We start from the raw sequence: 113,283 nt of genomic DNA, 5'->3' as shown, positions 1-113,283 counted from the left end.
CGGTTCCACCTCCAAGGCCGCCGGCGGAGTGCGGGCGCAGTTCTCCGACGAACTCAACATCCGGCTCGGCGCGCGCAGCCTGGAGGCCTTCGACCGGTTCGAGGCGGACACCGGACAGGACATCGGCCTGCACAAGGTCGGCTATCTGTTCCTGCTGTCCACCGCGGAGGAGGTCGCCTCCTTCGAGGCGGGCGTACGGCTGCAGAACTCCCTCGGCGTGCCCAGCCGGATGCTCGAGCCGGCCGAGGCCCAGCGGCTCTCCCCGCTCATCGCCACCCACGGACTGCTGGCCGCCGCCTACTCCCCGGACGACGGGCACTGCACCCCCGAGTCCGTCGTCCACGGCTACGCGGCCACCGCCCGCAGACACGGCGCCACCGTCCTGCGGCACACCGAGGTCACCGGCATCGACCTGCGCGGCGACACCATCACCGCGGTGCGCACCAGCAGGGGCCCGATCGCCACCGGCACGGTGATCTGCGCGGCCGGCGCCTGGTCGCGGGCCGTCGGCGCGATGGCCGGGGTCGACCTGCCCGTGACCCCGCTGCGCCGCCAGATCGCGGTCACCGAGCCGGTCCCCGGACTGCCGCCCGACCTCCCCATGACCATCGACTTCACCACCAGCCTCTACTTCCACGCCGAAGGCCCCGGCCTCCTCGTCGGTATGTCCGACCCCGACGAACGCCCCGGCTTCGACACCGGCACCCACGACCGCTGGATCCCCCGGTTGTACGAGGCCATGGAGCAGCGCGCCCCTTCCCTCCTCGACCTGCGCCGCACCGGCGGCTGGGCGGGCCTGTACGAACTCACCCCGGACCACAATGCCCTGATCGGCGAGGCGACTTCGGTCTCCCGTTTTCTCTACGCGACCGGCTTCTCCGGCCACGGCTTCCTCCAGGGACCCGCCGTCGGCGAGGTCGTCCGCGACCTGTACCTCGAGCGCGTACCCTTCGTGGACGTCAGCCCGCTGAGCGCCGACCGGTTCGCGGCCGACGCCCTTCGCCCGGAGGCCAACCGCGTATGAACGAGCTCCATCTGTGGCTGCGTCACGAGGTCCGCTCCACCGAGCGGCGCACCCCGGTCGTGCCGTCCGACGCGCGGCGGCTCGTCGACAGCGGCGTGACGGTGACCGTCGAGGAGTCCCCGCAGCGGATCTTCCCGGTCGAGGAGTACGAGAAGGCCGGCTGCCGGATCGCGAAGGCGGGCTCGTGGGTGTCGGCGCCGGGCGACGCCGTCGTCGTAGGACTGAAGGAGTTGCCGGACGAGCCCGCCGCGCTGTCCCACCGGCACGTCTTCTTCGGGCACGCCTACAAGCGGCAGCCCGGCGCCGGCGGGCTGCTGCGGCGGTTCGCGGCCGGGGGAGGGGCGCTGTACGACGTCGAGTACCTGGTGGACGAGGGCGGGCGGCGGCTGGCCGCCTTCGGGTTCTGGGCCGGATACCTCGGGGCCGCGCTCACCGTACTGCGGCACCGGGGTCGGCTCGACGCGCCGCTCGTCCCGACAGCCAAGGAAGAGCTGGATCAACGCCTGCGCGGCGAGGCGGAGTTCACCGCCCTCGTGATCGGCGCCCTCGGCCGCAGCGGCAAGGGCGCCTGCGAGGCCTTCCGGGCGGCCGGGATCGAGCCGACCCGCTGGGACCTCGCCGAGACCCGTGAGCTGGACCGCCCCGCCCTGCTCGCCCACGACGTCATGGTCAACGCGGTCCTCGCCACGACACCCGTGCCGCCCTTCCTCCGGGACGCCGACCTCGACGACCCCGCCCGCCGGCTGCGCACCCTGTGCGACGTGACCTGCGACGTCGGCTCGCCCCTGAACGTCCTGCCGATCTACGACCGCACCACCGACTGGACGGCACCGGCCCGGCGACTGCGCGAGCGACCGCCCCTGGACCTCATCGCCATCGACAACCTGCCGTCCCTGCTGCCGAGGGAGTCGTCCACCGACTTCTCGGCGGCGTTGCTGCCGCTCCTGCTGGAGTTCGAGTCCGGTCCCCCGTGGGTGCGCTGTCTGGGCCGGTTCCGGCAGGCCTGCGCCGAAGTCGGTATCGAGGAAGGGGAGTTCCGCCATGACTGACCTTGTTCTGGCGAGCGGCACCGTCCACTGGGTCGGCGCCGGTCTGTCCACCGGCAGCGGGCTTGCCCGGCTGTGCGACACGGCCGAACGGGTACGGCTGTGGCACCGCACCGAGGAGCGCGCCGCCGAGGCCCTGGAGCGGCTCGGTCTGACCGGACGGGCCGGGCCACGCGCGTTCACGCTCGACGCGCTGACCGCCGAACTGGCCCCCGGCGATGTCGTCGTGTCGATGCTGCCCGCCTCCGAGCACGCCGATCTGCTGGCCGTCTGCGTGTCCCGGCGGGCCCACTTCGCGTGCTCCAGCTATGTGTCCGACGCCGTGCTGGAGCAGGTGCCGGCGGCGGTCGAGGCCGGTCTGGTCGTGCTCACCGAGGCAGGCCTCGACCCGGGCATCGACCACCTCTTCGCCCACTCCCTCGTCGCCCGCGCCCGGGCGGCGATCGGCGCCGGTACGGCGGCCTCGTACAGCCTGACCTCGTACTGCGGCGGTGTCCCCGCGGAGCCGAACGACTTCCGCTACCGCTTCAGCTGGGCGCCCGCCGGTGTCCTCAACGCCCTGCGTTCGCCCGCGCGTTACATCGAGGACGGTGCCGAGACCACCGCCGCGCGTCCTTGGGAGGTGACCCGGCGGCATGTCGTCGAGGTGGAGGCCTTCGAGGTCTACCCCAACCGGGACAGCCTGCCCTTCGTCGAGCAGTACGAGCTCCCCGAAGAGTGGAAGCCGCGCGCCTTCGTCCGCGGCACCCTGCGTCTGGACGGCTGGTTGCGCGCCTGGGAGTCCGTCTTCGACGAGCTGAGGCGCGGCGACGACGGCCGGATCGCCGCGCTGGCACGTGAGCTGGCGGCCACCTATCCCACGACGGACACCGACCGGGACCGGGTCGTGCTCGTCGTCTCGCTCGACGTGGCGGGAGCCAACGACCAGACCTGGAAGGGCAGTTACCTGCTCGACCTGGTCGGGGACGAGGAGGAGAGCGCGATGGCCCGCTGTGTCTCGCGGCCCCTCGCGCTGGGAGTGCGCCACATCCTGGACGGCTCGCTGCCGCCGGGCCTGAGCCGTGCCGCCGAGACAGCGGCACGGTCGGCCGAGTGGCTGCGGGAACTCGCCCTGGAGGGAGTGGAGTTCACCTTGCGCGTCAGTCAGTGACGGAGTCAGTCGGTGACCGCCTCGTACACCAGCCGCTTGAGGTCCGGGAACATCGTGTGCGAGGACTTCGGCCGGACCTGGGTCATGAACTGGACCGTCAGATCGCGGGACGGGTCGACGAAGAAGGTCGTGGTCGCCACGCCGCTCCAGCCGAACGTGCCCAGACCCGCGGGGGCTCTCGTGCGGGACGGGTCGATGACCACCGAGACGCCGAGGCCGAAGCCGACGCCGTCGTTGCCGGGTTCGTCGTGGGCCGGGCGACTGCCGAAGGAGCGCAGGTCGGCGCCGCCCGGCAGGTGGTTGGTCGTCATCAGGTCGACCGTCTCGGGAGCGAGCAGCCGGGTGCCGTCGAGTTCGCCGCGGCGGCGCAGCAGTTCCATGAAGCGGTGGACGTCATGGGCCGAGGCCGCCATGCCGCCGCTGCCGGACAGGAACCGGGGGCGGCCGCGCAGCGGCAGCCCGGGGATCGGGGTTATCCGGCCCTCGTCGGTCTCGCCGTACAACTCCGCCAGTCGGTGCGCCTGTTCGTCCCCGACCTGGAATCCGGCATCGGTCATGCCGAGCGGGCGGAAGACGCGTGCGGCGAGGAACTCGTCCAGCGGCTGCCCGGAGACGACCTCGATGACCCGGCCGAGGACATTGGTGGCGACCGAGTAGTTCCACTGCGTGCCAGGGTCGAACTGGAGCGGCAGGCGTGCGTACACGTCGACGGTCTCGGCCAGGTCCGAGCCGGGCAGCACCGCGGACTCCAGGTTCGCCGCGCGATAGAGGGCGTCCACCGGGTGGGAGTGGTAGAAGGCGAAGGTCAGGCCCGCGGTGTGGGTCATTAGGTGGCGGATCAGCAGCGGTCCGGCGGCCGGGCGGGTGCGGACGTCGGCGCCGGTGCCCTCGACGTAGACCCGGGGCTCGGCGAAGGCCGGGAGGTGGCGGCCGACCGGGTCGTCCAGGTCCAGCTGCCCCTCCTCCACCAGCAGCAACGCCCCGACGGAGGTGACCGGCTTGGTCATGGAGTAGATCCGCCAGAGGGTGTCGGCCGTCACGGGCAGGCCGGCGGCCACGTCCCGCAGACCGTGCGTGGTCAGATGGGCGACGCGCCCTCCCCGGGAGACGGCGACCAGGAAACCGGGCAGCCGACCCTCGTCCACGTAATGGGCGAAGTGCTGGTCCAGGCGGTCCAGCGCCTTCGGGTCCAGACCGACCTCGACCGGTTCGACCTCTTGTCGCAGCTGTGCCATCGCTCTCCTCACGAATGCGGACGCCGAGGTGCTCCGGCATACCCAGCCGCAGCGGCCCGCGATCTCATCGTCGCGCAGGAACAGGTGTACGGTCCCGCGCATCGCCGGTCGAGCTGAAACGTCACGGCAGGGGCAGGGGCGCCCGGACGGCGGGGCGAGCGCGCGAGGACGAGGTGGGGGTTCACTTCTCGTCCGGGCCGAGGTAGACGACCAGGGCCGACTCCACCATGCGGTCGAAGTCATGGGTGCCGACGGCCGGCTGCAGGCTGCCCCAGCCCCACAGCTGGCCGACGCCGTGCAGGTTCGCCCAGAGCGAGCCCCCGACGAGCCGTGCGTCGACGTCGGGCCGGACCCGGGCGACCAGTTCCACCATGCGGCCGAACAGCGGAAGGCTGTGGTCGCGCAGCCGCAAGTGGCCGCTTTGCAACAGGTCGTGACGGAACATCAGTTCGTACATGCCCCGGTTGTCGACCGCGAACCGGAGGTAGGCGTGGGCCAGCGCCGTGAGTTGGGCGCGAGGGCCGCCGCTCTCGCCCTCGACGGCCCGTGCCGCCCGGTCCGCCAGCTCGACGAAGCCGCGGCGCGCGATGGCCGACAACAGCTCCAGATGCGTGGGGAAGTAGCGGCGCGGAGCCCCGTGCGAGACACCCGCCCGGCGGGCGATCGCCCGGAGAGTGAGCGCCTGGACGCCCTCCTCGGCCACCAGCTCCACGCCCACGTCCACCAGTCGGTCGCGCAGTCCTGCCTCGGATTGCCGCATGGGTCGTGTGTAGCAGCTCCGGGTAGACACCGTCTACAGCTCGGTCGCGGGAATGTCCGGCCCGGCCGGGCCCGTTTACCGGGACATGACTCAGGACCGGACTGAAGAGGCCTTGCTCCAGTTGCTCTCCGAGGGGCACGGGGGCGTACTGGTGACCCTCAAGCGCGACGGCCGCCCCCAGCTGTCGAACGTCAGCCACGCCTACTACCCCGACGAGCGGATCATCCGGGTCTCGATCACGGACGACCGCGCCAAGACCCGCAATCTGCGCCGGGATCCGAGGGCCTCGTACCACGTGACCAGCGCGGACCGCTGGGCGTACACCGTGGCCGAGGGCACCGCCGACCTCACGCCCGTCGCCGAGGACCCGCACGACGACACGGTCGAGGAACTCGTCCGCCTGTACCGCGATGTCCAGGGCGAACACCCCGACTGGGACGACTACCGGGCCGCGATGGTCCGGGACCGGCGACTGGTGCTGAGGCTGAAGGTGGACCGGGCGTACGGGATCCCGAAGCGCGGCTGAACCGGCACTAGGTCGGTCGGCGCAGGGCCGATGGCCGATGGTGCCGTGCGGGCGCGCTGCCTAGGCTGGCGAACCGAGCGCGCAGCCACGAGAAGAGGACCCGAGGCCCGTCAACGGCCGCAGTCACATCCGTATCGCCCGCCCCTCCCGTGACCTCGCCGCCGCCGAGCGCTTCTGGGGAGAAGGGCTGGGTCCGAGTGTCGTATGGCGGGCGCGGGGCGGGCCGGAACCCGGGGAGCACGATCTGCTGATGCTCGGCTGGCCCGACGCGGACTGGCATCTCGAACTCGTTCACGAGCCCGCCCGTCCCGTCGAGCCCCGGCCCACCGAGGAGGACCTCCTGGTGATCTACGTCGACGGCCTGGTGCCGGAGGACCTGCTCACGCGGCTCGAAGGGCACGGCGGCCAGCGCGTCGCGTCCCCCAACCCGTACTGGAACGAGTGGGGCGCCACGGTCGAGGATCCGGACGGATACCGGCTCGTGCTCTGTGAGCGTGGCTGGTCCCACACGTAGGCGTCCGGGCCCCGGCGCCGCAACGGCGCCGGGGCCCGGACGGCCGGGAGTCAGGCCGTCACCGTCTCCCGCTGGGCCGACTGCAGAGGCGCGCGTTCGCCGAGCAGCTCCGTCGGGACCTTGTGGGTCTCGCGGGCCGAGAGCGCGGCGATGACCGGCGGGACGCACAGGGCCGCGGTGAAGAAGGCCACCGCCGACCAGTCGTCGCCGTCCGGGCCCGCGATCTGCGCCGCGAAGGTCACCGCGAACCCGGCGACCGCGAAACCGATCTGGGTGCCGATGGCCATGCCGGACAGCCGGACCCGGGTGGAGAACATCTCGCCGTAGAAGGACGGCCACACGCCGTTCGCGGCGCTGTAGACGACACCGAAGGTCACGATGCCGAGGAGCAGGGTCAGCGGGTAGTTCCCGGTCGAGATCGACCACAGGTAGGCGAACATCATCGCCGCGCTGCCGGCCGCGCCGACCAGGAACACCGGGCGACGCCCGATGCGGTCCGAGAGCGTGGCCCACAGGGGGATCGCGGCGAGCGCGACGAGGTTCGCCAGCGCGCCCACCCACAGCATCGAGGAGCGGCTCATACCGACGGAGTCGCTCGTCGCGTACGCCAGCGCCCACACCGTGAAGATCGTGCTCACCGAGGCGACCAGCGCGCCCGCGATCACCCGCAGCACATCCGCCCAGTGCTCGCGCATCAGCACCGCCAGCGGCAGCTTCACCACGCCCTGCGTCGCCGCCTGCTGCTCGAAGGCCGGCGTCTCGTCCAGCTTGCGGCGGATGACATAGCCGGCCACGGCGACCGCGATGCTCATCCAGAACGGCACCCGCCAGCCCCACGACAGCAGTTGCTCCTCCGGCAGCGCGGCGATCGGGATGAAGACCAGGGTGGCGAGCAGTTGGCCGCCCTGGGTGCCGCTGAGGGTGAAGCTGGTGAAGAAGCCGCGCCGGTTCGGTGGCGCGTGCTCCAGTGTCATCGAGTTCGCGCTGGCCTGCTCACCGGCCGCGGAGATGCCCTGCAGGACCCGGCAGAGCACCAGCAGCACGGGAGCGAGCGTGCCGACCTGGTCCCGGGTGGGCAGGCAGCCGATCAGGAAGGTCGACAGACCCATGAGGATCAGCGTGAAGACCATGATCTTCTTACGGCCGAGGCGGTCGCCGTAGTGACCGAGGAAGAGCGCGCCGATCGGCCGGGCGGCGTACGCCACACCGAAGGTGGCCAGCGACAGCAGGGTCGCGGTGGCCGGGTCGGACTCGTCGAAGAAGACCTCGGGGAAGATCAGCGCGGCCGCGGAGCCGTAGATGAAGAAGTCGTAGTACTCCAGGGCGCTGCCGATCCACGCGGCGGTCGCGGCTTTCTTCGGCTGCCCGGGAGGGGCGGCGGGGGTGGGGACGGACACGGCGGCTCCTTTGAGGGAACTCCAACGTAGGCGGAGTGAGCGGAGGGGAGAAGGGCCGGATCTTCGGCTAATTAACCCACTGGATAGTTAGTCCCGGTGGGAAGGGATGTTGCGCCCGCGTTTCCCGGGTGTCAAGGGGTGGCGCCGAAGGGCCCGCTTTCGCGTGTGGCCCGCGGTCAGTCCGCCGCGCGCTCCGCGGTCAGGTACGCGATCACCATGTCGCCCAGCATCGTGCGGTAGTGCTCGCGCTGGGCGGGGTCGACGAGGTCGCGGCCGAACAGGGCGCCGAACGTGTGCCGGTTGGCGACCCGGAAGAAGCAGAAGGAGCTGATCATCGCGTGCAGGTCGACGGCGTCGACGTCGGCCGTGAACAGGCCGGACTCCTGGCCCGCCGCGAGGATGCGGCGGATCACGTCCAGTGCCGGTGAGCCGATCCTGCCCAGCTTCTCGGAGGCGGCGATGTGCTCGGCGCCGTGGATGTTCTCGATGCTGACCAGGCGGATGAAATCGGGGTGCGCCTCGTGGTGGTCGAAGGTCACCTCCGCCAGCCGCCGGATGGCGGCGACCGGGTCCAGATGCTCCACGTCGAGCTGCTGCTCGGCCTCGCGGATGACGCCGTACGCCCGCTCCAGGACGGCCGTGAACAGCTGCTCCTTGCCGCCGAAGTAGTAGTAGATCATCCGCTTCGTGGTGCGGGTGCGGGCGGCGATCTCGTCCACGCGGGCGCCGTCGTAGCCGGCGCGGGCGAACTCCCGGGTCGCCACGTCGAGGATCTCCGCCCGGGTGCGGGCGGCGTCCCGGACCCGTCCGCCGTTCGGTGCCTGTTCGTCGACGCTGGTCATCGGGTTCCTTCGGGCGAGGGCGGGTGACGCGATCGGTGTCGCGATTGTAAGAGCTCGCCGCGGGCCACTTCCTCCGGCCCGGGAAGAGTGCTATAGCTAACGTACTAGTTCGTACATTAGCTGCCCTGGAGGTCCGTGGTGACCAAGGACTCGTATCTCGTCGGACTGATCGGTTCTGGTATCGGACCCTCGCTCAGCCCGGCCCTCCACGAGCGGGAGGCGGACCGGCAGGGCCTCAGGTACGTGTACCGGCTGATCGACATCGACGTGCTCGGGGCGCCGCCCGAGCGGGTCGGCGACCTGGTGCGGGCCGCGCGTGACCTCGGCTTCGACGGGCTGAACATCACGCATCCGTGCAAGCAGCTCGTCATCGAGCACCTCGACGCGCTGTCCCCGCAGGCCGAGGCGCTCGGCGCGGTCAACACCGTCGTCTTCGACGGCGGCCGGGCCGTCGGCCACAACACCGACGTCACCGGCTTCGCCGCCTCCTTCGCGCGCGGACTGCCCGACGCGCCCCTGGAGCGGGTCGTCCAGCTCGGGGCGGGCGGCGCGGGCGCCGCCGTCGCGCACGCCACCCTCACCCTCGGCGCCGAGCGGGTCACCCTCGTCGACGCGCTGCCCGAGCGGGCGGCGAGCCTCGCCGACTCCCTCAACCGGCACTTCGGCGAGGGGCGGGCCGACGCGGCGTCCTTGGACCGGCTGGCCGGGCTCCTGCGCGGAGCCGACGGCATCGTCCACGCCACCCCCACCGGCATGGCCGCCCACCCCGGACTGCCCTTCCCGGCCGAGCTGCTGCAGCCCGGGCTGTGGGTCGCCGAGGTGGTCTACCGGCCGCTGGAGACCCAACTGGTGCGCACCGCCCGCGCCCTGGGCTGCCCCACGCTCGACGGCGGCGGCATGGCCGTGTTCCAGGCCGTGGACGCGTTCCGGCTGTTCACCGGGCGGGAGCCGGACAGCGCCCGGATGCTCGCGCAGTTCGCCGAGCTGGCCGACACCGTACCCGCCGGCAAATAGGAGCCGCCCCCATGCGTACGTCCATCGCCACCGTCTCCCTCAGCGGATCCCTCACCGAGAAGCTCACGGCCGCCGCCCGGGCCGGCTTCGACGGCGTGGAGATCTTCGAGAACGACCTGCTGGCCAGTCCGCTCACCCCCGAGGAGATCCGCGCCCGCTGCGCGGACCTGGGTCTGGGCATCGACCTCTACCAGCCGATGCGGGACATCGAGGCCGTGCCCGAGGAGGTCTTCGCCCGCAATCTGGGCCGGGCCCGGCACAAGTTCGAGCTGATGCGCCGCCTCGGCGCCGACACGGTCCTCGTCTGCTCCAGCGTGTCCCCGGACGCCGTGGACGACGACGACCTCGCCGCCCGGCAGCTCGGCGAACTGGCCGACCTGGCGCAGGGGTTCGGCATCCGCGTCGCCTACGAAGCCCTCGCCTGGGGGCGGCACGTCAACACCTACGACCACGCCTGGCGCATCGTCCAGCGCGCGGACCACCCCGCCCTCGGCACCTGCCTGGACAGCTTCCACATCCTCTCCCGGGGCTCCGACCCCAAGGGCATCGAGGACATCCCCGGCGCGAAGATCTTCTTCCTGCAGCTGGCCGACGCCCCGCTGCTCGGCATGGACGTCCTCCAGTGGAGCCGCCATCACCGCTGCTTCCCCGGACAGGGCGGCTTCGACGTCACGGGCCTGGTCCGGCACGTGCTGCTGACGGGATACGACGGCCCCCTGTCCCTGGAGGTCTTCAACGACGTCTTCCGCCAGTCCGAGGCGGGCCCCACCGCCGTGGACGCCCAGCGCTCCCTGCTGGTCCTGAAGGAGTCGGTCGGTCTGGCCGAACCACCCCCGCCCGTCGTCCCCACCGGCGTCGCCTTCGTCGAACTGCTCACCCCGGACGCCGAACCGGTCGCGTCGGTGCTGTCCGCCCTGGGCTTCGCCCGTACCGCCCGCCATCGCGGCAAGCCCGTCGACCTCTGGCAGCAGGGCGGCGCCCGCGTCCTGGTCAACACGGGAGGAGCCGCGCGGCGGGAGAGCGTCCAGCTCGCCGCCATCGGCCTGGAGTCCCCCGACCCCACGGCCGCCGCCCGCCGCGCCGAGGCCCTCCTCGCCCCGGTACTGCCCCGCCGCCGTGCCCCCGAGGACGCGGCGCTGGACGCGGTCGCCGCCCCGGACGGCACCGAACTGTTCTTCTGCGGCGCCCCGTCCGACTGGCGCGGCGACTTCGAGGAGGTGCCGCACACCCCCGCGGCCACCGGTGTGACCGGCGTCGACCATCTCGCGCTCACCCAGCCCTGGCACCACTTCGACGAGGCGACCCTCTTCCACCGCAGCGTGCTGGGCCTGGACGCCCGGCCGAGCGTCGACGTCGCGGACCCCTACGGGCTGCTGCGCAGCAGGGCCGTCGCCAACGCCGACGGCAGCGTCCGGATCGCCCTCACCGTCGGCGCGGCACCCGGGGACGACACCGTGCACGACCGGCACATCGCCCTGGCCACGGACGACGTCGTCGCGGCGGCCCGACGGTTCCGGGAGGCGGGCGGCCGCCTGCTCCCGGTTCCGGCCAACTACTACGACGACCTGGCGGCCCGCTTCGACTTCGCCGACGGCGAGCTGGAGACCTACCGCGAACTGGGCATCCTCTACGACCGGGACGTGGGCGGCGCCTTCCGGCACTGCTACACGCGGACCGTGGGCCGCGTCTTCTTCGAACTCGTCCAGCGCGACGACGGCTACCAGGGCTACGGCGCCGCGAACGCGCCGGTACGACTGGCGGCGCAGCACGGCGTGCGCGGGGTCACCGGCGGGTGACGGTGTCGGCCGACGGCCGGCGGTGCGGGTTCCGGTGGCTGGCCGTGGAGTCTCTGGCGGCCGGCGCTGGGGACTACTGGCGGCTGACCGTCCGGGTCACGCCGGCCAGGATCGTCGTGGCCAGGATCCAGCCCGCCAGTACCAGCACGTACGCCAGCCACTGCGCCCAGCCATCCGGCGCGTAGGCCGCCTCCTGGCCGAAGGAGATCACCGGGACCAGCAGGTCCAGGGTGAAGAACACCGGGTTGAAGTCCGGTGCCTCGGCCGGTTTCAGCGCGGCCGGCCGGTCGAGCGCGTAGGCGACCGACCCGATGGCGAGCAGGGACAGCAGCCAGGCGAAGGCACGCAGCGGGCGGAAGCCGTAGCCGACGGCGGCGTCCTGGACATGGCCCCACAGGCGGCCGTACCAGGAGAGGGTCGAGCGGTGGCGGCGCTGCTTGGCGAGCTGTACCAGCCGGGCGGCCCGGTCGTCACCACTGCGGCGGTAGGCGGCGGTCAACTGCTCGTATCCGTGCGGGTCGAAGGCGTCGCCGTCGCGCTCCAGCATGGGCAGGCGCCGCTCGACCGGTTCGTGCGGGGTGAGGAAGGTGTACGTCAGGTCCAGTACCCGCACCTCGTCCGGCAGCATCTCCGGTTCCAGGTCGAGCTGTTCGAGCTGGGAGCGGCGCAGATTGATCCGCCCCACGACCGGCGGGCCGAGGCGCAGCCAGATCTCGGCGATCACGGAGCTGCTCGCCCGCAGTGCCGTGCCGCCCGGGTTGGACAGGGTCGCGCGCAGCAGGTCCAGGCGCCCGGGTATGCGGGCGCCGCGCAGATCGATCCGGCCCTCGGCACGCAGCCGCCGCCCGAGCAGGTTGGCCCCGAGGTCCAGCGACTCGGCGTCGAGGACGGTGCCACCGGGGTGGCTCAGCGAGGCGTCCTCCAGGTTGATCGTGCCCGCGACCCGCGCGCCGTTGAGCTGGATCTCGCCCTCGGCGCGCAGTCCCGGCGCGCACAGGTCGTCCTCGATGGTGACCTGGTTGAGCCGCAGGGCGGGTCGGCCGGACTCACCGGCGGTCAGCTCCGCGCGCTCCAGGAACAGCGCCCCGGAGATCTGGGCGCCGCCGAGATGGACCGGGCCGCCGAACCGGCAGTCGGTGAGCCGAAGGCTGCCGTCCACCCGGGTACGGGCCGCCAACAGACCCGGCAGCACGGAGCCGCTGAGGTTGAGGTAGCTCAACTGGGCGCCGGAGACGTCGGGGACGGCGTCGAAGTGGCAGTCGCTCAGGCGTACGACGCTGTCGACGGCCGCGTACTTCAGGTTCAGTACGCCGGTGATCCGGGCGCCGGAGACCTTCACGGCGGCGATCTCCCCCGGTTCGCGCGGTCCGTTCAGAAGCAGCGCCCGCAACACCCGTGCGCGGACCGCCGGTTCGGGGTTCTCCTCGCGGAAGTCCACGGCCGTACCCGTGGCGAAGGCCCGCCAGACTCGCTGCTCGGCCGGTGTCAGATCGTTGATCTCCATCAGCCGCGACTCTGGCGGGCCTCCTGTGCCCTGTCAAACCGTCTCCCGACCCGCTCCACTCCGTCTCGCCGATGGGGGCACCTCCCACGCCCTTCGGGCAGTGAGGGAGGACCAGCAGGAGGTCCCCCACGGCCGGACCTACTTCGTGGACTCGACGGCGTGGCCGCCGAACTGGTTGCGCAGCGCCGCGATCATCTTCATCTGCGGCGAGTCGTCCTGGCGGGAGGCGAACCGGGCGAACAGCGACGCGGTGATCGCCGGGAGCGGCACGGCGTTGTCGATGGCGGCTTCCACGGTCCAGCGGCCCTCGCCGGAGTCCTCCGCGTAGCCGCGCAGCTTCTCCAGGTGCTCGTCCTCGTCGAGGGCGTTGACCGCGAGGTCCAGCAGCCAGGAACGGATGACCGTGCCCTCCTGCCAGGAGCGGAAGACCTCGCGCACATCGGTGACGGAGTCGACCTTCTCCAGCAGCTCCCAGCCCTCGGCGTAGGCCTGCATCATGGCGTACTCGATGCCGTTGTGGACCATCTTCGCGAAGTGGCCCGCGCCGACCTTGCCGGCGTGGACATAACCGTACGGCCCCTCCGGCTTGAGGGCGTCGAAGAACGGCTGGACCTTCGCCACGTGCTCGGCGTCGCCGCCGACCATCAGGGCGTAGCCGTTCTCCAGGCCCCAGACCCCGCCGGAGACACCGGCGTCGACGAAGCCGATGCCCTTCTCGCCCAGTTCCCGGGCGTGCTTCTCGTCGTCGGTCCAACGGGAGTTGCCGCCGTCGACCACGATGTCACCGGGGGAGAGGAGCTCCCCCAGTTCGTCCACGACGGACTGGGTGGCGGCGCCGGCCGGGACCATCACCCAGACCACGCGCGGGCCTTCGAGCCGGGAGACCAGTTCGCCGAGGCTTGTCACGTCGGCGAGGTCCGGGTTGCGGTCGTAGCCGATGACGGTGTGGCCCGCGCGGCGGATCCGCTCGCGCATGTTGCCGCCCATCTTGCCGAGGCCGATGAGTCCGAGCTGCATGATCAGTTCACTTCCTGAGTTCACGGTAGGCGGCCACGAGGGCAGCGGTGGAGGCGTCGAGGCCGTGGACCTCGGCACCTTCGGTGAGAGCGGGCTCGACGCGCTTGGCGAGGACCTTGCCGAGTTCCACGCCCCACTGGTCGAAGGAGTCGATGTTCCAGACGGCGCCCTGGACGAACACCTTGTGCTCGTAGAGGGCGATGAGCTGGCCGAGCACCGACGGGGTCAGCTCGCGGGCGAGGATCGTGGTCGTCGGGTGGTTGCCGCGGAAGGTGCGGTGCGGCACCTGTTCCTCGGCCACGCCCTCGGCGCGGACCTCCTCGGCGGTCTTGCCGAAGGCCAGCGCCTGGCCCTGGGCGAACAGGTTGGCCATCAGCAGGTCGTGCTGGGCCTTGAGTTCGTCGCTGAGCTCGTCGACCGGACGGGCGAAGCCGATGAGGTCGGCGGGGATCAGCTTGGTGCCCTGGTGGATCAACTGGTAGTAGGCGTGCTGCCCGTTGGTGCCGGGCGTACCCCACACCACCGGACCGGTCTGCCAGTCCACGGGGTGTCCGTCGCGGTCCACCGACTTGCCGTTGGACTCCATGTCGAGCTGCTGGAGGTAGGCGGTGAACTTCGACAGGTAGTGGCTGTACGGCAGGACCGCGTGCGACTGGGCGTCGAAGAAGTTGCCGTACCAGATGCCCAGCAGGCCCAGGATCAGCGGGGCGTTGGCCTCGGCGGGGGCGCTCTGGAAGTGCTCGTCGACGAGCCGGAAGCCGTCCAGCAGCTCCCGGAAGCGGTCCGGGCCGATGGCGATCATCAGGGACAGGCCGATCGCGGAGTCGAACGAGTACCGTCCGCCGACCCAGTCCCAGAACTCGAACATGTTGTCCGGGTCGATGCCGAACCCGGTGACCTTCTCCGCGTTGGTCGACAGCGCCACGAAGTGCTTGGCGACCGCCTTCTCCTCGCCGTCGAGCCCGGCCAGCAGCCAGGTGCGCGCCGAGGTGGCGTTGGTGATCGTCTCGATCGTGGTGAAGGTCTTCGACGCGACGATGAACAGGGTCTCCGCCGGGTCCAGGTCGCGGACCGCCTCGTGCAGGTCGGCGCCGTCGACGTTGGAGACAAAGCGGAAGGTCAACTCCCGTGCGGTGTACGGCCGCAGTGCCTCGTACGCCATCGCCGGGCCGAGGTCGGAGCCGCCGATGCCGATGTTGACGACGTTCCTGATGCGCTTGCCGGTGTGGCCGGTCCACGCGCCGGAGCGGACGCGCTCGGCGAACTCGCCCATCCTGTCGAGGACGGCGTGCACGCCGGGCACCACGTTCTCACCGTCGACCTCGACGACCGTCTCGCGCGGGGCGCGCAGCGCGGTGTGCAGCACCGCCCGGTCCTCGGTGAGGTTGATCCTGTCACCGCGGAACATCGCGTCGCGCAGTCCGAACACGTCGGTGGCGGCGGCCAGTTCCTGGAGCAGGGCGAGCGTCTCGTCGTTGACGAGGTGCTTGGAGTAGTCGATCCGCAGATCGCCGACGCGCACGACGTACCGCTCGGCGCGCTCGGGGTCCGCGGCGAACAGGTCCCGCAGATGGGCCTGCCACTCGGCGCGGTGGTCCTCCAGGGCGGTCCACTGGGGCCGCCGGGTGAGCCAGGGGGAGTCAGACATGAGAGGGGGTCTCCTCGCCCGCCTCGCCCCGCAGGGCGACGGCGTACATCTCGTCGGCGTCGAGGCGCCTGAGCTCCTCGGCGATGAGTTCGGAGGTGGTGCGGACCTTCAGCGCGAGGGTGCGCGAGGGCTGGCCCGGCAGGGTCAGCGTGGCCAGCGGGCCCTCGGGGCGGTCGATGACGATCTCGCCGCGCGCGGTGCCGAGCCGTACGGCGGTCACCACGGGCCCCGCCGTGACGACCCGGTCGATCTTCACCTTGAGCCGCGCCTCCAGCCAGCGCGCGAGCAGTTCGGCGGCGGGGTTGTCGGCCTCGGCCTCCACGGCGCCGGAGGTGATCTGCGCCTTGGCCTGGTCCAGGGCCGCGGCCAGCATCGAGCGCCACGGGGTGAGCCGGGTCCAGGCGAGGTCGGTGTCACCGGGCGCGTAGGAGCGGACCCGGGCCTGAAGGACCTCGAAGGCGTTCTCCACCGCGTACAGATCGGTGATCCGGCGCTGGGCCAGCGCGCCCAGCGGGTCCTTGGCGGGGTTCGCCGGCGCCTCCACCGGCCACCACACGACCACCGGGGCGTCCGGCAGCAGCAGCGGCAGGACGACCGAGTCGGCGTGGTCCGAGACCTCGCCGTAGGTCCGCAGGATCACCGTCTCGCCGGTGCCCGCGTCGGCGCCCACCCGGACCTCGGCGTCCAGCCGGGAGGCCTGGCGGTCGCGCGGGGTGCGGGCGTGCCGCTTGATGACGACCAGGGTGCGCGAGGGGTGCTCGTGCGAGGCCTCCTCGGCCGCCTTGATCGCGTCGTAGGCGTTCTCCTCGTCCGTGACGATGACCATCGTCAGGACCATGCCCACGGCGGGGGTGCCGATGGCGCGGCGGCCCCGTACAAGGGCCTTGTTGATCTTGCTTGCCGTGGTGTCGGTCAGGTCGATCTTCATGGCCTGCGCCAGCTCCGTCCGTCTCGTGCGAGCATCTCGTCGGCTTCCTCGGGTCCCCAGCTGCCCGAGGCGTACTGCGCCGGCTTGCCGTGCCCCGCCCAGTACTCCTCGATGGGGTCGAGGATCTTCCAGGACTCTTCCACTTCCTGGTGACGGGGGAACAAATTGGCGTCGCCGAGCAGGACGTCCAGGATGAGCCGCTCGTACGCCTCCGGGCTGGACTCCGTGAACGACTCGCCGTAGGCGAAGTCCATCGTCACGTCCCGGATCTCCATGGAGGTGCCGGGCACCTTGGAGCCGAAGCGGACCGTGACGCCTTCGTCGGGCTGGACGCGGATCACGATCGCGTTCTTGCCGAGCTCCTCCGTCGCCGTGTGGTCGAAGGGGGAGTGCGGCGCCTGCTGGAAGACCACCGCGATCTCGGTGACCCGGCGGCCGAGGCGCTTTCCGGTGCGCAGGTAGAAGGGGACGCCCGCCCAGCGGCGGTTGTCGACCTCCAGCTTGATCGCGGCGTAGGTGTCCGTGGTCGAGGCCGGGTCGATGCCGTCCTCCTGGAGGTAGCCGCGCACCTTCTCGCCGCCCTGCCAGCCCGGCGCGTACTGCCCGCGCACCGTGTGCAGGCCCAGGTCCGAGGGGAGCTTCACGGCCTTGAGGACCTTCAGCTTCTCCATCAGCAGCGCGCTGGCGTCGAAGGCGGCCGGCTCCTCCATCGCGGTGAGCGCCATCAGCTGGAGCAGATGGTTCTGGATGACGTCACGGGCCGAGCCGATGCCGTCGTAGTAGCCCGCCCGGCCGCCGATGCCGATGTCCTCGGCCATCGTGATCTGGACGTGGTCCACGTACGACCGGTTCCAGATCGGTTCGAACATCTGGTTGGCGAAGCGCAGCGCCAGGATGTTCTGGACGGTCTCCTTGCCCAGGTAGTGGTCGATCCGGAAGACCTGCTCCGGGTCGAACACGTCGTGCACGATCGCGTTCAGCTCCCGCGCGCTGCCCAGGTCGTGGCCGAACGGCTTCTCGATGACCGCACGCCGCCAGGACCCCTCGGGCGCGTTCGCGAGGCCGTGCTTCTTCAGCTGCTGGACGACCTTCGGGAAGAACTTCGGCGGCACGGAGAGATAGAAGGCGTAGTTGCCGCTGGTGCCCCGCGAGGAGTCCAACTCCTCGACTGCGGAGCGCAGTTGCTTGAACGCCTGGTCGTCGTCGAAGTCACCCGGGATGAACCGCATGCCCTCGGCGAGCTGCTGCCAGACCTCCTCGCGGAAGGGGGTGCGGGCGTGCTCCTTGACCGCGTCGTGCACGACCTGCGCGAAGTCCTGGTCCTCCCAGTCCCGGCGGGCGAACCCGACGAGGGAGAAGCCCGGCGGCAGCAGACCGCGGTTGGCGAGGTCGTAGACGGCCGGCATCAGCTTCTTGCGGGACAGGTCGCCGGTGACGCCGAAGATGACGAGCCCGGAGGGCCCGGCGATCCTCGGCAGCCGCCGGTCGCGCGCGTCGCGCAGCGGGTTGGTCCATTCGGTGCTCATCAGACCCCCTTGGAGTCGAGCGACTTGGCGACCGCGTCCAGCAGTTCCTGCCAGGCGGCCTCGAACTTGGCGACGCCCTCGTCCTCCAGCCGGGTGACGACCTCGTCGTAGGAGATGCCGAGGCGCTCCACGGCCGCGAGGTCGGCGCGGGCCCGGGCGTAGCCGCCGGTGACGGTGTCGCCGGTGATCACGCCGTGGTCGGCGGTGGCGTTCAGGGTGCCCTCCGGCATGGTGTTGACCGTGCCGGGGGCGACCAGCTCGTCGACGTAGAGGGTGTCCTTGTACGCCGGGTCCTTCACTCCGGTGGAGGCCCACAGCGGGCGCTGCTCGTGGGCGCCGGCGGAGCCCAGCTTCAGCCACCGGTCGGACGCGAAGACCTCCTGGTACGCCTCGTAGGCGAGGCGGGCGTTGGCGAGGGCGGCGCGGCCCTTGAGCGCGAGCGCCTCCTCGGTGCCGAGGACGGTCAGCCGCTTGTCGATCTCGCTGTCCACGCGGGAGACGAAGAACGACGCCACGGAGTGGATCGCCGACAGGTCGTGGCCCCGCTCGGCGGCCTTCTCCAGGCCCAGCAGGTAGGCGTCCATGACCTCGCGGTAGCGCTCCAGGGAGAAGACCAGCGTGACGTTGACGCTGATGCCCTCGGCGAGGACCGCGGTGATGGCGGGCAGACCCGCCGGGGTCGCCGGGATCTTGATCATGACGTTGGGTCGGTCGACCAGCCAGGCCAGCTGCTTGGCCTCGGCGACGGTGGCCGCCGTGTCGTGGGCGAGCCGCGGGTCGACCTCGATGGAGACCCGGCCGTCCCGGCCGCCGGTCGCGTCGTGCACCGGACGCAGGACGTCGGCGGCGGCGCGCACGTCGGCGGTCGTCATCATCCGTACGGCCTCGTCGACCGTGACCCCGCGCACGGCGAGATCGGCGAGCTGCTCCTCGTAGCCGTCGCCGGAGCCGATGGCGGCCTGGAAGATGGACGGGTTGGTGGTCACACCCACCACGTGGCGCGTGGCGACGAGTTCGGCGAGGTTGCCGGAGGCGATCCGCTTACGGGACAGGTCGTCCAGCCAGATGGAGACGCCCTCGTCGGAGAGGCGCCGGAGTGCTTCGGTCACTGTGATCATCTTCTTTCTGGCGGTCGGATCAACGGCGCGCGGCAGCGAGGCCCGTTGTTGAATTGAGAGCGGCCCGCGCCGCCGCGGCGACGTTCTCGGCGGTGAAGCCGTACTCGGCGAACAGGGTCCGGGCGTCGGCCGAGGCGCCGAAGTGTTCGAGGGAGACAATGCGTCCTGCGTCACCAACGAACCGGTACCACGTCAGACCGATCCCGGCTTCGACGGCGACGCGCGCTCGCACGGACGGCGGAACGACGGCGTCCCGGTACTCGCGCGGCTGCTGCTCGAACCACTCCACGGACGGCATCGACACCACCCGGGTGCCGACCCCCTCGGCCTCGAGAAGCTCTCGCGCGGCGACGGCGAGCTGGACCTCGGAGCCGGTGGCGATCAGTACGACGTCCGGCGTCTCGGTGGAGGAGTCGCGCAGGACGTAACCGCCCTTGGCCGCGTCCTCGTTGCGCTCGTACGTCGGTACGCCCTGGCGGGTCAGCGCGAGGCCGTGCGGGGCCGGGTCGGTGGCGTGCCGGCGCAGGATCTCCGCCCAGGCGACGGCGGTCTCGTTGGCGTCGGCGGGCCGCACGATGTTCAGGCCCGGGATGGCGCGCAGCGAGGCGAGGTGCTCGACCGGCTGGTGGGTGGGGCCGTCCTCGCCGAGGCCGATGGAGTCGTGCGTCCACACATAGGTGACGGGCAGCTGCATCAGCGCGGACATCCGGACGGCGTTGCGCATGTAGTCGGAGAAGACCAGGAACGTGCCGCCGTAGACGCGGGTGTTGCCGTGCAGGGCGATGCCGTTCATCTCCGCGGCCATGGAGAACTCGCGGATGCCGAAGTGGACGGTGCGGCCGTAGGGGTCGGCCTCCGGCAGCGGGTTGCCCTTCGGCAGGAAGGAGCTGGTCTTGTCGATGGTGGTGTTGTTGGAGCCGGCCAGATCGGCGGAGCCGCCCCACAGCTCGGGCAGGACCGCGCCGAGCGCCTGGAGGACCTTGCCGGAGGCGGCGCGGGTTGCGACGGACCTGCCGGGCTCGAACACCGGCAGCGAGGATTCCCAGCCCTCGGGGAGCTGGCCGGCGACGACCCGGTCGAACAGCCGGGCGCGCTCGGGGTTGGCGCCCCGCCACTTGTCGAGCTGCTTGTCCCAGGCGGCGTGCGCCTCGGCGCCCCGGTCGAGGGCGCGGCGGCTGTGCGCCAGCACCTCGTCGGCGACCTCGAAGGTCCGCGCCGGGTCGAAGCCCAGCAGCCGCTTGGTCGCGTCGATCTCGTCCTCGCCGAGCGCGGAGCCGTGGGAGGCCTCGGTGTTGCGCGCGTTCGGGGCGGGCCAGGCGATGATCGTGCGCATCGCGATGATCGAGGGGCGCTCGGTCTCCTCCTGGGCGGCCCTGAGCGCCGCGTACAGGGCGTGGACGTCGACGTCGCCGTCCTCGGTGGGCTCGATGCGCTGGGTGTGCCAGCCGTAGGCCTCGTAGCGCCCCAGCACGTCCTCGGAGAACGCGGTCGCGGTGTCGCCCTCGATGGAGATGTGGTTGTCGTCGTAGACGAGGACGAGGTTGCCGAGCTTCTGGTGGCCCGCGAGCGAGGAGGCCTCGGCGGCGACGCCCTCCTCCAGGTCGCCGTCGGAGACGATCGCCCAGACGGTGTGGTCGAAGGGGGACTCGCCCTCGGGGGCCTCGGGGTCGAACAGACCGCGCTCGTAGCGGGCGGCCATCGCCATGCCCACCGCGTTGGCGAGGCCCTGCCCGAGCGGCCCGGTGGTGGTCTCGACGCCGGCGGTGTGGCCGTACTCGGGGTGACCGGGCGTCTTCGAACCCTGGGTGCGGAACGCCTTGAGGTCGTCGAGCTCCAGCTCGTACCCGGCGAGGAAGAGCTGGGTGTAGAGGGTCAGCGAGGTGTGGCCGGGGGAGAGAACGAAACGATCCCGCCCGGTCCACTCGGGATCGGCGGGATCGTGGCGCATCACCTTCTGAAAGAGCGTGTACGCGGCGGGTGCGAGGCTCATCGCGGTTCCCGGGTGACCGTTGCCGACCTTCTGCACGGCATCCGCGGCCAGCAGGCGCGCGGTGTCGACGGCACGCCGGTCGAGTTCGGTCCAGTCGAAGCGGTCCGGTGTCTGCGTGCTCATCTGTGCCCTGTCCTCTTCAAGAGTTCATCGAATGCTGCATCGTTCCTGGTGAGACGCGTTCAACTGTAAAAGTATGACTTTTTCGAGGAAAGGTCGGGGTGTGTCAGCCTGTGGTGAAAGTGGGACACCGGACGGCCGGCTGAGGCGGTACATGAGGGACATGGCAGGCAGAGCTGCACAAGGCGCCGGTGGCGGCGAGGACGGCATCAGGACGTTCCCCTTCCCGGTGGATCTGAGCGTGCTCGGCGTCGGCATGCAGGTCGGCCCGATGGGCCCCGGCCGCACCTGGCACGCCGAGGCGCCGCTGGACCGGGTGCACCGCATCGAATTCCACGTCGTGATGCTGTTCGACGAGGGGCCGGTCCGGCACATGATCGACTTCACCGAGTACGAGGCGGGCGTCGGCGACCTGCTGTGGATCCGCCCCGGCCAGATCCATCGCTTCTCGCCCACCAGTGAGTACCGGGGAACCGTCCTGACCATGCAGCCCGGTTTCCTGCCCCGCCAGACGGTCGAGGCGACCGGCCTCTACCGCTACGACCTGCCGCCCCTGCTCCACCCCGACGCACCCCACCTCACCGCGCTGCGCACCTCGTTGGCCCAGCTCCGTCGCGAGTACGAGGACACGACCACGCTTCCCCTGAGCCTGCACACGGCGGTCCTGCGCCACTCCCTGTCAGCGTTCCTGCTCCGCCTCGCGCACCTGGCAGCCAGTTCCCAGGACGCCGCCCGCCGCGACGCGGGCTCGACCTTCACCCTCTTCCGGGACGCGGTGGAACGAGGCTTCGCCACCAACCACAGCGTCAGCGCGTACGCCGATCAGCTCGGGTACTCCCGGCGCACCCTCGTCCGAGCGGTCCGGGCGGCGACCGGCGAGACCCCGAAGGGCTTCATCGACAAGCGGGTCGTCCTGGAGGCGAAGCGCCTGCTGGCCCACACGGACCTGCCGATCGGCCGGGTGGGCGCGGCGGTGGGCTTTCCGGACGCGGCGAACTTCAGCAAGTTCTTCCAGCAGCACACGGACGTGACCCCGGCCGTGTTCCGGACGGAACTCCGCTAGTGGTTACGTCGCGTCGAGTGATCTCAGCTGATCGGCCGGCCGCCGGTCCCCATCCGGTGCACCCCCCGCGGTGACAGGGTCATCGGGCCGATCCAGCCCCGGTGGACCAGGGCGATCTGGGAGGGCAGCGGGGTCACCGGGTCGACGTCCCTGCCGTGGGACCAGTTCCGGAAGAGTCCCTCGGTGGTCTCGACGGCGGATACCACCAGGGTCACCCGCTCGTCGTCGGCGCCCCAGGTGTGCCACAACGCCCAGCCCTCGGACCGGGGTTCGACACCGAGCCGCGCGCAGCCCTTCTCGTACTCCTCCGTGATCCCGGGGCGAAGGATCGCGGCGGCGACGAGGCGGACGAAGGGCCGGTCCTCCTCAAGGCAGCCGTCGCCGTCGAAGTGGTAGTGGTGCACCGCTCTGGCCAGGGCGTTCACCCGGCGCTGGAGCGGGGTGGCGTGCTCGGGGTCCGCGGGCGGCGCGTACCAGTCCTCCTCGGACGCCGCGAGCGTGACCTGATGCGCGAGGCGCTCGATCTCGCGCAGGTACTCCAGCTCTGTGGGCATGGCGCGCAGTCTCGCATTGAAAGAGACGCCGGCGGCCCGAATTTCCGTGCGGGCATCGGACCGCCGACGGCTCACCGCTCCGGTCAGCGGCCGAAGTTGAACCAGTTCACGTTCACGAAGTCGGCCGGCTGCCCGCTGGTGAAGGTCAGGTACACATCGTGCGTGCCGGTCACCGAGCTGATGTTGGCCGGGACGGTCCGCCAGCTCTGCCAGCCCCCGGTGCTGCCCACCGCGAAACTCCCGACGGGCGCGTTACTACGGCTGTCCAGGCGCACCTCGACCAGACCGCTCACCCCGGAACCGGCTCCGCTCGCCACGCGGGCGACGAACTGAGTGGCCGCCGTGGAACCGAAGTTGACGCCCCGGAACAGAGCCCAGTCGCCGTTGGCTATCGCGCCGATGTTCTGGCCGCCGCCCGTGTCGGAGGTGGCCTCGGTGATCGTGCCGGACTGGCTGTCGTGGGACTCGGCCTGGATGGCGCTGTAGGCGTCGCGGTTGCCGGTCGGCGGAGGCGTGGTACCGCTCCCACTGCTCAGCACCTGGACGTAGTCGACGACCATCGAGTGGCCGGGCGCGGTCGCCGCGTCCGGGCCGCCGCCGAACGCGTCGACGAATCCGCCGCCCATCGCCACGTTCAGGATGATGAAGTAGCCGTGGTTGGTGGCGTTGTTCCACGTCGTGGCGTCCACCTGGTTCGCGCGCACGGTGTGGTAGTTGATGTCGTCGACGTAGAAGCGGATCTGCTCAGGGCTCGTGGAGCGGTCCCATTCCAGCGCGTAGGTGTGGAAGCCGGCCTGGCAGGTGGCGCCGGGACAGGCGCGGGAGCCGCCGATGCCCGTCGTCTCGTTGCACGGCCCGCCCGGGCTCGTACCGCAGTGCATCGTCGACCACACGGTGTTCAGGCCCTGCACGTTCTCCATGATGTCCAGCTCGCCGACGCCCGGCCAGTTCCAGTAGTTGCCGCGGTAGGGCGTGCCCAGCATCCAGAAGGCGGGCCAGTAGCCACGGGCGGCGGCGCCGGTGACGTTCGGCATCTGGATCCGGGACTGCACGCGTAGCTTGCCGCCCGCCGGTGGCTGGAAGTCGCCGCGGTTGGTCTCGATCCGGCCGGACGTCCAGTTGCCGGACGCGTCGCGGCGCGGGGTGATCCGGAGGTTGCCGTTGCCGTCCAGGGCCACGTTGTTCGTGCTGGACGTCATGTTCTCGATCTCGCCGGTGCCCCAGTTGGCGGGTCCGCCGGGGTAGCCGTGGCCGGTCGCGTACTGCCAGTTGGCGGTGTTGACGCCGGTGCCGGCCGCGCCGTTGAAGTCGTCCACGAAGACCTGGGTCCAGCCGGTCGGGGGCGGCGGAGCGGCCGCGTCCGCGGACGCCACGGCGGCCGCCGCGAGGCCCATGGCGCTGAGGACGGCGACGAGGGCCCGCCGCAGCGGGCGCCGCCGTCTGTGGGGAGTGCCGGAGGTTTCGCTCATGGGAGGGGCTGCCTCTCGGGTACGGGGTGTGGGGTGCGGGAGTGCTCTCGAAAGCTGTTGAGAGCGCTCTCAAAGTGCCGCCAATGTGCTCCCCGGCACTCCGGTCGTCAAGAGGTGAAGCAGATAAATCCGGTTCAACGCAGGGGAGTTCACTCCGTGAACCCGCTACAGCGCGCTGCCCGCCCGCCACTCGACCCAGGACAGGTTCCACCCGTTCAGCCCGTTCGCCGGGTCGACCGTCTCCGCGCCGGAGCCGGTCACCACCACGACGTCGCCGAGCATCGAGCCGTCGTAGAAGCGGTAGCCGTCCACGGACTTGTCCGCCGCGCCCTTCGCGTCGTGCAGCCCGACGCAGCCGTGGGTGGTGTTCGCGCTGCCGAACACCGAGGCCGAGGCCCAGTAGTTGCCGTGGATGAAGGTGCCCGAGGTGGTCAGCCGCTGGGCGTGCGGCACGTCGGCGATGTCGTACTCGTCGCCGAGCCCGACCGAGGAGGACTCCATCCGGGTCTCCTCGAACCGCTCGCTGATCACCATGATCCCGGACCAGGTGGGGTGCTCGGCGGCGCCGCCGCTGACCGGGTACGTGGCGATCGTCCGCCCGTCCCGGACGACCGTCATCCGTTTGCTGTCCAGGTCGACCGTGCTGATCTGCTCACGGCCGATGTGGAAGGTGACGTCCTTGGACTGCACGCCGTAGACGCCGTCCGCGCCCGCCACGTCCTTCAGCCGCAGACTGAGCGTGACCGTGGTTCCGGCCGCCCAGTACGACTCGGGCCGGAAGTCGAGCCGCGTGTCGCTGAACCAGTGCCCGACCACCTCCACCGCCGGCTCGGCGGTCACCGTGATCGCCTGCTCCACGGCCGCGCGGTCCGTCACGGCGTGCGTGAAGTCGATCGACACCGGCATGCCCACCCCCGAGACCGAACCGGCCTCGGGGGTGAAGTGGCCGACGAAGGTCTCACCGGGAGACGCGGTGGTGAAGGACGTACTCGACGCCGCCGCGCCGCCCTCCGCCTCGGCGGTCACGGAGTACGTCGTCCCCGACGACGGGTTCTCCTTCGATGTCCACTTCGTCCGCGCGTCGTCGTAGGACCCGGCCAGCGTGGCCCCGTCGGCGTCGGTGACCCGCACGGACGCGAGGGCGCCGTCGGTCACGGTGATCTCGACGGGACGCGTGAAGGCCGCCTTCTCCGCGCCGTCGGCGGGGGTCACCGTGATCGTCGGCCGGGGTGTCGAGGCGGTCGCGGTCACGGACGCCTCGGCCGAACCGACGCGCCCGGTCAGCAGGGCGGCGGGGACCCCGCCGAGGACGGCGAGGACCCCGCGCCGCGACCACCCGCGCGGCTGCTGCTCGGACCGGTTCGACATGTGCGCGACGCCCACGGCAGGCCTTCCTGGTATGTCCACGTTCTCACCCGCACTGTGCGCCTCGTACCTGGGACGATCCTGTGAATCGGCGCTCCGCGGCCTGAGATTCCGGCGAGTCTCAGACCTTGGTCAGTACCGGCGGCTCCGGTGCCTCGGTGAGCCCGAACCGGTCGTGGGCCCGGCGCAGCGGGCGCGGCGCCCACCAGGCACGGCTGCCGAGCAGGGCCATCGTCGCCGGGACCAGCAGCATCCGTACGACGGTCGCGTCGATCAGCACCGCCAGGGTGAGCCCGAGACCGATCTGGAGGATCGGCGAGAAGCCGCCGGTCATGAAGGCGCCGAAGACGATCGCGAGCAGCAGCGCGGCACAGGTGACCACACGTCCGGAGCGGCGCAGCCCGGTCACCACGGCCTCCCGGTCGTCCTCCCCGCGCATCCGGGCCTCCCGCATCCGGGCCAGGATGAACAGTTCGTAGTCCATGGCGAGCCCGAAGGCGATGGCGACGATCAGCGGCGGCGCGGTCAGACTCAGCGCGCCCAGCCCCTCGGCGCCCAGCAGCCCGGCCAGATGGCCGTCCTGGAACACCCACACCACCACACCGAGCGCGGCGCCCAGGCTGAGCAGCGTCGTCGCGATGGTGCGCAGCGGGATCAGCACCGAACCGGTGAAGGCGAACAGCAGCGCGAAGATCCCGACGAGCACGGTCACGGCGGCCCAGGGCGCCCGTTCGGCGAGCATCTCCCGGAAGTCCACCAGCCGGGCCGCGACCCCGGTCACCTCGACCGGCTCGTCGCCCCGAAGTTCCCGGATCCGCTCGACCAGATCGGTCGCCGCCCTGCCGTCGACGCTGCCGGGCGGCTGGATCTCCACGACCGTCGTGCCGCCGGGCAGCTCACGGGACTCGGCCCCGGCCAGCGCGCTGATCCGCTCGGCGGTCGCCGGGTCGGTACCGGGTCGGACGACGACGGTGATCGGCGAGACCCCGGTACCGGGCGGGAAGTGCGCCTCGACGGTGTCGTACAACTGCCGCGCCTCGGTGCTCGTCGGGAGCTGCCTGGCGTCGCCGAGGTTGATCGTCATCCCGGCGACGGGAAGCGCCATGACCAGCAGGACCGGTACGACGGTGGCGACCACGGCGACGCGGCGGCGGGCCGCGAAACGGGCCAGGCGGGCGAACACGCGGCCCTCCTCGCGGTCCGGGCGCACCCGCGCCGGTGGGATCCTCCCGCCGAACCTCGTCAGCAGGGCGGGCAGGAGGGTCACCGCGGCCAGCATGTCGATGACCACCACCGCGGCCACGGCCAGGCCCATGCTGCGCAGGAACACACTCGGGAAGACCAGCAGCCCGGTCAGGCTGACGGCGACCGTGAGCCCGGAGAACAGCACGGTCCGGCCGGCCGCCGCGACCGTGCGGTGGACGGCCTCCACGACGTCCTCGGTGTGCCGGCGCTCCTCACGGAAGCGGACCAGCATCAACAGGGCGTAGTCCACGGCGAGTCCGAGGCCCAGCATGGTGGTGACCTGGATCGCGTACACCGAGATGTCGGTGACCTCGCTGAACGCGAACAGCGCGAGGAAGGCGCCCGCGACACCGCTGACCGCGATCACCAGCGGCAGGGCGGCGGCGCGCAGTCCGCCGAACACGACCAGCAGCAGGGCGAGGACGACGGGCAGTGAGATCAACTCGGCGTTCTTGACGTCCTCCTGGGCCCGTTCGCCGAGCTGGCGGCCGAGCAGTTCGCCGCCGCTGACATGGACGTCGGGCGCCTCGATCTGCCGGATGCGCTCGGCGGCCGCGTCGGTCGCGTCGGCCTCGGCGTCCTCGTCCAGGCCACCCTCGAAGGTGACCGGGATGATCAGGGCCTGTCCGTCCCGGGCGGTGAGTCCCGGCGTGGTGTACGGATCGGGTACGGCGGCGACTCCGGCGATCTCGCGGACCTCGGCGACGGCCCGTTCGACCTCGGCGCGCAGGGCCGCGTCGGAGACCGGCTCGCCCGCGACGACGGCGGTGACGGTCTCGCCGGTCGGGTCCAGCCGGGAGACGTACTGCTCGGCCCGCTCCGACTCGGTGCCGGGCACGTCGGGCACGTCGTCGGAGAGCCGCCCGAAGACGCCGGTGCCGAGCCCGAAGCCGAGCAGCAGGAAGAGCAGCCAGAGCAGGATGACGGTGAGCGGGCGGCGGGTGGCGGCCCGGGCGAGCGTGGAAAGCACGTCGGCCTCCGGCAGTTGGACGGGTTGGCAGGTGCTCTCAGGTTCGTCCTGGTCCGGGGGCCACCGGATCGCCGGTGGGAGCGGTTTGCCGGGCTCGGCCGTACGGGGGAGGGGCGGGCCGGACTCACTCGTACGAGGGAGGGGCGGCGGGAATCATCCGGGCCTTGCCGGGAGTTGTCCGGTCAGGAGCCGCTGATCACGAAGGAGTGCCGATGTCCGAGGAGCCGGGAGTCCGCGAGCTGCGTCTGGTGGTCACCGCGGAGGACTACGACGCCGCGCTGCACTTCTACCGGGACGTCCTCGGCCTGCCCGAGCGGGCCGCGTTCTCCTCGCCGGGCGGGCGGGTGAGCATCCTGGAGGCCGGGCGGGCGACGCTGGAGCTGACGGATCCGAACCACGCGGAGTTCATCGACGACGTGGAGGTCGGGCGGCGGGTCGCCGGGCACATACGGGTGGCGTTCGAGGTGGACGACTCCACGGCGGTGACGCGCAAGCTGGCGGACGCCGGGGCGGAGGTCGTCGCCGAGCCGACGGTTACGCCCTGGAACTCGCTGAACTCGCGGCTGGAGGCGCCGGGGGCGTTGCAGCTCACCCTGTTCACCGAGCTGGGGGAGGCTCAGGACTGACCGTCACCGGGCGTCACCAGGCCCGTCTCGTACGCGCAGATCACCGCCTGCACCCGGTCCCTCAGCCCCAGCTTGCTCAGCACATTGCTGACGTGGGTCTTCACCGTGTGCTCACTGACGAACAGGGCCTCGGCGATCTCCGCGTTGGACAGGCCCCGGGCGAGCATCCGCAGCGTCTCCACCTCACGGGCGGTGAGGACCTCAAGGCGCTGAGGAGTGACGTCGGTGGCCGTCTCCTGCTTGCGGCGGCGCACGAGGTCGGCGACCAGGCGGCGGGTCACCGCCGGGGCGAGCAGGGAGTCCCCGGCCGCGACCACCCGCACCGCGTGCACGAGGTCGTCGCGGCGGACGTCCTTCAGCAGGAAGCCGCTCGCCCCCGAGCACAGCGCCTCGTACACGTACTCGTCCAGGTCGAACGTGGTCAGCATGACGACCTTGCAGGCGGTCTGCCCGCACACCCGTCGGGCCGCCTCCAGGCCGTCCATGACGGGCATCCGGATGTCGAGGAGCAGCACATCGGGGGCGTGCCGGTCCACCGCGGCCACCGCCTGAGCGCCGTCGCCCGCCTCGGCGACCACCTCGATGTCCGGCTGCGCCTCCAGGATCATGCTGAAGCCGCTGCGGACCAGCTCCTGGTCGTCGGCGACGACCACCCGGATGCTCACCCCAGCGCCGCCTGCCGGTCCCCGGCCGGGAGGCGCACGAGGACCCGGAAACCGCCGTCCGGGCCGCGCCCGGCGCGTGCGCTGCCGCCGCAGGCCGCCGCGCGCTCGCGGATGCCGATCAGGCCGTGTCCGTCCGGTCCGTGAACGCCGCCCGGGCCCGACGGGCCGCGTCCGTCGTCCGTCACCGACAGTGTCAATTCGTCCTCCGCCCAGTCGAGAGCGACGGTAGCGGAGGCAGCGTACGCGTGCTTCACGGTGTTGGTCAGCGCCTCCTGCACGATCCGGTAGGCGGCGACCTCGGTGTCCGGGGGCAGCGGGCGCGGCTGGCCGCTCGCGCGCAGTTCGACCCGCAGCCCGGTGGACTCGGTGACCTGCCCGACAAGACCGGGCAGCGCCGCCACCCCCGGCTGCGGCAGCCGCCGCGCGCCTCCCTCGCGCTCCTCCTCCTTCAGCACGCCGAGGATCCGCCGCAACTGCGACATGGCGTCCCGGCCGGTCGCCGCGATGGCGTCGAACGCGGCTTCCGCGCGCGCCGGATCGCTGCGCACCACCACGGGTCCCGCCTCGGCCTGCACCACCATCAGGCTCACCGCGTGGGCCAGGATGTCGTGCATGTCCCGGGCGATCCGGGCCCGCTCCTGCGCGGTCGCCCGCGCCGTGTCCGCGGCCCGCTCCCGCTCCAGGCGCCGGGCCCGGTCCACCAGGGCGGCGGTGTAGGCGCGCTGCACCCGGGCGAGCATCCCGAAGCCGTAGGCGAAGACCAGGCTCAGCAGTTGGAAGGCGTACTCGAAGGGCAACGGCTCCTCTTTGTGCTGCATGGTGAGCACGACTCCGAGGATCCAGCCCGTCATCATGAACCGGCGCTGCCAGACCTTGCCCTGGGCGGCCATCGTGTAGAGCACGACCAGACCGCCGTACACCACGTCCGGCGGTGGCGCGTGGTACCAGGCCATCGTGCAGGTGGCGGCGGAGACGGCGCACGCGGTCGCGAAGGGAGCCCGGCGGCGCCACACGAGCGGCAGGGCGGTGGCCGCGGCGAGCAGCCAGCCCTGCGGGGTCAGCCGGTCGTCCCCCTCGTCCGGGAAGATCCACTGAAGGGAGGCGGCGAACAGCACCAGCGCGGCCAGCGCGCCGTCGACGACATAGGGATTCGCCGTGCGCAGCCGGGTGACGGCAGGGGCGAACCAGGACGGCGGGGACATGGGCGGCTCCTCGGGGCAAGAGGCACCTCCAGTATCGGAGGCCGGATGCGGCGGCGTCCTCACCGGTGAGAGGGATATCGGGCCTCCGTCCGTGATCGTGTCGATGCCGTGGAGAAGGAACCAGAAGTCGGAATCGTCCCTCTCAGGGATCGAAACAGAGCGTTCACAGCGTGTGCATGGTCGTGGAACGAAGGCTGCGATCACCATCGTCTTCGGACCCCTCACCCGCCGCCTCCCGGGAGACACGTATGCCGAACCGCCGCCGATTCCTCACCGCGGCCGCCGCGGTGCCGGTCGTGGCCACGGCGGTCGGCGGGTGCGAGGACGGCGACTCCGCGCTGCCGCCGTCCGACGGCAAGCACGCCGCCGCCGTTCCGGCCGTACGCTCCGGCTCGGGCCGGCTCAACTTCGTGGTGATCGTCGCCGACGATCTCGGCTACGGCGAACTCGGCTCCTACGGTCAGAAACTCATCAGCACGCCCCGCCTGGACGCCCTGGCCGCCGAGGGCCTGCGCTTCACCGACGCCTACGCCACCGCCCCCGTCTGCGCGCCCTCGCGCTGCTCGGTGCTGACCGGACTGCACGCGGGCCACGCCACCGTGCGGGAGAACCCGTGGGGCCCCGACGGGCAGGGCGCCCTCACCGACCGGGACTTCACCTTCGCCGAGGCCCTCCGCTCGCTCGGCTACCGCACCGGGATCATCGGCAAATGGGGCTTCGGGCCCGAGCTGCCGGACCAGCCGAGCCATCCCAACTCCCGTGGTTTCGAGCAGTTCCACGGCTACATCGGCCACCGCCACGCCCACGACTACTTCCCCGAGTACCTCTGGCACAACGGCACCCGGCAGGAGATCCCCGCCAACCGCGGCGACGCCCGCGAGGTCTACGCCCCCGAGTTGCTGAAGGAACGCGCGCTGGAGTTCCTCGACGCGCACCGCGCCGAGCCGTTCCTGCTGTACCTCACCCCGACCCTGCCGCACGCCCCCAGCCGGACGCCCGACGAGGGCGCGTACGCCGACCGCCCCTGGCCGGGCCCCGACCGCCGGCACGCGGCCCAGATCAGCGCCCTCGACAGCCTGGTCGGGGAGGTCGTCGACCGGCTGGAGCGACTCGGCGTCGCGGGCCGCACCCTCGTCCTGGTCACCAGCGACAACGGCCCGCACGAGGAGGGTCGCACGAACCCCGAACTCTTCGACGCGAACGGCCCGTTGCGTGGCTACAAGCGCAACCTGTACGAGGGCGGCATCCGCGTCCCGCTGATCGCCTGGTCCCCGCGGCACGTCCCGGCCGGCACCACCGACCGCCCCACCCCGCTCACGGACCTGCTCCCCACCCTGGCCGACCTGGCCGGAGCCCCCGCCCCCACGGACGTCGACGGCCTCTCGCTGGCTTCCCTGCTGCGGGGCTCGGGACACCCGGCCCGCCACAACAGCCTGTACTTCTACCGCAACCACAGCGGAGTCACCCCGCGAGCCGACGCCGAGGACCGGGGCCGCGGCCGACGCCTGGCCGAGGCCCTGCGCAGGGGCGACCTGAAGGCGGTCCGGTTCGCCCCGGGCCAGGACCGGACCGCCCCCGAGGACCAGTGGGACGTCGAGCTGTACGACCTGTCCAGGGACCCCGGCGAACGGCACGACCTGGCCGCGGCGCGGCCCGCCCAGGCGGACGCCCTGGTGGGGTTGATGCGCGCGTCCTGGGCACCGGCGTATGCGCGCAAGCCGTTCGGGCTGACGCTGGAGGCGACGGGAGCCACGGTGACCGCCACCCTCGCCAACGGCTCCGACCGTCCCTGGGCCGCCCCCCGTCTCGTCCTCCGCGCCCCCGGCGGCTGGGGCCTGCACGCCCTGGACCCGGTCACGGCCCCCGTCCTGCGCCCCGGCGCCGAACTGGCGGTCCGCTGGCGCGTCACCCCCGCCCGGGTCACCTCCGACACGACGCTCGCGTGCCGGGCCACGGCACGGCACGCGGGGGAAGAGGTGACGTATCTGGCCCGGACTCAGCTCGGCTGATCCGGCCGCCACCCCAACCCCCGAGAGATCCCCCGCGCCGCGATCCGCACGGCCGGGGCCAGCACCGGGACCTGGGCGTCCGCCGCGGGCACCACCACCGACACCGCGGCGACCACCCCGCCACCGGGACCGCGCACCGGAGCCGCCACCGACAGCGCGTGGTCCGTCACCTGACGCACACTCACCGAAACACCCGTGCGCCGCACTTCGGCCAGCTCCCGGCGCAGCCGGGCGGGGTCGGTGATGGTGTACGGCGTGAAGGAGGCCAGCGGGCCCGCGCAGTACTCCTCCTGGCGGGCGGGGTCGTCATGGGCCAGGAGGGCGAGCCCGACCCCGGTGGCGTGCAGCGGCCAGCGGGCGCCGACCCGGATGTGGACGTCCACCGCCGAACGGCCCGACAGCCACTCGATGTACACGACCTCCCCTCCGTCGCGCACGGCCAACTGCACGTTCTCGTGGGTCGCTTCGTACAGGTCCTCCAGGTACGGCAGCGCGACCTGCCGCAGCGCGAGACCACGCGGGGCCAGCGCCGCCACCTCCCACAGCCGGAGCCCGACGTGGTAGACGCCGGAGGAGTCCCGCTCCAGCGCGCCCCACCGGGTGAGGGCGGCCACGAGGCGGTGCGCGGTGGTCAGGCTCAGCCCGGCCCGCCGGCTGATGTCCGTCAGGCTCAGGGCCGGGTGCTCGTGGTCGAACGCGGCGAGCACGGACAGCAGCCGGTCGGGCGCGGAGCGAGGGGTCATGGCCGGGCGTCTTGGGGGTGGGCCAGGTCGTAGGGGCGGGGGTAGGGGGTCGGACGGTAGTCGGTGTAGCGGGGTTCGGTGGCCGGATCCTGTTCGGTGGAACGGGAGTTGAGCGCGGTCGGTGACGCCTCCCAGCGGCCCGTGTCCAGCCTTGTCTCCAACGTCCGCAGGGCGCCCAGCATCTCGCCCGGGGAGAAGGTGCAGTGGCCCGGCGCGTCGACATAGGCCTGCGCCAGCAGTCTGCCCGACCCCGTCGCGGCGGCGGCCCTGCGGTATGCGGACTCCGCCTGGACGGGGATCAGCGTGTCGCCGGTGGTGTGGATGTTCAACTGGGGGTCCATGAGGCGGCCCTTGAAGACGCTGGTGTCACGCATCCACCGTACGGCCGGGGCGTCGGCGCTGATACGGGGTGCGCGGCCCAGGGCGTTCAGGTCCGCGCGCAGGGACACCCCCGCCTCCTTGTAGGCCTCGGCCACCTCCTTGTGGAGAGGCGAGCGGTGGAGCATCGCCGTGTAGTCGACGCCCGTGTTCCAGGACGGGTTGCCGCCCGCCCGGCTCTCCGCCTCCTGACGCCAGCTGAAGGCGGGCAGCTGGACGAGGCCCGGTATGTCGGCGCCGGGGATGTTGTGCAGGGCCGCCGCGAGGGCGATCCGGGCGCGGCCCTGCGCGGTGCCCTGGGCCGCTGTCACGGCCGCGCCGAGCGACCTCGCGGCGCCCTGCGCCTCCGCCTGGTCGGTGAATCCGGTCAGCTTCACGTCCGAGCCGAGCAGGGTCCGCAGCGCGAACACCGGGTCCAGGGTGCTGTTCCAGTTCGCCACCCCGCCCTGCACCAGACCGCACATCGACAGCGAGCCGTCGAAGCGGGCGGCGTGCCGTTCGGCGAGGGTGGTCGTGACGAGGCCGCCGTAGGAGGTGCCCCAGGCGAGCGTCCGGTCGGCCGCGCCGAACTTCTCCGTGAACACGTCCAGCGTGGCGAGCTGGTCGGGCACCGCCTCGGTCACGGCCCATCCGGTGGTGGCGTAGGAGGAGCCGATGAGGGCGTATCCCTGGTCCAGCAGCTTGTCCCGGGTGGCCTGATCGGGTGCGTTCTGGGGCGGGTTGGGCCAGCCGACGGCGCGGTAGCCGTGGCTGTAGAGGAGGACGGTGCCGTTCCAGTCGGCGGGCACGTCCATCAAGTAGGAGGCACCCGAAGGGAGTTGTCCCTCCAGATGGGTGTCCGTGGCGGGCAGCGCGGCCGCCGTGGTGAGAGTGACGGCCAGCGCCACGAGGAGAGTTCTCAACGAGGGGCCCCTTCCGGGGTGGGGGTCGCGGAATGGGCCGGGCTCGGTTCCAGAGTGTCCGTGTGCGTCTCGCGGATCCGCCAGACGGTGAGCGCGGTGATCGCCGCGCCACCGCACAGCAGCAGCGATACGGGGGTGCTGCCGCCGCCGTTCGAGGCGAGCAGGCTGCTCGCGATCAGCGGCGAGAAGCCCGCACCGACCAGGGTCGCGGCCTGGTAGCCCAGCGAGGCGCCGGTGTAGCGGACCCGGGTGCCGAACATCTCGCTCAGCAGGGCGCCGAGCGGGCCGTACATCGTGGACTGGGCGACGCCGTGACCGAGCGCGAGGGCGAGGATCAGCAGGCCGGGGGAGCCGGAGTTCACCAGCGCCAGCACCGGGAAGGCGAGCGCGGCGGAGAGGATCGCGCCGGTCAGGACCACCGGGCGGCGGCCGACGCGGTCGGACAGGGCGGACGCGGCGGGCAGCACCAGCAGAGCGACGGCGGAGGCCACGGTCACCGCGGTGAGCACCTGCGGGCGGCTGTAGCCCTCATCGACGGCGTACGAGATCATGAAGCTGGTCAGCAGCGACTGCGCGGTGAACGCGCCGATGCCGACACAGGCCGCCAGCACGACCGGCCTCGGGCGGCGCAACAGCTCCAGCACGGGCGGCTTCTCGCGCGGCGCGGGCTTGGCGAACAGCGGGCTCTCGGCGACCTTGAGGCGGACGAACATGCCGACGCCCAGCAGCACCACGCTCAACAGGAACGGCACCCGCCAGCCCCAGGAGCGGAAGTCGTCGTCGGGCAGGGTGGAGACCAGGGTGACCACTCCGGCCGAGAGCAACGAGCCCAGCGGGGCACCGAGTTGGGTGAAACTGGACCACAGTCCGCGCCGGGTGCCCTGGGTGCGCTCGGCGTGCTCGACGACCATCAGGGTGGCGCCGCCCCACTCGCCGCCGATCGCGATGCCCTGCACGACGCGGAGCAGGACCAGCAGCACGGGAGCCCAGACGCCGATGGCGTCGTAGGTGGGCAGCAGGCCGATCAGGAAGCTGCCGGACCCCATGAGGAGCATGGTCAGCAGCATCATCGACTTACGGCCGACCCGGTCGCCGAAGTGGCCGAAGAGGATGCCGCCGACCGGCCGGGCGAGATAGCCGGCGGCGAAGGTGCCGAAGGCGGCGATGGTGCCGACGGCCGGGTCGGCGTCGGGGAAGAACAGGTCGCCGAAGACGAGCGCGGCGACCGTGCCGTAGACGAGGAAGTCGTAGAACTCCACGGCGGTGCCGAGCAGGCCGGAGAGGGCCACTCGGCGCAACTGCCGGGATTCTTCGGGGAGATGGGATGGCTGCACGGTGGGCTCCCTGGGGGACGGTGCCGATGCCTCCGTGAAGTTAGGCACCGATCGTGCGGCCGTCAATCACTTGCACAACATCAGTTCCCCGGCTTCTCCTCCGTGATCCGCAGCAGCAGTGCCTGGAGGGTGTCGCGCTCGCTCGCGTCGAGCGGCCCCAGCAACTCGCCCGTCACCCGCCGGCTCGACTCGTCGGTGTCGCGCAGGAAGGCGCGGCCGGCCTCGGTGAGGACGACGATCCGGCTGCGGCGGTCGTCGGGGGAGGGGCGGCGCTCGGCGAAGCCCGCCTTCTCCAGGTCGTCGACCAGGCCGACGATCGCGCTCGGGTCGTAGCCCAGGCGATTGCTCAGCTCCCGCTGGAGAGCGCCTTCGCCGGTGGCGAGGAAGCGCAGCACCGCGTAGTGGCGCAACCGCAGGCCGGACTCCTGGAGGCAGGCGTTGAACAGTTGCCCGGAGCGCAGGCCCAGTCGGTAGAGCAGGTAGCCGGTGTCCGCGTGCAGTGCGCGCATCCAGGGCTCGTTCGCGTCGATGGCGGTCGTCTTCATGGCTCCAGTCTTTCGCAGTGGACGGTACGTGACAACTATTGACGTCACCAATTATTGCTCTTAGCTTCAATCCCCGTCGTATCACCTCGCGAAGGGATCCGCCCGTGCCCAGCATCGATCTGACCGGCAAGGTGGCCGTCGTCACCGGCAGCGGCCGGGGCCTCGGCCTCGCCTACGCGCACGCCCTGGCCGCCCACGGCGCCTCGGTGGTCGTCAACGACCTCGACGAGGCCGTCGCCGCCGAGGCCGCCAAGTCGATCACCAAGGCCGGCGGCACGGCCGTCGCCGAGGCGGTCGCGGTCGGTACGACCGAGGCGGCGGACCGGCTCGTCGGCCGTGCCGTCTCCGAGTTCGGCCGCCTCGACACGCTGGTCACCAACGCCGGCATCCTCCGCGACAAGGTGCTGTGGAAGATGACGGACGAGGACTTCGACGCCGTCGTCACGACCCACCTCAAGGGCACCTTCACCTGCGCCCGCGCCGCCGCCGTCCGGATGCGCGAGCAGGGGGAGGGCGGCAGCCTGATCCTGGTCGGCTCCCCGGCCGGGCAGCGCGGCAACTTCGGGCAGACCAACTACGCGGCGGCCAAGGCGGGCATCGCCGCCATGGCCCGCACCTGGTCGATGGAACTGGCCCGCGCGCACATCACCGTCAACGCGATCGTGCCGGTCGCCGCGACCGCGATGACCGAGACCATCCCCGCCTTCGCGCCGTACATCGAGGCCCTGCGGAACGGCGACCGGCTGCCCGACCTCCTGCGCAAGGGCGAGGGCTTCGGCACCCCCGAGGACTGCGCGGCCCTCGTCCCCTTCCTCGCCTCCGCGGCGGCCCGCTCGGTCACCGGTCAGTGCATCGGCATCGGCGGCGACAAGGTGGCTCTCTGGTCGCATCCGCAGGAGATCAGCACGGCCTACGCCGACGGCGGCTGGACCCCCGACACCCTGGCCGACGCCTTCCCCGCGTCCGTCGGCGCCCGGCTCCAGACGGTCGGGATCCCCGCCCCGAAGCTCCCGGAGGCGTGATGGACCTCGGCGCTCTGACCGCGATAGACGTCCACACCCACGCCGAGGTGTCGTCGAAGGGCCACTCCTCGCTCGCCGACGACCTGCACGAAGCCTCTTCCGCCTACTTCAAGGTGGAGGGCAAGCGGAAGCCGACCCTGGAGGAGACCGCCGCCTACTACCGCGAGCGGAACATGGCCGCCGTGATCTTCACGGTGGACGCCGAGTCGGCCACCGGCGCCCCGCCCGTCCCCAACGAGGAGGTCGCCGAGGCCGCCGCCGTCAACTCCGACGTACTGATCCCCTTCGCGTCCGTGGATCCCTTCCGCGGCAAGGCGGGCGTGCGGCAGGCCCGCCGCCTGGTCGAGGAGTACGGGGTGAAGGGGTTCAAGTTCCACCCCAGCATCCAGGGCTTCTTCCCTAACGACCGCGCGGTGGCGTACGGCCTGTACGAGGTGATCGAGGAGACCGGCGCGATCGCCCTCTTCCACACCGGACAGACCGGCATCGGCGCGGGCGTGCCGGGCGGCGGCGGGATCCGCCTGAAGTACTCGAACCCGCTGCATGTCGACGACGTGGCGGCCGACTTCCCGCAGCTGAAGATCATCCTGGCGCACCCGTCCTTCCCCTGGCAGGACGAGGCCCTCGCCGTCGCCACTCACAAGCCGGGCGTGCACATCGACCTGTCCGGCTGGTCGCCGAAGTACTTCCCGCCGCAGCTCGTGCGGTACGCCAACACGCTGCTGAAGGACAAGGTCCTCTTCGGCTCCGACTTCCCCGTCCTCACCCCCGACCGCTGGCTCGCCGACTTCGCGAAGCTGGAGATCAGGGAAGAGGTCCGGCCGAAGATCCTCAAGGAGAACGCCGCCCGACTGCTCGGGCTGACCACACCGTAAGGGGTGCCGGATGCGCAACGAGGGAACGGGGTCGTGGCCCGCACGCCGGGCCCGCAAGACCCCGCACCGCACCGCCCTGATCCACGGCGACACCACTTGGACGTACGCCCAGCTCCACGACCGTGTCACCCGCCTCGCCCACGTGCTGCGCGCCCGCGGCCTCAGGCGCGGCGACCGGATCGCCTACCTCGGCCCGAACCACCCCGCCTACCTGGAGACCCTGTTCGCCGCGGGCCTCCTCGGCGCGGTCTTCGTCCCGCTCAACACCCGCCTCGCGGAACCCGAGATCGCCTACCAGCTCGCCGACTCCGGCGCCAAGGCGCTGATCCACGGCCCCTCGCGCACCGGCCTCGCCGCGAGCACGCATGTCCCTTGGTGCGTCGAAGTGGGCGCGGCATACGAGCAGTTGCTGGCCTCCGCCGCCACCGACCCCATCGACGAACCCGTCGGCCCGGACGACACCTGCATCATCATGTACACCTCGGGCACGACAGGCCGTCCCAAGGGTGCCATGCTCAGCCACGGCAACCTCGTCTGGAACGCGGTCAACGTCCTCGTCGACACCGACCTCGTCGCCGACGAACGCGCGCTGGTCTGCGCGCCGTTGTTCCACACGGCGGGCCTGAACATGCTGACGCTGCCGGTGCTGCTGAAGGGCGGCACCTGTGTCCTGGTCGAGGCCTTCGACCCGGACTCCACCTTCGACCTGGTCGAACGGCACCGGATCAGCTTCATGTTCGGGGTGCCCACGATGTTCGACCGGCTCGCCCGGAACCCGCGCTGGGCGCACGCCGACCTGTCCTCGCTGCGGATCCTGACCTGCGGCGGCTCCCCGGTGCCGACGCCTCTGATCGCCGCGTACCAGGAGCGCGGGCTGACCTTCCTCCAGGGCTACGGCATGACCGAGACCGCGCCCGGCGCCCTCTTCCTGGACGCCGAACACGCGGTGAGCAAGGCCGGTTCGGCGGGCGTGCCGCACTTCTTCAGCGACGTGCGCGTCGTGCGGCCCGACCTCACTGAGGCCGAGTCCGGCGAGACCGGGGAGATCGTCGTGCGGGGGCCGCACGTCATGTCCGGCTACTGGGGGCTGCCCGAGGAGACGGCCGCCTCGTTCGCGGACGGCTGGTTCCGCAGCGGCGACGCGGCCCGCACGGACGAGGACGGCTACGTGTTCGTCGTCGACCGCATCAAGGACATGATCATCTCCGGTGGGGAGAACATCTACCCCGCCGAGATAGAGGACCTGCTCCTCGCCCACCCCGACATCGTCGAGTGCGCGGTCATCGGTGTCCCGGACGACAAGTGGGGCGAGGTCCCCCGTGCGGTCGTCGTCCTCCGCGAGGGTGCCGCTCTCGACCCCGACGAGATCCTCGCCGCCCTCTCCGGCCGGCTCGCCAAGTACAAGATCCCCGCATCGGTGGTGCTCGCGGACGAACTCCCGCGCACCGCCTCCGGAAAGCTCCTCAAGTCCCGTGTCCGCAGTCGGTACGGCAACAGCGAAGGAACCCCATGAGCATCACCGTGAACGGCCTCGACGAACTGAAGAAGCTCGCGGGCGGTGACCTCGGCGCCAGTGAGTGGATCGAGGTCACGCAGGACCGTATCGACACCTTCGCCGACGCGACCGGCGACCACCAGTGGATCCACGTGGACCCGGAGAAGGCCGCCGCGGGCCCCTTCGGGGCCCCGATCGCCCACGGCTACCTGACCCTGTCCCTGTTCATCCCGCTCTTCACCGAGCTGCTGGACGTCCAGGGCGTCACGACGAAGGTCAACTACGGCCTGAACAAAGTGCGGTTCCCCTCCCCGGTCAAGGTCGGCTCGCGGATCCGGCTGGTCGGCAGGCTCACCGAGGTCGAGGAGGTGCCGGGCGGGGTGCAGATCACCGTGGACGGCACGATCGAGATCGAGGGCGGCGCGAAGCCGGCGGCCGTGCTGCAGAGCCTCTCACGGTTCTACGTCTGAGCAGGCAAGGTCTTCCACGGCTGACGAAGCAAGGTCTTCTACGCCGGGTCCGGGCGCACCGGCACCAGATCGAGGAGCCGTTCCGCCGCCGCGTCCGCGAGCGGGGTCAGCCGCTCGTGGACGGAGCGGAAGGTCTTCTCGGCCCGGTCCGCCGGCCAGTCCCGCGGGAGGTGGCGGACCGGCAGCCGGGGGTCGCGGCGGATGAGCCGCAGCCACTCCGCCTGCAGCCGCAGCCGCAGGGGCAGCGCGTCGTCGGGGTTCGGGGTGTCCGTCTCCCACGGCTGCCAGCGGGTCATGAACGTCTCGTAGCGTGCGGCCAGTTCGGACAGCTCCCAGGTCTCCTCGATCATCGCGCCGATGTCCATGCCGGCGTCGGCCTGCGCGCGGAAGACCTTCACATGGGCGGACAGGCCGAGTTCGGCGACCAGAGCGGACACGGCGACCTCGCCGGGGGCGATCCACAGTCCGTTGAACAGCGGTCCGAAGCCGCTCCAGGTGAGCTGGGAGCGCAGGTCGTGACGCTGGCGCTGCCAGGACTCGGGCAGCGAGAAACCGAGCAGGGTCCAGGTGCCGTCCCACTGCCGGTTGACCGCGCCGGTGTGCCAGATCCGGCGCTCCCCGTCGCGCAGTACGGCCGTGGATCGGTCCGTGAGGCCGAAATACATTCGGCGGCCCTCCCGCTGGCGGCGGAGCAGATGCCGGTTCACCATGCGGGTCAGTGTCGAGCGGGTGGCCTGTTCGCCGACGCCCGCCCGGGCGAAGACGTCGATGACGCTGCCCGAGTACACGCAGACGTCCCGGCCGAGCACCTGCTCGCCCAGGAACGTCAGCATGAGGGACTGGGGCCGCAGCGACTCTTCCGTGGTCACGCGGCCCACCGTAACCCGAGGTCGATCAGCCAGCGCTCTGCCGGTAGGAGTAGACGCTCGTCGACACCGCGCAGACGCCGGGCTGGATCACCTCGGCGCGCAGGGTGCCGCTGTTCACGTCGTAGTCCACGCCCTCCGTCTCGTACGTGCCCGTGCAGACGCTGCGCTGCGGCAGCGCGAACAGCGCCTTCACCGCGCCGGTGATCGGCTGCCCGTCCAGCTTGCGGGGCAGGTCGACCTGGAGGAGCGGGCGGATCTCCGGGAACAGGGACCCGGTGGCGTCGTTGGAGGCGCACACCAGGCGGGTGTCGGTGACGAAGTCGCAGCCCTGGATGTCCCGGACCGGTCTGTCGAGCGTGATCTGCCAGGCCTCCTTCAGCTCCCCGCCGGTGGGCGGCGTGGACGGGTTGAGCAGGGGGGCGGGGAAGACCTGGAGCCGGTTCTGGTCGCCCCACTCGCCCGACACCATCCACTGTCCGTCGGGCGAGACGGCCGCGAAGGAGTTGTTGAGCTTCTCGCCCGGGTTGAGCGGGTGCACGTACTCGTAGCGCTTCCCGGCCGGGGTGGTCACCGCGAACATCTTGGAGGTGGCGGTGTCCGGGCCCTGGTAGGCGTCGAAGACGTGCCCCCGCGCGATGTCCGGGTCGCCGACGTGGTTCCAGCCCTTGATCCGCAGCGCCAGGGGTATGTCCAAAAGCCCCCGGTACAGCAGCGAGCCGTCGGCCCGGCTGGCCACCCCCTGCCCGCCGCCCAGGGTGTCGGTGTACGCCGTGCCGGTCTCCTCCCAGTGCGGGTCACCGGCCGCCGACGCGGTACCCGCCCCGAGCGTGAGTGCGGCTAACCCAGCTGCCAGGGACACGAGTTGACGCTTCATCAGACACCCTTCACGTCGACGAACATCGAGTTGGCATAGAACCACGTATCGGCCCACGGGTCACCGTCGCCGGGCTCGCGCGTGATCGGACCGTGCGGATCCACGGCCGCCCCGAGGTATCCGGGCGCCATGCGCTCACGTCTTTGGTGTGGATGGCCTTGGTGTCGGGCGCCCGCCAGCCGTCCCGGTCGGCCGAAGGGCCGCGCACCACGCCCCGGATGACGTCTGCATGCGCCAACTTGGGCAGTTCCTCTGGGTGTTGGGGCGGGAGGCGCCGGTCACCGTCACGTTCGGGGCGAGCGGCTCGCCCTTGCGGACGCGGAGTCGGCCGCCCAGGGGGACGCCCCGGCCGAGGTCGCAGTCCCGCTTGAGCCGGACGTCGAGCCCGTCCAGCAGATACCCGTGGTTTAGCCAGACCCGACCCGCGCGCAGGCCCGCCGTCACCGTCCGGTAGCCGTAGCGCGTGACGCCGACGCGGGTGCGGGAGAACTGGCCCGGCCAGAAGTCGCTGCCGGGCTGCGGGGTGTCGGTGTTCACCGGGTCGGGCAGCCGACCGGTGCTGTCGACGTTCTGGCCCGGCAGCCAGTCACCGTTCTTCCAGATGTCGGCGGGCCCGCGGGGGCCACCGGTGCCTGCCGCGGCGGCGCGGCCCGCAACCTCAGCCGGGGCGCGCACACCTCCGTGCCCCGCGGCGCCCATGGCTCGTCGTCCTTCGTGGTCACCCGGAGCGTCACCCAGGCCTCGCCGCCGTCCTCCGGCAGCGCGAACGGCAGCGGCACGGCCGCCGTCTCGCCGGGCCGCAGATCGGGCAGCCGGGCCGGGGCGGTCAGGGCAGGGCCGTCCGCGAGGGTCAGTTCCCAGCGGGCGGTGAGCCAGTCCAGGCCCCGGAAGCACTGGTGGTTCTGCACCACGAGGCCCTCGTGCCGGTACGCCCGCAACAGCACCGGTGCCGCGATCTCCCGGTGCTCGTACATCACCGGCTTGGGCGTGCGGTCGGGGAAGACGAGGCCGTCCGCGACGAACGCGCCGTCGTGCGGCGGCTCGCCGAAGTCGCCGCCGTTGGCCCAGCGACGGCCGGGCGCGGCGACACCGTCGTCGTACAACCCGGCGCCCAGGCGCCCGGCGGGTCTGCCGTCTGTCACGCGCTGCAGGATTCCGTGGTCCCAGAACTCCCGGATGAAGCCGCCCTGAAGCCCCGGCGTTGACTCGATGGCGGCCCAGTGGTCGGCCAGTGTGCCGTTGCTGTTGCCCCTGGCGTGGGAGTACTCGCACTGGATCAGCGGCCGCGTCTGCTTCGGGGGGAGCCGCCACGGCCAGGTTGGCGATCCCGCCGGAGCCGCCGCTGCCCAGCCCCTCGGTCCGGATGTCCTCACCCGGCGTCGGCGGCCTGCCGAGACCCGTCAGGACGAGGTCGTGGAAAAGCAGCCCGGTCAGCAGCGGGTTGGTCAATAGTCGAGCAGAACTGAGCACGGAAGTGATGGGGAATGACGAGTAGTGTTCACGTCGTGCTGGCGGAACGACGACATCAACTCATCCTGCGGGCCCTGCGCTCCGGCGGCCCCGCGGCCGTGACCGACCTGTCCGAGCAGCTCGGCGTGAGCCCCGCGACCATCCGGCGCGACCTGCTCCGACTGGAGGAGGAAGGACTGCTCACCCGGGTCCACGGCGGCGCGGTCGTCGAGGAGGGCGACCAGCCCTTCGCCGAGGTCGCCGAGGTGCGCGTGGCCGAGAAGGACGCCATAGCCGAGCACGCGGCGGCGATGATCGAGGACGGCCGGTCGGTGCTGCTCGACATCGGCACCACCGCCTACCGGCTGGCCCGGCAACTGCACGGCCGCCGGCTCACCGTGATCACCAGCAACCTGGTGGTCTACGAGGAGCTGGCCGACGACGAGGGCATCGAGCTGGTGATCCTCGGGGGCATGGTCCGGCGCGAGTACCGCTCGCTGGTCGGCTTCCTCACCGAGGACAACCTGCGCCAGCTGCACGCCGACTGGCTCTTCCTCGGCACCAGCGGAGTCCGACCGGGCGGACAGGTGATGGACACGACCGTGGTCGAGGTGCCGGTCAAACGCGCGATGATCGCGGCGAGTGACCGGGTCGTGCTGCTCGCGGATTCGGCGAAGTTCCCGGGTACGGGTATGGCGAAGGTCTGCGGTCCGGAGGACCTGGACGTGGTGGTGACGAACGCTCCCGTGGATGCGGCGACCAGGACCGCCCTGGAGGAGGCCGGCGTCGACGTGGTGGTGGCAGGAGAGGTGCGGACGTGAAGCTGACGATTCTGGGCGGTGGCGGATTCCGGGTGCCGCTCGTGTACGGGGCGCTCCTCGGGGACCGTGGCGACGGCCGGGTGACGGAGGTCGTCCTGCACGACCTGGACTCGGCCCGCCTGAACGCCGTGACCCGTGTGCTCGCCGAGCAGGCGTCGACCGTGGCCGACGCGCCCGTGGTCACCGCCACCACGGACCTCGACGAGGCCCTGCGCGGCGCCGACTTCGTCTTCTCCGCGATCCGCGTCGGTGGCCTGGAGGGCCGGGCGAACGACGAGAGGGTGGCACTCGCCGAGGGTGTGCTCGGGCAGGAGACCGTCGGCGCCGGTGGTATCGCGTACGGCCTGCGGACCGTCCCTGTCGCCGTCGACATCGCGCGTCGGGTGGCCAGGCTCGCGCCGGACGCCTGGGTCATCAACTTCACCAATCCCGCGGGCCTGGTCACCGAGGCGATGTCCCGCCACCTCGGCGACCGGGTCATCGGCATCTGCGACTCGCCGGTCGGCCTCGGCCGCCGTATCGCCCGTGTGCTCGGTGTGAGGAACCCGGCCGAGGCGTGGATCGACTACGTCGGCCTCAACCATCTCGGCTGGGTCCGCGGCCTGCGCGTCGCCGGCCGCGACGAACTCCCGCGCCTGCTCGCCGACCCCGCCCTGCTCGGCTCGTTCGAGGAGGGCAAGCTCTTCGGCCCCGACTGGCTCCGGTCGCTGGGCGCGATCCCCAACGAGTACCTGCACTACTACTACTTCAACCGCGAGGCCGTACGCGCCTACCAGGAGGCCGAGCAGACCCGCGGCGCCTTCCTGCGCGACCAGCAGGCCCGGTTCTACGAGGAGATGGGCAAGCCCGACGCGGCCGCCCTCGACGCCTGGGACCGTACGCGCGCCGAGCGCGAGGCCACGTACATGGCGGAGAACCGGGAGACCGCGGGCGCCGGTGAGCGCGACGCCGACGACCTCTCGGGCGGCTACGAGAAGGTCGCCCTCGCGCTGATGCGGGCCATCGCGCGCGACGAGCGCACGACCTTGATCCTCAACGTCCGCAACCAGCACACCCTGTCCGTCCTCGACGCCGACGCCGTCATCGAGGTCCCGTGCCTGGTCGACGCCAACGGCGCCCACCCGGTCGCCGTCGACCCGCTGCCCGGCCACGCCACCGGGCTCGTCTGCTCGGTCAAGGCGGTCGAGCGGGAGGTGCTCGCCGCGGCCGGGTCCGGCTCGCGCACGACGGCCGTGAAGGCCTTCGCGCTGCATCCGCTGGTCGACTCGGTGAACGTGGCCCGGCGGCTGGTGGAGGGGTACACCGAGGTCCATCCGGGGCTGGCCTACCTTCGGTAGCCGGCCGGACGAATGCCGACGGATCGAGGAGGGCGCGGAGCGGCTCCACCACCGGCGCGTCAATGATCGAGCGGGTTGCCCCACACGCTCCCAGGAAGTTTTAAGGAAGCGGTAAAGCGCCAGGTCATGGCCGGAATCCCGGCCTCCGCGGTCCTGGCGCTTTGCCTTCCGGACACCTGCAGTTCGCCTTCTGCCTCTGGGATGCGGAGGAAAGCGCAGGAGAAAGGTGTGGCGGTGCGAGACTCGCGCAAGTCTGTGATCGGCAAGGGGCTCAGGCGTCGGGGCAGGCTGATGATCCAGGCGGTGAGCCCGCCGCGCCGCACGCTGGACGCCATTCCCGCGCCCCGGACGGAGACCGGGCCCAAGGAGCCGTCCTACGTCGCCCCGCTCGCTCCGCGCCTGGTCGACTCCCCGGTCTTCGTACTGTCCTCGGTGCGCTCCGGGTCGACCCTGCTGCGGGTGCTGCTGAACAGCCACAGCCGGATCCGCGCCCCGCACGAGATGCATCTGCGCACGGTCCACGTCCAGCTCGCCCGCAGCTTCACCGCGGACGCGATGAAGGCGCTCCAGCTGGACAGGGCCGAGCTGGAACACCTGCTGTGGGACCGGGTGATGCATCTGGAGCTGACCCGCAGCGGCAAGGACGTCATCGTCGACAAGACGCCGCCGAACACCCTCATCTGGCCCCGGCTGCACCGATGTTGGCCGAACGCCCGGTACATTCTGCTGCTGCGGCACCCCGGCGCGATCATCGCCTCCCTGACCGACCGCCGCAAGGACCCCGACCACGCCGAGATCCTCGCCGAGGTCCTCGGCTACTCCGAGAAGCTGGAAGAGGCGCGCCGGACCCTGGACGTCCATGTGGTGACGTACGAGGAGCTGACCGCCGAGCCGGAGAAGGCCACGCGCGCCATCTGCGCGTACCTCGGCGTCGAGTGGGAGAGCGGCATGCTCGACTACGGCAGCAAGGACCACGGCACGTTCCGCCCCCAGCTCGGGGACTGGTCCAGCACCATCAAGTCGGGCAGGATCCAGCCCGCCCGAACCGCCGACCCCAAGGTCGAACTACCGCCGCGCCTGCGGGAGATCGCGAAGGCGTGGGGGTACGAGCTCTAGGCCCGGACCCCCACTCCTCCAGGGCTCAGCCGGTGAAGCCGGCCGTGATCGAGGTGAACTGCCAGTTGCTCTGGCTGATGCCGGAGCAGTTGCTCACCACGCCCCCGCCGGGGCACGGCCGGTCGCGGTTGACCGACCAGAAGGCGAGCCGGGCGATGTGGTGGGAGTTCGCCCAGTCGCGGATCTGTGTCCAGGTGGCCGGCGAGGTCAGCTCCTGCTGGTCGCTGAGCCCGTTCATGCCGGAGATCCCGATGTGCGCGTAGGCCGTGGCGTCGTCCCAGCCGAAGGCGGACTTCAGCTTGTTCTTCAGGCCCTCCGTGGCGTTCACGGTGTTGCCGTACATGTCTGCGCCGCCGCCGAAGTCGAACGGCATGATCGTGAACACGTCGATGTTGGCGTTGAGCGCCCTGGCCTGGTCGATGAGCCGGTTGCCCCAGTAGGTCGGGCCCGTGGTCGTCGTACCGAAGGTGATGATCGTGCGCAGGCCCGGGTTGTTTGCCTTGACGATCTTCAGGGCGTTCAGGATGCGGTCCTGCACGACCGCGTTCTCGAACTCGTCGGTGTTCTCGATGTCGACGTCGATGGCCTTCAGGCCGTAGGCGTCGATCACCCGCTGGTAGGCGCCCGCCAGCGCCTCCGCCGTGGAGCAGTTGGGCCCGAGCTTGTTGCCGCTCCAGCCACCGATCGAGGGGACGATGTCACCGCCGGCCGCGCGGATCGAGTTGATGACGCTCTGGTCGTTGCCGCCGGTCAGCGGCCGGTTGCCGTCCCAGGCGGGGTTGCAGCCGCCGGAGGAGAGGATGAACGCCATCGTGTACCACTTGATGCCGGTCGCGCTCATCACCGAGGCCGCGCTCGGCGGGTCGCCCCAGCCGAGGTACAGATAGGGCGCGGCCTGCTTGAACCCGGTGCCGGGCGTGCCCGGGTCGGTGGTCACGGAAACGGAGTTGGAGGCCGCCGAGGCGTTCCCGGCCGCGTCCCGCGCCCGCACGCTGAAGGTATGGGCGGTGCTGGGCGAGAGCCCGCTCACCGTGGCACTCGTACCGGAGACGCTGAGCACCTGGTTCGCGCCGCTGTAGATGTCGTACGAGGTGACGCCCACGTTGTCCGTCGAGGCGTTCCAGGCCAGCGAGACGCTGGAGGACGTCTTGCCGGTGGACCGCAGGTTGCCGGGCGCGGTCGGGGCCTGGGTGTCCGAGCCGCCGCCCGGGCCGTCGAGGCTGATGTCGTCGGCGTGGTAGGTGCCCTGGGCGTACCAGCCGTGGGTGTAGACGGTGGCCGAGGTCTGCGCGGCGCCGGTCGTGAACGACACGCTGAGCCTGCTGTACGCCGACGGCGATGTCGTCCAGGTGGACGCGCCGCCGTCGACCCCGAGGTACACGTAGCTGCCCCGCACCCAGCCGCTGAGCGTGTACGCGGTGTTGGGCTGGACCCGCACGGTCTGGCCGCACTTGGCGATGTCGCTCGAAGTCACCGCGCCCTGCAGGGCCCTGGACCCGCCGTGCACCGGCGAGGAGACCACCGAGCCGAGGTTGCCGGTGCAGGACCACGGGGAGAGGGCGCCCGACTCGAAGCCGGGGTTGGACAGGATGTTGGCCGCGTGGGCCGTACCGGGCAGGGCGACGGCACCGGTGAAGGCGAGCGCCGCCGCGCCCAGCAGAGCGAGAAGTCGACGTCTGGAACGTCTGAACAGTGAGATGCGCACGCGAACTCCCTGAAGGAATGGGGTGGTTCGGGAGGTGGTGCAGAGGAGAGTGCGCAACCCAAATTGGTATGGACCAACGAACCTGTCAAGGAGCCGTGCGGCAATTGGTCCATACCGGGGGACTTCTATAGGGGCAGAGCCTGACTCGCCCTCGTCTCAACGGAGTTGACGGGTGCGGGCATGGCGGGCAGGGTCTCCGTCCGCTGCTGCGGCAGCGACGCCCCGCACAACGGCCGCGGACCCGCGACCACCGTGTAGTCCTGCCCCAGGAACGGCGGCGCGACCTCCCCCGGATCCTCGCCGAGCGCCAACTGGACGGCCGCCCAAGGGGCGTTGATGCCGCACAGCGACAGCTGGTGCAGGCCGCCCGCGGGGCGCGTGTTGACGTCCATCAGCACCGGGCGGTCGCCGAACATCCGGAACTGGATGTTGGACAGGTAGTGCAGCCCGAACCCCTCGGCGATCGCACGCGCGGGCGCCAGCCACTGCTCGTGCAGCGTGAAGCCACGTCGGCGGCCGTTCTTCGTGCGGCCCACCGCCATCCGGATCCGGTTGTCGGGACCGGTGAGGCAGTCCACCGACACCTCCGGCTGCTCCAGACGCGGCATGACCAGCCAGTCGACCTCCTCCTCGGCCTGAGTGAGCGCGTCCAGCACCAGATCCAGCGGGACGTACGGGCTCGGGAAGCCGTTGAGGTGGGTGAGCGAGAAGGGGGCGCGCGTGATCACACGGAAGCCCACCCCGCCCGCCCCGGACGCCGGCTTGAAGCAGGCCTTGTGCCCGCCCGCCTCCAGCTCCTCCACCGCGGCGACCAGTTCGTCCGCGCCGCGCACCCGCCACCACGGCGGCACCGGCACCCCGATCGCCTGGACCGCCTCGTAGGCGATCACCTTGTCGTGGAAGACGGCCACCGCCTCCGGTGGCGGCGCCAGCAGCGCCGTACCGGCGGCCTCGAACTCGGCGCGGTGCGCGACCACCGCCGCCTGGTGCAGCCGGGGCACGAACACGTCGATCCCGCGCCGGGCGCACTGGTCGAGGGCGTACTCCACGTACGCGGCCGGGGACAGGCCCTCGGGCTCCAGATCGGCGGTGTCGGCGGCGGCCAGGACGGGCGAGTCGGCGTCCCCGTGCGTCGCATGGATCTCCACCGCGCGATCGCTGGGATTTCGGCGGAGCTGATCCATGAAGAACACGTTCTCCGCGTACGTGCGGTTGAGCCAGACGCGTACGCGAGAGACCATTCAGGCCGCCTTTCACGGTTCGCGGGCACGGCGAAGCAGGCCGGGCCCGGCCAAGTGGGTTGGAGGTACACCAAACCGCTCCGTGCGAAGGGAAGTTCATGGCGGTGGTGTTGGGGCGATCATACGGCCCCGCCGGGGCCTCGCGTGCAACATGCGTGTTACGGATTTCCCGATCATGCCCACCCGGATCACGCGGCCCAAGATCCCGCTCCCGACACGGCCGCGCCGGGCGCGAACCCGCCTTGTACCCGATCCGCGAATGTGTTCTCGTGGTGCTTTCCACGCACGGAGGGGGACAAGAGGTGACGTCGACGGTCGGCGGTGCCGGACAGCTGCTGGCCATCAGTGACCTGCACATCGGCTACGAAGAGAACCGCTCCTTAGTCGAGAAGATGCGCCCGGACACCGACGACGACTGGCTGGTGGTCGCCGGCGACGTCGCGGAGACCGTGGCCGACATCCGATGGGCGCTGCAAACGCTTGCCGGACGCTTCAGCAAGGTCATCTGGGCCCCGGGCAACCACGAGTTGTGGACCCACCCGAGGGACGCCGTCACACTGCGTGGCGTCGCCCGTTACGACTATCTGATCGCCCTGTGCCGGGAGCTCGGTGTGATCACACCGGAGGATCCCTACCCGGTCTGGGACGGCCCCGGCGGCCCCGTCGCCGTCGCCCCGCTCTTCCTGCTCTACGACTACTCCTTCCTGCCGGAGGGCTGCACGACCAAGGAACAGGGACTGCGGTACGCGCAGGGCACCGGGATCGTCTGCAACGACGAGTACCTGCTGCACCCCGACCCCTACCCGTCCCGCGAGGCCTGGTGCCGGGCCCGGGTCGCCGAGACCGAGCACCGCCTCGCCGCCCTGCCCGACGATCTCCCCACGGTCCTGGTCAACCACTACCCCCTCGACCGGCACCCCATGGAGGTCCTCTGGCACCCCGAGTTCGCCATGTGGTGCGGCACCGACCTCACCGCGGACTGGCACCGCAGGTTCCGGGTGGAGACCATGGTCTACGGCCACCTGCACATCCCGCGGACCACCTTCCACGACGGCGTCCGCTTCGAGGAGGTGTCGATCGGCTACCCGCGCGAGTGGCGCAAGCGCCCGGAACCGCCGGGCCGGCTGCGCCGGATACTGCCCAGGGAGGTCGGCGCCCCGTGATCGAGGAGCTGCTGCCGGACTCGGTGGTGACCGTGGAGGCGTACGGCGAGCAGGACCCGTCCGCGGTGCTCTACCCCGAGGAGGCGGCCGTCGTCGCGCGGGCGGTGGAAAAGCGCCGCCGTGAGTTCGCCGCCGTACGGGCCTGCGCCCGCCGGGCCATGGAGAAGCTCGGGGTGCCGCCCCAGCCGCTCCTGCCCGGCGACCGGGGCGCCCCGCGCTGGCCCGAGGGCATCGCCGGCAGCATGACCCACTGCGACCGCTACTGCGCCGCCGCCCTGGTCCGCGCCGCCGACCTGGCCTCCGTCGGCATCGACGCCGAACCCGGCGAGCCGCTCCCGCCCGGAGTGCTGGCCGCCGTGTCCCTGCCCGGCGAGGCCCAAAGGGTCCGGCGGCTGACGTCCGAACACCCCGGGATCCACTGGGACCGGCTGCTGTTCAGCGCCAAGGAGTCCGTCTACAAGGCGTGGTTCCCCCTCACCGGCGAGTGGCTCGAGTTCACCGAGGCCGACATCGACCTCTTCCCCCACCCAGGCGGCCGGGCCGGCGGCGGTTTCAGCGCCACGCTCCTGGTCCCCGGACCCCTGGTGGGCGGTCGGCGCGTCGAGGTCTTCGAGGGCCGCTGGACCGTCGAACGCGGCCTGGTCGCCACCGCGGTCGCCGTACCGCACGCCTGAGGCCCAAAGGCACCTCCCCGCCGCCCCGACGGGCGAGGCGCCTCGCGGCTGCTGCCCGGGGCCGGTGGCGCCTCATGGCTGATACCCGGGGGTGAGGCGCTCCACGCCGCTACGCGCCGAGGTGGCTCGTGGCTGCTACCGGGGGTGAGGCGCCTGAGGGCTGCCAAGCGGGCCGAGGCGCCGCACGGCTGCTACCCGGGACGGGGCGCTTCCCGGTTGCCAAGCGGACCGGGGCGCCGCACGGTTACTACCCAGGGGCGAGGGCGCCTCATGGCTGCCCGGTGGGACCGGGGCGCCTCACGGCTCCGGGCACCAGTGCTGCAGCAGTCCGAAGAACTCCTCCTCGTTGCCGGTGAGCCCCGCGTCCGCCAGCGCCCGCTCCGCCTCCGCGAGCACCCCGGGCGGCACCACGGGTGGTCGTTCCTCGCCCGGCGGGCCTCCGGCGGCGTCGAAGGCGGCCCGTACGGTGTGCAGCAGCCGTAGATACGCCTGCACGGCGACGCGTTCGCGGTCGGTCAGTACGGCGGTGGGCATCGGTCGGCTCTCCCCGAAGTCGGCGTCATCTGTCCCGCCCCGCAAAAGGGGGCGCACCACCAGCTTGCCGCCCACCACTGACAATCGGGTCGGACCACTCGCGGGTTCGCCCACTCAGCGCACGTCAGAAGCGCTCAGGCCTGCGGTCCCCGGTAGCCGAGCGAGGCCTCGATACGGCCCGCCAGATGGTCCTTCTGGACCGGGCCGCGCAGCGCCGAACCAGCGAGCCAAGTACGGCACTTGCTGGCCAGCAGCAGCCCGAAGCTCTCCGCCTCCTGTTCGTCCGTCAGGTCGAACCGGCTGCGCGCCGCCACCTGCCGTACCGTCGCCTCCAGCTGCGCGTCGTCCCGGAGCAGCCGGGCCGCCACCGCCGCGCCCTCGACGGGGTGGCCGTGGTGCCCCGCCTTCATGTGCCACAGCTCGTGACCGAGGATCACCAACTGATGGTCGGGCGCGGTCCGTTCCTCGATCACGACCAGGTCCTGGTCGGCCATGTCGAGCCACAGCCCGCTCGCGGTACCGGGCGGGAAGGCGGCCGTACGGAAGCGGACCGGGCGGCCGCGGCGTCTGGCCATCGCGGCGCACAGCGCGCCGTACAGGTCCGCCGGGCGCGCGGGAGCGGGGAGCTCCAGCTCGCCGACCAGTTCGCCGCACAGGCGATGCATGTCCCTACGGATGCCCACAGTCCTCTCCCGGGTCACGACTCGGGCCGCTTGACGCTCTCCAGGAGCATGTCCAGCCACTCGGCGACCTTGTCGCGGTGCTGGTCGGTGGGCAGCTGCGCGGCCCGCCAGGCGATCCCGCGCACACCGTGGTCCTGCAGCAGCCGCTCCAGGGGATCCTCGGCGGCGACGGCCGCCTCCCGCTCGGCGAGCTGCTGGAGGAGTTCCTGCTCCGTGCGCTGGAGGGCACCCGCCAGCGCCTCGGGGTCCTCAGCGGTCAGGAAACCGGCGTGCACCCGGAAGAAGCGCTGGATGGCGTCGCAGTGCTCCATCGTGGGGCGCCGGTCGCCGTTGATCAGGGCACCCGCCTGCTGCCGCGACATGCCCGCCCCGTCGGCGATCTCCTGCTGGGTGTACTTGCGCCCGTTGGGCTTGAGCCGGGTGCGCCGCAACAGGTCCAGACGCTGCAGAAAGCGCGCCTGCACATCGGGTTCGCCCGCGGGGCGGCCGCTGAGCAACGCCCTGACCACGGGTTCGGGAACACCGGAGGCGACGGACAGCCGACCGATCGCGAAGACCTCGGTGTGCGGTACGCCCAGCCGGTCGGCGAGCGCGGTCACGCGAGCGACGACGGCCGGCAGTGCCGCCGTCCCCGTGGCGCCCGGACCCTCGAAGCCACCCGTCACCGACAGAACTCCTACGTCTCTCACCGTCTTCTCACCAGCGGTCGCCTGTGAACTTCCCGGAGAGTAGCGGGTGGTTCGAACTCACATCCAGGTCTCGCCACAACTGTGGCCAATTTCAGCCGTCAACCGGCATGAAATGCCACGATAGTTGACACGCCTTGCGTCGGGGCAGCAGGATCGGGGCGCCGCGTCAAGGCCGCACAGGCAAGAGGGGTGACCTCCCGATGGCATATCAGGCAGGAGGGCAGCGATCGGCACCGCGACCCGTCCCCGAGAATCCCGAGGCCCAGGCCTACCTCCAGGACTACGCCAGCCTGCTGGAGGCCGTGTCGTTCCCCTCCGTCGTGCTCGACCACCGCTGGGACGTCGTCCTGGCCAACACCGCTTTCGCGTCACTTTTCCGTGCCGTGGGCCCGCATCCGACGGCCATGCCCGGTGACAACTTCCTGCGGTTCGTACTGTTCCACCCCGACGCCGCCACCGTCCTCGGCGACCACGAGTCCAGCTGGTGCCTGCCGATGCTGGCGAACTTCGCGGCCGCCCTGGAGGGGCTCGGCCACGACCACGGCCTGCAGTCGATCCGTCGTGACATCGCCCAGGACCCGATCATGGAGGCCGCCTACCGGCACGGCCTGCCGCACTGGATCCGCACGGTCGGTGAACAGGCCCTGGCCCACGACGGCGCCGTACGGCCGCTGCTGCACCCGGACCCGCGCTGGGGCGCCACCGACTGCCGGATCGTCGACGAGACCCCCGGTGTTCTGAAGGACCTGGGCTGCACACGGATCACGCTGGTGCTGCGCGACGCGCGCCGCACGGCCCACCCCTCGCGCCGAGCGGGGCGTCCGCGTCGCACGGCGGCCCACCTGAGCGTGGTGCCCGCCTCCGAGGCCTGACGGGCACCGTCGGCGTTCAGGTCGCCGACGGCGCCACGTCAGGCCGGGGGGCGGGGCCGCGGGCTTCCGCCTGGTCGGCCCCCCGGCCCGCATGCCGCCCGGCCGGTCAGCCCGCGAACTCGTCCATCCACGCCTCGACCTCGTCCGCGGAGCGTGGCAGCGCCGCCGACAGGTTCTCGTGACCCTCGGCCGTCACCAGTACGTCGTCCTCGATGCGCACACCGATGCCCCGCCACTCCTCGGGCACCGTCAGATCGTCGGGCTGGAAGTACAGGCCCGGCTCGACGGTCAGCACCATGCCCGGCTCCAGTACCCCGTCCACGTACTCCGTGTTCCGGGCCTGCGCGCAGTCGTGGACGTCCAGGCCGAGCATGTGCCCGGTACCGGCCATGGTGAACCGCCTCTGCAGGCCCAGCTCGTAGGCCCGCTCGGCGGGGCCCGCTATGAAGCCCCACTTCACCAGCCGGTCGGTCAGCGACCGTTGGGCCGCCTCATGGAAGTCGCGGTAGTGCGCGCCCGGCCGTACGGCCTCCATGCCCGCCTCCTGGGCCTCGAACACGGCCTCGTAGACCTCGCGTTGAAGGGGGCTGAAGGTGCCGCTGATCGGGAGGGTGCGGGTGATGTCGGCGGTGTAGAGGGTGCGTGTCTCCACGCCCGCGTCGAGCAGGAGGAGTTCACCCGGGCGGACCGGGCCGTCGTTGTCCTGCCAGTGCATGATCGTGGCGTGTTCGCCGGCCGCGCAGATCGAGCCGTAGCCGACGTCGTTGCCGTCGACCCGGGCACGGCGGAAGAAGGTGCCCTCGATCCAGCGCTCCGAGGTGGCGACCGCCTGCGACAACTCCCGGACGACATCGGTGAAGCCGCGGACCGTGGCGTCCACGGCCCGGCGCAGTTCCCCGATCTCCCAGGCGTCCTTGACCAGCCGCAGCCCCGAGACCGCCTCCTCCAGCTCCTCGTCACCCGCTTCGTCGGTGGGGACGACCGCCTCCAGCGCCGGGTCCACACCGCGGATGATCCGGGTGGGCGCGGCGGGGGCCTGGGCGAGGTCGTCGGCGATCGTGCGGATGTCGCGGCACGGCAGGCCCAGCAGCAGCTCGGACTCGGCGAGGGTGCGACGGCGGCCCATCCACAGCTCGGCGGTGTAGCCGGACCAGAACTCGTCGCTGTCCCTGCTGTCACGGGGGAGTTGGTAGCAGTGCGCGTCGTGGCCGCCGTCCGGGCGGGGCTCCAGCACCAGGGCGCCGTCCCGGGCCTGGTCGCCGGTCAGGTGCACATAGCCGGTGTACGGGCGGAACGGGTAGTGGGTGTCGTTGGAGCGCGTCTTGAGGCCTCCGGAGGGCACGACGAGGCGCTCGCCCGGGAAGAGCGCGGACAGCGCGGCGCGGCGGCGGGCCGCGTAGGGCGCCTGCTCGGTCGGCTTCAGGTCCCTGCGCTCGGTGTCGGCCCAGCCCGTGCGCATCAGCGCGGACAGTTCGTCGGAGATTCCTCGGTACAGACCGTTCTTGCGGCCCTTCGCCACGTCGGGCACCTCATTCCCTGAGTGTGGTGGCGTGTGGTGGCATTCCCACCGGCAGAAGTATGTGACATAGTACTGCCGTGAGCAAGGGACTGACCTGCGATGTCGTGGTCGTCGGCGCCGGGATGACGGGCGCCGCCTGCGCCCTGTACGCCGCCCGGGCCGGACTCGACGTCGTCGTGGTCGACCGCGGCCCGGTGGCCGGCGGTACCACCGGCGCCGGTGAGGGTAACCTCCTCGTCTCCGACAAGGAGCCGGGCGCCGAGCTGGAACTCGCGCTGCTGTCCGGCCGGCTGTGGGCCGAACTCGCGGAAGAGTGCGGACGGTTGATCGAGTACGAGGCGAAGGGCGGCGTGGTCGTCGCCTCGACCTCGGACGGGCTCGCGGCCCTGGAGCGGTTCGCCGAGGCGCAGCGTGCCGCCGGCGTCACCGCCGAGACGGTCGCAGGGGACGGGCTGTACGAGCTCGAACCCCGTCTCGCCCCCGGCCTGCCCGGTGCGGTGTTCTATCCCCAGGACCGCCAGGTCATGCCCGCGCTGGCCGCCGCCCACCTCCTTCGGGCCTCGAAAGCCCGCCTCTTCACAGGCCGGACGGTGACCGACGTCCTCACCACGTCCGACGGCGCGGTACGCGGGGTGCGCACCGACCGGGGTGAGATCCACGCCCCGGCGGTGGTGAACGCGGCCGGTACCTGGGGCGGCGAACTCGCCGCGCTCGCGGGCGTCGACCTGCCCGTCCTCCCGAGGCGCGGCTTCGTCCTGGTCACCGAACCCCTCCCACCCCTGGTCCGGCACAAGGTGTACGCCGCCGACTACGTGGCCGACGTCGCCAGTGACTCGGCCGCTCTCCAGACCTCGCCGGTGGTGGAAGGCACCGCCGCTGGACCGGTGTTGATCGGCGCGAGCCGGGAACGGGTCGGCTTCGACCGCTCCTTCTCGCTGCCGGTGGTGCGTGCCCTGGCGGAGGGGGCGACCCGGTTGTTCCCCTTTCTGGGCGGCGTCCGGGCCATGCGCACGTACCTCGGCTTCCGGCCGTACCTGCCCGACCACCTGCCCGCCATCGGGCCCGACCCGCGCGTCCCCGGCCTTCATCACGCCTGCGGGCACGAGGGCGCGGGCATCGGACTCGCCACCGGCACCGGGCACCTGATCGCGCAGGCCCTGACCGCGAAGACCCCCGACCTGGACCTGACTCCCTTCCGCCCCGACCGCTTCCCCGCCGATACCGAAGCCGATGCCGATGAGGAGATCGCGTGAAAGCCCCATGGGAGCTGGCCGACGCCCAGCCGGGCCCCTCGTTCACGGTCACCCTCGACGGCCGGGAGGTCGACGCCGTGCCCGGACAGACCGTGGCCGCCGCGCTGTGGGCGGCCGGGGTCACCTCCTGGCGCACCACGCGCGGCGAGGGCCGGCCGCGCGGCGTCTTCTGTGGCATCGGTGTCTGCTTCGACTGCCTGGTCACCGTCAACGACCGCCCCAACCAGCGCGCCTGCCTTGTGCCATTGCACCCGGGCGACGCGATCCGCACCCAGGAGGGGACAGGTCACGATGGTTGAACGACCCCATCTCACCGTCATCGGCGCGGGACCCGCGGGGCTCGCCGCGACCGTCGCCGCCGCCTCGCGCGGGGTGCGGGTCACCCTGATCGACTCGGCAGCGGAGGCCGGAGGACAGTTCTACCGGCAGCCCGCGGCCGAGCTGGGTGCCCGCCGCCCCGAGGCGCTGCACCACCAGTGGCGGACGTGGGAGCGACTGCGTGACGGCCTTCACGCCCATGTGGCCTCCCGTGCCGTGCGACATATGACAGACCACCATGTCTGGCTCGTCGAGCGCCGGGGCGCCGGATTCACCGTGCACGCCCTCCACGGACCCGAGCAGGCGGACCCCGCCGAGGTGCGCGCCGACGCCGTGCTGCTGGCCACCGGCGGCTACGAGAAGGTGCTGCCCTTCCCCGGCTGGACGCTCCCGGGTGTGGTCACGGCGGGCGGTGCCCAGGCCCTGCTCAAGGGCGGCCTCGCGGTGTCCGGCCGGACCGCCGTCGTCGCCGGGACCGGACCGCTGCTGCTTCCGGTGGCGACCGGGCTCGCGGCGGCCGGTGTCGGGGTGGCCGCGCTCGTGGACTCGGCCGACCCCCTGGCCTTCGTACGCCGGTCCCGCGCACTCCTCGCCGAGCCCGGCAAGGTCGTCGAAGGCGCCGGGTACGCGGCCCGCCTGCTCCGGCACCGGGTGCGGACCCTCGCCCGGCACACCGTGGTCGAGGCGCACGGCACCGAGCGGCTCGAGGCGGTCACGGTGGCCGCGCTCGACGGCGACGGGCGGGTCAGGCCCGGCACCCTCCGCCGTATCCCGTGCGACACCCTCGCCGTCGGCCACGGCATGTTGCCCCACACCGACCTCGCCGAGACTCTTGGCTGCCGCCTCGACGGACTCGCCGTGCACGTCGACGCCGAGCAGCGCACCGATGTGCCCGGCGTCTGGGCCGCGGGGGAGACCACCGGCATCGGTGGCGCCGCTCTCTCCCTGGCCGAGGGACATGTCGCGGGCCGGTCCGCCGCCGCCCGTCTGCACGGCACCGCACCCGACCCGCGCGCCTGGGCGCCGGCCGCGAGAACGCGGGCCCGGTTGCGGGAGTTCTTCGCCGCGCTGGACACCGTCTACGCCCCGCCCGCCGAGTGGACCTCGCTGATCACCGACGACACCGTGGTGTGCCGGTGCGAGGAGGTCACCGGTGGGGCCGTCCGCGAGGCCGTCGAGGAGTTGGGCGCCGGTGACGCGCGCACCGCGAAGCTGCTGACCCGGGCCGGAATGGGCTGGTGCCAGGGACGGGTGTGCGGACCGGCGGTCGCGGGGCTCGCCGGGTGCGCGCTCACGCCGTCGCGGCGGCCGTTCGCGCGGCCCGTGCCGCTCGGGGTACTGGCGCGGGCCGGGGAGGCCGACGGCGACTGACCTTTCACCCCTCCCTTTTCCGGACAGTAAAATGTCACACTCCATCGAGGTGAGCACCGTATGACCACGATCGACCACCGCCCCTGGCGCGGCGTCCTCGTCGCCACCGCCCTGCCGCTGCGCGAGGATCTCTCCGTCGACCACGAGGCGTACGCCGAGCACTGCGTCTGGCTCGTCGAGAACGGCTGTGACGGCGTCGTGCCGAACGGCTCGCTCGGCGAGTACCAGGTCCTCACCCCCGAGGAGCGCGCCAAGGTCGTCGAGACCGCCGTGGCCGCCGTCGGCGGCCGGCGCGTGATGCCCGGCGTCGCCGCCTACGGTTCCGCCGAGGCCCGCCGCTGGGCCGAGCAGGCACGCGAGGCGGGCTGCGCCTCCGTGATGCTGCTGCCGCCCAACGCCTACCGCGCCGACCGGCGTTCGGTGCTGTCGCACTACGCCGAGGTCGCGAAGGCGGGCCTGCCCGTCGTGGCGTACAACAACCCCATCGACACCAAGGTCGACCTGGTCCCGGAGCTCCTCGCCGAGTTGCACGCCGAGGGGTATGTCCACGCGGTGAAGGAGTTCTCCGGCGACGTCCGCCGCGCCTACCGCATCGCCGAACTCGCCCCCGAACTCGACTTGTTGGTCGGCGCCGACGACGTCCTGCTGGAACTGGCGCTGGCCGGCGCCAAGGGCTGGGTGGCGGGCTACCCGAACGCGCTGCCGCGCGCGAGCGTGGAGTTGTACCGCGCCGCCGTCGCCGGGGACCTGGAGACCGCCAGGAAGCTGTACGCGCGACTGCACCCGCTGCTGCGCTGGGACTCCCAGGTCGAGTTCGTGCAGGCCATCAAGTTGTCCATGGACATCGTCGGCCGGTACGGCGGTCCCGTGCGCCCGCCGCGTGTCCCGTTGCTGCCCGAGCAGGAGGCGGCCGTCCGGGCCGCCACGGAGCAGGCCGTCGCGGCCGGATTGGCGTAGGGGCCATGCGCAGCCAACTCGTCCTGCACGCCGTCGACTCGCACACCGAGGGCATGCCCACCCGGGTGATCACCGGTGGGATCGGGACCGTCCCGGGCGCCACCATGAACGAGCGGCGGCTGTACTTCCGTGAGCACCGCGACCACATCAGGCAGTTCCTGATGAACGAGCCGCGCGGGCACTCCGCGATGAGCGGCGCGATCCTCCAGCCGCCCACCCGACCCGACTGCGACTGGGGCGTGCTCTACATCGAGGTCTCCGGGTATCTGCCGATGTGCGGGCACGGCACGATCGGCGTGGCGACCGTGCTGGTGGAGACCGGCATGGTCGAGGTCGTCGAGCCGGTCACCACCATCCGGCTCGACACCCCGGCGGGGCTGGTCGTCGCCGAGGTGGCGGTGGAGGGCGGGGCCGCGAAGGCGGTCACGCTGCAGAACGTGCCGTCCTTCGCCGTGGCCCTCGACCGCAAGATCACACTGCCCGACGGGCGCACGGTGACATATGACCTGGCCTACGGCGGCAACTTCTACGCCATCCTGCCGCTGGAGGAGTTCGGCCTGCCCTTCGACCGCACCCGCAAGGACGACATCCTGAAGGCGGGGCTGTCCCTCATGGGGGCGATCAACGCGGAGGCAGAACCGGTCCACCCCGAGGATCCCTCCATCCGCGGCTGCCACCACGTCCACCTGTACGCGCCCGGCGCGACGGCACGCCACTCACGGCACGTTATGGCTATCCACCCGGGCTGGTTCGACCGCTCGCCCTGCGGCACCGGCACCAGCGCGCGCATGGCACAGTTGCACGCGCGCGGCGAGCTGCCGCCGCATACCGAGTTCGTCAACGAGTCCTTCATCGGCACCCGGTTCACCGGCCGGCTGCTCGGTACCACCGAGGTCGCCGGTCACCCAGCCGTCCTGCCCAGCTTCACCGGCCGGGCCTGGATCACCGGGACCGCGCAGTACCTGCTCGACCCGGACGATCCGTTCCCGGCCGGATTCGTCCTGTAGGCCGGGGCGATAATGGTGGGTGACGCGTGACATTGCATTGGCCCGCCCGAGCCTTCCGGCATCGCATTCCCTAGGAGACCGCTCTATGCCCGCCCAGTCCGTCGGCGCCCCTTCCCTGCCCACGCTGGGCGGCAAGAAGCCCAGCTACCGCGAGCGGGTCGCCGACGCCCTGCGGGCCGCACTGATCGCGGGCGAGCTGCTTCCGGGCGAGGTGTACTCGGCACCGACGCTGGCCGCGCGCTTCGGCGTCTCGGCGACCCCGGTGCGCGAGGCCATGCTCGACCTCGCCAAGGAGGGCCTGGTCGACACCGTGCCCAACAAGGGCTTCCGGGTCACCGAGGTCTCCGAGAAGCAGCTCGACGAGTACAAGCACATCCGCGCGCTGATCGAGATCCCCACGGTGGTGGCGCTGGCCCGTACCGCCGACCCGGTGTCGCTGGAGGCGCTGCGCCCGGCCGCCCGCGAGATCGTGCAGGCCGCGGCGGCCGGTGACCTCATCGCGTACGTCGAGGCCGACACCCGCTTCCACCTCGGCCTGCTGGCCCTCGCCGGCAACGCGCATCTCGTCGAGGTCGTCGCCGACCTGCGCAGCCGCTCCCGCCTCTACGGGCTCACCGCGCTGGTGCAGGCGGGCCGTCTGCTCGCCTCCGCCGAGGAGCACCTGGAGCTCCTGGACGCGCTGCTGGCCCGCGAAGAGCGCGCGGTGCACGAGGTCATGACCCGGCACCTGGGCCATGTCCGGGGGCTGTGGGCGGCGCAGTAGGCCACCGCGCACGGTGCGGTGCGGGCACGGCCCGCGCGGGCATCCTTCAGTGCGGCGGAGGCGTGTCCGACTTCGTGAGCGGTGTCCCGCGCTTCGCCGCCTGGATCTGCTCGTACACATGGGTCCTCAGCTCGGCGAAGCGCGGGGCCACCCGGGTGTGCAGCTGGTCCCGCTCGTCGGGCAGATCGACCTTCAGCTGCTCCTGGACGACCGTGGGGGAGGCGGACAGGACGACCACCCGCTCGCCGAGGTACACGGCCTCGTCGATGTCGTGGGTGACGAACAGGATCGTGATGCCCCGCTCCCGCCAGAGCCGCCGGACCAGGTCCTCCAGATCGGCGCGGGTCTGCGCGTCGACCGCGGCGAACGGTTCGTCCATCAGCAGCACCCGCGGCTCGTAGGCCAGCGCGCGGGCGATGGCGACCCGCTGCTGCATGCCGCCGGACAGCTGCCAGGGATACGCTCCACCGGCGTCCGCCAGGCCCACCGAATCCAGCGCGTCCCGCACCAGCTCCCGGCGCCGGGTCTTGTCCAAGTCCTTCTGTTTCAGCGGAAGTTCGACGTTCTCCCCGACGCGCATCCAAGGGAACAGGCTGCGGCCGTACTCCTGGAACACGAACGCCATGCCGGGCGGCGGCCCGGTCACCTTGCGTCCCTCCAGAAGCACCTCGCCGCCCGAAGGCGCCAGCAGGCCGCCCATGCACTTCAGCAGGGTGGTCTTGCCGCAGCCCGACGGGCCGACGAGACAGACGAGTTCGCCCGCGTCGACGGAGAAGGTCAGATCGCGCACCGCCTCCACGCGCCGCCCTGATCCCTCGTACACCTTCCGCAGGCCACGGACGTCGAGCATGGGTTGCCCTTTCAGGAGGCTCACGGGGACCGCCGGGTGGAGGCGCGCAGGCCGTGGTACCAGCCGAGGACACGCCGTTCGACGAGTTGGAACACGACGGAGAGCAGGAAGCCGAGCAGCCCCAGGACCAGGATGCCGGTCCACATGTCGGGGATCGCGAAGCTGCGCTGGAACTGCACGACGGTGAAGCCGATGCCGTTGCTGGCGGCGAACATCTCGCTGATGACCATCAGGATGATCCCGACGGACAGCGCCTGGCGCAGCCCCGCGAAGATCTGCGGGCTCGCCGAGCGCAGCACCAGATGCCGGAACCGGGCCGGGCCCCTGATGCCGTACGACCGTGCCGTCTCGGTCATCACCGGGTCCACCGCCCGTACGCCCTCGACGGTGTTGAGCAGGATCGGCCAGACGCAGCCGCTCGCGATCACCGTCACCTTCATGGTGTCGCCGATGCCCGCGAACAGCATGATGACCGGTACCAGCACCGGTGGCGGCACCGCCCGCAGGAACTCCAGGACCGGCTCGCACACCGCCCGCACCCGGCGGTAGGAGCCGATCACCGTGCCGAGTCCCACACCCACCACGGCCGCGAGGGCGTAACCCCCGGTCAGGCGCAGCACGCTGGGCAGCACGTCGTCCCCCAGCCGGTCGCCGGTCCAGACGTCGGGGAAGGTCTCCAGGATCGTGCGCAGGGGCGGCCAGTACACGTCCGTGCTGTCGTCGGAGGCCACCCACCAGACGGTGAAGAGCACCGCCGGCAGGGCGAACACGAAGGCCAGACGCAGCAGCAGCAGTCTCACACCGCCACCTCCCCGCGCACCGACTGATGCCAGGCCAGCGCCCACCGCTCCACCGTCCGCGCACCCACGTTGATCAGCAGCCCCAGCAGCCCGGTGACCACGATCAGCGCGTACATCTCCGGCACCGCCTGCGAGTTCTGCGCGATCGCGATCCGAGCCCCCAACCCAGGTGCCCCGATGACGAGTTCGGCGGTGATGGCGAGGATCAGCGCGACCGCCGCCGCCAGCCGGACCCCGGTCATGACGTACGGCAGCGCGGTGGGCCACAGCACATGCCGGATCCGCGCCCAGGTGCCGAGACCGTAGGACCGCGCCGTCTCGTCGGCGACCGGGTCGACGTCCTGGACGCCGTAGAGGACCTGGATCAGTACCTGCCAGAAGGAGGCGTAGACGACCAGCAGGAGGACCGAGCGCAGTTCGGTGCCGTAGAGGAGGACCGCGAGCGGGATCAGGGCGACCGAGGGGATCGGGCGCAGGAACTCGATCGTGGAGGCGGTGAACGCGCGGAGGTACGGCACCACCGAGATCACCACGCCCGCCGCGATCGCGGCGCAGGAGGCGATCGCCAGACCCAGCGCCCAGCCGGTGAGGGTATCGCCGAGGGCCGACCAGAAGGCGGAGTCGGCGAGTTCGGTGGCGAACGCGTCGGCGATCTCGCTGGTCGGCGGGAAGTAGGCCTCCTTGACCAGGCCGAGCCGCGGCACGACCTCGCCCAGGGTGAGGAAGACCGCGAGCCCGGCCGCGCCGAGTACGACGTTCAGGCCCTTCACGAGAGCAGCTTGTCCAGGTCCGGGGTGGCCTTGAACAGCCCGTCCCGCTCGCCGAGTCGCATGAGCTTCTCGATGGAGGCGCGGTTCGGTTCGGCCGGCCACTTCGGCAGGGTGACCTGCTCCAGCACCGTGGCCGGGATCTTGGTGTACGAGGTGACGATCTGCCGGACCTCGTCGGGGTGGGCGTCGGCGTAGGCCAGGGACTCGGCGGTGGCGTCCTGGAACTTCTTCACCACCTCCGGGTTCTCCCGCGCGTACTGGTCGGAGGTGAAGTACATGGCGACCGTGAGGTCCTGGGCCACGTCGACGAGGGACGAGGCGATCTCGGCGCCGCCCTGGCTCTTGACGGTGGCGAGCGCGGGTTCGACGACCATCGCCGCGTCGATCCGGCCGGCGTCGAGGGCGGCGGGCATCTGGTCGAAGGCGAGCTCGACGAACTGCACCTCGTCGGGGTCGCCGCCGGCCTTGCGCACGGACTCGCGTACGGCGGTCTCGTTGATGTTCTTCAGCGTGTTGACGGCGACCTTCTTGCCCTCGAGCTCCTTCGGCGACTTGATCGCGCTGTCCTTCTTCACGGTGAGCGCGCCGAAGTCCTCGCCGTCCTCGCCGGTCGAGGCGATCCCGTTCGCGATGGCCTTCACGGGAACGCTGTTCGACTGGGCGATCATCAGTGAGGTCATGTTGCTGAACCCGAACTGGTACTGCCCGCTGACGACGGCGGGCACGATCGCCGCGCCGCCCTGAGCGGTCGTCAACTTCAGTTTCAGGCCGTGCTTTTCGTAGAAGCCCTTCTTCTGACCGAGGTAGACGGGCGCGACGTCGACGATGGGGATCAGCCCCACGGTGACCGTGGTGACGCCACCCGAGGACCCCGCCCCGTCCGACGAACCACCGTCGTCGGACGAGCCGCAGGCCGTCAGGGCGAACAGGAAAGTGCCGGCCGTGAGACCGGCGAGCAGACGACGCATGACTCCTCCTGTGCAGACAACGGTGTTCCGACAGGCTGTGCGTTGACCGCACAGTAGTGCTCAACTGCGCACAGCGGGAAGGTAGGGCTCGGCACCGATCAGGTCAACCAGTTTCGCTGACAAAATTGTTGACACACCAGGAGGCGACCATGCCCGAGCCGGACCGCGCACGCCATTTCGTGAACTCCTTCGCGCACGGCCTCGCCGTCGTCCGGTCCTTCGACGCCGAGCACCCCACCCGGACGCTCAGTGAGGTCGCCCGCCACTGCGGACTGACCCGCGCCGCGGCCCGGCGGCTGCTGCTGACCCTGGCCGACCTCGGCTATGTCCACCAGGACGGACGCCAGTTCAGGCTCACCCCGCGGGTGCTGGAACTCGGCTACTCCTACCTCTCCAGCTTCACCCTGCCCGAGCTGGCCGAACCCCATCTGGAACAACTGGTGGGCCGGATAAGGGAGTCGTCCTCGCTCTGTGTGCTGGACGGCGACGACATCGTCTATGTGGCCCGCGTGCCCACCACGCGCATCATGACCGCGGCCATCACCGTCGGCACCCGCTTCCCCGCCCATGTCACCTCGGTGGGCCGGGTGATCCTGGCGCATCTGGGGGAGGAGGAGATCGAGACCCGTCTGGCCCGGGCCGACCTGAGCCCGCTGACCCCGCGCACCCTGACCGACCCGGACGCCTTGCGGGGCGAGCTGCGCCGGGTGCGCCGCCAGGGCTACGCGATCGTCGACCAGGAACTGGAGCTCGGGCTGCGCTCGATCGCCGCCCCGGTCCGGGACCGGAGCGGCGAGGTGACGGCGGCGGTGAACATCGCGGTGCACGCGGGCCGCAACTCCCTGGAATCCGTGCGCCGTGACCTGCTGCCGCCACTGCTCGACACGGTCGCCCGGATCGAGGCCGACCTGAGGGTCACAGGTCCAGCACGAGCCTCTTCCCCCGGCACCGGGACACACAGATGAGCATGGTCTCCCCGGCCGCCCGCTCGGCCTCGGTCAGGACCGAGTCCCGGTGGTCCGGGGTGCCCTCGAGGACATCGGTTTCACAAGTGCCGCAGGTGCCCTCGGTGCAGGAGTGGAGCACCTCGACACCGGCGGCGCGCACGGCGTCGAGCACGGAGACCCCGGGAGGGACGGTGAGGGTGCGACCGCTGCGGTCGAGGACGACCTCGAACTCGGCTTCCTGGTGGAGCTGTCGCTGCTTCGGAGCGAACCGCTCGACGTGCAGCACCCCGGCCGGGCATCGCTCTTCCACCGCGTCCAGGAGCGGCCCTGGTCCACAGCAGTAGACGAGGGTGCCGTCCCGGAGGTCGTCCAGGACGGACAGGTCCAGCGGCCCGGCCTCGTCCTGCGGCGTGAGCGTCACCCGGTCGCCGTGGCGGCGGAGTTCTTCCGTGAACGCCATGGAGGCGCGGCTGCGACCGCCGTACAACAGTCTCCATTCGGCGCCCCCCGCCTCGGCGGCGGCGAGCATGGGCAGGATCGGGGTGATGCCGATACCCCCGGCGAGGAAGAGGTAGCGGGGTGCGGGGACAAGCCCGAAATGATTGCGCGGACCGCGCACGTCGACCTCGCGCCCTGTCTCCAACTCCTCGTGCACGAAGGCGGATCCACCCCGACCGTCCGGCTCCCGCAGCACCGCGATCCGCCAGGCGGAGCGGTCGGCGGGGTCTCCGCACAGGGAGTACTGGCGCTCCAGGCCCGGGGCGAGCAGGAGGTCGACGTGGGCGCCGGGTTCCCAGGCGGGGAGCGGTCCGCCGAGAGGATTCCGCAGGGTGATCACGACCACCCCGTCGGCGGCGAACTGCCGTTCCTGGACGACGAGTTCGTTCATGGCGTGTGCCCCTCGGGATGGGCGAGCATCCACTCCCACATCGCGTTGGGGTCCTCGGCGGTGTGCTCGGCGCCGCAGTGGCAGGTGCCGTGCAGGACGTCGGTGCCCGGAACCCAGTCGATGCGGTAGATCTCGCCGGTCGGCGCGGTCACAGGACCTTCTCCACGGGCTTGTCGCCCTCCTCGACCAGCCGGGCGAGGATGCGGCGAGCGGCCAGACCGCCGGTGTCGATGTTGATGCTCAGCTCCTGATAGCCGTGCCGTTCGGTGCCGAGGGCGCGCTGGAGGAGGTTGAGCGCGGTGACGTCCTGCATGACGACGGTGTGGTTGTTGCTCCGCAGGAACTCGGTGACCTCGGCGTCCTCGGTCGCCCAGTCCCGGGACACGGCCCAGAAGTCGTACACCTTGCCGTCGCCGGAGGGGGTGATGGCGTACGTGATCTCGGTGTGGAACCCGCCCGGATCGCTGCCGTCCGCCTTCGGGACCACCCCGACCGGCGCGACCCTGCTGTGCAGCAGGTACAGACAGGGCGCGTGGTACTCGATGTCCTGCCAGCGCATGATCCGGCCCTCGATGCCGGTCGACTTCGCGTAGAACGGCGGGCATTCGGCGTCGTCCATGTGCCGGCTCACCCGCACGATCCCGGCGCCCTCGTCGACCTCCGTGGTGATCGGCGTCTCGGCGACCTCGGGGGTGCCGATGTAACCGCCGTGCAGGTACGTCTCGTGGGACAGGTCGAGGAGGTTGTCGACGAGGAGGCCGTAGTCGCAGTCGATGGGCTCCATGCCGCGGACGGTGGTCCAGCCGGGGGCGTCGAGGTGCCGGGCGCGCGGAATGCTCCGCGGGTCGGCGAGGGCGGGATCCCCGATCCACACCCACACCAGCGAGTCCTGCTCGACGACGGGGTAGGAGGCGACGCGCGCGGTCCGGGGGACGCGTTTCTGTCCCGGCACGTACACACACGTCCCGGTCGTGTCGTACGTGAACCCGTGGTACCCGCACACGATCCGGTCCCCGTCCAGCCGCGTCGGCGCCTCGGACAGCGGATACCGACGGTGCACACACCGGTCGTGCAGCGCGACGGCCGTCCCGTCCTCCTCGGTCCGGTAGAAGACGAGCGGCTCCCCGAGAACCGTCCGGCCGAGCAACTCCCGCCCGACTTCGTGGCTGTAGGCGGCGACGTACCACTGGTTCCTGGCGAACGCGGTCAGGTGGGGCATGGCGGCTGGCTCCCGTCTGTGGGTCGTGGCGACATCGTCGGGACGGGCCTCGCGCTGGCGCAACACTCCTTCCGTCTCGCGGAAGGCTCTCCTGGTGGCGCCTTGCGATGTGAAGCGCTTCGACAGCCAAACCTCTTGTCTCGTAGGGGACAGCTCACTACCTTGCCTGGTGCAGTTGAAGCGCTTCGACTAGCCGTCCAGAAACGGGCTATGCCATGACCAGGTTTCACCTCAGCAGACGCTCCGCCTACGCCCGTACCGACATCGGCGGCGCCTGTCGCTGGGACGACCACGACGACCGGCATCAGTGGGGTTGGATCGAGGCGGGCATGGTCGGTGATGCGCGTGTGTACGGGCGGGGTGTGCAGTATGGGGATCCCGTCTGATGCCCGGTCTGATCGACGCCACTCGGGGCCGCCTGCTGTTCGGCGGTGACTACAACCCCGAGCAGTGGCCGGAGGAGGTCTGGCACGAGGACGTCCGGCTGATGAAGGAGGCCGGGGTCAACTCGGTCACCCTCGGCGTCTTCTCCTGGGCGAAGCTCGAACCCGTGCCGGGAGCACGGGAGTTCGGCTGGCTGGACCGGGTCATGGACCTGATGCACGAGAGCGGCGTCGGTGTCGTCCTCGCCACCCCGACCGCCTCGCCCCCGCCCTGGATGGGCCGGCTGCACCCCGACACCCTGCCCGTCACCGAGGACGGCCGCACCGAGTGGTGGGGCGGCCGGCAGCACTTCTCGCACTCCAGCGGCACCTACCGGCGCTACGCCGCCGCCATCACCGAGGACCTGGCCGCCCGTTACGGCGACCACCCGGCCCTGACGATGTGGCACATCAACAACGAGTACTGCACCTTCGACCACGGCGACGAGGCCGCGGCCGCGTTCCGCCGCTGGCTGCGCGAGAGATACGGCACCCTCGACGCCCTCAACTCCGCCTGGGGCACCGCCTTCTGGAGCCAGGGCTACGACACCTGGGACGGCATCCTGCCGCCCCGCCTGCCGCACTACCTGCGCAACCCCACCCAGGTGCTGGACTTCAGGCGCTTCACCTCCGACGCGCTCCTGGAGTGCTTCCGCGCCGAGCGGGACATCGTCCGCCGCCACTGCCCGCACCTGCCGGTCACCACCAACTTCATGCCCCTGTTCACCGGCGTGGACGCCTGGCGCTGGGCCGAGGAGGAGGACGTCGTCTCCGTCGACCTCTACCCCGACCCGAGCGATCCGCTCGGCGCCCAGGAGGGTGCCCTGGTGCAGGACATGACCCGCTCCCAGGCGCGCGGCCCGTGGCTGCTCATGGAGCAGGCGGCGGGGCCGGTCAACTGGCGGGGCGTGAACCACCCCAAGCCCCGCGGACTCAACCGGCTGTGGTCCCTCCAGGCCGTGGCCCGTGGCGCCGACGCCGTCTGCTACTTCCAGTGGCGGCAGTCCCGGCAGGGCGCGGAGAAGTTCCACTCCGGCATGGTCGGTCACGCGGGGGAGGGGGGCCGCACGTACCAGGAGGTCAAGCGGCTCGGCGCCGACCTCGCACGGATCGCCCCGGAGGTGTCGGGCGGCCACAGCACCGCCCAGGTGGCCGTCCTGCACGACTGGCACTCCTGGTGGGCCGGCGCCCACGACGGCCGCCTGTCCACCCAGGTCGACTACCCGGACGTCCTCAGGGCCTGGCACCGCGCGCTGTGGCAGTCCCACCTCACCACCGACTTCGCCCACCCCGAGCACGACCTGACGCCGTACGCGATGGTCGCCGTGCCACAGCTGTACGCGCTCACCGACACCGCGGTCGAGAACCTCCTCGCCTACGTCCGCCAGGGCGGCACCCTCGTGTGCGGCTTCCAGACCGGCGTGGCCGACGAGGACGACCGGGTGCGCCCCGGCGGCATGGACCCGCGGCTTCGGGAGCTGTTCGGCATCCGCACACTGCACGAGTGGTGGCCGCTGGAGGCGGGGGAGACCGTCGCCTGCGCGGGCTTCACGGGCGCCCTGTGGTCCGAGGAGCTGGAGGGCGACGGCACCGCCGCCGAGACCGTGCCGTACCAGGGCGGCGAACTGGACGGGCGGCCCGCGCTCCTGCGCAAGGGCCGGGCCTGGTACGTCTCCACGCTCCCGGAGCCGCGTGCCTTGCGCGCTCTCCTGACCCGGATCGCGGACGGTGCCGGAGTCCGGCCGGTACTCGCCGGTCTCCCGGACCAGGTCGAGGCCGTACGCCGGGGCGAGGCGCTGTTCGTGCTCAACCACGGTCGGGAGCCGGTCACCGTCGAGGTCCCCGGCATCCACCGCGACCTGCTCACCGGCGAGACGGTCACCGGCCGGCTCACCCTGGACCGTTACGGCGTGAGTGTCCTGCGGCCCTGACAACTCCCCTGCCCCTCCCGCACACTTGACCCCGAAGGCACGACGGGGGAGGCGACACGGTATGCAGGTGAAGCTGCGGCTGATCGACGAGACGGGTGCGGGGGCTACGGGGGCCGAACTCGTGGCCCTGCGCAAGCAACTGACGGCACGGCCCGAGCTGCGCGGCCATGTGGAGGTCGTGCCGGCCGAAGCGGAGGAAGGCGAGATGGGTGGCGGCCTGGAGCTGCTGCTCATCGGGCTCGGCAGCGGAGGCGCGGTCACCGCGCTCATCACCACGCTGCCCGCCCTGCTGTCGGCCCGGCGGTCGCCCACCTCCGTGGAGATCACCCTGGCCGACGGCCGAAGCGCCAAGGTCACCGCGGACTCCGTCGAGGACGCCCGGACGTTGCTGGAGGAGGCCTTCCGCGACCACCTGAACCCACCGCGGCCGTGACGCCGCGACTGCCGGACCCCCGGGGGTCCCGGGCGGTCCTGATCGGCACGTCCATCTACGCCACCCCGGACCTCAAGCCGCTCCTGGCCGTGCGCAACAACCTCGAGGTGCTGTCCGAGCTGCTCACCGCGGACACGGGCGCGTTCCTGCCGGGCCGGTGCACGGTCGTGCAGGACTCGACCGACCCGCGCGGAGTGTGCCGCACGATCCGGGAGGCCGCGGCGGACGCCCCGGACACGCTGCTCGTGTACTTCTCCGGGCACGGCATCCTCAACCACGACTACAGCGAGCTGCACCTGGCGCTCAGCGGGGCCGACCAGAACGACCTGCGCTGGACGACCGTGCCGTTCCAGGCCATCCGCGAGATCTTCGAGACCGCGCCCTGCCGCAACAAGATCCTCATCCTGGACTGCTGTCAGAGCGGGTGGGTGCTGGACGCGATGATGGGCGACGCGGAGGGGGCGCAGACGCGGCTGGACATCCGGGGGACGTATCTCCTGACGTCCTCGTCCGGGGACCTGAAGTCGTACGCGCCGCCTGCGGATCGCTACACCGCCTTTACCGGCGAGCTGATCCAGTTGCTGCGGGACGGTGTGCCCGGCGGCCCCGAACTGCTGCCGCTGAGCGCGCTGTTCGAGCCGCTGGCGGCCGCGCTGGAGGCGCGTTCCATGCCGCGTCCTCAGCAGCAGGGGTCGGACGGGCACGCGTCGTTGGCGCTGGTGCGGAACCGGGCGGCGGGCAAGGGCGAAGCCGTCGACCGGCCCGTGGTCGTGAAGGACGCGGGCCCGGTCTCCGTGACACGGTTGCGGCCCCAGGTCTGGCACCGGCGCCTCATGGAGGGGGCGATCGTCGTCCCGGCGTTGTTCGCCATCCTCTGGGTCTTCGCGCGGTTCGGACCGAAGGACGGGGAGCCCTCGGGGCCGGGCACCGCGGCCGGCACCGCCCTGATCGGGGTGCTCGTGGCGGTGATCCTGCTCTTCGGCACGGTGGGCCGCGTCAGTCCCAGTGGCTATACCCTGGCCGTCGGCCCGGACGGGATCGAGGTCCGGTACGGCAAGGACCACCACTTCTACTACCCCTGGCACCGGGTCAGCCGGGTGTGGGTCGTCGCCCGTCCGGGCGGACGGCTGCGCGGCCCTCGGTACACCCTGATGCTGCGTCCCAAGCCGGGGGTCCTGATCAAGACCGCCAGGCGTGGCGCGCCCGGCCCGAGGCCGGACCTTGCGACGGGCGCACTTCGCTTCGCACGCCTGACACACCTCGACTCACCGCCCACCGTGGTGGAGAGAGCCCTCTCCCAGGCCGCGGGATCGGCGTGGACCCCCAGCAGCGGCCCGCTCGGGCAGGCCCCGCCGGACGAGGACGGCGCGACGGTCCTGTCCGCGGACAGGGGGTTCCTCGTCGTCACGGCCCTCGTCGCCGCGGCGCTCGCCTATCTGGGCTTCCCACAGGAGATGCAGGCCGATCCCGTCCGCCTCTGGCTCGCCGTCCCGTCCTTGTTCTGGTCGTCCGCCGCCTGCGCGGTGGCGTGGCTCGCCCTCGCGCGGCTCGTACACCCGGTCCGTCTGGTGATCAGCGCGGCCGGCCTGACGCTCACCCGCGCGGACACCGAAATCGTCTACGCCTGGACCGAGATCGAGCGGATCGGCATCGCGCACTGGCGCCAAGGCACGGACAGACTGGGCCTGTTGGCCTTGCGTCCGGTCGAGCGCGCCCGCGAACCGGGCGATCGCGGAGCGAGACGACTACCCGGACTCGGTGACGGGTTCGTCACTCTGTGCGCCATTCCCGAAGTAAGCCTGGATCCGGACGAGTTGCGCACCGCGCTCGCCCGCTTCGCCGCCCCCGACCAGCTCGCCCCGCCGGGAAACCGGTGGTTGAAGGCCGCGCCCGCCGAGGCCGTCCCGTCCGATGGAGGGACCACGTTCGAAGGCCGCAGATCCCAAGGCGCCGCGACGGCCCTCGGCGCCGTGCTCATCGCGCCGCTGGTCGCCTTCATCCTCTCGACCGACGACCGGGATGTGCCGATCCTCCTGGCAATGCTCCAGGACTTCGTCCTCGCCCCGCTCCCTTTCTTCGGTTTCGCCTTCTACTTCCTGACGGGCCGCCACCGTGTGACGCTTCACGTCGGCGCCACCGGACTCACCCTCACCCTCTCCGGAGCGCGCCCGCGCAGCCTGCGCATCCCCTGGGGCGACATAGAAAGCGTCGGCATCATCGCCGCCCAACACCCCGCCACCCGGAACTCCTTGGTGATGTGGCTCAGACCCGGTGCTCGGCCGCCCCGTTCCGTCTGGTGGCCCTACCGGCAGGAGTACGGCGGCCTCCGTCTGATCTCCCTCGAGGGAAGCCGCCTCGACGCCACCCCCGAGGAACTCGACCGAGCCCTCGCCCACCACGCCGGCGGCCGGCACTCCCGGATCCAGCGACTGACGCATCCCAGCCACTGACACCACCCGTACCGATGACTTTCACACAGCAGCCACCAGACCCTTCCCTGACGTTTGGTGCTCTTGGAACACTCCTTCCGCGCACAATCCGTCAATCAGAACCGACCGGTCGAACACCCTCAAGGGGAGAGGTCCCTCACTCATGCCCGAAGTCAACCGGCGCAGATTCCTTCAGCTCGCGGGCGCCACCTCCGCGTTCACCGCGCTGTCGAGCAGTATTCAGCGTGCCGCCGCCATCCCGGCGAACCACCGCACGGGGTCGATCGAGGACGTCGAGCACATCGTCGTCCTGATGCAGGAGAACCGTTCGTTCGACCACTACTTCGGCAAGCTGAGAGGCGTCCGCGGCTTCGGCGACCCGCACCCGGTGACGCTGGACAACGGCAAGTCGGTGTGGCACCAGTCCGACGGCACCAAGGACCTGCTGCCCTTCCACCCGACCGCCGACGACCTCGGCATGCAGTTCCTGGAGGGCCTGCCGCACGGCTGGACCGACGGCCAGCAGGCCTACAACGGCGGCAAGTACGACAAGTGGGTCCCGGCCAAGGGCACCACGACCATGGCGTACCTGAACCGCGAGGACATCCCGTTCCACTACGCCCTCGCCGACGCGTTCACCATCTGCGACGCTTACCACTGCTCGTTCATCGGCTCCACCGACCCCAACCGCTACTACATGTGGTCGGGTCACACGGGCAACGACGGCACCGGCGGCGGCCCGGTGCTCGGCAACGACGAGCTGGGCTACGGCTGGACGACCTACCCCGAGCGCCTGGAAGCGGCCGGGATCTCCTGGAAGATCTACCAGGACATCGGCGACGGCCTGGACGCGGCCGGTTCCTGGGGCTGGATCAGCGACGCCTACCGCGGCAACTACGGCGACAACTCGCTGCTGTACTTCAACAAGTACCGCAACGCCCAGCCCGGTGAGCCCTGGTACGACAAGGCCCGCACCGGTACCGACGTCAAGAACGGCGACGGCTACTTCGACCGGCTCAGGGCCGACGTCAAGGCCGGGAAGCTGCCGCAGATCTCCTGGATCGCCGCCCCCGAGGCCTTCAGCGAGCACTCCAACTGGCCCTCGAACTACGGCGCCTGGTACATCGCCCAGGTCCTGGACGCCCTCACCTCCAACCCGGAGGTCTGGTCGAGGACGGCCCTGTTCATCACGTACGACGAGAACGACGGCTTCTTCGACCACCTGGTGCCGCCGCTCCCGCCCAAGGACGCCTCCCGGGGCAAGTCCACCGTCGATGTCTCGCTCGACCTCTACCAGGGCGACAGCCGCCGCCCGGCCGGCCCCTACGGCCTCGGCCCGCGCGTGCCCATGCTCGTCGTCTCGCCGTGGAGCAAGGGCGGCTACGTCTGCTCCGAGACCCTGGACCACACCTCGATCCTGCGGTTCATGGAGCGCCGCTTCGGCGTCAAGGAGACCAACATCTCCCCGTGGCGCCGGACCGTGTGCGGCGACCTGACCTCGGCCTTCGACTTCTCCCGCAAGGACAGCCGCCCGGCCGCCCTGCCGGGGACGGACGAGTACGAGCCGCAGGACCGCGAGCGGCACCCCGACTACCGGCCGACCCCGCCGGCCGACCCGGACATGCCCCGCCAGGAGCGCGGTCTGCGCCCGGCCCGCCCGCTGAAGTACGCCCCTCGCGTGGACGGGTCGGTGGACGCGGCGACCGGCAGGTTCACGCTGACCTTCGCCTCCGGCGCCAAGGCGGGCGCCGCCTTCCTGGTGACCTCCGGCAACCGCACCGACGGACCGTGGCAGTACACCACCGAGGCGGGCAAGTCCCTCGCGGACACCTGGAACTCGGTGTACTCGAACGGTTCGTACAACCTGACCGTGCACGGCCCGAACGGCTTCCTGCGCGTCTTCAAGGGCCCGAACAAGACCGCCGGGCCCGAGGTCACCGCCCGCCACACCGGTGACCGCGTCGAGCTGACCCTCACCAACAAGGGCTCCGGCACGGTCCGCCTGAAGGTCACCAGCGCCTACGGCGGGTCGCCGCGGACCTTCACCGTGCGCCCCGGCGCCACCGTCCGGCACACCGCCGACCTCACGGCGAGCCGGCGCTGGTACGACCTGACCGTCACCTCCGACACCGACGCGGCGTTCCTGCGGCGGTTCGCGGGTCATGTCGAGAACGGTCGTCCCGGTGTGAGTGACCCGGCGATCGCCACCGAGTAGTCGGGCGGGGCCGTCGGCGCGCGGCTCACAGCGGCGTGAGGTGTCCCGGCCGCGGTTGCCGGGGCACCAGCGCCGGTTCCGCCGCCGCCGTGCCCGGCTCCAGAGCCAGCACGGCGGCGACGGGGTGCTCGTCGTCGGCGTAGGGCACCGGGTGGCCGTCGGTGGCGTACGGCACCGCTTGGTCGTCGCCGGTGTACGGCAGGACGTGCTCGGTGTCGGCGTACGGCGCCTCCTCGACGGCAACGGGGTGCGTGACCCGCGTCAGCAGGATCACGCCCCACGCCGCCACCCCCGCGCCCGCCAGCGCGAGCAGGATCCCTGCCGCGCCGCCCTTGACGCGCTCGTCGAGCAGGGCGAGCCCGATCAGCGCGGCGGCCACCGGGTTGGACAGGGTGACGAGTGCGAGCGGGGCGTCCAGGCCGTCCCGATAGGCCGACTGCGACAGCAGCAGTCCGCCCGCCGCGAAGGCCGCGACGACCAGGGCCACCCCGATCACCTGCATGCTCAGCAGCGATCCCGAGCGGTCCGTCGCGGCCACCGTCACGGTCTGGGTGAGCGCCGAGGCCACTCCGGAGGCGACCCCGGACGCGGTCGCGTGCCGCAGCCCCTGCCGCCTGCCGGGCCGGCCGAGCGCCGCGATCAGAACCGACGTGACCCCGGCGACCGCGACCGCCTCGGAGACGCTCAGCACGTCGTCGGGGGCGTGCCCGGAGGCCGTGACGAGGATCGCCGCGAGGCCGAGCAGGGTGAGGGCGGTGCCGCGCCACTCCACGGCGCTGACCCGGCGTCCCGCGACCCGCGCGCCCAGCGGCACGGCCGCGACCAGGGTGAGCGCGCCGAGCGGCTGGACCACGGTGAGCGGTCCGTACTTCAGGGCGACCACGTGCAGCAGCGCGCCGGTGGCGTTCAGCCCGACCGTCGACCACCAGGCGCCCGAGCCCAGCAGCCGCAGTACTCCGGTGCCCGGCGTGCGCGAGGCGAGCCGCTCCTGGGCGACGGCGGCGGCCGCGTAGGCGACGGCCGAGAACAGGGACAGCACTACGGCGAGCAGTGTGGCGTTCATCGGCCCGCTCCCACGAGGGTCGGTTCTCCGGACAGTGCTTCGGTCGGTACTTCGGTCCGTGCTTCGGTCGGTACGAGGTGCCCGCTGCCGCGGCCCGCTGTGGTGCGGGTGCGGTGCGGCAGGTGGATCACGGCGAGGGCGAGGCCCAGCAGGGCCGCGGCCACCACCGCGTCGAGCCAGTAGTGGTTGGCCGTCCCCACGATCACCAGCAGGGTCACCAGCGGATGCAGCAGCCACAGCCAGCGCCGGCGGGAGCGGGTGGCGACGATCAGACCGATCGCCACCATCAGGGCCCAGCCGAAGTGCAGCGAGGGCATCGCCGCGAACTGGTTCGACAGGTGGTCGCTGGAGGGCGGGCCGTACACGGAGGGGCCGTACACCCGCGCGGTGTCGACCAGGCCGGTCGCCCCGAGCATGCGCGGCGGGGCCAGCGGGAAGAGCAGGTGTCCCACCAGGGCGACCGCGGTGACGGTGGCCAGGATCCGGCGGGCCCACACGTAGTGCGCGGGGCGGCGCAGGTAGAGCCAGACCAGGAAGGCCACGGTGGCCGGGAAGTGGACGGTCGCGTAGTAGGTGTTCGCGACATGGACCAGGGTGTCGCCGTGCAGCAGCACCGACTGCACCGAGCCCTCGCCGGGCAGATGGACGGCTCGCTCCAGGTCCCACACCCGGTGGGCGTTGCGGAAGGCCTCGCCGGTGTGGCCCGTGGCCAGCTGCCGGCCGAACTTGTAGACGAGGAAGAGCCCTGCGACGAGCAGGAGCTCCCGGACGAGCGGCGGACGCGTTATCGCGTCCGACTCGGCTTCTGCAGGCTCGGTGCGGGCATTCATTCCCCCGGCCCTTTCGCTGACGGTGGTGCGTGGGTGGTGCGGGCGGCGGCCCGCGAAGTGGGTGACTCCGCGGACGTGCCGAACTCATCGATACGGGTGAGTACCGAAACGGCACTGTACCGATACGCCAGTGTACCGATACGGTCGGGTACCGGTACACTGTCGTATCGATAGACATAGGCCACACTGGAAGAACCCGAGCGAGGAGAAGAGCCGATGACGTCGCAGGCCGCGGACGGACCGGAGACGGTCGCCGCCTCGCGCCGCTCCAAGATCACGCCCGAGCGTGAGCGGGAGTTCTTCGACGCCGTCCTCGACCAGATCCGCGAGTGCGGATACGACGCCGTCACCATGGAGGGCATCGCCGCGAGCACGCGGTGCAGCAAGTCCACGCTCTACCGGCAGTGGAAGACCAAGCCCCAGTTCGTCGCCGCGGCCCTGCGCTCCAGCCGCCGCCCGCGCTTCGCCGGCATCGACACCGGGACCCTCGCGGGGGACCTGCGGGAGGCCGGACGGGCGGTGGGCGACTGGTCCGGCGACACCACGGTCCTGCTCCAGGCCTTCGGGCACGCGGTCACCCAGGACCGTGAGCTTCAGCACGCGCTGCGCGAGGCGCTCGTCGAGCCCGAGCTGGCCGCCCTCCAGGCGATCATCCAGCGAGGCGTCGATCGCGGTGAGATCGCCGCCGACCATCCCGCGCTGCCGTACGTCGCCGCGCAGATCTTCGGGGTGCTGCGCGCCCGGCCGGTCCTGGAGGGCGAGTTCGCCGACCCGGACTATCTGCTGCGGTTCGTGGAGGCCGCCGTACTGCCCGCGCTGGGCCTGACACAACAGACATGAGACTCAGGCCGCCGTCCACGGGATGACTGGACGGTGACCTGCGACGCGCCGCACCGTGGGGACGGGGGCGGCGCGCACCCCCCGGCCGGGTGGGGTCCCTCTTTGAGCGGAGAGGTGCTCCACCCGGCCGTTCGCTTGCCGGGGCGCCCGGCGAACAGTTCCCCCCGGGTCATCGCTTTCCCGGGGCGCCGGGCGATCGTTCCCCCGAGGCCCCGCGCGACGGCGTCAGACGTCCTGGCCGCTGCCGCCGCCGGACGCCACCTCGATCCCCTCCGTGATCTCGTCGATCACGCTCTGCTTCTCGCCGACGTCGACACCGAAGCGGACCACCACGATCTGCCCGGAGTCCGCGGGGGAGGGGAAGGCGAGCGACTCGACGTAACCGTCGGCGCCCTTGCTGGTGATCGCCTTCCAGCGGACCAGATAGCCCTTCTGTCCGGCCACGGTCACCGCCTTGGAGGCCAGCACCTCGTGCGAGGTGATCTCGCCGTACCCCTCGCCGTAGGACTGCTCGGCGTTCTTCTCGATGTCGGCCTTGGCGACCTCCTCGGCGGTCTCGCCCGAGGTTCCCAGCACCCGGGCGGGGGCCGAGTAGGCGCCCCCCTTGGTGCAGTTCTGGGAGGTGTCGCCGGGGCACTTGTACGAGTCCTCCGAGGTCACCGAGGCGCCCACGGTGATCTCCTGGCCGTACCAGCCGTCCGGCACCGGCAGGCTGATCCCGCTGATCGAGTCGGTCACCGAACCGCTCTCGATCCGGGGCGCCTCGGAACCCTCGGGGGAGGGCGAGGGCTCCCCCTCCGGACGGCCGTCCTCGAAGGGATCCTCGCCGTCCGGCCCGCGCTGGTCGTCCTGACTGTCCGGCGTCCGCTGCGCGGTGGCGGTGCCGCCGTCCGAGTCCCCGCTGTCGGCGAGGACGTACACGCCCACTCCGATGCTCGCGAGGACCGCGGCGGCCACCGCCACGGCTATGCCCGTGCGCAACCCGCGCCGTCGGCCGTCGGACGGCGGTGTCGGATATCCCGGATACCCCGGATGTGCGGGATATCCGGGATACCCCTGATACTCCGGATGAGCCGGATGGGGCGGGTTGGGTGGATAGGCCGGGTTGCCCGCGGCGACGGGGTCGGCCGGGTGGGCCGGCTGTCCCCCCGCGGCCGGCGAAGGCGCCGGCGGACCCCATGCGGAGGCCGATCCCGCGGGGCGGGTCTGCTCCGTCCATGCCCTGCCGTCCCACCAGCGCTCGCCGGCGGGACCGTCACTTGTCTGCCCCGGGTCGGGATACCACCCGGGAGGAGTCACCTGCGTCATGGGTCCACCGTATGAGGCGACGGTGAAAGCCGTATGAGAGGGATCGGGACCGGTCCGGACCGCCGCCTTGTCATCCTCCCGAACGATCCGTCACCCGTGACGGCAACAGCTGCCCGGTCCGCCCTCCAAGCGGGCTGCCCGAGGACTACGCTCAAGTCCTGTACGTCGTTCGGGCGACTTGGGGAGGTAGCGGGATGACGGAGGTACGGCCCACACCGGCCACCTCGGCTTCCCTGTGGGAGCGCGACGCCGAAGTCGCCGCCGTCGTACGGGCGGTGGAGACCCTGGCCGCCGACCGTTCCTCCCCCGGCAGTCTGTTGGTGATCCGCGGCGAGGCGGGCCTCGGCAAGACCGCCCTGCTGGCCGAGACCCGGCGCATCGCCGAGGCGCGCGGCTGCCAGGTGTGGTCCGCCCGCGGCGGCGAGACCCTGAGGTCCGTCCCCTTCAACGTGGTACGGCAGTTGCTCCAGCCCGCGCTGGTGTCGCTGCTGCCGGAGGAGGCCCGCGATTACCTCGGTGACTGGTACGACATCGCCGGCCCCGCCCTCGGCATAACGGAACCCGGCGAGCGCCGCGCCGACCCGCAGGGCGTGTGCGACGGCCTGGTCGCCGCGGTACGCCGACTCGCCCGGCGCGACTGGCCGCTGGTGCTGCTGATCGACGACGCGCACTGGGCCGACCAGGAGACCCTGCGCTGGCTCGCCGCCTTCGCCGAGCGCCTCGACGACGTGCCGGTGCTGGTCGTCGTGGCCCGTCGGCCCGGTGACGTGCGCGGCGAGAGCGCCCGTCACCTCGACGCGGTCGCCGCCGCCGCGAGCCGCCCCGCCGCCACCCTCAGCGCACTGAGCCCGGACGCCACCGCGAGCCTCACCCGCGCCACCGTCGGCGGACACGCCGACGCCGCGTTCTGCCGCGAGGTCTGGGCCGTCACCGCCGGAAACCCCTACGAGACCGTCGAGCTCCTCGCCAAGGTGCAGGACACCGAGATCGATCCGGTCGAGTCCTCAGCGGCCGAACTGCGGGCCCTGAACCGCTCCGCCCGCGGCGGCGGACTCGTCGCCCGCCTGGAAGGGCTCGGCATCGAGGCCACCCGGTTCGCCTGGGCGGCCGCCATACTCGGCGCCGGCATCACCGTCGACCAGGTGGCCCGGCTCGCCACCATGGGCACCGAGGACGCCGTGCGCTGCGCCGACCTGCTGTGCAACGCCCGTATCCTCACCGCCCCCGACCCGGCCGTCGCCCCGGTCGAGGAAGGCGACCTGGAGTTCGTCCACCCACTGATCGCCTCCGCCGTCTACAACTCCATCCCGCCCGCGCTGTGCACCGCCATGCACGGCATCGCCGCCCGCGTGGTCACCGACTCCGGGCGCGGAGCCGCGGCCGCCTCCCGCCACCTGCTGGAGGTCCACCCGGACGACGACGCCGAACTCGTCGGACAGTTGCGCGAGGCAGCCGCCGAACACCTCGCCGTCGGCGCCCCGGACGCGGCCCGCCGTTGTCTGGAACGCGCCCTGCGCGAGCCGCCCCTGCCCGAGGTCCACCCCCATGTGCTCTACGAACTCGGCTGCGCCGCCCTGCTGACCGCACCGGCCACCACCATCAGCCATCTGCGCAGCGCCCTCGCCATGCCCGGACTCGACGGCCCCGAGCGGGTGGACGCGGTCTACCGGCTCTCCCAGGCGCTGCTGCACAACGACCAGTTGGAGGAGGCGGTCCGTACCGTCGAGGCGGAGGCCGCCCGGCACGAGTCCGGCCCCGCCCGGTTGCGGTTGCAGGCCGTGCAGTACATGTGGGAGGGCATCCACGCGGGCGAGGCCAGCTCGCCCGAGCGCTCCGAGCGGCTCGCCGAACTCGCCCGCACCTGCACCGGGCGGGACAACTCCGAGCGCGCCCTGCTCATCCTGCGCGGCTTCGACGCCATGGCCCACGGCGAGAACGCCGAGGAGGTCGTCGAGCTGTGCGACCGCGCCCTGGTCAACGGCCGCCTCGCGCCCGGGCTCGGCTGGACCGACCCCGAGTGGGGCGTCGAGATCCTGATGATGCTGGCCAGCGCGTACACCTACACCGACCGGCTCGACCGCGCCGAGACCATGTTCACGGAGGCCCTGCGCACCTACGAGTCGGCCGGCTGGAGCGGCGGCCACCTGGCCCTGGCCCACGCCTTCCTCGGCTTCGCCCACCGCCGACGCGGCCGCCTCCGGGAGGCCGAGAGCTCACTGCGCGAGTCCCTGCGGATCGCCGAGCGCGTCGGCCGTGGACTGCCGCTGTACTGGTCGGCGAGCTGCAACCTCGTCGACACCCTGCTGGCCCGCGGCCATGTCCAGGAGGCCTGGGACGTCGCCGAACAGTACGGCTTCGCACCGCCCTACCCGTCCACCATCGTGCTGCCCGACCCACGCTCCGTGCGGGGCAGGCTGCTCCTCGCGGTGGGCCGCACCCAGGACGCCGTCAACGAACTGGAGGCTGCGGAGAAGGCGGCGAACGCGCGAGGCCACCACAACCCGGTGATGGTCCCCTGGGCCGTCGACCTCGCCCGGGCCCTCGCCACCCAGGATCCGGCGCGGGCCGCCCAGCTCGCCACCGACGTCCGCCGGCGTGCCGAGCGCTTCGGCACCGACACGGCCATCGGCGAGGCCCTGCGCTGCGCCGCCGCCCTGGAGACCGGCCAGCGCGCGGTCCGGCTCGCCGCTCAGGCGGTCACCTTCCTGGAGGCCTCCCCCTGCCAGTACGAACACGCGGCGGCCCGTATCGAGTACGGCATCGCGTCCCGTTCCACCGCCGAACTGACCCGCGGTCTGACTCTGGCCCGCAAGTGCGGCGCGGACGGCCTGGTGACCCAGGCCGAGGAACTGCTGGCGTCCGGGGCGGGGTTGGACTAGCGGGACCGAGCGGCGTTCCTGGGGGCGGGGTTGGCCCAGCGGGGCGAGCAGTGTTCCTGGAGGGGCCGGGTTGGCCTAGCGGGGCGGAGCAGCCTTCCTGGAGGAGCCGGGGTTGGCTTGACGGGACGGAGCAGTGTTCCTGGTGGGGCGAGGAAGGCTCAGGCGCCGAGCAGCTGATCCGTCGTCGCCGCCAGCCGCTCGCGCACGTCCGGGTCGTACGTCGCCCGGTGCGCCCGGGCCGGGGCCGTGCTGTCGAAGAAGCCACCGCTGCCCAAGTCCCGGGTGGCCAGGGCCAGTACGCCGGGCGCTCCGTCGGCTACGGTGCTCCAGGGCGTGACACCGCCCTCGCGGACCATCGCCGTGTCCATGTAGGTGGCCGGGTGCAGCACGTTCACCGAGACCCCGGTGCCCGCCAGCTCTTCGGCGAGCGTGAAGGTGTGCGCGGCGAGCGCGAACTTGCTGCGGCAGTACGCGGCGAAGCCCTCGTACCCGCGCGTGAACCCGGGGTCGTCGAAGTCGACGGGCTCCTGGCCGACCGAGCCGATGTTGACGATCCGGGCGGGCGCGTTCGCGCGCAGCACCGGCAGCAGGGCGCTGGTGAGCGCGACCGGCGCCAAGTAGTTGACGGCGAACCGCAGTTCATGTCCGTCGGCGCTCAGCTCCCGCCCCGCCCCGGGCGAACCGCCGCCGACCCCGGCGTTGTTGATCAGCACATCGAGATCCGGATGCGCGGCGGCGACATGGGAGCCCAGCTCCCGCACCCGCGCCAGTGAGGCCAGGTCGGCGACGAAGCCCTCCGCGTCCCCCTCCGCGCGCAGCTCCTCGACGAGCCGCTCCGTGCGCCCGGCGTCCCGGCCGTGGGCCAGGACGACATGCCCTGCGCGGACCAGCTCGAAGGCGACGTGGCGGCCGAGCCCGGAGGTGGCGCCGGTGATCAGAATCGTGGACATGCCTCCACCGTAGCCAGGCGGGGCCGACGGGGGCGGGCTGCCGGTGCGTGCGGGGCCCGCCACGGTCAGCCCTCTTCCTCCTCCGCGAGCACCCGCTGCGCCGTCGCGAACGCCGAGTTCGCCGCGGGGACTCCGCAGTACACGGCCGTCTGGAGCAGTACCGCGCCGATCTCCTGCGGGGTGAGCCCGTTGCGTCGGGCGGCCCGCACATGCATCGCCAGCTCCTCGTAGTGGCCGTGGGCGACCAGCGCGGTCAGCGTGATCATGCTGCGTTCCCGGCGGCTGAGCGTCGGGTCGGTCCAGATCTCGCCCCACGCGTAGCGGGAGATGAAGTCCTGGAAGCGTGCCGTGAAGGGGGTCTGGCGGGCCTGGGCCCGGTCCACGTGCGCGTCGCCGAGCACCTCCCGGCGCACTTCCATGCCACGGGGGGCGCCGCCGCCGAGGTGGGCGCGCAGGGCGGTCAGGACGGCCTCCGGGCACTGGGCGGCTGCCAGGTGGGAGGCGCCCGGGATCTCCACGAGCGCCGCACCCGGCACCGCGTCGGCGATCTCCCGGAGATGGGCCGGCGGGGTCGCCGGGTCCTCCCGGCCCGCGATCAGCAGCGTCGGCACGGAGATCTCCGCCAGCCGGTCGCGCAGATCAAAGGCGGCCAGCGCGTCGCAGCAGGCCGCGTACGCCTCCGGATCGGCGTCCCGATGGTCCTGGACGAGCCGCGGCACGGTGAACCCGGGCGTGAACCAACGGGAGTCGGCGCCCTCGGCGAGACCGGCGAGCCCTTCGGCACGCACCAGCGCGGCCCGTTCCTGCCAGGGCCCGGCCCCGTTGAAGTGGGCCGAGGAACAGATCACGGCCAGCGAGTACACCCGCTCCGGACGGTGCACCGCCAGATGCAGGCCGACGGCCCCGCCGAGCGACACCCCGGCATAGGCGAACCGCTCCATGCCGAGCGAGTCGGCGAGCCGCAGCACCAGTTCCGCCAGGTCCCCGACGGTGGCGCCGGGCCCGATCAGGTCCGCCGCCGAGCCACCGTGCCCGGGGAGGTCCCAGCGCACCACCCGGTGCCCGATGGACAGCTCGGGCGCGACCGCGTCCCACAGCGCGTACGAGGTGCCGAGCGACGGACCGAGCAGCAGCGGGGGAGCGGAAGCGGATCCCTCGGCACGGTGATTGAGGAGTAGATCGGTCAACGTCGCTCCAGAGCACGGTCGGTGAGGGCAGCGGCGCTGCCGGTGTAGCGGGCGGGGTCGGTGAGTTCGGCGAGGTCTACGTCCTTCAACTCCGGCTGCTCGGACAGAAGTTCGGCAAGTGGACGCCCCTCGGTGTGGGCACGTCGGGCCAGCTCCGTCAGCAGTTCCTTGGCGCGGGCGCGGCCCAGCACCGGGGTCAGCCCGGCGGACAGCCGCTCCGAGACGATCAACCCGTGCGTGAGAGCGAGGTGTTCCCGCATCGCGGAGGCGTCGATCCGCAGCCCCTCGGCGAGTTCGGCCGCGTCCCGGGCGGCCCCGCCGGTCAGCCGGAGCAGTTCACGCAGCGGTTCCCACTCGGCGTGCCAGGCCCCGGCCGGCCGCTCGTCCTCGGCGGCCAGCGAGCCGTACAGCGTCGCCGCGAGCTGCGGCGCTCGCCGGGCGGCCGCCGCGACGAGCGTGGACCGTACGGGGTTGGCCTTGTGCGGCATGGCCGACGAACCGCCGCCGCTGTCCTCCGCCAGTTCGGCGATCTCGGTCCGGGACAGCGTCAGCACATCCACCGCGACCTTGCCGAGCGCCCCGGCCGTGAACGCCAGGCACCCGGCCAGATCGGCGACCGGGGTCCGCAGGGTGTGCCAGGGCAGGGTCGGCGCCGTGAGCCCCGCCTCCCGGGCGTAGGCCGCGACCAGCGCGGTCGGGTCCTCGATGCCGTACGCGGTGAAGGCGGCCAACGTCCCAGCAGCGCCGCCGAGTTGCACCGGCAGCGCATCCCGCACGGCGGTGATCCGGTCCCGCGCGTCCAGCACGAGCGCCCGCCAGCCCGCCGCCTTCAGCCCGAACGTCGTCGGTACGGCGTGCTGGGTGAGGGTGCGCCCCGGCATCACCGTGTCCCGGTGCTCGACGGCCAGCCGGGCCAGCGCCGACCCGGTGCGGTCCAGGTCGGCGAGGAGAAGGCCGAGGGTGCGATGGGCGACCAGCATCGTGGCGGTGTCCATGATGTCCTGGCTGGTCGCGCCCCGGTGCACGTACGGGCCGTACTCCTCGCCCACCGCCTTCGTCAGATCGGCGACGAGCGGGATGACGGGGTTGCCCCCGGCGCGGGCGCGCGCCGCGATCGACCCCAGGTCGAACCGGCCCGCGTCGGCGGCCTCGGTCACCGCCGCCGCGGCCCCGGCCGGGCCCTGCGCCCGGGTCAGCGCGGCCTCGGCGTCGAGCAGGGCCTGCAGATAGGCGGTGTCACTCGTCGCGGACGCGGCGGCACAGGACGCCCACCCGGGACCGAGCGGACTGTCGGCAGAACTCACTGGAACTCCAGGAAGACCGTCTCGCCTTCGCCCTGAAGGCGGATGTCGAAACGGTAGGTGCCCTGCCCCTGATCTTCGGCGATCAGCGTGGCGCGTCGCTCCGGCGCCACCCGGGACAGCAGCGGGTCCGCGGTGAGGGCGGCCTCGTCGCCCGGCAGGTAGATCCGCGTGTACAGGTGGACGAGCAGCCCGCGCGCGAAGAGACACACGCTGAGGTACGGCGCGCTCTGCCCGCGCGCGCCCGGCCGCAGCGTCCGCGCCGTCCAGTGACCGCCTGCGTCGGTCTGGACGCGCCCCCAGCCGGTGAACTCCACGCCGTTGCGGCCCAGGAAGCCGCCGCTGGCGGGGTCGCGCCGCATGGAGCCGTCGACCTGGGACACCCGGCCCTCCGGGTCGGGACCCCACAGCTCCAGGAACGCGTCCGGCAGCGGGTTGCCCTCGCCGTCGTGGACGTATCCCTGGAGCGCGATCGTGTCCGGGTGGCCCACCGGGGCGATGTCACCGCCGCCGGGGAAGGGCAGGGCGTGGCCGTAGAAGGGGCCGACGGTGTGCGACGGGGTCGGCAGCACGGTCTCGGGGCGGCTGGTGTCGATCTTCGTCATGGCGGTCAGCGCCCTTCCTCGATCCAGGTGGCGTTCGGGCCGTCGAGCACGATGTCCCAGTGGTAGCCCATGGAGAACTCCGGCACCGACAGACTGTGGTCGTACGTCGCGATCAGCCGCTGCCGGGCCGCGTCGTCCGTGACCGACTGGATGATCGGGTCGTACGGGAACAGCGGGTCGCTCGGGAAGTACATCTGCGTCACCAGCCGCTGCGTGAACGCCGTACCGAAGACCGAGAAGTGGATGTGCGCCGGGCGCCAGGCGTTGAGGTGCTGACGCCAGGGGTACGGGCCCGGCTGGATCGTCGTGAAGCGGTACTGCCCGTTGTCGTCGGTCAGCGTCCGGCCGACGCCGGTGAAGTTCGGGTCCAGCGGGGCGTCGTGCTGCTCGCGCTGGTGGGCGTAGCGACCGGCGGAGTTGGCCTGCCAGATCTCCACGAGCTGGCCGCGGATCGGGCGTCCGTCGCGGTCGAGCAGGCGCCCGGAGACGGTGATGCGCTCACCGATCGGCTCGCCGGTGTGCTGCCGGGTCAGGTCGTTGTCGATCTCGGTGATGTCCCGCTCCCCGAAGGCGGGGGAGTGCAGTTCCACCAGCTCCGGGTCCTTGCTGACGTCTATCGCGACCGGCGGCTGCTTGGGGTGGCGCAGAACGGAGGAGCGGTACGGCGCGTAGTCGCGGCGCGGGTGATGCTCCACGGGTGCGCCGTCGGCGACGCGCTTCTCGTAGGCGGCGTGCTCGGCCGCGATCTCCTGGTCGATGGCGTGCTGGGTGAGAGTCATGGGTGGGATTCCTCGGGATTCTCAGCGTTCGAGGACGAGGGCGAGGCCTTGGCCGACGCCGATGCAGAGGGTGGCGACGCCGATTCCACCGCCCTTGCGGGCGAGTTGGTGGGCGACGGTGCCGGCGAGGCGGGCACCGGAGGCGCCGAGGGGGTGGCCGAGGGCGATGGCGCCGCCCTGCGGGTTGAGGATCGACGGGTCGAACTCGGGCCATTCGGCGACGCATCCGAGGACCTGGGCGGCGAAGGCCTCGTTGAGTTCGAGGACGTCGAGGTCGGCGAAGGTCTTGCCGGCCTTGGTCAGGGCGCGGTTGACGGCCTCGACGGGGGCGAGGCCGAAGTAGTGCGGGTCCAGGGCGTTGACGCCGGTGGCGGAGAGACGGGCGAGGGGTTCACGCCCGGTGGCCTGCAGGCCCTCCTCGTCGACGAGGAGGAGGGCGGCGGCGCCGTCGTTGAGGGGCGAGGCGTTGCCCGCGGTGACGGTGCCGCCGTCCTTGCGGAACGACGGCTTCAGCTTGGCCATGGCTTCCAGGGAGGCGTCCTGGCGCACGCACTCGTCGGCGCCGAAGACCACGGGGTCCCCCTTGCGCCGGGGGATCGAGACGGGCGCGAGCTCCGCCTCGAACAGGCCCGCCTGCTGGGCCGCGGCCGCCTTCTGGTGGCTGCGCAGGGCGAACTCGTCCTGCTGTTCCCGCGTGATCTTGTGCTTGTCGGCGATGAGTTCGGCGGACTCGCCGAGCGGGACGGTCCACTGGGGTTCCATCCGCGGGTTGACCATGCGCCAGCCCAGGGTGGTGGAGTACAGCTCGGTGTGGGCGGCCGGGAAGGGCTTGTCGTTCTTGGGCAGCACGTACGGCGCCCGGGTCATGGACTCCACACCACCGGCTACGGCGATGTGGGCGTCCCCGGCCGCGATGGCGCGGGCCGCCTGGATGACCGCCTCCAGGCCGGAGGCGCACAGGCGGTTGACGGTGACGCCGGGCACGGAGGTCGGCAGTCCCGCCAGCAGCGCGGCCATGCGGCCGACGTTGCGGTTCTCCTCGCCGGCGCCGTTGGCGTTGCCGAAGTAGACGTCCTCGATCCGGGACGGGTCCAAGTCCGGCGTACGGGCGAGCAGTTCGCGCAGGGCGTGGGCGCCGAGGTCGTCGGGGCGGACGCTCGCGAGACCGCCGTTGTAACGGCCGATGGGCGTCCGCACCGCGTCGACGATGTACACCGGGTTCACAGCAGATCCTCCGCAACGGTCAGCTTCGCGTCGGTCTTCGCGATGATCTCGTCAACGCCCACTTCGGGCGCTGTCTCGACGAGCACCAGACCCTCCGGTGTCACATCGATCACCCCGAGATCCGTGATGACCCGGTTCACGCACGCCTTGCCCGTGAGCGGCAGCGCGCACTCGGTGAGGATCTTCGGCGAGCCGTCCTTGGCCGTGTGGGTCATCACCACGATGACCGTACGGGCTCCGTGGACCAGGTCCATCGCGCCGCCGATCCCGGTGATCAGCTTCCCCGGGATGGCCCAGTTCGCCAGATCGCCGCCCGCCGACACCTGCATCGCCCCCAGCACGGCCACATCGACATGACCGCCCCGGATCATCGAGAACGACAGCGCCGAGTCGAAGAAGGAGGCCCCCGGCAGAACCGTGACCGTCTCCTTGCCCGCGTTGATCAGATCCGGATCGACCTGATCGTCGGTCGGATAGGGGCCGGTGCCGAGGATCCCGTTCTCCGACTCCAGGATCACCTCCACACCCTCCGGGAGGTGGTTCGGGATCAGCGTCGGGAGCCCGATACCGAGGTTGACGTACTGCCCGTCCTCGAGCTCCCTCGCCGCCCGCGCGGCCATCTCTTCCCGCGTCCAGGCCATCAGTTGCTCACCGTCCGCTGCTCGATCCTCTTGTCCGCCGCCTGCTCCGGCGTGAGTGCCAGGACCCGCTGCACGAAGATCCCCGGCAGGTGCACCGCGTCCGGGTCGATCTCGCCGGGCTCGACCAGCTCCTCCACCTCGGCAACCGTGATCCGTCCGGCCATCGCCGCGAGCGGGTTGAAGTTGCGGGAGGACTTGTTGAACACCAGGTTCCCGTGCCGGTCGCCCTTCGCGGCCCGCACCAGGGCGAAATCGGTGCGGATCCCGTGCTCCAGCACGTACTCGGTGCCGTCGAACTCCCGGACCTCCTTGGCCGGCGAGGCGAGTGCGACGCCGCCGGAGCCGTCGTAGCGCCAGGGCAGTCCGCCCTCGGCGACCTGCGTGCCCACTCCGGCGGGGGTGTAGAAGGCGGGGATCCCGGCGCCGCCGGCCCGCAGCCGTTCGGCGAGCGTGCCCTGCGGGATCATCTCCACCTCCAGCTCCCCGGCCAGGTACTGCCGGGCGAACTCCTTGTTCGCGCCGATGTACGAGCCGGTGACCCGCGCGATCCGCCCGGCCGCGAGCAGCACCGCCAGCCCGGACTCCATCGCCCCGCAGTTGTTGGACACCACCGACAGGCCGCTCACGCCCCGCGCGTACAGGGCACCGATCAGCACGTTCGGCACACCGCTCAGCCCGAAACCACCCACCGCCAGCGACGCGCCGTCCGGCACGTCAGCCACCGCCTCGACAGCCGTGGCGACCACCTTGTCCATCCGTGAAGCCCCATCTCGTCCGAGCGCCCGGTCCGTCAATTAATCAGGGCACTGAGTATTTCAGCGGGTGTCCCTCACGCTGCCACCGGAGGGCCTGGGCGTCAAGGCCCCCGTAAAATGGCACGTCGCTGGTGGAGACGGTCTGAGTCGAGGAATGTATTGTTCAGTGCACCGACGAATCAGACGACAGGAGCGCACATGGCCGCGGTGGACTTGACCACCCACCCCGGGCACCTGGCCCGGCGGTTGCAGCAGGCGCACTACCTGCTGTGGAACACGATGGTCTCGGAGGAGATCACCTCCCCGCAGTTCGCCGTGCTGAACGCGCTCGTCGCCGAGCCGGGCCTGGACCAGCGGACCGTGGGGGAGCGCGTGGGGCTCGACCGGTCCACCATCGCGGAGGTCATCAGCCGGCTCGGCCGCCGCGGGCTGCTGGACAAGGTCCGTGACCCGCAGGACGGCCGGCGCTTCCTGCTGCGTCTGACGGACGACGGGGCGCGCACCCACCGCAAGCTCACCGTCCGCACGGCCCGGATGAACCAGATCTTCCTCGCCCCGCTCTCCGCCGAGGAACAGACGGTCTTCTTCGACCTGATCCGGCGGGTCGCGGACGCGGCCGAGGGGCTCCGCAACCCCTCGGAACCCCTCGTCGCGCAGAGCTGAGCCGCGTGCCCCCGCCCTCTCAGGCGCCCTTGGCCAGCACCACCCACACCTGGCCCTCCGCGAAGTTCACCGGGCTGCCCTCCGAGGTCGTGAACTCGGTGCCGTCCCCCGCGCTCGCGCGCTTCCAGTCGACGTCGTAGGCCCGTCCGTCGCGCAGCACCTTCGCCTTACCGGAGCCCACGGTCTCGGTGTACGGCGTGTAGTTGCCGTTCGAGTCGTGGAAGTCGGACTTGCGGATGTTCACGTACTGCACGACGACCGTGGCCGGGGCCACCCGGGTGCCGTCCGTTATCACCGTGGGAGCGCCGTCCTGCGAGACCAGCCAGCGGCCGTGGCTCTCGGACCAGGTGAAGTCGAAGCGGGCGGCGGGATAGCTGACGGTCTCCGACGTGTCGGCCGTGCCGCCGGAGGGCGCGGGTCCGAAGTGGAAGCCGGTGGTCAGGGCCTCGGAGCCGGGGGCGGAGGCGACGAGCCGGTCGGGGCGCAGATAGAGATTGTGCGGGGAGGGTCTTTCGGTGTCGCGGAAGTAGGCGTCGGAGGTCCTGCCCGGCGGCTGCGCGTTCAGGGGCGCCTTGTCGATCAGCGGGAGCAGCTTGCGCTGAGCGCCGGAGAAGGCGAGTGTCGGCTCGTCGAACTGACGCAGCAGCTCCAGATCGGACTCGCGTGCGCTGCGCACCGGGCCGATGACCTCGGGCAGCTCGGACGCGTACACGGCCATCAGCCGGCTCAGTCCGCCCTCGACCTGCTCGACGTAGACGAGGTCCGCCGAGTCCAGGCCCGTCTGGGGCTTGGCCCGGCGGACGTTGTCGATCTTCACGGCGAGGACCGATCCCTCGGCCGCGCGGGTGGGGCCGACGCTCTCCCGTCGCTCGTCGTCGGATCCGCGCCCGTCGTCCCGTCCGCCGTCCGGCGTGCCGCAGCCCGCCGCCAGGGAGATGGTCATCGCCGTGGCCAGCAGTGCCGCGGTCGTCGCGGCGCGTCTCTTGCGCGTCCTGTGTCCCATGCTCACCGGAGCCACCCCGTTCTGTTGTCATGATTGTGCGCTTATGAGTTCATTGCTGGCCATACCCGCTCGAATCTGGTTGACCGCCTGGAATACACCGATCGGCGCACCCGCGGTTCACGGCAGTGGCCACGGGTACCCGGGGCGCCCGAGCTGATGGAGGGAGCGGGTGTCGTGAAGGCTGTGACGTGGCAGGGCAAGCGGGACGTGCGGGTGGAGAACGTGCCCGATCCGACCATCCAGGAGCCGACCGACGCGGTCATCCGCATCACCTCCACCGGGCTGTGCGGCTCCGACCTGCATCTGTACGAGGTGCTCACCCCGTTCATGACACCGGGTGACATCCTCGGACACGAACCGATGGGCATCGTCGAGGAGGTCGGCGCGGGCGTCATGGACCTCAGCGTCGGGGACCGGGTCGTGGTGCCGTTCCAGATCGCCTGCGGCGACTGCTGGATGTGCCTGAACGGACTGCCCACCCAGTGCGAGACCACCCAGGTCACCGGAGAGGGCATGGGCGCCGCGCTCTTCGGCTACACCCGGCTGTACGGCGCGGTACCGGGCGCTCAGGCCGAGTATCTGCGCGTCCCGCAGGCGCAGTTCGGACCGATCAAGGTGCCCGAGGGTCCGCCCGACGACCGTTTCCTGTACCTCTCCGACGTGCTGCCCACCGCCTGGCAGGCGGTCGCCTACGCCGATGTTCCCCAGGGCGGCAGCATCGCCGTGCTCGGACTCGGGCCGATCGGCGACATGGCCTGCCGGATCGCCATGGCGCGCGGCGCGGGCAGCGTGTTCGGTGTGGACCTGGTCCCCGAGCGGCTGAGCAGGGCCCGGGAGCGGGGCGTGGAGACCTTCGACCTGCGGGACTTCGACAGTGAGAAGGAGCTGGTCGCCGCGATCCGCGACCGCACCGACGGACGAGGCCCCGACGCCGTGATCGACGCGGTCGGCACCGAGGCCCACGGCAGCGCGGTCGCCCGCCTGGTCCAGCAGGCGAGCAGCATGCTCCCGCGGGCGCTGAGCGGGCGGCTCGCGGAGCGCTTCAGCGTGGACCGGCTCGCCGCCCTGTACACCGCCATCGACCTGGTCCGCCGCGGCGGCACGCTCTCGCTCGTCGGCGTGTACGGCGGTCAGGCCGACCCGATCCCGCTGCTGACCCTGTTCGACAAGCAGGTCCAGATCCGCATGGGGCAGGCCAACGTACGCCGCTGGAGCGACGAGATCATGCCGTACCTGACCGACGAGGACCCGCTCGGTGTCGATGACTTCGCGACGCACCATGTGCCGCTGACCGACGCCCCGCACGCGTACGAGATGTTCCAGCGCAAGCAGGACGGCGCGGTCAAGGTGCTGATGCGGCCCTGATCGGCGCCGAGGCGCTGATGCGGAACTGATCAGCGGCCGAGGATCTCCTCCAGGTCGTAGCGGACCGGCTCCTCCAGCTGCGCGTAGGTGCAGCTCTCCGGGGTCCGGTCCGGGCGCCAGCGGCGGAACCGGGCGGTGTGCCGGAAGCGCGCCCCGTTCTCCATGTGGTCGTACGCCACCTCGATCACCCGCTCCGGCCTCAGCGGCACCCAGGACAGGTCCTTCTTTCCGGACCAGCGGCTCGGCGCCCCTGGCAACCGGGCCGTCTCGTGCGCCGCCTCCTCCGCCCAGGCCGCCCAGGGATGCCCCGTGGTGTCGTCCATGCGCAGCGGCTCCAGTTCCTCGATCAGCTGGGCGCGCACCTTCATGGCGAAGGCGGCGGACACCCCGACGTGCTGCAGGGCGCCTTGGTCGTCGTAGAGCCCGAGCAGCAGTGAGCCGACGACGGGTCCGCTCTTGTGCAGCCGGTACCCGGCCACGACGACATCGGCCGTCCGCTCGTGCTTGATCTTGAACATGGCCCGCTCGTCCTGGAGATAGCGCGAGGCGAGCGGTTTGGCGATCACCCCGTCCAGACCGGCCCCCTCGTACTGCTCGAACCACTGCTCGGCCACCTCGACGTCGGTGGTCGCCGGCGCCACGTGCACGGGCGGCGTCGCCCCCGCGAGCGCCGTGGTCAGCAGCTCCCTGCGGTCGGTCAGCGGCACGGTCAGCAGCGACTCGTCCGCCAGCGCCAGCAGGTCGAAGGCCACGAAGGACGCCGGGGTCCGCTCGGCGAGCGTCCTCACCCGGGACGCCGCCGGATGGATCCGCTCGGTGAGCGCGTCGAAGTCCAGCCGCCCCTCCCGGGCGATCACGATCTCCCCGTCCAGCACGCACCGCTCGGGCACCCGCTCCTTCAGCGCCTCCACCAACTCGGGAAAGTACCTGGTCAACGGCTTGGTCGTACGACTCCCCAGCTCGACCTCGTCCCCGTCGCGGAACACGATCGCCCGGAACCCGTCCCACTTGGCCTCGTACTGCATCCCCGGCGGGATCTTCGCCACCGACTTGGCGAGCATCGGCTTCACGGGGGGCATCACGGGCAGGTCCATGGTCCGATTCTGCGCGCATATGCACCCCTATGCCCGGTATGCGCGCTGTGGGAGGGGGGCCTACCGTGGCTCGCATGGGTGAAGCGGTGGAGCTGGAGGCGGGCGGGCGGACGGTTCGGCTGTCCAGCCCGGACAAGGTCTTCTTCCCGGAGCGTGGGTTCACCAAGCTGGATCTCGCCCGGTACTACCAGGCCGTCGCGCCCGGCATCCTGCGTGCCCTGCGGAACCGGCCCACCACCCTGGAGCGCTACCCGGACGGCGTGAACGGCGAGAACTTCTTCCAGAAGCGCGCCCCGAAGAACATGCCCGACTGGATTCCGACCGCCCACATCACCTTCCCCAGCGGTCGCAGCGCCGACGAGATGTGCCCCACCGAGGAGGCGGCCGTGCTGTGGGCCGCCCAGTACGGCACGCTCACCTTCCACCCCTGGCCGGTGCGCCGGGACGACGTCGACCGCCCCGACGAACTCCGCATCGACCTCGACCCCCAGCCCGGCACCGACTTCGACGACGCGGTCCGCGCCGCCCACGAACTGCGGGCCGTGCTCGACGAGTTCGGGGGCCTGAAGGGCTGGCCCAAGACCTCCGGCGGACGCGGACTGCACGTCTTCGTGCCCATCGAACCGCGCTGGACCTTCACCCAGGTCCGGCGGGCCGCCATCGCCGTCGGCCGGGAGCTGGAGCGCCGGATGCCGGAGCGGGTGACCATCAAGTGGTGGAAGGAGGAGCGGGGCGAGCGCATCTTCGTCGACTACAACCAGACCGCCCGCGACCGCACCATCGCCTCCGCCTACTCCGTACGCCCCCGCCCGCACGCCCCCGTCTCCGCCCCCCTGCGCTGGGAGGAGGTCGGCGTCGCGCACCCCCGTGACTTCGACCTCGCGACCATGCCCGTGCGCTACGCCGAACTCGGCGACGTCCACGCGGACATGGACGACCACCGCTTCTCCCTGGAGGCCCTGCTGGAGCTGGCCCACAAGGACGAACAGGACCACGGGCTGGGCGATCTGCCCTACCCGCCGGAGTACCCCAAGATGCCGGGGGAGCCCAAGCGGGTCCAGCCGAGCAGGGCCAAACACGACCCCGCGTGAGATCAGGCCGCCAGCACCCGTCGGCAGTCGGCGAGCAGTTCCTCGTCCTGGTCCACGTGGTACCGCGTCCTCCCCACCGGCCCGTCGTTGCCGTGCCGCCGCGACCGAGCCAGCTCGGCCCGGACCAACGGCGCCGCGGGCGCCGCGGCCGCTCCCAGTTCCGCCAGACAGCGGGCTGTGGCCGGACGCCGGTGGTAGGCACGGGACCACCCGTCGAGCAGAGCGGGGACGACCTCCTCCGCGGCCCCTGTCACTTCCCACAGCGCGATGGCCGCCCCGACCGGGTCTTCGCCGTCCCTCATCGCCGACCGCAGGAGCGGGGCCAGCGGCTCGGCGGCGCGGCCCACCCGGCCGGCGACCACGCAGGCGTCCGCCCGGCGGTTCGCCCGCTCCTCGCGCAGCGTCTCCCCGAGCACCTCCAGCACCAGATCCAGGTCCCCCTCGCCGGTCACCGCCCACAGCGTCCCGACCGCGTGCACCCGCCGGTACGGCTCGGACTCGGCGGCGACGAACTGCCGTACGCGCTCCGCGTGTTCGGCCGCGTCAGCGCCGTACCGGGCCAGCCCGCGCAGGGCCGTCATGCGGGTCGCGACGTCCTCGCTGTCCAGGAAGTGGGCCATCACGCGCAGTGCCCCGACCGGGGCCGGAACGCTCAGGGCGTCGAGGATCCGGGCCCGGCTGCGGTGCGCCTCGGGATGCAGGTCCCTGAGCCGCTCCGCCAGCGCCAGGAGCAGCCCTTGCGAGTAGTGCGGTCGCAGCGCCTCCATGCTCCTTTGGAGGTCGTAGGAGAGGGACGCGCCCGACTCGAGCGCCCAGGCCAGCTCCGGTACGGCCCGCGGGTCGCCCTGGAGCGCGAGGGCCTCCAGCGCGCGGCCGTAGCGGGTGGTCCACCACCAGTTCTCCGCACCCGCCTCCCGCCGGAACGCGGGCAGCGCCTCGGCGAGGGTGTCGGCGACACCCCGGGCGAGGGGGTGGAGATGGGCCAGCGCGCCGAGGGCGTCCCGCGCCACGCGGTCGTCCTCGTCGAGGGCGTGCCGGGCGAGCAGCCGGACGGGCTCCTCGCTCGGCAGTCGCCACCCGGACAGCAGCAGGGCGGCCTGGTCGATCGCCGCGATCCTCTGGCCGCGGTGCGGGCTCGCGAGCTGGTCGGTCACCAGGGCGAGCCGTTCCTGCGTCCGGTCGCCGAGGGCGAAGTGGAGCCGCTCCAGCAGCTCGACGGCCTCGTCGGCGTCGGCCTCCGCGCGGTGATCCGCCTCCAGCTCACGCAGGTACGACACCAGCGTCTCGGTGCGCGGCCGGGATTCGGCGGGCGCGTCGGCCGGGGCGTGACGCGCGATGCGCATCGCCTCCCGCGCGGACTCCGCCGTGTCGGGCGGGAGCAGACGCGGGGCGCAGCGGGCCAGGGCGGTGAGGGCCGTCAGCAGGAGCGCGGGGCGCGGGCGGGCTTCGTGGACGACCCGCAGCAGGCAGCCGCCGGCCTCCTCGCCGAGTTCCTCGGGGTGGCGTGCGCCCAGATCGCCGACCGCGGCCAGGACGGCGCGCGCGACACCGGGGTCCGGTTCGGCGGGGAGCCTTCGGCGCAGTGCGGTCAGCACCTGGCCGCCGTCCGGGTGCAGTCGTACGAGCGCGCCCGGTACCTGGGCGCGCAGCTGCGGGTCCGGATCGTCGAGGAGGGGCAGCAGGTCGGCGGAGCGGCCGCGGATCAGGGCCGAGGCGGTGACGTAGTTCGCCACCCACGCCTCGTGCTCCGCCTCGTCCTCGAAGTCGGTCCAGATCTCCTCGGGGTCCGGCTCCCGCTCGCCCGCGATGCTGCCGAGCAGCGCCAGGACCGCGCCCCGGTCGCGGACCGCCGGCTCGGTGAGCAGCTCGAACAGGAAGGGCACGCAGGCGACCGTGCAGTCGTACACATCCCCCTGGTGGTGCACCGCGCCGTACATGCCGTCCAGCGCGAGGTCCCGCTCGGCGGGATCGTCGGAGGCCAGCCCGCGCAACAGGTCCGGCACGTCCGAGGCGTCGCCGTAGGCGTGGTGCATGGACGCCCAGTCGACGTCCTCGATCCCCGTGAACACGCGTCCAGCCCCCGCTCGTCCGTGGCGTGCGACCGCCGTTGATCACAGCATGCCGCACGCCACTGACAATCGATCACGAACGCCGGGCTCACCAGCCTCCGCTCACGGAGCCTCGCTCACAGCTCCTTGACGCGGATGTCCCGGAACGACACCACGTCCGTCGTGCCGTGCACCTGGAGACCGAGGTAGCCGGAGGCGAACCGCCGCCCGTCCGTGCCCGGGTCGTCCGAGCGGGCCGGGACGAAGTCCTGCCCGCCGGTGTTGTCGAACTCGTTGATCAGCACGCCGTTGCGGTAGACCGAGTAGTGCTGGTCCACCACCCGGATCTCGTAGTCGTTCCAGGTGCCCTTCTCGGTCACGCCCGCGCCGGCCAGGCCCACGCGGTCGAAGCCGTAGATCGAGCCGGTCTTGTACATGTCGCCGTCGGGCCGGTCGAGCACCTGCACCTCGTGCCCGTACTTGATGGCGACCCACTCGGGCCTGGTCTCCTCCGGGTGCTCGTGGACCCACGGGAAGCGCACGAACACACCGGAGTTGGCGTTGCCGGTGCCCGGAGCGTCGTCCCGCCACTGCAGGCGCAGCGAGAAGTCGCCGTACTTCCGTTCGGGGAACCACAGCATGCCGAGCCCGGCCTTGGTCGTGCCGCTGGTCATGGACCCGTCGGCGTTCAGCCCGAACGAACCGCCGCCCACGTGCTGCCACTTGGCGAACGAGTCCGCGCTCCCGTCGAAGATCGTGCGGTAGCCCTCGGTCTGGCCCGGCCTGCCGATCCCGGACTGGCGGGCTGCCTTGGTGATGGCGTTGTACTCTCGCTGGTCGACGACCCCTTCCCTGAGCAGCCGGTCGAGCACCGTCTTCACGTGCTTGAGGAACAGTGCGTGGGACGTCCACTCCTTCTCGTCCTCGATCAGCTCGTTGATGCGGCACCGGTTGTTGGTGAGCCGGTTCGGGACCCCGGAGTCGACGGTGCCGACGATCACCGTCAGCCGCTCGTCGTACTCCGGACAGGGCGGCGCCGGCACCCCACCCGCCACGACCGTGAAGCTCACGGTCCTGGCCGCGGAGGTGTTGCCCGCCTCGTCGGTGGCGCGGTACGCCAGCGTGTGCGCGCCCGCGCGGTCGACGATCACCGGCGCCGAGTACGCGAGATAGGGCCCGCCGTCGAGCGAGTACTCCACGCTCTCGACGCCCCCCTCGTCCGTCGCGCTGACCGTGACCTTGGCGCTCGCCACGTACGCGCCGTCGGAGTTGCGCGTGCCCTCCACGGTCACGCCGGTCACCGGCGGCGTCGTGTCCTGGGGCGGCGCGGCCACCACGGTGAACGCGACGCTCTTCTCGGCGGCCACGTTCCCCGCCTTGTCGGTGGCACGGAACCGCACGGTGTGCGCGCCGACCTGATGCACCATCACCGGCATGGTGTACGGCTGCCAGGCGCCCGTGCCGATCGCGTACTCGATGGTGTTGACGCCCGAGCCGGTGTCGGAGGCGGTGACGGTCACCGTGGCCATGTCCACATAGGTCCCGTCGGGGTTCCGCTCACCGCTCACCGTGGCCGAGGTCTCCGGCGCGGTCGTGTCGTCGGTGGGCGGGGCCACGACCGTGAACTCGGCGCTCTTCTCGGCGGCGACGTTCCCCGCCTTGTCACTGGCCCGGTAGCGGATCCTGTGACTGCCGACCTGGTCCACCACGACCGGCGTGGTGTACGGCTGCCAGGCCCCCGCGTCCCCGATCGCGTACTCGACACGGTCCACCCCGGAGCCGCCCTCGTCGGTGGCGTGGATCATCACGCTCGCCGAACCGACGTACTGCCCCTGGGAGTTCTGCGTGCCGGTGACGTGCGCCGAGGTCGTGGGCGCCGTGGTGTCCTCGCCGGTTCCCTCGGTGACGACCAGGATGCCCTGCATCTGGCCGTGTCCCGGGATCGTGCAGGAGTAGAAGTAGCGGCCCGGGGTGAGCGTGACCTGGGCGGTGTGGCGGCCGCCCATGTCGTCGCCCGGGGTGGCCAGGATGTTGAGATTGACGTCGCTGTTGAACTCGGGGTCGTTGGTGGCGAACGTCAGCGTGTGCGGCATACCGGTGGTGTTGCCGGTCGCCGCGCTGTTCTCGAAGACGATCGTCGCCGTGCCCGCGACGGCGGTCGTGGGCGCCGAGTTGTACTTGGTGATGTCGTCACCCGCGGTCCACGTCAGCACCTGTTCCGCGGCGACCTGTTCGGGCTGGGCGGTGGACGGCGCGGCCTGGAAGCCGAGCATGAGCAGTACGGCCGCCAGCAGGGCGGTGAGGAGTCTTCGCATCACTGAACTCCTCTCGCCAGCTGGTCCGCGGCCGGGGTAGGCCCGCCGCCCGAATACGTGACCCGCCACAGTGCCGACTTGGCGTCCGAGGTGAAGAACCCCCGTCCGTAGTCGAGGACGTAGAGCGCGCCGTCCGGACCGAACTTCCAGTCCATGAGGTTCTTGATGCCGTCGTTGCCGATCGGCACGATCTTCTTCAACGACTCGGAGTGCACCGGCAGCCCGCCGTCGCCATGGTTCCTGGGATCGGTGATGACCGCGTTGCGCGGCTGGTCGGCGTCGTAGAAGTCGCCGACGAACCACTTGCCGTCCCAGTAGGCGGGCCACCTCACGTCACTCGCGCCGGCCTCGTCGTACCGGTAGACCGGACCGTTCATCGCGGCCTGTCCGCCGCCCTTGAGCCACGGCAGCAGGTACTTCGCCTCCTCCTGCTTGTAGGAGGGCACCCCGTTCGCGTCACGCGGGAAGTCCGGGGCGCCGCCCTGGGGCGAGTACCAGATGTTGTTGCCGGTGACCGGCGGCAGATTGACCAGACCGTCGTTGTTCGGTGACTCGTTCTTCGGGTGGTCGCAGTCGTACCAGCCCAGCGGCTTGGTCGGATCGGGCAGATTGCGGTCCCGGTAGGGCTGCTTGTTGCCCATGCAGTACGGCCAGCCGCGGTTGCCCGCCTTGGTGATCACCGCGAAGGTGTCGTACTTGGCCGGACCCCAGGTCGTCGAGGGCGCGCCCGCGTCCGGGCCGACCCAGCCCGCGTAGAGGATGTCCGTCGACTTGTCGACGAAGATACGGGCGGGGTTCCTGACGCCCATCACATAGATCTCACCGCGTGTCTTGCCGCCGCCCTCGTCGGTCTCCCGGCCGGTGAACAGGTTGCCCTCCGGCAGGGTATAGCTCCCGTCCGGCTCCGGATGGATGCGCAGGATCTTGCCGTTGAGGTTGTTGGTGTTGCCGGCGGTGCGCCGCGCGTCGGCGAAGGAGACGCCCTTGTAGTTCGGCTGCGGGTTGTTGCCCGAGTAACCGTCGCTGAAGCGGCTGGAGTTGTTGTCACCCGTCGCGATGTACAGGTTGCCCTGGGAGTCCCAGGCCATCCCGCCACCGGAGTGACAGCAACTGTGGATCTGCACCGGCCACTTGAGCAGCACCTTCTCGGTGCCCGGGTCGAGCTTGTTCGTCGCGAGGTCGAGTGTGAAGCGCGAGACCCGCCGTTCGGCCATCCGGGTGTCCCGGTTGATCCGGGAGTGCGGGGTGTAGTGCAGATACACCCACCCGTTCTCCTCGAAGCGCGGGTCGATCTCGATGCCGAGCAGCCCCTCCTCGACCTTGACCAGCTCGTCGCCGCCGCCCTTGTTGCCGAAGACGGTGAGCGCGCCCGCCAGGGTGACCTTCCTGGTCCTCGGATCGTAGACGTGGATCTCGCCCTTGCCCTTGCCGATGTCGGGGTTGGACCAGTCGGTGATCACGGGCTGGGAGGAGTCGGCGCCGCCGCGCCCGATGTAGAGCACCCGTCCGTCGGGTGCGGTGACCAGACCGTGCGGTTCGCCGATCTGGTCGTTCTGGCCCGGTTGGTTGGGCTGGGTGAGCCGCTCGGCCGTATAGTTCCCGGTGATGGTGGCCTTGCAGTCCGCCTGCGCCAGCCGGGTCGTCCACAGCAGGGCGCCCCGCAGATGGGCGCGGAAGTCGGTCTCGTCGTACGACGACACCGTGCCGCCCATGCCGGTGTAGAAGGACCGGCCTCCGTCGTAGTCCCGGCACCAGCTCACCGGATGGTCCCAGCCGTTGGCGCTCGCACCGGGCTGGTACGTCGACTCGCGCACCCGGGCGACCGTGTGCACCGAACCGGTCGGGTTCTTCACCCAGTTGAGCCAGCGGTCGGGCCGCTTCCACTGCACCGGCAGGTCCTTGGTGGCCGGATGCCGCCGGTCGCCGATCTCGACGGTGGCCCGCTGGGCGGTGGTCGGACTGGTGGAGGCGGGCCGGGCGCCGATCAGACCGGTGAACCAGTCCGAGTACGGCTCCGCGCGCGCCGCGTCGTGCAGGCCGACGAAGCCGCCGCCCGCCTCCATGTAGGCCTCGAGGCCCGCCTCCTGCTCGGGGTCGAGGACGTCGCCGCCTCCGGTCGGGAACACGACGGCGTTGTAGCGGCCCAGTTGGGCCTCGTCGGTGAAGACCGAGGCGTCGTCGGTGGCCTCGACCTTGAAGCGCTCGGCCGTCGGGCCGGACAGACCGATCTTCTCCACCGTCTCGATCGCCGCGTTCACCAGAGGTGACTCGTCACCGGCGGCGGCCGAGCCGTAGAAGATCAGCACCCGTACGTTCGCGCCGCCCGGGGGCGACTTGATGGACATCGTTGTCAGGGGCGGGTCCGGGGCGGGGCGCGCGCTCGCGGGCGGACCCGACACCACTCCCGCGGTGACGACCCCGGCCGCGACGAGCGCCGCCCAGCCGCGTCTTCTTGTGCTCAACCCTCGTAAGTGCATGGGCACCTCCTCGGTCACAGCAACAGCGCCAAGGAAGCTAGACCTCTTTGCTTCACTCGCCAATACCTATGGCTGTAATGGCACGAACTTTGTCCTGAGTGTGGATAAACCTCTCGGGTCCCGCTACTGTCTCGAACTCCGTACCGGAATTGGGGAGTTCGGCATGGACAGACGCGGGTTCAACCGGCGGGTACTGCTGGGCGGAGCGGCCCTGACGACGACATCGTTGTCGCTGGCGCCCGACGCGATGGGCGTGGACCGCGCGGCACGGACGGCGGCCGCCGGCGGCGAGGTCAGACACATCAAGCTGTACGCCGAGAAGCTCGCCGACGGGCAGATGGGCTACGGATTCGAGAAGGGCAAGGCGACGATCCCGGGCCCGCTGATCGAGATCGCCGAGGGCGACACCCTGCACATCGAGTTCGAGAACACCATGGACGTGGCCGCGAGCCTCCATGTGCACGGGCTGGACTACGAGATCTCCAGTGACGGCACCAAGCTGAACAAGAGCGACGTCGAACCCGGCGGCACCCGCACCTACACCTGGCGCACCCACGCTCCCGGCCGCCGCAAGGACGGCACCTGGCGGGCGGGGAGCGCCGGCTACTGGCACTACCACGACCACGTGGTGGGGACCGAGCACGGAACGGGCGGAATCCGTAAGGGACTTTACGGTCCGGTGATCGTCCGGCGCGCGGGGGACGTCCTGCCGGACAAGACGTACACGATCGTCTTCAACGACATGCTGATCAACAACAAGCCGGCGCACTCCGGGCCCAACTTCGAGGCCACCGTGGGGGACCGGGTCGAGTTCGTGGTGATCACGCACGGCGAGTACTACCACACCTTCCACATGCACGGGCACCGCTGGGCCGACAACCGCACGGGCATGCTCACCGGGCCCGACGACCCGAGCCAGGTGATCGACAACAAGATCGTGGGCCCGGCGGACTCCTTCGGCTTCCAGGTGATCGCGGGGGAGGGGGTCGGCGCGGGCGCGTGGATGTACCACTGCCATGTGCAGAGCCACTCCGACATGGGGATGGTGGGGCTGTTCCTCGTGAAGAAGACGGACGGGACGATCCCGGGCCACGAGCCGCACGAACACGTGCACTGATGCCCGGGGCGCCGGTGTCCGTACGGCTGAAGCGCTCTCTGGGCCGCTTGTCACCGGGTCTATCCTGGCCCGATGAGGAGCCCGACGTGAGCGCCACCGCCCCGCGCCCCACCCTGGAGGCCGTGGCCGCCCGCGCCGGAGTCTCGCGGGCGACCGTCTCCCGCGTGGTCAACGGCGGGGACGGCGTGCGGGAACCGCTCGCCGAGCGGGTGCGGCGGGCCGTGCAGGAGCTCGGGTACGTGCCCAACCAGGCCGCGCGCAGCCTGGTGACCCGGCGGCACGACGCCGTGGCCGTCGTCGTGGCCGAACCGGAGAGCCGGGTCTTCGCCGACCCCTTCTTCGCCCTCCAGCTCCGGGGCATCAGCAAGGAGCTGACCGCCCACGACAACCAGCTCGTCCTGCTGCTCACCGAGGGCCGCGACGACCACGCCCGCGTCGCGCGCTACCTCTCCGGCGGGCATGTCGACGGCGCCCTCGTCTTCTCGCTGCACCTCGACGACCCGTTGCCCGGACTCATCCAACAGGCCGGGATCCCCACGGTGTTCGGCGGCCGGCCCGGCTGGAGCGGCGACCGTGGCCGGGTGGTGTACGTCGACAGCGACAACCGGGGTGGCGCTCGCGAGGCCGTACGGCACCTGGTCGCGCTCGGTCGTACCCGGGTCGCGCACATCACCGGCGCACTGGACCAGACCTCGGCCGTGGACCGCCTCGACGGCTACCGGGACGTCGTGGGGGACGCCGGCCCGCGCCGGATCGCCGAGGGCGACTTCACGCCGGGCGGGGGTGAGCGGGCGATGCGCGAACTCCTCGACCGGTGCCCGGACCTGGACGCCGTCTTCGCCGCGAACGACCTGACGGCCGCGGGCGCCCTCCGGGTCCTGCGCGAGCGCGGCCTGCGCGTCCCCCAGGACGTGGCCGTGATCGGCTTCGACGACGTGCTCCCGGTGGCCGAACAGACGGAACCTCCCCTCACGACGGTCCGTCAGGACATCGAGGAGATGGGCCGGTTGATGGCCCGGCTGCTGTTGCGCGGTCCGCTGGGCGAGCCGTCGAGCGTGGTGCTGCCGACGACGCTGGTGCGCAGGGCGTCGGCCTAGGCCGGAGGACGCAGCGTCTCCGAGACCTGCCCCAACAGCTCAGCCCGGTCCCCGGGGTCCGGGTCGAGATCGTCGTCCGCGGGGAGAGCGGGCCGGCCGGTGCGCAGCAGACGCTCCAGGAGCCCGGTCCATTCGGCGCGTACCTCGTCGGGAGTGACGCTCCGGCAGCGCGAGCCCGCTCGAACGCCTCGCGGGTCTCCTCCCGGGCACGCTCGGCCTGCTCGGCGGGGAGCGGAGCCGCGCGCAGGACCGCGCCGCGCACCAGCATGACGGCGGCACCGAAGGTGACCATGTGGGCGAAGGAATCCGGCCGCATGCGGGCCGGCTCGGCAGGGCGCCGGCCCCGCACGCACAGCCGCTCCAGCCTGCCGCGGACGTTCTCGGCGAGATCGTCGTCGACCGCCTCCAAGGCGACGCCCACTCCCAGCTCCGCCAGGAAGGCGGTCCACTCACGGACGAGGGCGGCAGGGGCGTGGGCGGACTTGGTGAACATGTGCTCGACGCGTCGACGGCTGCCCGGATCCTGGCACAGCGCGTCGCCGAACGGCCCGCGACCGCCTCGAACGTCTCCGGCGTGGGCTCCTTGTCCAGCGCCCCCGCCAGCTGCCGTACGGCCCAGGCGTGGCCCCGCAGGTCGGCGATCTCCTGCGCCGCGGCCGCCCGGACCGCGGCGTCGGCGGACGCCGGCAGTGCCGCCAGGCCCTGCCGCCGCTCCCGCTCGCCACGTCCGCTGAGGAACACGCCGACAGCCCAGGACGCGCTCCTGCGGCGATTGTCAGTGGGCGGTGGAAGACTCGGCAGGGCAGGCGACGGGAGTCCGTACGAGGAGGGCATGATGCTCACCACCCGTTTTGTCCACGGCGCGCCCAACTGGGTCGATGTCTCCACCTCCGACATCGAGGGCGCCACAGCCTTCTACCGTGCCCTGTTCGGCTGGGAGTTCCAGTCGGCGGGACCCGAGGCCGGCGGGTACGGCTTCTTCCAGCTCGACGGCAGGACCGCCGCCGCGGGCATGCAGACCACGGCCGAGCAGGGCCCGCCCGTCTGGACCGTGTACTTCCGGAGCGCCGACGCCGACGCCACCGCCGAGGCGGTCACGAAGGCCGGGGGCAGCGTGCTGGTGCCGCCCGACGACGTCATGGGCCAGGGGCGGATGGCGATCCTCGCCGACCACGCGGGCGTGTCCTTCGGGATCTGGCAGCCCGCCGCGCTGAAGGGCCTCGACGTCGTCGGCGATCCCGGCTCGCTGTGCTGGGTCGAGCTCTACACCCAGGACATGGCCCGGGAGGCCGCCTTCTTCGACGCCGTGTTCGGCTGGGAGACCTCCGCCCAGCACTTCCCCGGCGGCGTCTACACCTGCATCAACCCCGCAGGCGGGGGCGAGGACTCCATGTTCGGCGGTCTCGTGGCCCTGGCCGACGACCCGACCGGGTCGGAGACCGAGCCCTACTGGCTGCCGTACTTCGAGGTCGAGGACACCGATGTCGTCGTGACCAAGGCGCAGGAGCAGGACGGCCGGGTCCGGATGCCCGCCACCGACGTCGAGGGGGTCGGCCGTATGGCCAAGCTCGAGGACCCCTACGGCGCGCGCTTCGCGGTGATCAAGAGCGCCCCGCAGGAGAGCTGACAAACGACACCCCGGCGATCTCGCGCGCGCCGCCGTGCTTTCACGCACGCGGCGGGGGCATCATCGTGCCGCGCCCCGGACCCCGTCCGCGCGGCGTTGATCCGGCGTTGATCGAACGTTTTTCGCCGTCGGGCACGCTTCGGGCCATGTTCATCGACACAGTCACCACGCCCGACCTCGCCTGGCAGCAGGAGGCGTTGTGCGCACAGACCGGGGCGGACTTCTTCTTCCCCGAGCCGGGCAGCTCCGTACGGGAGGCGAAGCGGATCTGCGGCCTCTGCCCGATCCGCTCCGCCTGCCTGGAGTACGCCCTCGACAACGACGAGCGCTTCGGCGTGTGGGGCGGCCTCTCGGAGAAGGAGCGCCTCGCGCTCAGGCGTACGTCCCTCTGATTCAGGTGTACGTCCCCCTGGGGCAGGCGTACGTCACCCTGAACCGCCGCGTCCCAGTCGGCACCCGCACGTCCCGGACCGCACGGGCAGCTCCCGCCCGTCCGCCGACACCGACCGCACCTCGCCGAACGCGCACGGACAGACGAACCGCACCCACGCCGGCGCCTCGGTGGGCGCCGCGTCCACCCCGATCCGCTCGCCACCGGGCACCCGGTGCGGCCGTACGCCGGGCGCGATGTACAGATGCCGGTCGCTCGGCCGCCGCCCGGCTAGCGTCCAGCCGAGCCGGATACGGCCCGTAGGCGGACCAGGCGGGGTCGCCGGACAGTACGTGTCGTGGACCGGCTCGATCTCGCCGGCCTGCCCGATCAGGGACTCCTGACGGTGGTCCTTCACCCGACCATGTGCCAGTAGCGGTACAGGGCGTTGGAGGCGAGGGCCGCCTCCTTCTCTGCGCCCACCAGGGCACGGGATACGGGACTCGGTCCCGCCCCGCCCAGGCGCGCCACATGACCTCGTAGAACATCCACTCCCGGGCGGTCCGTAAATGCGTGCTACCGGCCGTCCGGAGTGAGGTTAGGATCCGGGGGCGCACCCGGGCGTAGCGCAGAGGCAGGCGCACCCGCCTTTCCCAGGCGGAAACACGTCGGTTCGAATCCGATCCCCGGGTCCGCGTCGGGGGCCCTGTAGAGCAGAGGCAGACTCGCCGCCTTGTCAGGGCGGATACGCCGGTTCGAATCCGGCCGGGGCCACCACAGGTACAGGGCACACACGGGCGGGGACGGATGGGCGACGGCATCGACGCGGAGGAGCTGGCGGCCTTCCACCGTACGGTCGGCAAGCTGCGGGCGCTGCCCGTCGACGACCCGGTGCGGCTGCGCGCCGAGCAGGTCGCCGCCTCCTTCACCCGGGACGGCCGGCTGCGGCGGCGCAAGGCCCGTGGCGCGCAGGCCTCCGCGGCCGACGCGGCGGCGATGGCGGCGACCGCGACCGGGGCACTGGACCGGCGCGAGGACGCCCCGCTGGCCGAAGCCGGGGAGTCCGGCCGCTTCCACAAACCGCGCACGTGCTATGTCTGCAAGTCCCCCTATCGACAGGTCGACGCCTTCTACCACCGGCTGTGCCCGGAGTGCGCCGCCGACAACACCACCCGCCGCCTGCTGAGCACCGATCTGAGCGGGTGCCGGGCCCTGCTCACCGGCGGCCGGGTGAAGATCGGTTTCCAGCTCGCGCTGATGATGCTGCGGGACGGCGCGGAACTGCTGGTGACCAGCCGGTTCCCGCACGACACCGTGGGCCGCTTCCGGGCCGTCCCGGGCAGCGAGAAGTGGCTCGACCGGCTGACCGTCCTCGCCGTGGACCTGCGCGATCCGCGCCAGGTACTCGGCCTGTGCGAGGAACTGCGGGCCGAGGGCGAGCCGCTGGACATCCTCGTCAACAACGCCGCGCAGACGGTACGGCGCCCGCCCGAGTCCTACGCCCTGCTCGCCGGCGGGGAGTACGACGTGCTGCCGGAAGGGGCCCGGCAGGCGCCCGGCTTCACACCGATGCGCATGCTGGGCGGCGGGGCCGCCGCCCTGCCCGCCGCGCTGCGCGAAGCCGACGAGGCCGGGCTGCTGCCCGACCCCGCCCCGGAGAACTCCTGGTCCGCGCGGCTCGGCGCGCTCGACCCGGCCGAGGTGTTGGAGACGCAGCTGGTCAACGCCCTGGCCCCGACGCTGCTCTGCGACCGGCTGCTGCCGCTGCTGCTCGCGTCCCCGCGGCCGCGCCGGTACGTCGTCAACGTGACGGCCGTGGAGGGCCGTTTCACGGTCCGCAACAAGATGCCGGGCCACCCGCACACCAACATGGCCAAGGCCGCCCTCAACATGCTCACCCGCACCAGCGCCGCCGAACTCGCGGCCCAGGGGGTCCACATGTGCGCCGTCGACACCGGCTGGATCACCGACGAGAACCCGGCCCCGAAGAAGGCGCGCATGGCCGGGGCGGGTTTCCGCACTCCGCTGGACATCGTGGACGGCGCGGCCCGGGTGTACGACCCGATCGTGCGCGGCGAGGCGGGCGATCCGGTGTCCGGGGTGTTCCTGAAGGACTACCGGGAGGCGGAGTGGTGAGCGAGGAACCGGGGTTCGCTGGAGTGCCGCGGGTCGTTCCGCGCCCCGTCGTCGATCTCGGACCCCTGCTGACGTGGCTGCGGTCCGGGCGGGCGGTCGACGAACGGGTCGACTTCACGACCGGTACAGCGCTGCCCGACGGACGGCTCGATCTGTGCAAGCAGGGGCTCGGCGCGGAGGGTGCCGCCCTGGTCGCCGAGGCGCTGGCCGAGGGGCCGGCTCCGGTACGGCATCTGCTCCTCGGCACGGACGGGCTCGGGGACGAGGGTGCCGCCGTGGTGGCCGGGACCGGCGCCGAGGTGGAGACGCTGTACCTCGGCTGCAACGGCATCACCTCCGGCGGCGCCTGCCGGATCGCCGACCAACTGCGCGCCTCCCCGCAGGTCGTCACCGGGGTGTGGCTGAAGCGGAACCCTCTGGGCGGCGGGGGAGGGCATGCGGCGGCCGAGATCGTCGACGCCGCCCGCTCCCTGCGCACGCTCGACCTGGTCCAGACGGGACTCGACGCCCCCGGCGCCGCCGCGCTCGCCGAGGCCCTGCTCACCGCCGCCGCGAACGGGCGCCGCGTCGAACGGCTCTTCGTCGGCGGCAACCCCCTCGGAGCGGCCGGTGCCGAACCGCTCGGCGCGGTGATCGCCGCGGGCGCGATCGACGAACTGTACGTCTCCGCGGCACGGTTGGGCGACGCCGGTGCCGAGCGGCTGGCGGACGCGCTGGAGCGGGCCCCCTACGGACGGCTCACGCGGCTCTCCGCGGCCAGCAACGGCATCGGCCCGCGGGCCGCGGCGCGCCTGGTGACGGCGGCCACGGCGGCCGGGGTGACCCTGCTGGACCTCGGTCGGGTCCGGGCGGCGGCCGTGCTCGGCGCGGCCGACAACCACCTCGACCTGGCGGCCGCCGAGACCGTCGCCGACGTCCTCACGGCCGCCGAACACCGCCTGAGTCACCTCGTCCTGACCCACACCGGCATGCGCAGCCGCGAGGCCCACCGCCTGCTGGACACCGCCCCGCGCGCCACGACGGCCACCCGGTTCGTCCTCGGCCAGGGCATCGCCGCCAGCGTCAAACGACGCCTGGACGCCCTGAGCGCCCACGTCCCGCCCCCGACGGTCCCGGCCGACGTGGCGGCGGTACGCAGCGTCCACCGCACCGCGCCACCCCCGCGGCCCTGATCCCGCCCCGCGGACCTCAGCGCCGCATCCCCATGAACACCTCCGTCCAGAACCGCTGTTGCTGCCGGGAGGCGCCCACCAGATAGGTCGCCCGCAGCTTCGCCGGAAGCAGGGCGACCAGGCGGGTCACCACCGCCCGGTGCTTCTTCAGCTGGGACAGCTCGGCGTTGGCGAGGATCTGGTGGACGACGTCGCTGTCGTCGGTGCCCTCGTCGCCGGACTCCGCCGCCCGTCGCAGCCGCGCCTCCCACGCCCCGGCGTCCCGGGCCAGTTCGGCGAGGCCCGTCACCGGGCGCCCCTTGAGACGGTCGATCAGGGCGGTCAGCGGAACCGGCGCGTACTCGCCGTCACCGAGATAGACCGTCGCCATCTCCAGCGGCAGCCCCCGCCGGTGCAGCTTGATCAGCCGCTCGAGCGTCCGCTTGGTGATCCAGGCCCGGCCCTCGTCGTCGATGTCGTGCTTCCACCACTCCAGCACCGTCTCGGCGTCCGAGCCGTACCGCGCGAGCAGCCACTCGTTGGCCGGGATGTCCTCCGGCTCCACCTGGAGCGAGGCCGTGAACCGCGTCGCCTGCGCGATGTTGTTCCGCGCGACCAGCAGCTTGCGGCCCAGGTGGTACGGCGGGTTCTGGACCGCTATCTGCGCGCGCAGGTTCTCGATCGGCCGTCCCGCCAGCGACCACTCCTGGGTCAGCTCCATCAGCTTCGCGAACGCGGCCTTGTCCTTGGGCCGGTTGTACTCGTCCCAGACGATCGCCTTGGGCTCGGGCCCGGTGAACCTCGCGGCCAGCAGGTTGTCCAGGGTGCCGTCGGCCGACGGGATCGGCGCGCACAGGTCCTCGACGTTGGTCACCGGCAGCGAGAAGTACAGCGCGTCCCGGCCGATCCCCTCGCGCAGGGTCTGCCGCACCAGCTCCGTCTTGCCGCACCCCGGCGGGCCCTGGAGCAGCACGGTCCAGCGGTTGCGCAGCGCGGCCCGCACCACCTGCCGTACCGGGTCCGGGATCGTCGACGGATTGGGCACGCCCAGCGAGGCGGCGATCCGGTCCAGGATCTCGGCCGTGCGGTTCTGTCCCGGCCTGCCGTCCGGACCGGGCTCCGCGAGCCGCAGTCGCTCGCCGTCGACCAGCGGCAGACCCCAGCGCAGCGGGAAACCCTCCCGCGCGTTGGCCAGCACGTGGTCGAGCGTGCGCGGGGACAGCAGCTCCCGCAGGGCCGGGGACAGCGACGCCCAGAGGGAGAACACCGGACGCAGGTCCCACGGGCGGTACTTGGCCGCCAGATGCCTCCGCCAGGACGTGTCGTTCGCGGTGATCCGCATGGTCACCATGCGGTCCAGCAGCGCCAGGTCGCCGCGCCGCGCCGAGGTCTCCGCCAGCGACTCGTTGTCGGTGAGGAAGACACCGACACAGCCCAGGGCGCGCAGATCGTGCTCGCCCAGCGTCCAGTCGCAGGCGACCTGCATCAGCTGCGACTGGATCGTCTCGCCCGCCTGCAGCGAGTCGTCGATGAGCAGCACGAACGGCCTGCCCGGCTTCAGCTGGCTCATCACCAGCTGGCGCAGCACCAGTTCACCGGTGTGCGGATCGCGCACCGGCGCGTTGACGAGCAGGTCGTCCGGCGTCAGGTTGGCCGCGGGGACGTACACCAGCGCCGTGTCCGGGTACGCGCGGGCGATGTGCGAGAAGAACGTCGACGTCTTGCCGATGCCGTGCTCGCCGAAGATCTGTCCCGTCTGACCCATGTCGATCATCGCGTCGACGAAGGACTCCAGGCGGGAGAGCGTCTGCTGCTTCACTTCCGTGGTCATCTACCGTGATCCTGTGGTCACGCGATGGCAGTCCATCGCAGGGGTGTGCCGCTCGGGCCACTCGTCGCCGCCCTCGGTGATCAGCCAGATCCATTTCTCCGGCTCGGCGGGGGTGATCGGGGGCGCGTATCCGTCGGTGAGGACGACCACCGCGTCCGGGGTCTCCTCGAAACGCCGGCCGTGTATCTCCGTACGGCCCTCCACGTAGTCGGCGACGACCTGGAAGCTGGTGCCGCCTCCGCCGTAGACCCGCTCGCCCGGTACGAAGGGCATCACCACGGCGTCGAAGGACAGCCAGTGGGCGTGCACGCCGTCGATGCGGCCGACGAGTTCGGTGAGCCAGGTGATCACGCGCTGGGGCATCGAACCCGAGGTGTCGTAGGCGATGACCAGGACCTTCTCCCGGACCGGGCCCCGGCGCGAGAGCATCGGTTCCTGGCCGAGCGCCGCGAGCAGCGCGCCGCGCTTCTTCGGGTACACCAGCCTCTCGCCCTCGCGCAGTCGGGACGCGAGCACGTCGGCGAGCCAGCGCTGCCACCAGTCGACGGTCCGGGTGCGGGTGGTCTCGCCGCGCAGGACGCCCGCGCCCAGGTTGCCCCAGAGCTTGGCCGCGCGGCTGTTGCCGTCCTCGGTGCGGCCCATGAGGTCCAGCAGCTCCGCCTCCGCGCCCGCGTGCCCGCGCCGGGCCGCCAGCAGGGAGTTGAGCAGCGCGGAGCCGGCGACCAGGTCGACGGTCTCCTGGTCGGCGGGGACCGCGCCGTCCACCAGGTGCAGACACAGCCGCCGTTCGGGCACGGGAGGGCGGTGCATGCGCTTGAGCTCGCCGTAGACGCGCATGTCCGTCTCCGCGAACCGCTCGTAGGCCAGCGGCTCCAGGCCGTGGGCCGTCAGGTCCGCGTGGTACCGCTCGTACACCTCGCGCGGGTCGACGCCCGTCGGCCGGCCGTCCAGCAGGGGCAGTTCCCGCCGGTCGAGGCGGGCCAGGGCGACGTGGTTGACGGACACCTCGCAGGCCAGCTCGAAGACCGGGTCGGCGCGCAGCTCGGGATCGGCGAACAGATGCCGGTGCACCAGATGCCGGGCCTCGTGGAACAGCACGAACTTCACGCCGGCCAGGCCGAGTCCGACGAAGAAGTCCGGGTTGTACAACAGCAGGCACGAGCCGTCCCCGGAGGCCACCACGGCCGCCGTGTCCACCGCCGTCGTCGGGATCTGGTGACGGCACTTCGCGTACAGCCAGGACGCCACGGCCGACTCCGTCAGCCCGAAGTCCAGCAGCGCGGCCTCCTTCAGCCGCCGCGCCTCCTCGACCACCCCGGGGTCCGCCGGGCGGTACCGCTCCAGCGCCCTGCGGTCGGTCAGTTCGACCACAGGGACATGCCGACCCCGCTCTCCGTACGCCATGTGCGGCCCCCCGTGCTGGACTCCCCCCGTGGGTCATTGGTACCAGGACCCACTGACAAGGGGCCAAGGCATTACGATCTGCCCCCAAGGGCGGGGTCGTAGCGCAGAGGCAGGCGCACCGGTCTCCAAAACCAGAACACGCCGGTTCGAATCCGGCCGCCCCGCCCCCCTGTTCGCCGGTCAGGCGATGGCCCCCGCGGTGACGACCAGTTCGGGCGCGGTCCCGTGGAACGTCTCCATCAGCTGCGCCAGCACCGCCCAGGCCTCCTCCCGGTCGCCCAAGTGCTCCTGTACGAGCGGTCGCAGGGCGTTGTGCGCCTCGGACACGCGCCGGGGGAAGAGCGTGTGGCCCATCGCCAGCACCTCCAGCACGGTGACGGCGGGGTCGTACGACAGCGCGAAGTCGGCCGGTCCCTCCAGGACGCCCGCCTGCCGCAGCCGGTGGGTGAACTTGGCGTGCGAGCCGAAGCCGGCGCGCACGGCGGGCGGGCAGTCGGGGCGGAGGGACAGTGCCCAGCGGGCGTACCCGGGCAGCGGGCGCTCGCGGTCCGCCGCGCCGACCGTGTCCCAGTCCTCGCGGGTGAGGACCATCGACGCGGCCGCGCGACCCTCGTTCATCGCGGTGACCGCGCGCAGACAGCCGACGAGGCCGTGGCGGACGTAGCTTCGCGGCACCTCCGGCTCCTGTCCTCGGATCAGCGCGTCGACCCGGACCGGCTCGGTGCGGCCGGGGCCGAACGGCAGCCCGCGGACGACGGCCCGGCGCAGGCCCGCGTCCGTCTCCAGGTGCCGCCACACCACGGCGTTGAGCGTCGGGTCGTCGTTCTCCAGGATCCACAGCGTGACCGAGACGGGCAGGTGGCTGCCCCAGGTCCAGGCGCGCTGCACCCGCCGTACGGTCGCCTCCGGGGCCTCGGGCCCGGGCAGGCCGGTGCGGGTCCGGACCCGGGCCGCGGT

The 113,283-nt window shown here is 71.7% G+C and carries 99 protein-coding genes, 3 tRNA genes and 2 pseudogenes (2 of these 104 cut by a window edge); 46 read left to right on the top strand and 58 right to left on the bottom strand.

All coding sequences use genetic code 11. The annotated features are described in order from the left end of the window. The 3 genes in view from ACWDRW_RS12925 to ACWDRW_RS12915 are tightly spaced (each overlapping or abutting the next) and all read left to right on the top strand, a layout consistent with a single transcriptional unit that may run on beyond the window. Positions 1-1,024, top strand: the 3' portion of a protein-coding gene (locus ACWDRW_RS12925; protein ID WP_451722651.1) for an NAD(P)/FAD-dependent oxidoreductase. The gene continues 116 nt to the left of window position 1, outside the view; the window shows 1,024 of its 1,140 coding nt (coding positions 117-1,140); its start codon lies off the left edge, out of view; the stop codon is at positions 1,022-1,024. Further along, positions 1,021-2,073, top strand: a complete 1,053-nt coding sequence (locus ACWDRW_RS12920; protein ID WP_451722650.1) for a saccharopine dehydrogenase — start codon at positions 1,021-1,023, stop codon at positions 2,071-2,073. The genes ACWDRW_RS12925 and ACWDRW_RS12920 overlap by 4 nt, the downstream gene beginning before the upstream one ends. Further along, positions 2,066-3,220: a saccharopine dehydrogenase family protein gene (locus tag ACWDRW_RS12915; RefSeq protein WP_451722649.1), complete on the top strand. Its 1,155-nt coding sequence runs from the start codon at positions 2,066-2,068 to the stop codon at positions 3,218-3,220. Before ACWDRW_RS12920 ends, ACWDRW_RS12915 begins: the two co-directional genes overlap by 8 nt. A 5-nt stretch (positions 3,221-3,225) precedes the next feature. On the opposite strand, the gene ACWDRW_RS12910 is transcribed toward ACWDRW_RS12915, so the two are convergent. Both ACWDRW_RS12910 and ACWDRW_RS12905 read right to left on the bottom strand, forming a co-directional pair. Continuing rightward, entirely contained in the window at positions 3,226-4,455 is a 1,230-nt protein-coding gene (locus ACWDRW_RS12910) for a serine hydrolase domain-containing protein (RefSeq protein WP_451722647.1), read from the bottom strand. Between the two features lie 181 nt (positions 4,456-4,636). Then, the gene (locus ACWDRW_RS12905) at positions 4,637-5,215 is read right to left on the bottom strand and encodes a TetR/AcrR family transcriptional regulator (RefSeq protein WP_451722645.1); all 579 of its coding nucleotides are present in this window, start codon (positions 5,213-5,215) and stop codon (positions 4,637-4,639) included. Positions 5,216-5,300: 85 nt separating this feature from the next. On the opposite strand from ACWDRW_RS12905, the gene ACWDRW_RS12900 reads away from it, so the two are divergent. Together ACWDRW_RS12900 and ACWDRW_RS12895 are read left to right on the top strand one after the other, a co-directional pair. After that, positions 5,301-5,741: a PPOX class F420-dependent oxidoreductase gene (locus ACWDRW_RS12900; protein WP_451722644.1), complete on the top strand. Its 441-nt coding sequence runs from the start codon at positions 5,301-5,303 to the stop codon at positions 5,739-5,741. Between the two features lie 127 nt (positions 5,742-5,868). Further along, positions 5,869-6,255 (top strand): VOC family protein, encoded by a 387-nt coding sequence (locus tag ACWDRW_RS12895; protein ID WP_451722706.1) that lies wholly within the window; start codon positions 5,869-5,871, stop codon positions 6,253-6,255. A 50-nt stretch (positions 6,256-6,305) separates the two neighbouring features. On the opposite strand, the gene ACWDRW_RS12890 is transcribed toward ACWDRW_RS12895, so the two are convergent. Both ACWDRW_RS12890 and ACWDRW_RS12885 read right to left on the bottom strand, forming a co-directional pair. Beyond that, positions 6,306-7,652, bottom strand: a complete 1,347-nt coding sequence (locus ACWDRW_RS12890) for an MFS transporter (protein WP_451722642.1) — start codon at positions 7,650-7,652, stop codon at positions 6,306-6,308. Between the two features lie 176 nt (positions 7,653-7,828). Continuing rightward, complete coding sequence (locus ACWDRW_RS12885) at positions 7,829-8,494, bottom strand: TetR family transcriptional regulator (protein ID WP_451722641.1); 666 nt, start codon at positions 8,492-8,494, stop codon at positions 7,829-7,831. Between the two features lie 138 nt (positions 8,495-8,632). Here ACWDRW_RS12885 and ACWDRW_RS12880 point away from each other — a divergent pair, with 138 nt between their 5' ends. Together ACWDRW_RS12880 and ACWDRW_RS12875 are read left to right on the top strand one after the other, a co-directional pair. After that, positions 8,633-9,508: a shikimate dehydrogenase gene (locus tag ACWDRW_RS12880; RefSeq protein ID WP_451722639.1), complete on the top strand. Its 876-nt coding sequence runs from the start codon at positions 8,633-8,635 to the stop codon at positions 9,506-9,508. Positions 9,509-9,519: 11 nt separating this feature from the next. Next, on the top strand, positions 9,520-11,304 hold the full coding sequence (locus ACWDRW_RS12875; protein WP_451722637.1) for a bifunctional sugar phosphate isomerase/epimerase/4-hydroxyphenylpyruvate dioxygenase family protein: 1,785 nt from the start codon (positions 9,520-9,522) through the stop codon (positions 11,302-11,304). Positions 11,305-11,377: 73 nt separating this feature from the next. On the opposite strand, the gene ACWDRW_RS12870 is transcribed toward ACWDRW_RS12875, so the two are convergent. The 7 genes from ACWDRW_RS12870 to tkt form a co-directional block, all read right to left on the bottom strand. Then, positions 11,378-12,808: a membrane-associated oxidoreductase gene (locus ACWDRW_RS12870; RefSeq protein WP_451722633.1), complete on the bottom strand. Its 1,431-nt coding sequence runs from the start codon at positions 12,806-12,808 to the stop codon at positions 11,378-11,380. 138 nt (positions 12,809-12,946) lie between these two features. Next, positions 12,947-13,825 (bottom strand): phosphogluconate dehydrogenase (NAD(+)-dependent, decarboxylating), encoded by an 879-nt coding sequence (gnd, locus tag ACWDRW_RS12865; RefSeq protein WP_451722632.1) that lies wholly within the window; start codon positions 13,823-13,825, stop codon positions 12,947-12,949. Between the two features lie 7 nt (positions 13,826-13,832). Beyond that, positions 13,833-15,473 carry a glucose-6-phosphate isomerase gene (gene pgi / locus ACWDRW_RS12860; protein WP_451722629.1) on the bottom strand — a complete coding sequence of 547 codons (1,641 nt, stop codon included), beginning with the start codon at positions 15,471-15,473 and terminating at the stop codon, positions 13,833-13,835. Next, on the bottom strand, positions 15,466-16,401 hold the full coding sequence (gene opcA, locus ACWDRW_RS12855) for a glucose-6-phosphate dehydrogenase assembly protein OpcA (RefSeq protein ID WP_451722627.1): 936 nt from the start codon (positions 16,399-16,401) through the stop codon (positions 15,466-15,468). The genes pgi and opcA overlap by 8 nt, the downstream gene beginning before the upstream one ends. Next, on the bottom strand, positions 16,398-17,927 hold the full coding sequence (gene zwf, locus ACWDRW_RS12850) for a glucose-6-phosphate dehydrogenase (protein ID WP_451722625.1): 1,530 nt from the start codon (positions 17,925-17,927) through the stop codon (positions 16,398-16,400). Before zwf ends, opcA begins: the two co-directional genes overlap by 4 nt. After that, positions 17,927-19,045 (bottom strand): transaldolase, encoded by a 1,119-nt coding sequence (tal, locus tag ACWDRW_RS12845; RefSeq protein ID WP_451722623.1) that lies wholly within the window; start codon positions 19,043-19,045, stop codon positions 17,927-17,929. Before tal ends, zwf begins: the two co-directional genes overlap by 1 nt. Positions 19,046-19,064: 19 nt before the next feature. Further along, positions 19,065-21,158, bottom strand: a complete 2,094-nt coding sequence (tkt, locus tag ACWDRW_RS12840; RefSeq protein ID WP_451722620.1) for a transketolase — start codon at positions 21,156-21,158, stop codon at positions 19,065-19,067. Between the two features lie 160 nt (positions 21,159-21,318). Here tkt and ACWDRW_RS12835 point away from each other — a divergent pair, with 160 nt between their 5' ends. Continuing rightward, complete coding sequence (locus ACWDRW_RS12835) at positions 21,319-22,218, top strand: AraC family transcriptional regulator (RefSeq protein WP_451722618.1); 900 nt, start codon at positions 21,319-21,321, stop codon at positions 22,216-22,218. Positions 22,219-22,241: 23 nt separating this feature from the next. Here ACWDRW_RS12835 and ACWDRW_RS12830 read toward each other — a convergent pair whose 3' ends face one another. The 4 genes from ACWDRW_RS12830 to ACWDRW_RS12815 form a co-directional block, all read right to left on the bottom strand. Continuing rightward, positions 22,242-22,772: a hypothetical protein gene (locus ACWDRW_RS12830; RefSeq protein WP_451722616.1), complete on the bottom strand. Its 531-nt coding sequence runs from the start codon at positions 22,770-22,772 to the stop codon at positions 22,242-22,244. A gap of 83 nt (positions 22,773-22,855) precedes the next feature. After that, positions 22,856-24,241: a glycoside hydrolase family 16 protein gene (locus ACWDRW_RS12825; protein WP_451722614.1), complete on the bottom strand. Its 1,386-nt coding sequence runs from the start codon at positions 24,239-24,241 to the stop codon at positions 22,856-22,858. A 165-nt stretch (positions 24,242-24,406) separates the two neighbouring features. Then, positions 24,407-25,624 carry a L,D-transpeptidase gene (locus ACWDRW_RS12820; protein WP_451722612.1) on the bottom strand — a complete coding sequence of 406 codons (1,218 nt, stop codon included), beginning with the start codon at positions 25,622-25,624 and terminating at the stop codon, positions 24,407-24,409. A 103-nt stretch (positions 25,625-25,727) separates the two neighbouring features. After that, entirely contained in the window at positions 25,728-27,821 is a 2,094-nt protein-coding gene (locus ACWDRW_RS12815; protein WP_451722610.1) for an MMPL family transporter, read from the bottom strand. Between the two features lie 212 nt (positions 27,822-28,033). On the opposite strand from ACWDRW_RS12815, the gene ACWDRW_RS12810 reads away from it, so the two are divergent. Then, positions 28,034-28,447, top strand: a complete 414-nt coding sequence (locus ACWDRW_RS12810) for a VOC family protein (RefSeq protein WP_451722608.1) — start codon at positions 28,034-28,036, stop codon at positions 28,445-28,447. Here ACWDRW_RS12810 and ACWDRW_RS12805 read toward each other — a convergent pair. Further along, the gene (locus ACWDRW_RS12805; protein WP_451722606.1) at positions 28,438-29,112 is read right to left on the bottom strand and encodes a response regulator; all 675 of its coding nucleotides are present in this window, start codon (positions 29,110-29,112) and stop codon (positions 28,438-28,440) included. The genes ACWDRW_RS12810 and ACWDRW_RS12805 overlap by 10 nt on opposite strands. After that, entirely contained in the window at positions 29,109-30,314 is a 1,206-nt protein-coding gene (locus ACWDRW_RS12800; RefSeq protein WP_451722604.1) for a sensor histidine kinase, read from the bottom strand. Before ACWDRW_RS12800 ends, ACWDRW_RS12805 begins: the two co-directional genes overlap by 4 nt. 248 nt (positions 30,315-30,562) lie before the next feature. On the opposite strand from ACWDRW_RS12800, the gene ACWDRW_RS12795 reads away from it, so the two are divergent. Next, the gene (locus ACWDRW_RS12795) at positions 30,563-32,323 is read left to right on the top strand and encodes a sulfatase-like hydrolase/transferase (RefSeq protein WP_451722602.1); all 1,761 of its coding nucleotides are present in this window, start codon (positions 30,563-30,565) and stop codon (positions 32,321-32,323) included. Here the strand turns inward: ACWDRW_RS12795 and ACWDRW_RS12790 are convergent. From ACWDRW_RS12790 to ACWDRW_RS12775, 4 genes are all read right to left on the bottom strand, one after another. Then, positions 32,311-33,066 carry an IclR family transcriptional regulator gene (locus ACWDRW_RS12790; RefSeq protein WP_451722600.1) on the bottom strand — a complete coding sequence of 252 codons (756 nt, stop codon included), beginning with the start codon at positions 33,064-33,066 and terminating at the stop codon, positions 32,311-32,313. The two genes, ACWDRW_RS12795 and ACWDRW_RS12790, sit on opposite strands and share 13 nt — an antisense overlap. Further along, positions 33,063-34,346, bottom strand: coding sequence for an alpha/beta hydrolase family protein (locus ACWDRW_RS12785; RefSeq protein WP_451722599.1), 1,284 nt, complete (start codon positions 34,344-34,346; stop codon positions 33,063-33,065). Before ACWDRW_RS12785 ends, ACWDRW_RS12790 begins: the two co-directional genes overlap by 4 nt. Then, positions 34,343-35,680, bottom strand: coding sequence for an MFS transporter (locus ACWDRW_RS12780; protein ID WP_451722598.1), 1,338 nt, complete (start codon positions 35,678-35,680; stop codon positions 34,343-34,345). The genes ACWDRW_RS12785 and ACWDRW_RS12780 overlap by 4 nt, the downstream gene beginning before the upstream one ends. Positions 35,681-35,760: 80 nt before the next feature. Further along, positions 35,761-36,225, bottom strand: a complete 465-nt coding sequence (locus ACWDRW_RS12775) for a MarR family winged helix-turn-helix transcriptional regulator (RefSeq protein WP_451722596.1) — start codon at positions 36,223-36,225, stop codon at positions 35,761-35,763. 104 nt (positions 36,226-36,329) lie between these two features. On the opposite strand from ACWDRW_RS12775, the gene ACWDRW_RS12770 reads away from it, so the two are divergent. Genes ACWDRW_RS12770 through ACWDRW_RS12755 form a run of 4 tightly spaced genes read left to right on the top strand, consistent with a single transcriptional unit; the run spans position 36,330 to position 40,087 of the window. Beyond that, complete coding sequence (locus tag ACWDRW_RS12770) at positions 36,330-37,247, top strand: SDR family NAD(P)-dependent oxidoreductase (protein ID WP_451722594.1); 918 nt, start codon at positions 36,330-36,332, stop codon at positions 37,245-37,247. After that, entirely contained in the window at positions 37,247-38,122 is an 876-nt protein-coding gene (locus ACWDRW_RS12765) for an amidohydrolase family protein (protein WP_451722593.1), read from the top strand. Before ACWDRW_RS12770 ends, ACWDRW_RS12765 begins: the two co-directional genes overlap by 1 nt. A 10-nt stretch (positions 38,123-38,132) precedes the next feature. Then, positions 38,133-39,635, top strand: a complete 1,503-nt coding sequence (menE, locus tag ACWDRW_RS12760) for an o-succinylbenzoate--CoA ligase (protein WP_451722592.1) — start codon at positions 38,133-38,135, stop codon at positions 39,633-39,635. After that, positions 39,632-40,087, top strand: a complete 456-nt coding sequence (locus ACWDRW_RS12755; RefSeq protein WP_451722591.1) for a MaoC family dehydratase — start codon at positions 39,632-39,634, stop codon at positions 40,085-40,087. Before menE ends, ACWDRW_RS12755 begins: the two co-directional genes overlap by 4 nt. A gap of 38 nt (positions 40,088-40,125) precedes the next feature. On the opposite strand, the gene ACWDRW_RS12750 is transcribed toward ACWDRW_RS12755, so the two are convergent. From ACWDRW_RS12750 to ACWDRW_RS12735, 4 genes and pseudogenes are all read right to left on the bottom strand, one after another. Further along, positions 40,126-40,956 (bottom strand): PaaX family transcriptional regulator, encoded by an 831-nt coding sequence (locus ACWDRW_RS12750; RefSeq protein WP_451722589.1) that lies wholly within the window; start codon positions 40,954-40,956, stop codon positions 40,126-40,128. Positions 40,957-40,981: 25 nt separating this feature from the next. Beyond that, positions 40,982-41,830, bottom strand: a complete 849-nt coding sequence (locus tag ACWDRW_RS12745) for a hypothetical protein (RefSeq protein ID WP_451722587.1) — start codon at positions 41,828-41,830, stop codon at positions 40,982-40,984. Further along, positions 41,830-42,436, bottom strand: a pseudogene (locus ACWDRW_RS12740) (histidinol-phosphatase); the annotation flags it as partial. The pseudogene ACWDRW_RS12740 and the gene ACWDRW_RS12745, both read right to left, overlap by 1 nt. An 11-nt stretch (positions 42,437-42,447) precedes the next feature. Then, positions 42,448-43,185: pseudogene (locus tag ACWDRW_RS12735) on the bottom strand (glycoside hydrolase family 2 TIM barrel-domain containing protein); the annotation flags it as partial. Between the two features lie 150 nt (positions 43,186-43,335). Here ACWDRW_RS12735 and ACWDRW_RS12730 point away from each other — a divergent pair. From ACWDRW_RS12730 to ACWDRW_RS12720, 3 genes are all read left to right on the top strand, one after another. Continuing rightward, on the top strand, positions 43,336-44,100 hold the full coding sequence (locus ACWDRW_RS12730; protein WP_451722704.1) for a DeoR/GlpR family DNA-binding transcription regulator: 765 nt from the start codon (positions 43,336-43,338) through the stop codon (positions 44,098-44,100). Then, complete coding sequence (locus ACWDRW_RS12725) at positions 44,097-45,437, top strand: 6-phospho-beta-glucosidase (protein ID WP_451722586.1); 1,341 nt, start codon at positions 44,097-44,099, stop codon at positions 45,435-45,437. The genes ACWDRW_RS12730 and ACWDRW_RS12725 overlap by 4 nt, the downstream gene beginning before the upstream one ends. Before the next feature lie 234 nt (positions 45,438-45,671). Beyond that, positions 45,672-46,553, top strand: a complete 882-nt coding sequence (locus ACWDRW_RS12720; RefSeq protein ID WP_451722703.1) for a sulfotransferase family protein — start codon at positions 45,672-45,674, stop codon at positions 46,551-46,553. 25 nt (positions 46,554-46,578) lie between these two features. On the opposite strand, the gene ACWDRW_RS12715 is transcribed toward ACWDRW_RS12720, so the two are convergent. Both ACWDRW_RS12715 and ACWDRW_RS12710 read right to left on the bottom strand, forming a co-directional pair. Then, the gene (locus tag ACWDRW_RS12715) at positions 46,579-48,258 is read right to left on the bottom strand and encodes a carbohydrate binding domain-containing protein (protein ID WP_451722584.1); all 1,680 of its coding nucleotides are present in this window, start codon (positions 48,256-48,258) and stop codon (positions 46,579-46,581) included. Positions 48,259-48,383: 125 nt separating this feature from the next. Next, on the bottom strand, positions 48,384-49,499 hold the full coding sequence (locus ACWDRW_RS12710; RefSeq protein WP_451722583.1) for an ATP-grasp domain-containing protein: 1,116 nt from the start codon (positions 49,497-49,499) through the stop codon (positions 48,384-48,386). A gap of 302 nt (positions 49,500-49,801) precedes the next feature. Between ACWDRW_RS12710 and ACWDRW_RS12705 the strand changes: the two genes are divergently transcribed. Continuing rightward, a complete protein-coding gene (locus ACWDRW_RS12705; RefSeq protein WP_451722582.1) occupies positions 49,802-50,662 on the top strand; it encodes a metallophosphoesterase family protein in 861 nt (286 codons plus the stop codon). Beyond that, the gene (locus ACWDRW_RS12700; protein WP_451722581.1) at positions 50,659-51,336 is read left to right on the top strand and encodes a 4'-phosphopantetheinyl transferase family protein; all 678 of its coding nucleotides are present in this window, start codon (positions 50,659-50,661) and stop codon (positions 51,334-51,336) included. The genes ACWDRW_RS12705 and ACWDRW_RS12700 overlap by 4 nt, the downstream gene beginning before the upstream one ends. Positions 51,337-51,633: 297 nt before the next feature. Here the strand turns inward: ACWDRW_RS12700 and ACWDRW_RS12695 are convergent, their stop codons facing one another. From ACWDRW_RS12695 to ACWDRW_RS12685, 3 genes are all read right to left on the bottom strand, one after another. After that, entirely contained in the window at positions 51,634-51,870 is a 237-nt protein-coding gene (locus tag ACWDRW_RS12695) for a hypothetical protein (RefSeq protein ID WP_451722580.1), read from the bottom strand. A 134-nt stretch (positions 51,871-52,004) separates the two neighbouring features. Further along, positions 52,005-52,535, bottom strand: a complete 531-nt coding sequence (locus ACWDRW_RS12690) for a toxin-antitoxin system, toxin component (protein WP_451722701.1) — start codon at positions 52,533-52,535, stop codon at positions 52,005-52,007. A 32-nt stretch (positions 52,536-52,567) separates the two neighbouring features. Then, the gene (locus ACWDRW_RS12685) at positions 52,568-53,218 is read right to left on the bottom strand and encodes a helix-turn-helix domain-containing protein (protein WP_451722579.1); all 651 of its coding nucleotides are present in this window, start codon (positions 53,216-53,218) and stop codon (positions 52,568-52,570) included. Between the two features lie 224 nt (positions 53,219-53,442). Here ACWDRW_RS12685 and ACWDRW_RS12680 point away from each other — a divergent pair, with 224 nt between their 5' ends. Next, positions 53,443-54,114: an MmyB family transcriptional regulator gene (locus ACWDRW_RS12680; RefSeq protein ID WP_451722578.1), complete on the top strand. Its 672-nt coding sequence runs from the start codon at positions 53,443-53,445 to the stop codon at positions 54,112-54,114. Between the two features lie 106 nt (positions 54,115-54,220). On the opposite strand, the gene ACWDRW_RS12675 is transcribed toward ACWDRW_RS12680, so the two are convergent. Then, entirely contained in the window at positions 54,221-55,633 is a 1,413-nt protein-coding gene (locus ACWDRW_RS12675) for an aminopeptidase P family protein (RefSeq protein WP_451722577.1), read from the bottom strand. 77 nt (positions 55,634-55,710) lie between these two features. Here ACWDRW_RS12675 and ACWDRW_RS12670 point away from each other — a divergent pair, with 77 nt between their 5' ends. The 6 genes from ACWDRW_RS12670 to ACWDRW_RS12645 all read left to right on the top strand — a co-directional run bounded on the left by ACWDRW_RS12670 (position 55,711) and on the right by ACWDRW_RS12645 (position 61,302). Beyond that, a complete protein-coding gene (locus tag ACWDRW_RS12670) occupies positions 55,711-56,886 on the top strand; it encodes an NAD(P)/FAD-dependent oxidoreductase (RefSeq protein WP_451722575.1) in 1,176 nt (391 codons plus the stop codon). Continuing rightward, complete coding sequence (locus ACWDRW_RS12665; RefSeq protein ID WP_451722573.1) at positions 56,883-57,185, top strand: (2Fe-2S)-binding protein; 303 nt, start codon at positions 56,883-56,885, stop codon at positions 57,183-57,185. Before ACWDRW_RS12670 ends, ACWDRW_RS12665 begins: the two co-directional genes overlap by 4 nt. Next, positions 57,178-58,575 carry an FAD-dependent oxidoreductase gene (locus tag ACWDRW_RS12660; RefSeq protein WP_451722571.1) on the top strand — a complete coding sequence of 466 codons (1,398 nt, stop codon included), beginning with the start codon at positions 57,178-57,180 and terminating at the stop codon, positions 58,573-58,575. Before ACWDRW_RS12665 ends, ACWDRW_RS12660 begins: the two co-directional genes overlap by 8 nt. Positions 58,576-58,635: 60 nt before the next feature. Further along, positions 58,636-59,532, top strand: a complete 897-nt coding sequence (locus ACWDRW_RS12655; RefSeq protein ID WP_451722569.1) for a dihydrodipicolinate synthase family protein — start codon at positions 58,636-58,638, stop codon at positions 59,530-59,532. A gap of 5 nt (positions 59,533-59,537) precedes the next feature. Further along, positions 59,538-60,539, top strand: a complete 1,002-nt coding sequence (locus ACWDRW_RS12650; protein ID WP_451722567.1) for a proline racemase family protein — start codon at positions 59,538-59,540, stop codon at positions 60,537-60,539. An 85-nt stretch (positions 60,540-60,624) separates the two neighbouring features. After that, positions 60,625-61,302, top strand: a complete 678-nt coding sequence (locus ACWDRW_RS12645; protein ID WP_451722566.1) for a GntR family transcriptional regulator — start codon at positions 60,625-60,627, stop codon at positions 61,300-61,302. Between the two features lie 46 nt (positions 61,303-61,348). On the opposite strand, the gene ACWDRW_RS12640 is transcribed toward ACWDRW_RS12645, so the two are convergent. From ACWDRW_RS12640 to ACWDRW_RS12625, 4 genes are read right to left on the bottom strand one after another with little or no spacing between them, the layout of a single operon-like run. Then, a complete protein-coding gene (locus ACWDRW_RS12640) occupies positions 61,349-62,152 on the bottom strand; it encodes an ABC transporter ATP-binding protein (RefSeq protein ID WP_451722564.1) in 804 nt (267 codons plus the stop codon). A 20-nt stretch (positions 62,153-62,172) separates the two neighbouring features. After that, complete coding sequence (locus tag ACWDRW_RS12635; RefSeq protein WP_451722563.1) at positions 62,173-62,952, bottom strand: ABC transporter permease; 780 nt, start codon at positions 62,950-62,952, stop codon at positions 62,173-62,175. Next, a complete protein-coding gene (locus ACWDRW_RS12630) occupies positions 62,949-63,722 on the bottom strand; it encodes an ABC transporter permease (protein WP_451722561.1) in 774 nt (257 codons plus the stop codon). The genes ACWDRW_RS12635 and ACWDRW_RS12630 overlap by 4 nt, the downstream gene beginning before the upstream one ends. Next, on the bottom strand, positions 63,719-64,690 hold the full coding sequence (locus tag ACWDRW_RS12625) for an ABC transporter substrate-binding protein (RefSeq protein ID WP_451722559.1): 972 nt from the start codon (positions 64,688-64,690) through the stop codon (positions 63,719-63,721). Before ACWDRW_RS12625 ends, ACWDRW_RS12630 begins: the two co-directional genes overlap by 4 nt. A gap of 149 nt (positions 64,691-64,839) precedes the next feature. On the opposite strand from ACWDRW_RS12625, the gene ACWDRW_RS12620 reads away from it, so the two are divergent. After that, positions 64,840-65,655, top strand: a complete 816-nt coding sequence (locus ACWDRW_RS12620; RefSeq protein WP_451722558.1) for an IclR family transcriptional regulator domain-containing protein — start codon at positions 64,840-64,842, stop codon at positions 65,653-65,655. On the opposite strand, the gene ACWDRW_RS12615 is transcribed toward ACWDRW_RS12620, so the two are convergent. The 3 genes from ACWDRW_RS12615 to ACWDRW_RS12605 are packed head-to-tail and all read right to left on the bottom strand — an operon-like array spanning position 65,606 to position 67,745. Further along, positions 65,606-66,526: a PDR/VanB family oxidoreductase gene (locus ACWDRW_RS12615; protein WP_451722557.1), complete on the bottom strand. Its 921-nt coding sequence runs from the start codon at positions 66,524-66,526 to the stop codon at positions 65,606-65,608. The genes ACWDRW_RS12620 and ACWDRW_RS12615 overlap by 50 nt on opposite strands. Continuing rightward, positions 66,523-66,678: a hypothetical protein gene (locus tag ACWDRW_RS12610; RefSeq protein ID WP_451722555.1), complete on the bottom strand. Its 156-nt coding sequence runs from the start codon at positions 66,676-66,678 to the stop codon at positions 66,523-66,525. Before ACWDRW_RS12610 ends, ACWDRW_RS12615 begins: the two co-directional genes overlap by 4 nt. Next, complete coding sequence (locus tag ACWDRW_RS12605) at positions 66,675-67,745, bottom strand: Rieske 2Fe-2S domain-containing protein (protein WP_451722554.1); 1,071 nt, start codon at positions 67,743-67,745, stop codon at positions 66,675-66,677. Before ACWDRW_RS12605 ends, ACWDRW_RS12610 begins: the two co-directional genes overlap by 4 nt. Positions 67,746-67,960: 215 nt before the next feature. Between ACWDRW_RS12605 and ACWDRW_RS12600 the strand changes: the two genes are divergently transcribed. The 5 genes from ACWDRW_RS12600 to ACWDRW_RS12580 all read left to right on the top strand — a co-directional run bounded on the left by ACWDRW_RS12600 (position 67,961) and on the right by ACWDRW_RS12580 (position 75,175). Next, on the top strand, positions 67,961-68,131 hold the full coding sequence (locus ACWDRW_RS12600) for a hypothetical protein (RefSeq protein WP_451722552.1): 171 nt from the start codon (positions 67,961-67,963) through the stop codon (positions 68,129-68,131). Next, positions 68,131-70,098, top strand: a complete 1,968-nt coding sequence (locus tag ACWDRW_RS12595; RefSeq protein WP_451722551.1) for a beta-galactosidase — start codon at positions 68,131-68,133, stop codon at positions 70,096-70,098. The genes ACWDRW_RS12600 and ACWDRW_RS12595 overlap by 1 nt, the downstream gene beginning before the upstream one ends. Positions 70,099-70,159: 61 nt before the next feature. Continuing rightward, the gene (locus ACWDRW_RS12590) at positions 70,160-70,531 is read left to right on the top strand and encodes an effector-associated constant component EACC1 (RefSeq protein ID WP_451722549.1); all 372 of its coding nucleotides are present in this window, start codon (positions 70,160-70,162) and stop codon (positions 70,529-70,531) included. Then, positions 70,528-72,981, top strand: coding sequence for a caspase, EACC1-associated type (locus ACWDRW_RS12585; protein WP_451722547.1), 2,454 nt, complete (start codon positions 70,528-70,530; stop codon positions 72,979-72,981). The genes ACWDRW_RS12590 and ACWDRW_RS12585 overlap by 4 nt, the downstream gene beginning before the upstream one ends. A gap of 142 nt (positions 72,982-73,123) precedes the next feature. Beyond that, positions 73,124-75,175 (top strand): phosphocholine-specific phospholipase C, encoded by a 2,052-nt coding sequence (locus ACWDRW_RS12580; protein WP_451722545.1) that lies wholly within the window; start codon positions 73,124-73,126, stop codon positions 75,173-75,175. A gap of 25 nt (positions 75,176-75,200) precedes the next feature. On the opposite strand, the gene ACWDRW_RS12575 is transcribed toward ACWDRW_RS12580, so the two are convergent. Both ACWDRW_RS12575 and ACWDRW_RS12570 read right to left on the bottom strand, forming a co-directional pair. After that, a complete protein-coding gene (locus ACWDRW_RS12575) occupies positions 75,201-76,238 on the bottom strand; it encodes a hypothetical protein (protein ID WP_451722544.1) in 1,038 nt (345 codons plus the stop codon). After that, entirely contained in the window at positions 76,235-77,068 is an 834-nt protein-coding gene (locus ACWDRW_RS12570) for a phosphatase PAP2 family protein (RefSeq protein ID WP_451722543.1), read from the bottom strand. Before ACWDRW_RS12570 ends, ACWDRW_RS12575 begins: the two co-directional genes overlap by 4 nt. 216 nt (positions 77,069-77,284) lie before the next feature. Here ACWDRW_RS12570 and ACWDRW_RS12565 point away from each other — a divergent pair, with 216 nt between their 5' ends. Continuing rightward, a complete protein-coding gene (locus tag ACWDRW_RS12565) occupies positions 77,285-77,908 on the top strand; it encodes a TetR/AcrR family transcriptional regulator (RefSeq protein ID WP_451722542.1) in 624 nt (207 codons plus the stop codon). Positions 77,909-78,133: 225 nt separating this feature from the next. Here ACWDRW_RS12565 and ACWDRW_RS12560 read toward each other — a convergent pair whose 3' ends face one another. After that, positions 78,134-79,216 (bottom strand): DUF2510 domain-containing protein, encoded by a 1,083-nt coding sequence (locus ACWDRW_RS12560; protein WP_451722540.1) that lies wholly within the window; start codon positions 79,214-79,216, stop codon positions 78,134-78,136. Between the two features lie 194 nt (positions 79,217-79,410). Here ACWDRW_RS12560 and ACWDRW_RS12555 point away from each other — a divergent pair, with 194 nt between their 5' ends. After that, the gene (locus ACWDRW_RS12555; RefSeq protein ID WP_451722539.1) at positions 79,411-82,095 is read left to right on the top strand and encodes an ATP-binding protein; all 2,685 of its coding nucleotides are present in this window, start codon (positions 79,411-79,413) and stop codon (positions 82,093-82,095) included. Positions 82,096-82,253: 158 nt separating this feature from the next. On the opposite strand, the gene ACWDRW_RS12550 is transcribed toward ACWDRW_RS12555, so the two are convergent. The 8 genes from ACWDRW_RS12550 to ACWDRW_RS12515 all read right to left on the bottom strand — a co-directional run bounded on the left by ACWDRW_RS12550 (position 82,254) and on the right by ACWDRW_RS12515 (position 89,537). Then, positions 82,254-83,045, bottom strand: a complete 792-nt coding sequence (locus tag ACWDRW_RS12550) for an SDR family NAD(P)-dependent oxidoreductase (RefSeq protein ID WP_451722537.1) — start codon at positions 83,043-83,045, stop codon at positions 82,254-82,256. Between the two features lie 65 nt (positions 83,046-83,110). Continuing rightward, a complete protein-coding gene (pcaDC, locus tag ACWDRW_RS12545; RefSeq protein ID WP_451722536.1) occupies positions 83,111-84,232 on the bottom strand; it encodes a bifunctional 3-oxoadipate enol-lactonase/4-carboxymuconolactone decarboxylase PcaDC in 1,122 nt (373 codons plus the stop codon). Further along, positions 84,229-85,536 carry a 3-carboxy-cis,cis-muconate cycloisomerase gene (gene pcaB / locus ACWDRW_RS12540; RefSeq protein WP_451722534.1) on the bottom strand — a complete coding sequence of 436 codons (1,308 nt, stop codon included), beginning with the start codon at positions 85,534-85,536 and terminating at the stop codon, positions 84,229-84,231. Before pcaB ends, pcaDC begins: the two co-directional genes overlap by 4 nt. Further along, positions 85,533-86,138 (bottom strand): protocatechuate 3,4-dioxygenase subunit alpha, encoded by a 606-nt coding sequence (pcaG, locus tag ACWDRW_RS12535; protein WP_451722533.1) that lies wholly within the window; start codon positions 86,136-86,138, stop codon positions 85,533-85,535. The genes pcaB and pcaG overlap by 4 nt, the downstream gene beginning before the upstream one ends. Before the next feature lie 5 nt (positions 86,139-86,143). Further along, positions 86,144-86,917, bottom strand: coding sequence for a protocatechuate 3,4-dioxygenase subunit beta (gene pcaH, locus ACWDRW_RS12530; protein ID WP_451722532.1), 774 nt, complete (start codon positions 86,915-86,917; stop codon positions 86,144-86,146). Positions 86,918-86,938: 21 nt separating this feature from the next. Beyond that, positions 86,939-88,141 (bottom strand): thiolase family protein, encoded by a 1,203-nt coding sequence (locus ACWDRW_RS12525; protein ID WP_451722531.1) that lies wholly within the window; start codon positions 88,139-88,141, stop codon positions 86,939-86,941. Then, positions 88,138-88,782: a CoA transferase subunit B gene (locus ACWDRW_RS12520; protein ID WP_451722530.1), complete on the bottom strand. Its 645-nt coding sequence runs from the start codon at positions 88,780-88,782 to the stop codon at positions 88,138-88,140. The genes ACWDRW_RS12525 and ACWDRW_RS12520 overlap by 4 nt, the downstream gene beginning before the upstream one ends. Beyond that, on the bottom strand, positions 88,782-89,537 hold the full coding sequence (locus tag ACWDRW_RS12515; RefSeq protein ID WP_451722528.1) for a CoA transferase subunit A: 756 nt from the start codon (positions 89,535-89,537) through the stop codon (positions 88,782-88,784). Before ACWDRW_RS12515 ends, ACWDRW_RS12520 begins: the two co-directional genes overlap by 1 nt. A gap of 198 nt (positions 89,538-89,735) precedes the next feature. Here ACWDRW_RS12515 and ACWDRW_RS12510 point away from each other — a divergent pair, with 198 nt between their 5' ends. Further along, positions 89,736-90,200 (top strand): MarR family winged helix-turn-helix transcriptional regulator, encoded by a 465-nt coding sequence (locus tag ACWDRW_RS12510; RefSeq protein WP_451722527.1) that lies wholly within the window; start codon positions 89,736-89,738, stop codon positions 90,198-90,200. Between the two features lie 19 nt (positions 90,201-90,219). On the opposite strand, the gene ACWDRW_RS12505 is transcribed toward ACWDRW_RS12510, so the two are convergent. Further along, on the bottom strand, positions 90,220-91,203 hold the full coding sequence (locus ACWDRW_RS12505) for a DUF3048 domain-containing protein (RefSeq protein WP_451722526.1): 984 nt from the start codon (positions 91,201-91,203) through the stop codon (positions 90,220-90,222). 174 nt (positions 91,204-91,377) lie between these two features. On the opposite strand from ACWDRW_RS12505, the gene ACWDRW_RS12500 reads away from it, so the two are divergent. Beyond that, the gene (locus ACWDRW_RS12500; RefSeq protein WP_451722525.1) at positions 91,378-92,568 is read left to right on the top strand and encodes a zinc-dependent alcohol dehydrogenase; all 1,191 of its coding nucleotides are present in this window, start codon (positions 91,378-91,380) and stop codon (positions 92,566-92,568) included. A gap of 29 nt (positions 92,569-92,597) precedes the next feature. Here the strand turns inward: ACWDRW_RS12500 and ACWDRW_RS12495 are convergent, their stop codons facing one another. After that, complete coding sequence (locus tag ACWDRW_RS12495; RefSeq protein ID WP_451722523.1) at positions 92,598-93,662, bottom strand: ATP-dependent DNA ligase; 1,065 nt, start codon at positions 93,660-93,662, stop codon at positions 92,598-92,600. A gap of 74 nt (positions 93,663-93,736) precedes the next feature. Here ACWDRW_RS12495 and ligD point away from each other — a divergent pair, with 74 nt between their 5' ends. Then, positions 93,737-94,753 (top strand): non-homologous end-joining DNA ligase, encoded by a 1,017-nt coding sequence (ligD, locus tag ACWDRW_RS12490; RefSeq protein WP_451722522.1) that lies wholly within the window; start codon positions 93,737-93,739, stop codon positions 94,751-94,753. 2 nt (positions 94,754-94,755) lie between these two features. On the opposite strand, the gene ACWDRW_RS12485 is transcribed toward ligD, so the two are convergent. The 3 genes from ACWDRW_RS12485 to ACWDRW_RS12475 all read right to left on the bottom strand — a co-directional run bounded on the left by ACWDRW_RS12485 (position 94,756) and on the right by ACWDRW_RS12475 (position 101,593). After that, positions 94,756-96,822: a HEAT repeat domain-containing protein gene (locus ACWDRW_RS12485; RefSeq protein WP_451722521.1), complete on the bottom strand. Its 2,067-nt coding sequence runs from the start codon at positions 96,820-96,822 to the stop codon at positions 94,756-94,758. Between the two features lie 116 nt (positions 96,823-96,938). Beyond that, complete coding sequence (locus ACWDRW_RS12480; RefSeq protein ID WP_451722519.1) at positions 96,939-99,116, bottom strand: OmpL47-type beta-barrel domain-containing protein; 2,178 nt, start codon at positions 99,114-99,116, stop codon at positions 96,939-96,941. Beyond that, the gene (locus ACWDRW_RS12475) at positions 99,116-101,593 is read right to left on the bottom strand and encodes a ThuA domain-containing protein (protein WP_451722517.1); all 2,478 of its coding nucleotides are present in this window, start codon (positions 101,591-101,593) and stop codon (positions 99,116-99,118) included. The genes ACWDRW_RS12480 and ACWDRW_RS12475 overlap by 1 nt, the downstream gene beginning before the upstream one ends. A 163-nt stretch (positions 101,594-101,756) precedes the next feature. On the opposite strand from ACWDRW_RS12475, the gene ACWDRW_RS12470 reads away from it, so the two are divergent. The 4 genes from ACWDRW_RS12470 to ACWDRW_RS12455 all read left to right on the top strand — a co-directional run bounded on the left by ACWDRW_RS12470 (position 101,757) and on the right by ACWDRW_RS12455 (position 105,826). Then, entirely contained in the window at positions 101,757-102,710 is a 954-nt protein-coding gene (locus tag ACWDRW_RS12470) for a multicopper oxidase domain-containing protein (RefSeq protein WP_451722515.1), read from the top strand. Between the two features lie 86 nt (positions 102,711-102,796). After that, positions 102,797-103,807, top strand: a complete 1,011-nt coding sequence (locus ACWDRW_RS12465; protein WP_451722513.1) for a LacI family DNA-binding transcriptional regulator — start codon at positions 102,797-102,799, stop codon at positions 103,805-103,807. Between the two features lie 835 nt (positions 103,808-104,642). Continuing rightward, a complete protein-coding gene (locus tag ACWDRW_RS12460) occupies positions 104,643-105,434 on the top strand; it encodes a VOC family protein (protein WP_451722698.1) in 792 nt (263 codons plus the stop codon). A gap of 146 nt (positions 105,435-105,580) precedes the next feature. Further along, complete coding sequence (locus tag ACWDRW_RS12455) at positions 105,581-105,826, top strand: WhiB family transcriptional regulator (protein WP_451722511.1); 246 nt, start codon at positions 105,581-105,583, stop codon at positions 105,824-105,826. A gap of 33 nt (positions 105,827-105,859) precedes the next feature. On the opposite strand, the gene ACWDRW_RS12450 is transcribed toward ACWDRW_RS12455, so the two are convergent. After that, entirely contained in the window at positions 105,860-106,222 is a 363-nt protein-coding gene (locus ACWDRW_RS12450) for a hypothetical protein (protein ID WP_451722510.1), read from the bottom strand. A gap of 198 nt (positions 106,223-106,420) precedes the next feature. Between ACWDRW_RS12450 and ACWDRW_RS12445 the strand changes: the two genes are divergently transcribed. From ACWDRW_RS12445 to ACWDRW_RS12430, 4 genes are all read left to right on the top strand, one after another. Further along, positions 106,421-106,496: transfer RNA gene (locus ACWDRW_RS12445), tRNA-Glu, on the top strand. Between the two features lie 10 nt (positions 106,497-106,506). Continuing rightward, a tRNA-Asp gene (locus tag ACWDRW_RS12440) sits at positions 106,507-106,581 on the top strand. Positions 106,582-106,611: 30 nt separating this feature from the next. After that, positions 106,612-107,940 (top strand): SDR family oxidoreductase, encoded by a 1,329-nt coding sequence (locus tag ACWDRW_RS12435; RefSeq protein WP_451722508.1) that lies wholly within the window; start codon positions 106,612-106,614, stop codon positions 107,938-107,940. Next, a complete protein-coding gene (locus ACWDRW_RS12430; protein ID WP_451722506.1) occupies positions 107,937-109,112 on the top strand; it encodes a ribonuclease inhibitor in 1,176 nt (391 codons plus the stop codon). Before ACWDRW_RS12435 ends, ACWDRW_RS12430 begins: the two co-directional genes overlap by 4 nt. A gap of 16 nt (positions 109,113-109,128) precedes the next feature. Here the strand turns inward: ACWDRW_RS12430 and ACWDRW_RS12425 are convergent, their stop codons facing one another. Together ACWDRW_RS12425 and ACWDRW_RS12420 are read right to left on the bottom strand one after the other, a co-directional pair. Further along, the gene (locus tag ACWDRW_RS12425; RefSeq protein WP_451722505.1) at positions 109,129-110,922 is read right to left on the bottom strand and encodes an AAA family ATPase; all 1,794 of its coding nucleotides are present in this window, start codon (positions 110,920-110,922) and stop codon (positions 109,129-109,131) included. After that, a complete protein-coding gene (locus ACWDRW_RS12420; protein WP_451722504.1) occupies positions 110,923-112,326 on the bottom strand; it encodes a DUF2201 family putative metallopeptidase in 1,404 nt (467 codons plus the stop codon). A 90-nt stretch (positions 112,327-112,416) separates the two neighbouring features. Between ACWDRW_RS12420 and ACWDRW_RS12415 the strand changes: the two genes are divergently transcribed. Beyond that, a tRNA-Trp gene (locus ACWDRW_RS12415) sits at positions 112,417-112,492 on the top strand. 14 nt (positions 112,493-112,506) lie between these two features. On the opposite strand, the gene ACWDRW_RS12410 is transcribed toward ACWDRW_RS12415, so the two are convergent. Then, positions 112,507-113,283, bottom strand: partial view of a hypothetical protein gene (locus ACWDRW_RS12410; protein ID WP_451722501.1) — the 3' portion only. Its footprint extends 63 nt past the window's final position; 777 of the gene's 840 nt are visible here — the last part of the coding sequence; its start codon lies off the right edge, out of view — the gene reads right to left on this strand; its stop codon occupies positions 112,507-112,509.

Source organism: Streptomyces sp. NPDC003635 (genome assembly GCF_053587635.1).
Note: the sequence above shows the minus strand (reverse complement) of the source record. Positions and strands in the feature narration are given on the sequence as shown.

Bases quoted from the DNA above. Each gene is read 5' to 3' on its own strand.
- ACWDRW_RS12565 (WP_451722542.1), top strand. From the start codon at position 77,285: ATGACGTCGCAGGCCGCGGACGGACCGGAGACGGTCGCCGCCTCGCGC.
- ACWDRW_RS12475 (WP_451722517.1), bottom strand. From the start codon at position 101,593: ATGCACTTACGAGGGTTGAGCACAAGAAGACGCGGCTGGGCGGCGCTC.
- ACWDRW_RS12600 (WP_451722552.1), top strand. From the start codon at position 67,961: ATGACCAGGTTTCACCTCAGCAGACGCTCCGCCTACGCCCGTACCGAC.
- ACWDRW_RS12435 (WP_451722508.1), top strand. From the start codon at position 106,612: ATGGGCGACGGCATCGACGCGGAGGAGCTGGCGGCCTTCCACCGTACG.
- pgi (WP_451722629.1), bottom strand. From the start codon at position 15,473: ATGTCTGACTCCCCCTGGCTCACCCGGCGGCCCCAGTGGACCGCCCTG.
- ACWDRW_RS12900 (WP_451722644.1), top strand. From the start codon at position 5,301: ATGACTCAGGACCGGACTGAAGAGGCCTTGCTCCAGTTGCTCTCCGAG.
- ACWDRW_RS12645 (WP_451722566.1), top strand. From the start codon at position 60,625: ATGCCCGCCCAGTCCGTCGGCGCCCCTTCCCTGCCCACGCTGGGCGGC.
- ACWDRW_RS12470 (WP_451722515.1), top strand. From the start codon at position 101,757: ATGGACAGACGCGGGTTCAACCGGCGGGTACTGCTGGGCGGAGCGGCC.
- ACWDRW_RS12915 (WP_451722649.1), top strand. From the start codon at position 2,066: ATGACTGACCTTGTTCTGGCGAGCGGCACCGTCCACTGGGTCGGCGCC.
- ACWDRW_RS12775 (WP_451722596.1), bottom strand. From the start codon at position 36,225: ATGAAGACGACCGCCATCGACGCGAACGAGCCCTGGATGCGCGCACTG.
- ACWDRW_RS12655 (WP_451722569.1), top strand. From the start codon at position 58,636: ATGACCACGATCGACCACCGCCCCTGGCGCGGCGTCCTCGTCGCCACC.
- ACWDRW_RS12595 (WP_451722551.1), top strand. From the start codon at position 68,131: ATGCCCGGTCTGATCGACGCCACTCGGGGCCGCCTGCTGTTCGGCGGT.
- ACWDRW_RS12800 (WP_451722604.1), bottom strand. From the start codon at position 30,314: ATGTCCCCGCCGTCCTGGTTCGCCCCTGCCGTCACCCGGCTGCGCACG.
- ACWDRW_RS12910 (WP_451722647.1), bottom strand. From the start codon at position 4,455: ATGGCACAGCTGCGACAAGAGGTCGAACCGGTCGAGGTCGGTCTGGAC.
- ACWDRW_RS12455 (WP_451722511.1), top strand. From the start codon at position 105,581: ATGTTCATCGACACAGTCACCACGCCCGACCTCGCCTGGCAGCAGGAG.
- ACWDRW_RS12795 (WP_451722602.1), top strand. From the start codon at position 30,563: ATGCCGAACCGCCGCCGATTCCTCACCGCGGCCGCCGCGGTGCCGGTC.
- pcaG (WP_451722533.1), bottom strand. From the start codon at position 86,138: ATGACGAAGATCGACACCAGCCGCCCCGAGACCGTGCTGCCGACCCCG.
- zwf (WP_451722625.1), bottom strand. From the start codon at position 17,927: ATGAGCACCGAATGGACCAACCCGCTGCGCGACGCGCGCGACCGGCGG.
- menE (WP_451722592.1), top strand. From the start codon at position 38,133: ATGCGCAACGAGGGAACGGGGTCGTGGCCCGCACGCCGGGCCCGCAAG.
- ACWDRW_RS12875 (WP_451722637.1), top strand. From the start codon at position 9,520: ATGCGTACGTCCATCGCCACCGTCTCCCTCAGCGGATCCCTCACCGAG.
- ACWDRW_RS12710 (WP_451722583.1), bottom strand. From the start codon at position 49,499: ATGGTCTCTCGCGTACGCGTCTGGCTCAACCGCACGTACGCGGAGAAC.
- opcA (WP_451722627.1), bottom strand. From the start codon at position 16,401: ATGAAGATCGACCTGACCGACACCACGGCAAGCAAGATCAACAAGGCC.
- pcaH (WP_451722532.1), bottom strand. From the start codon at position 86,917: ATGACTCTCACCCAGCACGCCATCGACCAGGAGATCGCGGCCGAGCAC.
- ACWDRW_RS12560 (WP_451722540.1), bottom strand. From the start codon at position 79,216: ATGACGCAGGTGACTCCTCCCGGGTGGTATCCCGACCCGGGGCAGACA.
- ACWDRW_RS12495 (WP_451722523.1), bottom strand. From the start codon at position 93,662: ATGGACCTGCCCGTGATGCCCCCCGTGAAGCCGATGCTCGCCAAGTCG.
- ACWDRW_RS12625 (WP_451722559.1), bottom strand. From the start codon at position 64,690: ATGCGTCGTCTGCTCGCCGGTCTCACGGCCGGCACTTTCCTGTTCGCC.
- tal (WP_451722623.1), bottom strand. From the start codon at position 19,045: ATGATCACAGTGACCGAAGCACTCCGGCGCCTCTCCGACGAGGGCGTC.
- ACWDRW_RS12575 (WP_451722544.1), bottom strand. From the start codon at position 76,238: ATGAACGCCACACTGCTCGCCGTAGTGCTGTCCCTGTTCTCGGCCGTC.
- ACWDRW_RS12550 (WP_451722537.1), bottom strand. From the start codon at position 83,045: ATGTCCACGATTCTGATCACCGGCGCCACCTCCGGGCTCGGCCGCCAC.
- tkt (WP_451722620.1), bottom strand. From the start codon at position 21,158: ATGAGCACGCAGACACCGGACCGCTTCGACTGGACCGAACTCGACCGG.
- ACWDRW_RS12765 (WP_451722593.1), top strand. From the start codon at position 37,247: ATGGACCTCGGCGCTCTGACCGCGATAGACGTCCACACCCACGCCGAG.
- ACWDRW_RS12790 (WP_451722600.1), bottom strand. From the start codon at position 33,066: ATGACCCCTCGCTCCGCGCCCGACCGGCTGCTGTCCGTGCTCGCCGCG.
- ACWDRW_RS12590 (WP_451722549.1), top strand. From the start codon at position 70,160: ATGCAGGTGAAGCTGCGGCTGATCGACGAGACGGGTGCGGGGGCTACG.
- ACWDRW_RS12690 (WP_451722701.1), bottom strand. From the start codon at position 52,535: ATGCATCGCCTGTGCGGCGAACTGGTCGGCGAGCTGGAGCTCCCCGCT.
- ACWDRW_RS12745 (WP_451722587.1), bottom strand. From the start codon at position 41,830: ATGAAGCGTCAACTCGTGTCCCTGGCAGCTGGGTTAGCCGCACTCACG.
- ACWDRW_RS12605 (WP_451722554.1), bottom strand. From the start codon at position 67,745: ATGCCCCACCTGACCGCGTTCGCCAGGAACCAGTGGTACGTCGCCGCC.
- gnd (WP_451722632.1), bottom strand. From the start codon at position 13,825: ATGCAGCTCGGACTCATCGGCCTCGGCAAGATGGGCGGCAACATGCGC.
- ACWDRW_RS12695 (WP_451722580.1), bottom strand. From the start codon at position 51,870: ATGCCCACCGCCGTACTGACCGACCGCGAACGCGTCGCCGTGCAGGCG.
- ACWDRW_RS12555 (WP_451722539.1), top strand. From the start codon at position 79,411: ATGACGGAGGTACGGCCCACACCGGCCACCTCGGCTTCCCTGTGGGAG.
- ACWDRW_RS12480 (WP_451722519.1), bottom strand. From the start codon at position 99,116: ATGCGAAGACTCCTCACCGCCCTGCTGGCGGCCGTACTGCTCATGCTC.
- ACWDRW_RS12810 (WP_451722608.1), top strand. From the start codon at position 28,034: ATGTCCGAGGAGCCGGGAGTCCGCGAGCTGCGTCTGGTGGTCACCGCG.
- ACWDRW_RS12460 (WP_451722698.1), top strand. From the start codon at position 104,643: ATGCTCACCACCCGTTTTGTCCACGGCGCGCCCAACTGGGTCGATGTC.
- ligD (WP_451722522.1), top strand. From the start codon at position 93,737: ATGGGTGAAGCGGTGGAGCTGGAGGCGGGCGGGCGGACGGTTCGGCTG.
- ACWDRW_RS12570 (WP_451722543.1), bottom strand. From the start codon at position 77,068: ATGAATGCCCGCACCGAGCCTGCAGAAGCCGAGTCGGACGCGATAACG.
- ACWDRW_RS12420 (WP_451722504.1), bottom strand. From the start codon at position 112,326: ATGGCGTACGGAGAGCGGGGTCGGCATGTCCCTGTGGTCGAACTGACC.
- ACWDRW_RS12885 (WP_451722641.1), bottom strand. From the start codon at position 8,494: ATGACCAGCGTCGACGAACAGGCACCGAACGGCGGACGGGTCCGGGAC.
- ACWDRW_RS12870 (WP_451722633.1), bottom strand. From the start codon at position 12,808: ATGGAGATCAACGATCTGACACCGGCCGAGCAGCGAGTCTGGCGGGCC.
- ACWDRW_RS12640 (WP_451722564.1), bottom strand. From the start codon at position 62,152: ATGCTCGACGTCCGTGGCCTGCGGAAGGTGTACGAGGGATCAGGGCGG.
- ACWDRW_RS12615 (WP_451722557.1), bottom strand. From the start codon at position 66,526: ATGAACGAACTCGTCGTCCAGGAACGGCAGTTCGCCGCCGACGGGGTG.
- ACWDRW_RS12830 (WP_451722616.1), bottom strand. From the start codon at position 22,772: ATGCCCACAGAGCTGGAGTACCTGCGCGAGATCGAGCGCCTCGCGCAT.
- ACWDRW_RS12520 (WP_451722530.1), bottom strand. From the start codon at position 88,782: ATGGCCTGGACGCGGGAAGAGATGGCCGCGCGGGCGGCGAGGGAGCTC.
- ACWDRW_RS12660 (WP_451722571.1), top strand. From the start codon at position 57,178: ATGGTTGAACGACCCCATCTCACCGTCATCGGCGCGGGACCCGCGGGG.
- ACWDRW_RS12515 (WP_451722528.1), bottom strand. From the start codon at position 89,537: ATGGACAAGGTGGTCGCCACGGCTGTCGAGGCGGTGGCTGACGTGCCG.
- ACWDRW_RS12425 (WP_451722505.1), bottom strand. From the start codon at position 110,922: ATGACCACGGAAGTGAAGCAGCAGACGCTCTCCCGCCTGGAGTCCTTC.
- ACWDRW_RS12905 (WP_451722645.1), bottom strand. From the start codon at position 5,215: ATGCGGCAATCCGAGGCAGGACTGCGCGACCGACTGGTGGACGTGGGC.
- ACWDRW_RS12835 (WP_451722618.1), top strand. From the start codon at position 21,319: ATGGCAGGCAGAGCTGCACAAGGCGCCGGTGGCGGCGAGGACGGCATC.
- ACWDRW_RS12580 (WP_451722545.1), top strand. From the start codon at position 73,124: ATGCCCGAAGTCAACCGGCGCAGATTCCTTCAGCTCGCGGGCGCCACC.
- ACWDRW_RS12650 (WP_451722567.1), top strand. From the start codon at position 59,538: ATGCGCAGCCAACTCGTCCTGCACGCCGTCGACTCGCACACCGAGGGC.
- ACWDRW_RS12755 (WP_451722591.1), top strand. From the start codon at position 39,632: ATGAGCATCACCGTGAACGGCCTCGACGAACTGAAGAAGCTCGCGGGC.
- ACWDRW_RS12680 (WP_451722578.1), top strand. From the start codon at position 53,443: ATGGCATATCAGGCAGGAGGGCAGCGATCGGCACCGCGACCCGTCCCC.
- ACWDRW_RS12505 (WP_451722526.1), bottom strand. From the start codon at position 91,203: ATGGGACACAGGACGCGCAAGAGACGCGCCGCGACGACCGCGGCACTG.
- ACWDRW_RS12825 (WP_451722614.1), bottom strand. From the start codon at position 24,241: ATGAGCGAAACCTCCGGCACTCCCCACAGACGGCGGCGCCCGCTGCGG.
- ACWDRW_RS12920 (WP_451722650.1), top strand. From the start codon at position 1,021: ATGAACGAGCTCCATCTGTGGCTGCGTCACGAGGTCCGCTCCACCGAG.
- ACWDRW_RS12620 (WP_451722558.1), top strand. From the start codon at position 64,840: ATGCCCGAGCCGGACCGCGCACGCCATTTCGTGAACTCCTTCGCGCAC.
- ACWDRW_RS12510 (WP_451722527.1), top strand. From the start codon at position 89,736: ATGGCCGCGGTGGACTTGACCACCCACCCCGGGCACCTGGCCCGGCGG.